The organism is Marinococcus sp. PL1-022 (genome assembly GCF_033845285.1).
Lineage (GTDB): Bacteria > Bacillota > Bacilli > Bacillales > Marinococcaceae > Marinococcus.
On record NZ_JAWXCX010000001.1, the window covers coordinates 915,020 to 1,028,262 of the forward strand.

The window sequence follows — 113,243 nt, forward strand, 5'->3', positions numbered from 1 at the left end:
CCCGTAGCCCCTGAAAATCCTCTTCTGTTTTTGCAATCATTGTGTTTCCTCACTTTTTAAGCAGTTTATGTTGATCATTTCATTTAGATTTTATCATAAAAAATTTAAGGGGAACTGCCTGGACGATGAAAATATCTTCCTTGTTTGGACGGCTTCTTTTTCGTGAATAAATATTAGTAAGAAAGGACGTGATTGGTTGAACCGTCTACAATACGAAAAATCGCCCTATCTCCAGCAGCATAAAAACAACCCAGTGGACTGGTATCCATGGGGAACAGAGGCTTTTGAAAAGGCAGAGGCAGAAAACAAACCTTTAATGGTATCTATCGGCTACTCGACCTGTCACTGGTGCCATGTGATGGAACAGGAGAGCTTTGAAAATACTGAAGTGGCTGCGGTATTAAATGAAAAATTTGTACCGGTAAAGGTGGACCGGGAGGAGCGCCCGGATGTGGATGCCATCTACATGTCAGCATGCCAGGCGATGAACGGTCACGGCGGCTGGCCGCTGAACGTGTTCATCACACCGGAACAGAAGCCTTTCTATGCGGCCACCTATATTCCCCGGAATCAAATGGGCAGCATGCCTGGGATTATGGACGTCCTGAGCCAGCTTTCAGATATTTACCGGGACGATCCCGAGCGGGTGGCGCAGGTGGGCAGTGATATTTCCAAAGCGCTGGAGCCCCGGGCTGTGGAAACGAGACAGCTGAATATCAACAACGTGCATACAGCGTTCCGGGCCTTTACCCAGCAGTTTGATTCCTCCTACGGCGGATTCGGCTCTGCGCCGAAATTTCCAAGCCCGCATATTGTGATGTACCTGCTGCATTACTATCATCAGTTTGAAAGCGAGGGCGCGCTGTACATGGCCACCTCCACGCTCGATGCGATGGCTTCTGGAGGCATCAGAGACCATATTGGCGGTGGTTTTTCCCGTTACGCGACAGATCAGGCGTGGCTGGTGCCCCATTTTGAAAAAATGCTGTACGATAACGCGCTGCTTTTAATGGCTTATACGGAGGCCTACCAGCTGACAGGTGAAACGAGATATAAGGAAGTGGTGGAGGAAATTATTGAGTACGTCCACCGGGACCTTACGCATGAAGAAGGTGCGTTTTTTTGCGGAGAGGATGCTGACAGCGAAGGGGAAGAGGGCAAATTTTACGTCTGGACCCCGGAGGAGATTGAAGACGTGCTCGGGGAGGTACGCGGTGAACAGTTCGCTATTGAGTATGGTATCGACCCCGCCGGAAACTTTGAAGGAAAAAGCATTCCTAACCGGATCAACCGTCCGACTGCCGGATGGAGCGATGCTGAACGCCGCGGGGCGCTGCAGGCCTTGTACGAACACCGGGAAAAGCGGGTTCGTCCGTTCCGGGATGAAAAAATACTAACGTCCTGGAATGGCTGGATGATTGCCTCGATGGCTAAAGCAGGACGGGTGTTTCAGGAGGAAAAATGGACAGAATTTGCTGAGGAGGCGTACCGTTTTATTGAAAACCGGCTCCAGGATCAAAACGGCCGCTTTAAAGCCCGCTGGAAGGATGGCGACGTGCAGTACGATGCGTACGTGGATGACTATGCCAATATGATCTGGGCCAGCACCGAGCTGTATGCCTCGACGTGGAAGCCGGAGTATATTGAAAAGGCATCTGACTGGGCAGAAACGATGATCAGCTACTACTACGACCGGGAAAACGGCGGGTTCTTTCTGACAGCATCCGACGGGGAATCCCTTTTGTTCCGGCCGAAGGAAGCATTTGACGGAGCCGCTCCTTCCGGCAACAGCGTAGCTGCGGTACAGCTGATGAGGCTCGCCCGTCTTGCCGGCAATATGGAATTTGAACGAACGGCTGAAAAAACGTGGGAAGCTTTTTCGGCTTCAATCGAACAGGCGCCGACTGCCTTTGGGCATCTTATGCAGGGACTGGTGCTTTTTCACGGAGACAGAAAGGAAGTAGTTATCCGGCCGTCGCAGGATGATGAGGCGTTTCGGGTGAAAACCTACATCCAGCGCGCCTTTCATCCAGAGGTGACAAGCCTGGTTGCCGAAGAGGATACTGATCTCAGCCGGGCGGCTCCATTTGCAGAGGATTATCCGGTGCAAAACGGAAAGACCACTATTTATGTCTGCCGGGACTTTTCCTGCCATGCCCCTGTGCACAGTACAGAAAGCATGAAATATTTATTTGACACCGGGCAGGATGAGCAATGACTATTATTACGGTGGAAGCAGAAAACAACGCGTGGATCCCGGATATGTCTGAAAGGCTTAAGCGTTATTTTCCCGAAGCCAGGCTGATCGGACGTCTTGCGGAAATTCCTGAGGATCCGTGGGAATGGGTTGAGGCCGAACGACAGCGGAACCGGGAGGCAAAGCAATGGGAAGAGGAAGGCGTGCCGGTGATCGTGGAAGGAGATGTGCTGGCCCCGTTTATGAAGGCCTGGATGCACTATTTCCGCAAGCCCTGGCCGGAGCTTTATGAGCTCGACGATTACTACCGCAAGCGTCTGCAGGATTTTCGCCTTCATCTGTCACAGAGGTGTGTATTCATCCAGCAGGAGGAAAAGAAAAAATGGCGGTGGCCGAAGCGGAAATCTCCGCTCGAAGAAGAAAAGGAAGCCAAATACCGTTATTACAACGGCATGAAGTCGCATACGCCGGAGCTTATAGATCTGGTGGCGTACGACTGGATGGGGGCATATCCTGAATACCTTGAACAGCACTGGCCGGCAGAACATCCCAAACGGGAATGGCCGATGCAGCTGTATGAGTTTATGATTTATTTTGTAGCGAATCAACGGGCGTGACAAAAGTCGCTCCCGTTTTTTCTCTCTTTATTTAAAGCGTGATACAATAATAAAAGCATGTAATGAAGGGTTCTGACAATATGAGTGCCGTGGTGGAATTTGTTTTAATCGCTGTTATTATTTTTACCGGAAGCTTTATCCAGGGGGTCAGCGGCTTTGGTTTCGGACTGTTCGTGATGAGCTTTGTTCCGTTTTTCTTTACGCTGCAGTTCAGCTCACTTCTCGTTATTTCGCTTTCCGTGATTACCGCACTGAGCATAATAAACAAGGTGTATAAGCATATCCAGTGGGCGCAGCTCGGATATTTGCTGGCAGCTACCGCAGCAGGAAGGTTTGCAGCTTTTTTTATACTACATAACTTTGGGGAAATGGACATTCTGAAAAAAGTACTCGGTCTCGTGCTTCTCGGCATGGTCGTGTATACCTTTGCCCAAAAGCCGGATAAAAAGCTGCGGCCGGTCCCAAAATGGGTTCCGCTCACGCTCGGCTTTTGTGGTGGGCTGGTAGGAGGCGTGTTTGGCGTGGGCGGTCCTTTTTTTGTTGTTTATTTTTTATTAACCACAGCCAACAAGTATCATTACACAGCGAACCTGCAGATTACATTCTTAATCGGAAGTCTTTTTACCGTTCTTGCCCACGCAGGCGCCGGCGACTATTCAAAGGAGCTGCTGCTTTATATTCCAATAGGAATCGTGTGTGTGCTGCTTGGAACAAGAATTGGCATCCGCTATTTTGAAAAGCTGCCGCAAAAGCATATTCGTACACTCACGGCCGTTATTATTGGAATAGCCGGTCTCAATATGCTGTTTTTTGCTTGAAACTAAAATGGAGAGGAGGAGAAGCCTGATGCCGAGGCAGCGAACAATCGACCGAAGAACGCTTTTTCAGGAAACGGAAAGGCTAATCATGGACGAAGGCTACCATTCGTTTCATTTCAAAGCCCTATCGGAGCGACTCGGGGTGGCGAGAAGCACTATTTACAATTATTACGCTAAAAAGGAAGAATTAGTGACGGCCTATATGCTCGACAAGCTGGAGCATGTCTTTGCCCAGCTTGACGAAGCCGACCGGCAGCCGGATTTTTCCATACGGATGAAGGCCTATATCAGGGTGTGGGTGCAGCAGGCCTCGGTCCATCAGGCCTTTGACATTTTCCCGGTTATGGACCACCATGCTTCGGCGCAGGTGGAAATAAACGTAGAACATCTCCAGCAGTACCTGGGCATGCTCGGGAGCCGTGCGTATACACTGATTGAAGCCGGCAAAAGAGAAGGAGCTATCCGCGGGGACCTCCCGACACATGGCATCACAAGGATGCTGATGGTGTCCGTACAGGCGCCGGATCCGTCCCTGAATGAGGAGGAGTGGGTGGAGACCATTTATAATATTTTTTTAAACGGTATCAGACATCCATAAATAATTTTTAAATTTAAATGACACTAGTGTCATTTTCGTTCAAAACAAAGTATACTGGGGGTAATGATACTGGGGGGAAAAACGTGAAAAAAATAATTGCAAAACCAAAGCTGATTTTATTATTTATTGCGATGTTGGTCATTGTCGGTACGCTGTCTTTTTTCCAGCTGCCGCAAAAAGAAATTCCATCAACGAATCCGCCGGTGGGGCAGGTGACGACGGTGTATCCAGGAGCCTCGGCCGAAGAAGTGGAAACGACGGTCACGAATCAGCTCGAGGAAGAGCTTGATAACGAATCGGCCACAGCGTCTATTTCTTCGGTCTCCTCACCCGGGCTGTCGTCCATTACAGTAGAGCTTGATGAGAGCACGGAAAACCCGGAGCAGGTGTGGAACAGTCTCGAGCAGAGACTGTCGCAGGTAAGCGCCTCGTTTCCAGATGATGCCGAAGAGCCGTCCATCAACAGTGAGCTGAGCCAGCAGGGGCTTGCTATCTATCAGCTGACGGTGGAGGAGGAAGCGGTTCCGGAGGCGGTACAGTTAATTGAGAACTGGGAGCAGCGGTTCACCGGGCTACCTGATATCGACAGTCTGGAAATCACCGGCGACGTGGAGCGTGAGCTGCAGGTCCGTCTCGACAGTGAAGCACTGGAGGAGGAAGGGCTTCAGTCCGGCCAGGTTATCGGGGCGCTTTCTTCCGCTTCGGAAGTCATTCCGCCCGGCGAATGGCAGCTGGACGGAGAGCTGTACCAGGTAGAGCTTGAAGCGCTTGAAAATGTGGAAGACTGGGAAAACATTGAAATAAGTATGGGACAGCAGAGCAATGGGGAAAGCACTATGCTTGGCGATGTCGCCACTGTGGAAAACACCTATGCTCCGATTGAAGAACAGGTGGAGTATAATCAACAGTCGGCGCTGTCGGTAACATTCTTTCTCGCGGAAAATGCGAGTGTGCCACAGGCACAAGGCAATTTAGATGAAGTGATAGCGGATTTTAAGCAGCAGCTGCCTGAGGGGATGGAGCTGACCCAGCTATATACACAGGGCGATGTCGTGGATGATTTATTTTCAAGTCTGGCCATCTCCTTCGTGGTGGCATTTGTATCGGTATTAATTGTATGCTCCATCGGTCTGCGGCTGCGGACGGCGCTGTCGGTAGCCATATCGATCCCGGCGGCGCTTGCAATCGGGATGATTCCTCTTCCATTTACCGATGTAGGCCTGAATCAAATTTCTTTAATTGCTTTTATCATCTCACTCGGGATTCTTGTGGATGATGCGATTGTCGTAAACGACAACATTGACCGCCGGCTCCGGATGGGTGACAGCCCAATTGACGCAGCGAGCAACGGAGTGCGCGAAGTGCTTGTCTCCGTTATCGTGTCGACGCTTGCTGTCGTATTCACTTTTTTTCCGCTTTTATTCCTTCCAGGTGCGGCGGGTTCATTTATCCGGCCGCTGCCTGTAGCGCTTATTACGGTATTGATTTCGTCTACACTGCTTGCCATCTTTTTTATCCCGATTTACCGTGGCATTGTGGAAAAAAGAAGAAAGAAGAAGGACAGGCGCCCCTCGCCGGGATTTCTGGGCTCCTTTCTTGACCGCTCAGCCAGATGGTACAGTAAACGCGTGCTGGCACGTGTCGTGAAAAGGCCGATTATTGTATCGCTTACCGGCCTGATACTCGGAACGTCGGCATTTGCGCTCGTACCTTACACACCGCTCGAATTTTTCCCGGACACGGAACGGGAGGAAGTATTTATCGAAGCCTCTGTGCCGGAAAATACTCCGCTTGAAGAAACGGAAGCCGAGGCAGAAAAAGTCAGCGGCTGGCTTCAAGAACGAGAGGGAGTAACGTCGGTATCTTCATACGCAGGTACAGAAATTCCTACCGTATTTTCGGGGGGATCGGGAGGCGGCGCTGCCGGCCCGAATGATATGAATTTTCTCGTTTATGTAAACCCTGAAGAAATTCCTGCGAGAGAAGCAAGCGAAAGATGGCCGGGAGAGATCCGAAGCACCTTTGACAACGTTGAAGCTCAGGGATCGATCGTCGAATCCGGCCCTCCGGTGGGAGCCCCGATTGCAGTCGAGCTCTCCGGAGAAGAAACGGATGAACTATTTTCTGCTGCAGCAGAGGTTGAATCGTTGTTTGCAGAAACAGAAGGTGTTGACTTAGCGGTTTCAAACGCCAATCAGAACGTAAACCAGTGGCAGTTCGAGCGGGACGGAGAAGCTTTGGAAGATACAGGTGTAACTAATGAGGCCATAAGTACAGAGCTTCGCCTGCTCGGGGAAGGGTTACCATTTGGGCAGTGGAACGAGAATAATGAGATTGCGCCAGTCCAAATAATGTATGATAACGGCGAGCAGGTGACAAACAGCGACCTGGACCAAATCGTTATGGCCAGGAACGAAGGCGGGGAAGCAGTTACTTTAAATGATCTGGGAGAGGGTGCAGAGGAGACAACGACCTCCGCTATCCCGCACGAAGACACGGAAAGGACCATTACGGTACGTGCCTATCCGGGAGATGCTTCTGAGGATGAGATTTTAGAGGCGGCCGGGGATTCTCTTGACTCCATTGAAAATGAATACGGCGGCGTCAATGTCCAGGTGGGGGGAGAGACATCCGAACGAAACGATGTATTTATTGATATCGGACAAATATTTATTGTAGTGGTTTTCCTGCTGCTCATATTATTTGCGCTGCAGTTCTATTCGCTGCGCATCCCGTTTATCGTTTTGAGTGCAGTGTATGTGGCAATCGCGGGGGTCATTCTCGGTTTGTTCCTTACACAGACAGGTCTCGGATTCATGTCGATGATGGGGGCAGTCAGCCTTGCCGGCATCGTCGTACGGAATGCGGTCGTTATGATAGAATTTATGGAACAGCGCATACGGAGCGGTGAAGGTGTTAAAGAAGCCGTGGTGGCAGCGGGGGAAGCACGATTCCGGCCAATTCTTTTGACAAGCCTGACATCCATCGCTGGTCTTCTTCCGATCGCTCTTGGAGACAACCCGTTGTTTCAGCCGCTGGGCACAGCTATTGTGACAGGGCTTGTCTTTTCCACCATCCTGACACTATTGCTGGTTCCGGCCCTGTACACCTGGAAAACGGAAAGCGACCAAAAACGACGTGCGCGAAAATCAAAGAAATAAGGTGAATGGTATTGAAACAGCTCGCAATTATTCCCTGCGGGGCGAAAAAAGCCTGGGACACGGAGCCGGCTCTCGGGCCACTTCCTGTAAAACACGTGTACCAGAGTACGTTTCATCAGCTGTGCCGGGCTTACGCAGAGACATTCGCTGATCAGTGGGCCGTACTCTCCGGGAAACACGGGTTTATGTACCCACAGGAGCTCATTGATACAAATTACGATGTTACATTTGGAAAAGGACAGCAGGACGAGGTCTCACGGTCTTTCTGCACGCAGCAGTGGCAGGAAAAACAGATGAGTGAGTACGACCAATATGTCGTACTGCTCGGCAAAAAATACGATACGGTCGTGACAAGGATACTGCCTATGGGAAGAACTGTTTTTCCGCTCCGGGAATACCGCGGGATGGGGTACATGCAGCAGGCGCTAAAGCAGGCGGTAGCAAGCCATCGCCCGCTTCCCCTTCATGCCCGGGAAGAAGAGTCATGGTAGAAACGATCCTGTTTTTTCTGACAGCAGCTGTCGTATTAATGGCGCTTACGTACATCCCTGTGCTCGGCACCTATCTATCGTTGTTTCAAACGATGGTGCACGAAAACGGTCATGCTTTCATGGCGCTTGCCACCGGAGGGAGAGTGCGGTCGATTTCTTTATTTTATACGAGGGAGGGGATTGCTGAAACGGGCCATAAGGGCAAGCTTGGCCAGGCGCTTACAACGTTTGCAGGCTATCCGTTTGCAAGCGGAATGGCCGTTCTTTACAGCTGGATATTTACTTCGGGCTGGTACAGCGGACTCATGATTGGCCTCGTAGGCCTGCTCATTTGGAATACGCTTCTATGGGTTCGCAATCCTGCCGGGATTATCTGGGGGCTGGCAGCTTCGGGCGGGGGGCTGTATCTGCTTATCGAAAATATGATTATGCTTATGATGTGGATTATGTTCATTCTCGGCGTACTTCTGGTTATTCAGTCGGTTCGCTCGGCCTGGATCATTCTGCAGCGGAGTCTGCAGATGCCGGGGGATGCCGGAGATGCTACAGGGATGTACAGGGTGACCCGCATCCCCGCGCAGGTATGGGGTGTGCTCTTTTTTGCACTGGCGCTTGCAGCAGCATGGTTTTCAGCCGGCTTTTGGCTGCAGTGGGACAGTGCTGTACTTATTTAGGGAAAACGCTTAGTTGTTTTCTCTTTTTTTATCCGGAAAAACAGACGGCGTTAACAAACCGAAGCTGTTTTATAAAAAGGAAGATTTTAAAGCTTGAAGAATACTTTAAAGCGAAAATGGGAAAAGCTGAAGTGAAAAAGAGATTTTCAGAAATGAGGGATAGCGAGTGACCGAAACCATCAATCCGAGTCAGAAAATATCAGCTTCAGTTGATAAGCTGTGGGAAGAGGAAATAGAGTTTTTGCAGACGATAGCCCGGTTTCCGAGTACGATCGAATATGAAGGTTCGCTTCAATTATACTTAAAGAATTTTTTCCAGAACGAGCTTCAGATGGACGTGGAGACAGTGGATGTCGATGAAAAAGAAATCAGTTCTCTTCCGGGGTACTCCCCGAGCGAGTGGTCCTACGCGGGCCGTCCGGTAGTAGTGGCAAAAGCGCCGGGCAGTTCGAGGGATTCCGGCGGGAAGAGTCTGCTGTTCCAGGGCCATGTGGACGTCGTAAGCCCAGAGCCAAAGCACAAATGGAGCGTGGATCCATGGGGAGCCCATCGTATTGGGGACCGTATGTACGGACGCGGTGTACTCGATATGAAAAGCGGCGTTGCGGCAATGATTTATGCCTATAAAGCCATACAGGATGCAGGCTATGAACCGTCAGCTGATTTTTCCATCAAAACGGTTATTGAAGAAGAAGCAACAGGCAACGGAACGCTCGCAGCAGCGAATGCCGGGCACCTGGCTGATGCCGTTCTCATTCCGGAGCCGTTTGGGCAGTGTCCATCCACCGCCCAGCTCGGAAGCATCTGGCTTCGCATTCATATCGATACGAGCAGCAACCTCAAGTCGGATCAAACCGGTGTCGGAGCGAATGCCATCGAAAAAGCACAGAGCGTGATTGAAGCTCTGCAGAGCTACCGGGAATACGTCAACCGGGATGAACAAAAGCCGCCGGAATTTGCTCATATGACAGAACCGATCGACGTTGAGGTGGGAACGATGCACAGCGGAGACTTTGCCTCCAATATTCCTGTAGAAGCGACTCTTGAGGTGAGGTCTGCAATTTACCCGGGGAAGGACCCGGCCGAAGGCAAGCAGGATTTAATCGATTGGATTCTCGATAAAACGAAAGACGATGAATGGCTCCGCGAATACCCGCCCTCTTTCGAATCCTTCGGCTTCCATGCTGAGGGGATGGTGATGCCTGAGGAAGACCCGCTATTTGCCAAGCTCGATGAAGCCCACGAAATGGTGACCGGAAAACAATGTGGCAGACAGGCCATTCCAGTAACGACAGATGCACGGTATTACGGCCTTTATTATAATACTCCGGTTACATGCTACGGTCCATCTGGGGCAAAGATGCACGAGCCGGATGAATGGGTGGACCTTGAAAGTATAAAAAACGTAACGAAGGTGTACGCAGACTTTTTAATCCGGTGGTGCGGCATTCATAAAAAGGAAGGGGAAAGCTGATGAGCTATTCGCGAGCCTTGATTGTGATTGATTACACGATGGACTTTGTGGCAGAGGAAGGTACACTCACCTGCGGAGAGCCGGGACAGAAAATCGAAGGCGCCATTTATCAATTAATCGAAACGTATCAGGCCGCAGGTGATTTTGTCGTATTCGCCCTCGACCGCCACGAAGAAGGAGATGATTATCATCCGGAAACGAAGCTGTTCCCTCCCCATAATATAGCTGGAACGAAGGGGAGGGACCTTTATCGAAGCATTCAGAGCCTGTATGAATCTATACAACGCCAGCCGAATGTTTGGCAGGTGGACAAAACAAGGTATAGTGCATTTGCAGGAACAAACCTGGAGCTGAAGTTAAGGGAACGTGGCATTACCGAGCTTCATCTTGCGGGGGTCTGTACCGATATCTGCATTCTTCATACAGCAGTGGATGCCTACAATAAAGGATTTGATATCGTCATCCATCAGGATGCCGTGGCAAGCTTTGACGAGGAAGGGCACGCGTTTGCGCTGAAACACGCAGAAAACATTTTAGGGGCATCAGTCCAATAGAAAGGAAGAAACTCATGACCGGACAAAACAACCAGGGGCCGCTCGGCGTGGTGCACCAGCAGATCGCTGAAGCGTCCCGGATTATTCAACTGCCAGACACTGTAGAAACAATACTGAAATACCCGAAAAGAAAAGTGGAGGTCCAGTTCCCAGTGGAAATGGACGACGGCCATACGCAGATGTTTACCGGCTACCGGACGCAGCACAATGATGTGCTCGGTCCGGTGAAGGGTGGACTCCGCTTTCATCCACAGACAGATGAAGAGGAAACAGGTGCGCTGGCTGCCTGGATGACATTTAAGTGTGCGCTTGTGCAGATTCCGCATGGCGGAGCAAAGGGAGGCGTCGTCTGTGATCCTTCCATGCTGAGTGACCGGGAGCTTCGCCAGGTAAGCAGAGGGTACACGGAGGCCCTGTTTGATCTTTTGGGTCCCAATAAAGATGTTCCGGCCCCGGACGTGTATACGGATCCGAAAATCATGAGCGTCATGATGGATACGTATTCGCGGATGGCCGGCGGTCATGAGCCTGGTGTTATTACTGGCAAACCGCCTCTTGTCGGCGGTTCAAAAGCGAGGGAATCGGCAACAGCCCGCGGCGCTGTGTATATTATCGAAAAAATGCTCGAGCAGGAAAACAAACGTGCCGAAGATGTACGTGTATCCGTGCAGGGCTTTGGAAACGCCGGCCAGATCGCCGCGAGACTGCTGTACGATTTAGGCTGTAAAGTTGTAAGCGTCAGCGATTCCAAAGCCGCCCTTTATGCACAGGACGGTCTTGATATTCCGCGAGCCCAGCAGGCAAAAGCAGGAAACAACGGCCTGCAGGATTACGGGCAAGACTATCTGCTCGAAAATACCATGGACATTCTTTATACGGATACGGATATTTTGATACCGGCTGCCATGGAAGGGGTCATTACAAAAGAAAACGCAGAACGGGTAAAGGCCCCGAAAATTATGGAGCTTGCAAACGGACCGACGACACCGGAAGCAGACCATATTTTAAAGGAGCAGGGACAGGCAGTCTATCCGGATATTTTAGTGAACGCCGGTGGTGTTATTGTGTCGTATCTGGAATCGGTTCAAAACCACATGAATTACTATTGGTCCGAAGATGTAATTAATGAACGGATGAAGGCATTTATACTCGAAGCGTACGAACAAACGGAAAAATCGGCCTACGAACACAACACAACCAACAGAAACGGTGCCATGATTTTTGCCATGAACCGGCTGCAGGAAGCAATGGAGTACCGGGGCTGGATATAAAAAATTAACAAATTCTGCATGAAGCTATAGTCATAGGGGAGTCAACAAGATAAAATGCTAGTGTGAGCTTTTCCGGGAACGGGAAGGAAAACTGTTAAGAGTTCTAGGAGGGATTAGATGGATTGGTCAAAAGAATTTGATTTTCATAAAAACGACACGGAAGACACGACAGCAGAAAAAATGAAGCGTATCAGTAAATGCATTGATAAGCTCTGGGGAGATTTCGACGAAGTATTAACGGAAATTGTAGAACAGGGCGAGCTGGAAAAAGAAGACTACAGAAAACGGTTCAGGGACGAAACGTTCACCATTGAACTGCTGGAGTCTGAATTAAAAGGATCCGTCAGCGGTCACTTCGACCGTAACATCGACGTTATGGTTGATTTGACACTGGATGAACCGAAAAAGAAATCGCTCAGCCAGGTGTTCCTTCCAAACGATAAACTGTACCTGATCGACACGCGCAGCAACCAGTGGGTAATTGCCGAAGCCGGCAAAAAGCCAAAAGACTGCACAAAGCTTGAGAAAAAGCATATCGAGCAGGTATTCGCTCACATGCTGCGGGAATATAAAGTAACGAAATAGTAAAAAAGCATCCAACTTGATGGTTGGGTGCTTTCTTTTATCATATGCTTTCGAAAGGGAATCTTGACAATAAGCGTATTTACACGTATTCTTACATTTGTCTTTGTTTGTTGCAGCAAAGATCCGTGTATTTATAGTAGTTCACATAAGCCCTAGTAGCTCAGGGGAAGAGCAACAGCCTCCTAAGCTGTAGGTCGCAGGTTCGAATCCTGCCTAGGGCGCCATAATATATAAGTACCCCCCGGGCCTGGGCCCGGGGGTTTGTTGTTTAATCCGTTTCTGGTATAAAAGTTGCCCTGGAGAAAATATGTGTCCAAAAGTGAAAAAGGTTTGAAATGCGCGAATGCATGCATTAAAATTAAATTAAAGATTCTGACAAAAAGCTGGAAGGGAGTTAACATGATTATTATTGTTTTATCCCTGATGTTATTTACCGTGCTCACCTACCTGTTTTATGGCCTGTGGAACACGAATGCAGATACAAAAGAAACCCGGCAGCTGTGTTCCCTGTTATACGGAAGCTCGCTGCTTGCGCTTGTACTATTAAATACATGCATGCTTTTATAAAACTTCGCCATGGCGGAGTTTTTTTGTATTTTGTAGGGCTAAGCTCATAATTAACCGAAAAATGATTCAAGTTTGTATCATCTTTGGGGTATATAATATAGGGTAATAGCTAGAAGCTTATATAAAATGGATGGAGCTGCGGCAGGGGGGCTGCAGACCTATTATTATTTATCAAACGAAACGCAATTGGAGTGGGGAGCATGGGGAAATTTTATGCAATTATTACGGTAATCGGTCTGGGTATTGCCGGTCTGTTCGGATACCATTGGTATGATACAGAATCGAGCATTCAGACGATTCAGATGCACGAAGAGGTCAACAGCTTATCAAAAGAAGATGTGTCTTCGGAACCGTCTTCCGTTTCGTCTAACGGCAGGGGAGAATTACGTTTTTTGGGTATCAGTGAAAGGTATATTCTGTCTCAAAAAGCGAGGAATAATTAAAAAGAATATGCTGTAACTGCAGCTTTCCATTCTGCGCCACCTAAAGAAAATCAGAAAAGGCGGGTCGACACAGTTCGTTTTTTAAAAGAAAAACCTTAATGGTTGATTTTGAATGCCCGTAATGTGAATATATAATTAAGAGCACCATAAGAATGCAGGCAAGATTTATAAAAATCGGGCGAAAAAGCTGAAAAGAACGATTATAACCGATAGGATGGCCTGCTGTCAAAAAGCAGGCTGCACGGTTGTGTGCAGGGAGGAAAGATATTTTGACTTCAATTATAGCGCACCGGGGAGCTTCAGACCGCCGCCCGGAAAACACCATGTCGGCTTTCCGCCAGGCTGTCACAGACGGGGCAGACGCAATTGAAACAGATGTGCAGCTGTCAAAGGACGGGGTTCCGGTACTGATCCATGATACGCTGTTGAAAAGAACGACCGGCGCTTCCGGAAGTGTTCATGAATATACATACAAAGAGCTGCAGGATTTAAGCGCCGGGGCATGGATGCATAAACGATACCGCAAGGAAAAAATCGTCAGCCTGGAGCGACTGCTGCAGGAACCAAGCATTGAAAAGACCAGGCTTGTGCTTGAATTAAAAAATTCCAATATTGCCCATGAAGGGCTTGAAGAAGCTGTGATTAGCCTGCTGAATAACTATGAAAAAATAGAAACGGCTACGGTATCAAGCTTTAACCACAGGTCGATGGCCTACGCCCGGGAGCTGTCGGAAGAGGTCAATATCGCTATTCTTTACGCGGTACACCTGTACCGTCCTTGTGAATACGCTAAAATCGTCGGGGCTACAGAGCTTCATCCTCATTACCGCACAATCGATAAATCCTGGATTGACGACGCTATTAACGAGGAGCTCGAAGTTGTTCCCTACACCATTGATAAAAAGAGCGGTTGGAAAAAAGCAATAGATGCCGGCGTCACAGGGATTATTACAAATAAGCCAAAGGCACTCCAGCAGTATTTGTACCCCCCTGAGCAGGCACCGCCAAAGGAACCGGGGCCTTCCGAACAAACAGAACCATCAAAGCCATCAGAACCTGCGAATCAAAAGGAGCCTTCTAAAGAATGAAGACTCTTTTTTTCATCCGTTTTAAAATTTCGTTTACCGAATTTGTATCACTATATATTAAATTATACAGAAAAAAACCGCCTTTTTTATAAAGGGGCTTCTTGATTATGCACTCTACTATGCGAAGAAAGCTGGTTCGCTAGAGCAGACCTACTTTTTCAAGACCGCGTGCAATACCGTCATTGCCCACGTCAGCCGTAATATGGCGGGCACAGCTTTTAACCTCGTCCGGAGCGTTGCCCATGGCAACACTGTTTGGCACATACTGAAGCATTTCCACATCGTTATAATTGTCACCAAAGGCATAGCAGTCCTCAAGCTCAATGCCTGCTTCGGCGATCAGGTTTTTGATCCCGTTTGCTTTGGAGCCCCCTGGAGGAATGACGTCGAGTGAATAAGGATGCCAGCGCACAAATCGCAGATCCTGCATCTTGTTTATATAACGGTCTTCTTCATCCTCCCGGGCAAACAGAAGTGCCTGGTAAATATTGTTCTGCTCCGCGAACGAAGCATCAAATTCCGGATGTCCAACGCCGAGCGTGGTAATGCTGTCATGAATATCATGGTGAAATTCAATATTCGCTTTCATGTCATTGCTGCCCATAAATACAATCGGATGTTCTTTTTCAGCAGCGAAGGACTGCAGAGACTGAAGTGTTTCGGTAGGAATCGTATTTTGATAAATAGCAGTGCCGTTGTATTTTACAAATTGGCCGTTAAACGAAATAAACGTGTGAATACCCAGCTCTTCCCGGAGATCGTCAAACAAATACGGTGCTCTTCCGGTGGAGATTGCGATGTCATGGCCTTTGTCCCGGAGCCTGTGAATAGCATCTCTCGTGGAAGCAGGAAGCTGTTTGTTTTCATCATACAGTGTGCCGTCAATATCGAAAAAAATCATTTTTTTACTCATGTATGGGTTCTCCTTTTCTACACTTTTGCCCGTTTAGTATACTACAATCATTTGCGTTCTACCAATGCAGAGTCAAGGGAAGTTAATAGTAATCGTGAAGCAGGGGGGCTGGATGCATTCTTTGCCTTCGGCGATAAACGAGCGCATTAATTTCCCCGCCGATGACAAGAATCAGTCCAACCAAAAACAGCCACAGCATTAACACGATGACGCCGCCAAGACTGCCGTACGTGGAGGCATAGTTGGCAAAGTTGTTGACATAAAAGGAGAATCCCAGCGATATCACCTGCCAGAGCAGAGTCGCAGTCATCGCCCCCGGAAGAACGGACCAAAACGGCATATTGTTGTTCGGGGCAAGGTGGTAGAGCATGGCGAGAATGACGGAGGTAATTGAAATAGTAATAAGCCAGCGCAGGAGCTGAACAAGAAAAACAGTATCCTCCGGGACATAAATAAATGATTGGACCGATGATAAAATCAGGCTGCCAAAAACGGACAGTAAGAGTGCGATAATAACGGAAAGCATTAACCCAAAGGTTAAACCGACAGATAACAGCCGCACCTTTAAAAAGGACCGTGTCTCCGGAACATCATAAGCCCCGTTCACCGCCTTGATAAAAGCATTCAGTCCATTGGACGCTGTCCATATAGTGCCGATAATCCCGAGGGTAAGCAGGCCGTTGCTCGAACTGTTTATCGTTTCTTCAATCGTATCCTGAAACAGGGAAGCAGCCTCTGCAGGAACAAACTGGTATAAAAGCGTAACAGCCCGGTCGGCATCGATATTAAAATAGGGAAGAAGCGATAGAAACAATATAAGCAGCGGGAATATGGATAAAAGGTAATAAAAAGCCTGCTGTGCTGCGAGACCGGCAGCGTTATCCTTCATTAATTCTGAAAAAAGATTTTGAATAAAAGCAGTTATGCTTTTGATACTATCACTCCTTCGGGCTGTTATTCTGTTATTATACAAGAGGTTAAAAAGAGCAAGGAAAAACCTGTGCACAGCTGCTGCACAGGTTATGATTACTGAACTCCCGCAGTGGCAGATCCTCTAATCAGTTTCTTCAGAAGAAGAGGCCGGGGCATCATGTTCGATATACTGTTGAAATGTAAAGTGATCCCGGAATTTACGCCCCTCCCATTTCCATTCGGCTTTGGCAGAAGAAGGGAAGGAATTATCCTTAAGAGTAACATAGGTGCTGATGTCTTCGGTGGCATCAATGTAAAATCCATCAAACGCACTTCCTTTAAAATCGTTGTTAATGACGCTTAAATGCCGGATGGAGGACTGGATGCGCAGCTGTGCGGAGTCCCGGCTGCCATGGGCATTTTGCCAGGTGTTCTTTGAAAAGGACACACGGCTGATAGGTCGTTCAGCAGGCCCCTGCACCAGTGCTGTACCAACCGACGTCTGGTTCCGCCATATGTTATTTTTGAACGAAAGATCCTCCGTTTCCGCAAAGGAAGTATTACGGATGAATGTGCCAATCGCCCCCCCACTGATAGTGTTATGGGAAAAAGCGATCGAATGGGCGCCGTCGACAGCGATGCCCGGGTCGGAGCTTGTACTCGAAGAATTAATGATATTGTTTTTTACGTTGCCGCCGGACGGGACGCGGCCGTTTACTTCTCCCGGAACTGCCTGAAGATCGAGAGACGTCCCGGAAGTCTTCTCAAAGCGGTTATGGGAGACCGTAAACGATGTTATATTGCCGATTAGTGAAAAGGCTGGGGAATACTTCCATCTTTCGACAGTGTTCCCGCTTATGACCGTGTCCTCATGAATGCTGTCTGCCTCTGAACTGGCTATATGGACTGCTGATCCGGGCTCTTCTTCCTTTTTTTGAGACGATAAAAAGCGGTTGTCAAGTATTTGAAGGGCCCGGGTTTCTCCGGAGGAAACGATCACAGAGGCTGTGTTTTCCTGATGGAAGGTGAATTTTTTAATCGTTATGTATTCGGTATCCTCTAAAGCGAAAAACGGCTTTTCGCCAGCAGTTTTTAAATGGACGTTTTCCTTTTCAAATGGACGTATAGTGATGGGAAGCTGCTCTTCGCCCTGCTGGTTTACTTTTACATTTTCCCGATAGGTGCCTTCCCGTAAATATATAGTATCTCCGGCTTCTGCGGTATCAAAGGCCTGCTGCACCGATTGATACGGAGCATCGATGGTGCCATTTTGCTCATCACTTCCTGACGGGGAGACAAATATTCCCCCGTCACTCTCGCCGGAATCAGCAGAAAAAGGGAGCATGCCGCAGCCGCTTATAAATAATAAGAAAAAAAGCATCATAATAACAGAATAAAAACGTGGCATCTGAATTCCCTCCCTGTGAACTGTTGAGACGTTAAGCGTAGGTGAATAAGCAGAAACTATCGTAGCACAATTGTAATAATTGCAACAGTTATAAATTGGAAGAAGACGCAAGGGGCAGCTTGCGCCTTCAGTTTGTTTTACAGCGTTATCGCGGCTGAAGCAGAAGTTGAAGAATTCAGCGCCTGCAGGGCCACAGCCCGCTGCGTATCGACTACTGATGAAGAGAGGCTGGCGCCTTGTGCTGAAGCGTTATGAGCCACAGCAATCTGAATGGAGATATGAACTGCAAAATGCTGAAATCTCCGGAACTCACTCTGCTCAGCCAACAGGAAGTGAATGCTCCGGGCGTCATCAATAACAGAAGAAAAAGAAGCTGTAAATCCGAGCACTCCCAGCAGCGAATAATAGAACGGGCGTACGTGCCACTGCTCGGACTCCCAGTGACGTAGAATTTCGTCAAAACGTTCAAAATATGCATTCTCGTTCATGCTCTCAAGATTCAGAGCAGCTAAAAAGGAAAGGTACTGGATCTGGGTACCTTTTTTAAAGTCCCGCTGCAACAGCTGATGATGAGCGTTGTTCATATGCTCAATCATCTGCTCCTTGTTTCCGGGAAACTGATAAATATAAAGCGCGTGGAGAGGATAATAGTCTGTACTCGTTAAGTCCGGAAAGGATCCCTGAAGGAACTCATACCAGGCAGTAAATGCCGGCACAGCTGAAAAGTCGTCCCGGAAGAATGTGTAATAAGACAAAGCGGCAGCGTACGTAGAAGTGCCGCGCCCCCACGGGCCTTTAACCAGCTGGCTGTACACCTGCTTAAAACCACTCCAGCTGTCTTCGGGGTTCTCAGCCAGACAGTCAAGCATTCCGGCGATTGGAAAGCGCTGGTGGGACCGAAGCGGAGAAAACCAGCTGTTTTTCTTTTTAATCGTCTGTTGGAGATAATCGAACTGTTCAATATCAAATGACTTCTGGTGCAGAGAGTACATTGATGCCATCAGCATGAACATACGGGCGTCCGAATGATGCCACGGATATTTTTTCTTTAATGCCTCATAGGTGTGCAAATACTGTTTTGTGATATCTGTAAGCTGATCCTGAGTTTCCAATCTGGGCCCTCCTTTTCTCTGGCTATATTGCAAGTATAGCATGAGAAGCGGGGAATATTATTCCTGTGTTAAATCATGGAGGGAGGAAACAGAACTGCCTACCTGGGAAATAGCCTGCTCGACCTCGTGCAGCTCCCGGATGAGTGAATGTACTTCCGTTTCGGCGTCATTGCTCTGCTCTCGGCTTTTTGCCATTTCCTGCACGATACCGTCAAACATGCTGTTGATTTCATGAACCCGTTTTGTGCCGTCACTGATCTGATTGTCCGCGTTTTCAATGTGGTTGCTCACAAGCTGGATTTGGTCATTAGTTTTCCGGACAAGCTCAGATACCGTATGCACTGATTTTTTTGTTTCACCGGAAAGCTTGCGGACTTCTGTGGCTACAACCGCGAACCCCCGGCCGTGTTCACCGGCACGTGCAGATTCAATTGAAGCGTTCAGGGCCAAAAGATTCGTCTGTTCAGCAATCCCTGCGACGATGTTTGTGATATCATCAATTTTAGCTGCAATTGCTTTAAGTTCGCCTGTCTCGGTGCGCATAAAATCCATGAGCTCCTGAAGACTTTTCATATGCTTTCCGTGCTGTTCAAGCTCGTGCTTTCCCTCTTCGGAGCGGGAGGCAGCTTCTGAGCTGCTCTGAACGCTTTCCTTTGAAATGGCACCAACCCTGTTAGAGGTCGCAGTAAGCGAAGCCACAGAGGTATTTGTCTGGTTAAAAACCTCCAGGAGCGAGCGGGTGGTGAAAGAAATCTGTTCGTGCAGACGATCCTTCACAGTCTGCTGTTCTTTGTGGAGCGTAAGATGGGCCTCCTCATAGGCTTCAAGCACAAGCTGCTGCTCGAGATTAATAATTTTCGTAACTGCTCGAACCGCCGGCAGCATGTCAGCCCGGTTGATGAGATGCCGGTCAATAAAATACAGGATGGACTGCTCCATGTCCTGAAACGAGGACATATACCATTTAGGAAGCAGGCCGATATGCAGATGAACCTGGGCAATTTTCAGCCGTTTTTGAATAAAGGCATCCTCCATCGTCCCTTGAAACATTTCCTGAACATGGACAGCGAGCGTACGGCTCAGCCGTTCGACCGAGCTGTGCTCTTCAATAATAGCGCGCAGGCTGGGTTCATTCTTAAGGTTGCGGTAAAAAGCATCAACAATGGCCTCGATGTTTTCAGCAATGACTGGCTGGAGTTCGGACAGTATGTAGAGGTCATGGTCGGTCAGATGAATCAGCTGGAGCTGGCGGTGCAGGTCGCTCCCGGGGGAAAGCCTGATCCGGCTGCCGGAACGGGTGTCCCCTGGAAATTGTGAAGCAGGTGCAGATGATGATTTTGCTGAAAACAGCATATTAATAGCCTCCTGATGCAATAATAGTTTGTGGAATTCAGTACTTCTTATATCGGCTGAAAAAATATTAGTATTCATGAAGAACTAAAAATTTTAGGAAGCGGGGAATGGAACATGAGGAACAAAAAGATGTGGATAGCGGGGCTGCTGTCGCTTTTTATTCCAGGAGCAGGGCAGGTGTATGTTAAAAAATACCTTTGGGCTGTGTTGTTTTTTGTGCTGTATGTAAGTCTGCTCGTTACGGTGTACGTTCCGTCTATTTTTGTGGCTGCAATTGCTGTTGTCCATGCGGTGCAGATTGCAGGCAGACAGGAGACAGAAAATATGGAGAAGTAGAGGGGAAGATTGAAAAAATAATATGAAAAGCCCCGGAATTTTTTATCCCGGGGCTTTAATCTGTGCTATTTTGCTTCGAGTGCCTGGATGAACGTTTCATCCATATCGACAGCAATAAATTGAATTTCTCTTACATTGTGCAGCAGCTCCAGGTAGTAAATTGCGACGGTGTCGGGATCAAGACCACCGGTGGCCGTCCCAAGTGCCGGAAGGGCGACCCGGTAGATATGATTCTCCTGGCAGTAGCGTATTAACGACTGCAGACAGGAATAAACCACGTCGTAATTCGATTTTTCCTCCGGGCCCTCCATTGTCACTAAATGAAGGACGGCTTCATACGGAAGGCTGGCCGCCGTGGTCGTGTAAAGCTCTCCTCGCTTCGGTTCGTTCTTTTTGCAGTAGGCTGCTGCTTCCTGTTCAATAGCTTCTCCCCCGGCTTTTTTGATGGCAGCAGCTACGCCGCCACCCATCGTCCCCTGGCCGTTGGCAGCATTGCAAATATAATCGACATTGGTGACAGTGGTAATATCTCCTTGTTTTGCACTAAGCATATCTTCTCTTCCTTTCCTTCTGCGCTATTATTCCGTCATCAGCATATCAGAATTTCCAGCCGGCAGGGAGGAGATTGCTCATAATTTATGCAAAAGAATTAGACATATACCGGGAAGCCCGGTGGAACAACTGCTTTACTTCTTTGTTTGCCTCGCTGAGCACGTCGTTTTTATTCATGGTCTGCATATTGCGGTCTTCCATGACAATCCGGCCATTCACGATGGTGGTTTCCACCTGATCTTTGGAGGCGGCGTACACAACACGGGAGTAAGGATCTGCGCCTTCACTCGGATACGTATGAAAATCGAAAAGATTCAGGATGGACAAATCTGCTTTTTTGCCAATTTCAATGCTCCCAATTTCCTGGTCAAGGCCGACCGCTTTCGCGCCTTCGATGGTTGCCATGCGAAGAACCTGTCTGGCATTCATGGCTGTCGGGCCATAGGAGGGCTTATGAATGAGGGCAGCCATCCTCATTTCCTGAAACATGTCGAGTGTGTTGTTGCACGGGGAGCCGTCGGCGCCGAGACTGACATTGTGATGGTGATCCAGCAGGTCCGGGATCTCTGCGAATCCGGAAGCAAGCTTCATATTGGAGCTTGGGCAATGGCTGATATGAGCGCCCTTTTGTTTAATAATCTGCTTTTCATGGTCATCGAGCCAGACGCAGTGGGCGAGGATAAGGCGCGGGTGCACGAGGCCAAGATGATCCAGGTACGTTACGTTTCGCATGCCTGTATCAGCTTCAACAATTTCTATTTCTCCCCGGCTCTCCGAAGCGTGGGTGTGCACGTACGCCCCGTAATGACTGGAGAGGCGGGAAACTTCGCGCAGCAGCGGTTCAGAGCAGGAGACAACAAACCGGGGGGAAAACGCGTAGCGTATTCTACCATTATCCCGGCCGTTCCATTTTTCATACAAATCGGCGCTTTCCTGGATGGACTGGTCCGTGGTTTCAAGCAGGGGGGCGGGAAGTTCATCCCCTTTATCCATCATAACTTTGCCGGATAAAGCCCGGATGCCGGAAGCTTCTATGGCTTCGAAGGCAGCGTTTGTATGGTGGACTGTTTCCATGTCGACGATCGTGGTTGTGCCGCTCCGGATTAACTCGCCGATGCCGAGCATTGCTGAGGCGTAGATAGAATCAGGAGTGTGGGCAGCTTCCATCGGCCATATGCGTTCCTTCAGCCAATCCATCAGTTCAAGATCATCCGCCTGACTGCGAAACAGCGCCTGGCACAGGTGAATATGGGTATGGATAAAACCGGGCAGCACGGTTCGTCCCTGCGCTTCAATCACTTTTTCACCCGCATGGGGAGTTAAAGAGGGACGGATTTCTTTAATGTATTCATTCTCAATTCGTATGTCACCATACACAATGTCATTGTTTTCGTTCATCGTCATGATTTCTGCCTGCCGTATTAAAATTGATGTCATTGTAAACACTCCTTTGTATGCATAAAAAAACGAAGAACGCCCGCAAAAGGCGTTCTTCGTAGTTGGAAATTACGGTTCCCAGTAGAAACGTTCAACCCAATTGTTGAATATATACGAAGGGTAAGTGGTAATACCTGCATCGTACCGGGGAATCTGAAAAACTTCAATGGAATTGGGAGATAATGTGACAAAAGATTTACTGGACGGTATACGCTTGTCCTTCTAGTTTTTATTCCTGTTTATTCTAAAAGGAAACAGAATAATTTTCAGAAAATGTACATCACAAAGAGTGAAGAACTGAAGCAATGGGTATAGGAAAGTAACAATACTATTCCAGAGGAGAGCAAATTATGGAGAAAACAGCCATTATTACCGGAGCAAATACCGGAATGGGATTCGAAACAGCGAAACAGCTTGCCGTGAAAGGATTCAATATCATTATGGCCGTCCGGGACGAAAAGCGCGGGGGGAAGCCATGAGGAGGATAAAGGCCAGTACCGGCGCTTCACGTGTTCGGGTGATGCGCTGCGATCTTTCCTCTCTTCAGGATATACATACCTTTGTGCGTCAGCTCGAACAGATCGTTCCCTGCGTGGACGTGCTGGTCAACAATGCCGGCGTTGTATCACTGAAAAGAGAGCTTACCGAAGACGGTTTTGAAAGTATGATCGGTGTGAATCATCTGGGGCACTTTGCCCTGACGCTACAGCTTCTTCCTCTTCTTGAATGTTCTGCAGAAGAGGCACGTATCGTGAACGTTTCGTCAGGAGCCCACAAATATGGCAGTATTCATTTTCCGGACCCGCATTTAACCAGGGGATATGGCACGTGGAAAGGGTACGCCCAGTCAAAGCTGGCGAACGTTTTATTTACATATGCCCTTGCTTCCCGTCTCGAAGGGACAAATATTCGTGTTAATGCCCTGCATCCCGGCGGGGTAAGTACTATGCTTGGCGTGGACCGGTCTACCGGGTTCGGGCGCCGTATCCACCAGACTATCCGCCCAATGCTGCGCACAGCTGCGGAAGGGGCGGAAACATCGGTGTACCTTGCCGCTTCCCCTGAAGTAAACGGTGTGCATGGCAGGTACTTTATTGATTCTTTTGAAGAAAACACCGCCCCACATGCTTACGATAAGGAGCTCCAGGAAAAGGTATGGGAATGGAGCATGAACCAGACGAATGTTGAACGACTCCTGGAGACAGAGTGGATCGATAGGTTAAAACACGAAAATCAATAAGACAGCTTTATTTTTTTGATTATGTATTTTAAAATATATTAAATACAGGAAATGATAGAAAGGATTATTGGCGTTGAGTAAACAACTGTACAATTTCATGTTAAACCATGCTGAAGAGATCGTGACTACATGGATAGAAGATATTGAAGCGCAGTCAGAAGCCATTTACCCAGACGATCCTGAACGCAGGGAGGCCTTTCGTGGACGGTTAAAGGGATTTATTGAGGAAACGGCTAAAGCAGTAATAGGGGAAGAACCGTCACTTACTGACTGGGCACAGCTCACGGCGATGGACGGGCTTGAAAATCAGGGCCCGAGATTTTACTCAGTAGAGTTTTTCAGAGTCGGGCGTGTTGACCTCTGGCATCGTCTGTCCACCTATTTCAAAGAACGTGAGGACGAGATTTCCCCGCTGCAGGTGGCCGAGTGGGCGGAGAGAATTCAGTCGGTATTTGAAAAGGGACTGGAGCTTGTGAACCAGTACTACTATCAGATGAATGAAGCCCAGCTGGAGGCACAGCAGCAGATGATGGTGGAGCTGAGCGTGCCGATCATTAAATTGATCGGGGATATTGGCGTCCTCCCACTTGTCGGAGATATTGATACGCACCGGGCAAAAATGATTGAAGATGTGACTCTTACAGAGGTGGCAAAGCTTGAACTCGATGTACTTATTATTGACATGTCCGGGGTGCCGATTATCGATACAATGGTGGCCCAGCAGTTGTTCAACCTGCATCACGGTCTGAGTTTAATCGGAACGGAAATCATCATTACCGGAATTCGTCCGGAAATCGCAGAAACGGCTGTTCGGCTCGGTATTGATTTCAGTAAAGTAAAAACCTTTGCTCATCTTCAGCAGGCCCTGGAACAGAAAATGAACATTCAGATCAAGGAATAACAAGTCTACAGACATAGAAAAAGCCCTTTGCAGATTTATTGCAAAGGGCTTTTGTGCTTAAACATGCCGGGATTCTTAGTACTCGCTGTAGTTCGAGAGCGCGTAGGAAGAATCGTTTGATGAACCGACATTTGTTTTATTATTCAATTCGGCAGTGAGCTCCAGGAACCACTGTTTGTCATTAGTGACAAGCGCAAGATCAATCAGATCATACAGTTCATCCTCTGAAACGGGCTGCACGGTATTCAGCTTGCTTACTTTGTGCAGCAGCAGTTCAGCTGATTTTTCCATAATATCCTGATTATCTGAAGAAATAACTTTAACTTTAATTGTTTGATAAGATTCTTCAATTGCTTCTACATAGCCTACAACCAATTCACCATAAATGGTGGTTCCTCGAACCCAATCTCCTACCGAAATAATATCGTTTGTTGGTAACATTCGCGTAACCTCCTAAGGATTACCTATTAATTAATAGTGTTGTAATCTGAATTATCTATAACTATACATTTCCCTGTTTTTGAATGCAAAAACATTGCTCAGTTAATTTGTGATACATTTTTTCAGCATGTCAGCAATAGTGAACTGGTCCAGATGTTCTCCAAAGACGTTTTCCCCCTCTGAGAAAACTCCGCCTAACACCTGCTTCATGTTAGCCCCGACGGTACAGTCAGGATTTTCATCAGGGCATCGGGGCTGCAGAGTCCCTTTTGACGTAATCTGGTAGACGTCCCACAAGGTGACAGCCTCCGGCGGCCGTGAAAGAATAAAGCCACCACCTGCGCCTTCCTTGGAATGAATCAACTCATGCTGCTTTAACAGGCTTAACACTTTTCGTATCCTTACCGGGTGCACAGAGGCACTTTCAGCAATGAAAGTACTTGAAGCGGTCTTCTCCGGCTGGAGGGCAAGAAGGGTTAAGCTGTGTACAGCTAAAGAAAAATGACTGTTCATACATATCTCTCCGGATGAAAAGTATTATTAATGTTTATACTGTAATTATAAATATTACAGTTTTGTTTGTCAATCGCAATTGGCTTAAAACATTCTTAATTATTGAACAGCGATTTATTTCTTAATTTAATATACACATGTGATATTTTAAGAAACTAATGGATTAATAAAATGGAAATTAACGGAAATAGGGATGTGGGTTTTATATAAAATATTGAGGATATGATTCCGGCGCCACAGGTAACGGTGTATATGAAAAAGAACTGGTCAATGATGTGGCAGTACGTACAAAAGAAAGACTTGAGCAGGGAGGGGCGAACGTAATTATGAACCGCTCCGGCGATAACTTTGTAGAACTGAAAGAACGAGCGAGGATTGCCAATGAGGCGGGAGCTGATGCTTTTGTCAACATTCATGCAAATTCAGCTTCCACAGCCTCCGCAGATGGTTCAGAGACATACTACTACCCGCAAAGCAGCGAGGGCAGTGAACTTGCCTCGGATCTTCAAACGAATATGGTAAATGAATTTAACAACAATGACCGCGGGATAAAGTCTGCAAATTTTAGCGTATTGAGAAATACGGCAATGCCGGCCGCGCTTGTAGAGCTTGGTTTTGTATCAAATAAGAGGAGGCTGCTGACATGCAGACGAGTGCGTTTCGCAATGAAGCAGCTAATGCGATTTATTTGGGCTTGAGTGAATATCATTAATGTTTTGAATTTCAAATTAGAAATAGCGCATCTTTTCATGGTATAATATAATTCTATCCATGTATTGTACTTTTGCGTGTCATTGATCCTATGAAAAGGAGTGAAGACATGAAAACATTTGAAGAGGTGGTCCGTACTCTAGCGGACATTGAAATGCAGTCTGTTGCTCAAACGAGATCAAGACACGAATTCCAGAGCGAACGCGAATACTATTCCCATTTTCTACGTAATAAAGATCTTTCCTTTTATTTGGATACTGTCGAAGAAATGTATCCATTAGAGGCAAAAAAATACGGAGCTGAGGAAATTGTGCGTGGGATGGCTGAGTATATAGAAAAGGGAGCCATGCCTGCCAGGGAGCCGCTGACGGAGTAAAGAGAAAGCGGATGACAAAAAAGCTGAATGAATTGAATATTATATACAAAGGGTCCGGTTACTCCGGGCCTTTTTTATTGTTTGAAAAGTTAATTGATCAGAATGGTTTAATAGCAGAAGTATATATGCCTTTTGTAAGGAGAATGAAAATTAAAGGGAGGCATAAAAATGGAAGTGAGTGCAGAATTTCTGCTGTACATGTCATTCATCGGTACGGCAAGTACGGCGCTGATGCAGCTGTTAAAGCAGGCGCTCCCGCTGCCGAAAAAGTATATTCCCCTTCTCACGCTCGGAATCGGGGCAGTCCTGGCACTTGTCCCTTTTCCGTACACAAGCGCTGCGCTGGCAGAACGAGTATGGGCAGGAGTGCTTGCTGGACTGGGAGGCACCGGAATTTTTGAAAATGTGCAGAAAAGCAGAAAACAGTAAAATATGCTGCTGAAAACTAAGTGAAGATAGAGATAGAAAACAGATAGAAGAAGTATAAAAATCAATGTTTTCCTCTTGTTCAGAAAACTTTTTCGTTTGCCGGCACAGGAAAATTTTTATATAATGTGTCTGCGCACAACATGAAATCCCCGCTTTAGCAGCAGGGGATTTTTATTGAGGTTTTGTTATGCTTTTTTGAATTACGTGGGTGCTGTGTGGGTATTTTACGCGGGATAACGAAAAGAAAAGTATAGAACCCTTGTGTGACAAGGCTTCCTGATTGCAAGACAGGGAGTCAGGAATGTATCTTGCAAATATATTCCGGATAGGTGAGAACAAATGACAGAAGAAAATCAATCGTACCGGGTGTTACTGTATTACAATTACACGTACGTGGAAGACCCTGAAACCTTTGCTGCGGAGCATCTGGCTTTCTGCAAGGAGGTTGGTCTGAAGGGGCGGATCATTGTGGCAGAGGAAGGCATCAATGGTACTGTTTCCGGCACTGTAGAGCAGACGGAAGCATACATGCAGGAGCTGACAGGGGATGAGCGTTTTAAAGACACCGAATTTAAGGTGGATTATGCTGAGGGACACGCATTCAAAAAAATGCATGTGCGTCCGCGTTCAGAGCTGGTGTCGCTGTACCTCGAGGATGACATTAATCCAAATGAACAGACTGGTGAACACCTGAGTCCGAAAGAGTTTTACGAGGCGCTTCAAAGCGATGAAACCATCGTTCTTGATGCCCGGAATGACTATGAATATGATCTCGGGCATTTCCGGGGAGCCATTCGCCCGGATATTAACGCTTTCCGGGAGCTGCCGGACTGGGTGAGAGAAAACCGGGAACAGCTTGAAGGTAAAAAAATATTAACCTATTGTACCGGAGGCATCCGCTGTGAGAAGTTTTCCGGATTCTTGAAAGAAGAAGGATTTGACGATGTGGCGCAGCTTCATGGCGGCATTGTTTCCTACGGTAAGGATCCTGAAGTGAAGGGGGAGCTGTGGGACGGAAGATGCTATGTGTTTGACCAGCGCATCAGTGTGCCAATCAATCAGGTCGAGCATCGCGTAATAGGCAGGGACCACTTTGACGGGAAACCGTGCGAACGGTACGTTAACTGTGCAGATCCTGACTGCAACAATCAAATCATCTGCTCTGAAGAAAATGAGCATAAATATATGAGAAGCTGCACGATAGAATGCATGACTCATCCGAGAAACCGTTATATGGAAGAGCAGGGACTGATGGCAGAAGACGTGCAGGAAAAAATCGAAGCGAGAAAAGCAGAACAGATGCAAAACGCATAAATACAAATAAATGAAGCCTCCGGCATCCTTTGCCGGGGGCTTCATTTAGGTCTGTCGGCGGTGTTTGTTCCAAAGCGTAAGCTCGAGGGCGATGATGCAGATGAGCAGCCAAAATAAGCCGGCTGAAATGCCTGCGAGTACGTCCGTAAAGTAATGAACATCCAGGAACATACGGCTGACAGCGACAAGAAGAGCAGCGAGCGACAGCAATACTCCGAATACCCACTTCCATACAGTCGCCAGTGTACTTCGGATAACGAGATAGGCGAGAAAGCCGTAAAATGTAACAGCGCCTGTAGAATGACCGCTCGGAAAGCTGTACCCGGTCCCATCATAGGCTGCGAGCACTTCCGGGCGCTGCCGGGAGAAAAAGTTTTTTAAAACAGTGGTGATGATACTGATGCCGATCATATTTACGGCAAAAAAAACAGCAGTCCATCTGCTGAAGGATGAAAAAAACAACAAATAGATCGTGGTAATTGCGGCACCGACTGTCAGCCATGTTACCGAGCCGCCCTCCGTAATCAATCCCATCATAGACTGCAGGATATCAGTGTTGAGCGCTGATACAATATTTTGAGCTGTTTGATCGATCCTAAACGTTTCCTGTTCGAGTACTTTTTCACCCATTTCCAAAAACAGAAAAGCTGTCGTAAACAGCGTGAGCAGGCCGGCAATGATAAGTATCCACGAACTTTTTGGTATATCGGACAGTTGAAGATCCTTGAAAGACAATGACATTTACTCCCTTAGTTTATTTTTCAAAACTATTCCCTTGACAGCTTTGGGTTTAAACGAAAAACCAGGCTGCGTGGGGCAGCCTGGAGTGTGTTGGGTAGTGATGGTTAAACTTTGGTGTTTGGTTTCTTGTTTTCCTGTTCTTTTTCCATCTCGGGTTTGCCGGTTTCACCCATGCCGCGCATAAAAGCAATGCCGAGTGAGAGCGTATGATTTACTTCTGGGTCCCGGAGGAGTTTTAACAATTGGAAAATGTTCACGGTCTGCTTTTCCTGTTCCTTCTCTTCTTCAAGCTTTGCCACACGTTCAAGCCCTTTATTTAATTTCAGCAGGAGTGGCTGCATGCTTTCGATATCGAGTTTGCCGGCTTCACCAGCGAGAAGAAGCAGGTTTTTGATCATATTAGTGCTTCCTTCGGTATTCATCGCGTTTACCGCCACGTTTAACACCTTATCGCCTTCGCTGAGAAGCCCATTTGCCATATCAAGCAGGCCGGATTCATCAAGAAGGTTTGCGGTGCGCATCATCTTTTCCAGGCTGTCTTTGTTATCAAGCAGCTGGGACTGGAGTTCTTCCATGTCCCGCTGTTTGATTTCTTCCTCGGAGAATTTCAGCTTTTCGATATGAGTTATGCGCTCAGCCATTAGCGGTTCTCCTTTCTCACCATGTCGCCAGGGAAGATGTAATCGTTACGTTTCCATTTGCGTTCAACTTCCACACCGTTCTGCGGGTTAGGATTTCCGTAACGGAAATTGTTTTTCGGCATCGGTGCTTCGCCGTCTGTGCTGAGTATTTCCATGAATACCTGTGTTTCTTTATAGGCCGGTGTATCCGTATCCTTATCCGCTTCGCTGCTCGTGAGGCGGTTGATTGCTGATTCGCCGGAATTATTCATCGGAATGTAAAGCTGTTTTTCTTTCACGCGGTCAGTGACAAGTGCCTGGATGCGTAAAGCTCCGTATGGTGATTTCAGCCGTACAAGTGCTCCGCTTTCAAGCCCTCGTTCCTCGGCGAGCTCCGGAGAAATCTCGACAAAGTTGTCAGGTGTTTTCAGCGTGATGCCTTCCGATTTATAAGTCATATTGCCTTCGTGGAAATGCTCAAGCATACGGCCGTTGTTCACGTGCAGATCATACTGTTCGCCAAAGGTCTGCGGCTCTGTCCAATGAACCGGGTAAAATCTCGCTTTTCCGTTCGGGAACTGGAAACGGGATTCGTAAAGAAGCGGCTCGTCCTGACCTTCTTTTGTCACAGGCCATACGAGAGAGTCATATCCTTCAAGCCGTTCGTAGGAAACTCCTTCGAAGAATGGGCAGAGTGAAGCTGCTTCTGCCATGATTTCCGATGGGTGGCTGTAGTCCCAGTCCGCGCCCATACGGTTGGCCACAAGCTGAAGAATCTCCCAGTCCGGCTTAGAGTTACCCAGTGGATCAAGTGCTTTGTATAAACGCTGGAAGCGGCGCTCAGTGTTTACAAATGTTCCGTCTTTTTCCAGGCTCGGGCTCGCCGGGAGCACGACGTCAGCAAACTTGGCAGTCTCGGAGAGGAAAATATCCTGAACCACGAAGAAATCAAGCTTTTCAAAGCCCTGCTGCACGTAGTTTATGTTGGAGTCCACAAGTGCCATTTCCTCGCCTTTCAGATACAGGCTTCGCAGGCGGCCTTCGTGCATTGCATCGACCATTTCATGGTTCGTCATGCCGACTTCACCGGAAAGCTCGGTGTTCCAGCCCTGTTCAAATTTGCGGCGGATGTCTTCATCTTCTACAGACTGATAGCCTGGAAGAAGGTTCGGCGCACTGCCAAAGTCCGTCGCACCCTGGACATTATTATGTCCGCGAAGCGGATAGGCACCAGTGCCGTGACGGCCGTAGTTGCCGGAGACAAGGAGCAGGTTCGATATGGCCGTACTTGTATCGGCACCACCGGAGTGCTGGGTGACGCCCATCGCCCATAGGGCACAGGTAGTATCAGCTTCATGAATGCTTTCGGCAATGCCAATCAGTTCCTCACGGGAAAGCCCAGTCTGTTCCACGGCGTAATCGATTGTGTACATTTCGAGTTCTTTAACAAAATCGTCGTAGTAATCCACGCGTTCATTAATGAACTCTGTATCCTCCCAGCCCTGATCGATAATGTATTTCGCTACTGCGTTCAGCCATACAAGATCCGAGCCCGGCTTCGGCTGGATAAACATGTCCGAGCGCTCTGCCATTTCGTGCTTTCTGATGTCAGAGACGATCAGCTTCTGGTTGCGCAGCTTATGGGAGCTTTTAATACGAGTGGCAAGAACCGGGTGGGACTCTGATGTGTTTGTCCCGACGGTAATAATAAGCTCCGCGTTTTTAATATCCTCTATTGTGCCGGTGTCACCGCCGTATCCCACTGTACGGAAGAGTCCCTGAGTCGCAGGGGTCTGACAGTAACGGGAGCAGTTATCAATATTGTTTGTTCCCATTACGGAACGGGAGAGCTTCTGCATAAGATAGGATTCTTCGTTCGTCGTTTTGGAAGAGCTGATAAACGCGAGAGCATCGTTGCCGCTCTCTTCCTTAATGGAAGTAAAGTTTTTCTGAATAACATCTAAAGCATTCTCCCACGTAGTTTCGACAAACTGGCCGTTTTCCCGGACAAGTGGATTCTGAAGGCGTTCTTCGCTGTTCACAAAGTCCCAGCCGAATTTGCCCTTCACACAGGTGGAAATACCGTTTGCCGGTGCTTCTGCCTGCGGCTCAATTTTCAGGATTTCGCGATCCTTCGTCCACACGTCAAAGCTGCAGCCGACGCCGCAATAAGTACAAACTGTTTTCGTTTTTTCAATACGGTCGTCACGCATTTTGGACTCCATATTGGATAGAGCCAAAATCGAGCTGTAGCCGGTTTCAACGTCCTTGGTGATGTCAATCATCGGACGGAGGGTATCTTCTTTCAGGCCAGTCATGTAGCCGGCTTCACCTTCCATGTTTGTTTCAATTAAAGCGTTACATGGGCATACGGTCGAGCAGTGACCACAGGAGACACAGGAGGATTCGCCGATAGGAACATCGTTGTCCCAGATAACGCGGGGACGTTCACGTTCCCAGTCGATGGAAAGGGTCTCGGTCACCTGGACGTCCTGACAGGCTTCCACACAGCGTCCGCAGAGGATGCACTGATCAGGGTCGTAGCGATAGTGCGGGTTCGTATAGTCTTTTTCATACGGTTTAGTTTCAAAAGGAACGCTCTGGTGTTCGACACGCATCGCTTCCACCGTGTTATGGATTTCACAGCCGCCGTTATTGTAATCACAGACGGTACAGTACAGCTCGTGATTATGCAGAATCCGGTCCATCGCAATTTTCTGCGCCTGATCGACATCAGGAGTAAGTGTTTCAATGACATCATCTTCTTTAAATTCGGTGGAACAGGCACGAACAATTTCTCCGTTCACCTTCACCATACAGGTGTCACAGGTTTCAATCGCACCAAGGCTCGGGTGATAACAGACATTTGGCACTTCCTCATTAGTGCCGCGCGTGTAGTCCAGGATTGTGGAGTCATCCGATACTTTGCGCTCAGTGCCATTCATCGTTACTCGAATAATCGACAAAATAATCATCCTTCCATTTTTGGAAATAAAGTTGGGCTAAAGGAATAAAGAAGTAGTAGACAACGGATGAATGCAGCACTCGCTTATGTAAGAGTCAAGGGAGTGCACCTTTATTCTAGGTATAATATAGAAAAATGTAAAAAATAATAAAGGTTTACTTCCACATTTCCACGAAATTAGGAATTTAAAACTATATTTTAATAATTATCAGCCATATCTAGTGATCCTGGTGGTATTTGTGATTACATCAAAACTAGATTATAATGCTTTTGGATAGCAAATATGTGAATGATAATTCAATCAAAGGACATTGATAAAATGAGACCAACAGAAAATGAAAAAGATATCGCGAGCTTTGCCGGCAGACTGCTGCGGGAAAGGTTTGGCAAAGGACCGGAAGCAGCCCACGTTGTAATGCAGGGACCGTTCATCACAATTTACCTTCGGCATTTTCTAAGCCCGATGGAGCGGGTCATTCTTGAACAGGAGGGTGAAAAGGCTGTTTTTCGTCTGCGTGAAAGCATGATGCACAAAATTGTTCCGGAGATTAACGGATACGTGCAGTCGGTCACCGGTCAGGAATTCAAAAACTTTTACCACGACAGCGATTTTAATAAGGAATCGAGTATTTTTGTGGGGATTGATGAAAATGCGTATGACGGCGAAGACCCTTTTAAAGAATACGCCGGTAAAAAGAAGCTGGAAGAGCGGGTGCGGCAGGTCACTGCAGAAGCGGAAAAGGAACCGGATAAAGTCTTTTCAGGAATGTTAAACAATAAGACTGTTCTCGTGATCCGGGAAGGACTGCTGATTAATATCGAAAAAGAGCTAGTGGAGCAGGGATATGAAGAGCAGCTGAAGGTAACTAAACGCAAGCTGGAAAAACGGCTGTTAATAGAAGGGAAGTCGTTTACCTCTATTGCCGGGATAAATATTGCTGATGTGTTTGTTGACTGGGACTTTGAACGGGACCGCAGCGTTATTGTCTTTATTATGAGCGGATCCGGCTAAAAGGAAATAATGCCCTGGTCCACAGCTTCAGCCGGCGTAGGCCTGAAAGCAGTGGACACAGTAAGAATAGTTCTTCTGGGTGAATGACTGCAGGGCAGCTTCTTCCACGAGACTTTCCCAATCGGACGGCTTGCTGCTGGCCATGCAGCGGTCGTTAACAAATACGGATTTATGGATTTTCTGTCCATCGTGATCAATTAAAAATTTCATGAATTAAAGAGTTCTCCTTTCATAAAGACAAATAAAAAAGCCAAAAAGATAAACAGGAGGCAGGGACCTCGTGTCTCTTTTTGGCTTATGGGAAATAGCACCATTGTCTATCCATTTCCACCATCTGTTTAGTTGCTCTTTAAGTAACTGCTCTGTATGTATACCGTAAATGAAACAACTCCTAATTGCAACCATAACAAAAACAGGTAGTACTGCTAATCGCTGGCTGGGGTATCAACCAATCCGGTAAACCTAAGGCGGTAAGAGGTTTCGCCTTCATCAATGTAGCCCCAGGCAATACGGTCTTTTTTCCAAAAGATCTTAAACTGGTTGCGGTCGACAATTTCAAAGCTGTCGCATTCCGAGATGATTCCAAGCGCCTCCAGCTCCCGGCAGATACGCTTTGTTTCCGATAAATACCACATATTTTCCCAGCGCGGGTGTTCAGAGCGGCTTGTAATGTCTGCAATAACTTCGATAGAACCATTCCGGAGAACACGATACCGGCCAAAGGAAGCTGCTTGATATTCCATGAAATTCTCCCCATTCATTTTTCTTTTATTATGCATGAAAAAGTAGGTAATTTCTACTTAAAAAAACTCCCGGCCGAAGCCGGGAGTAAAAAGTTCTGGAGAGAAAGTGAATTTCAATTTATTTTTAAATCAATACCAAGCGGTTTTATTTCCATTTCATGACGACTTTTAATTTGTTCTGCTCAAAGTAGTAGGAGTCTATTTTTCCGTAAGGGACTTTTTTCATAGGCTCAAATACTTCCAGGTGAAAGCCCGCCTGCTGGTCCTGAACAGAGAAATAAGGCGGGCGGTCAAAGATTTCCCTGAACACGTCGTCCGCTTCCAGAGGGGAAATGGACTTTAACGTAAAGTAAAGGGTCCGCTCTGAAGCGTGGGAAGGTTCAAGCAGCATGCTGAATCGGCTCTGGCTGCTGTCATTTTTTACGCCTTCAATACGCAGAACCTGATCCTGAATATGAACCGCGGAAATGTCCACATTATCCATTTTTTTAACCTGAAGCACCTTCAAAAACATTTTTTCCGTTACTGGAATGGTTACTCCGTTTTCTTTCGCATCGGTCACACGTTTTTTAATAGATGAAAAAAGACTCACTATTGATTTCCTCCTCATAATACTGACTGTGTATTCTTATTCCCTGATGAGTAGTCAGATGAACGTCTATTTTTAGATATAATAGATTTTTACACGCTTAATTAAAAAAATAATTTGAAAAGAAAAAAGTCCAAGGAAAACTGTTTTTTTTAAAACTTATCACAATTAAATATTGACAGCGCTTTCAAATAAATATAAACTTTGTTTAAGCAATATACTAAATATCATATCAATTGGGGGTTTATTATGAAAAAATTGTATTTGGCACCGATTCTTAGTTTGCCTATTATCTTAACTGCTTGCGGCGGAGGCGGGGGAAGCGAAGAAGGAAGTGGATCTGATGAAAATAATGAAATATTAATGTGGCATTATTACACGGGTTCGGAGGAAGTTTTCAAACAAATGGCTAAGGATTTTAACGAAAGCCAAGATGAATATACATTAGAAACTGAATATGTGCCTTTTGATGAAATGAAAAAACAATTATCAGTAGGATCAGCGGGTGATACACTTCCTGATTTAATTATTTCAGATACAGTAGACAATGCTTCTCTAGCTTCAATGGGGGTACTTAATGATATTTCAAGCGAAGTAGAAGAATGGGGAGAAATAGACGATTATTTGAAAGCTCCAGTAGCTTCTACTAAATATGAAGATGGAACATATGGCGTGCCTTTAACTACGAACAGCATTGGATTATTTTATAATGAAAAAATGCTTGAAGAAAATGGAATCGAAAAACCGCCTGAAACCTGGGAAGAATTAAATGAGGCAGCCGAGGCAACTACAAATTCCGATCATGATGGGTTTGCTATGTCTGCCGTTAGGTCAGAAGAGTCAACTTTTCAATTCTATCCGTTTTTATTATCAGCGGGTGCAGATGAAAACTCGCTCGATTCTCCAGAAGCAGCCGAAGCATTAAACTTTGTGGATGATATGCTTGCAGAAGGTTATATGAGTGAAGAAGTATTGAATTCAACACAAGACGATTTAGCAAGAAAATTTGCCAATGAAAGCGTAGCAATGATGATTAACGGCCCGTGGGTAGTAGATCGTCTGAAAGAAGAAAACGAAGATTTGGATTTTCAAATAACCTCTATTCCTAAAAAAGAAGAGCATAAATCTGTTATCGGCGGAGATAATTTAGCTGTCGTAGAAAGTGGTAACCAAGAAGGTGCCTGGGAAGCCTTAAGCTATTTTTCTGAACCAGAAAATATGGAAGAATTTACGAAAGAAACCGGATATTTTCCACCGAGACAATCTGTATTAAATGATTCTGATTATTGGCAGGAAGACGAACATTTGAGTTCTTTCATACAAACTACCGAAGAAGCAGAGGCACGTGGACCATCTCCGAATTGGCCGGATATTTCAGAAAGTATCCAATTAGCAATTCAGGAATCTCTAACTGATGAAAAAGAACCTGATGAAGCTTTAGAGGATGCTCAAAAAAAGGTAGAAAGCGCTAACGAATAAATCCGTCACAAGGGAGAGATGAAATTGAGATTAAGAGTAGCGGGGATATTTACAGAAACCCCAAACAAATTAGAGTGGAGTTATAATAGTGAGCACCTCATTGTTGAAGCATGGGGAAAAGACAGCGTGAGAGTGAGAGGTTACAAGAATAATGATTTAACTGAGAATAATTGGGCTCTTATTCCCTCTGCAGAGAATAATGCAGTAATCAATATTTATGATAATGAAGCATGGCTTCAGCATGGGAAAATTAATGTCCAAATCAAACGCAATGGGAAATTAACTATATTCAATCACCAAAATGAAATTATTGTAGAAGAATATGTAAGGAACCGAAACGATATAAATGAATTTTGCAGTGCTTTGGACATAGACGCCAGAGAATTTCGACCGCTCCTGGGCGGAGATTTTGCTATTACTGCAAGATTTGAGTCAAATAGTAATGAAAAGATATATGGTATGGGGCAATATCAGCAGCCGCACTTGGATTTGAAATACTGTTCCTTGGAACTGGCTCAACGAAATTCCCAGGCCACTATTCCTTTTTCTATTTCGAGTAAGGGCTATGGATTTTTATGGAACAACCCGGCTGTAGGGAATGTTACTTTCGGAAAAAATATTACTGAATGGAAAGCAGAGTCCTCAAAGCAATTAGATTACTGGGTTACTATAGGCGAAACGCCGCATAAAATCGTGGAAAATTATACTGCGGTAACAGGTAGAGTACCTATGATGCCTGAATACGGTCTCGGATTTTGGCAGTGTAAGCTAAGGTATCAGACCCAGGAAGAATTATTAAACGTTGCCCGCGAATATTACCGGAGAGGCCTCCCTCTCTCAGTAATAGTGGTTGATTATTTCCATTGGCCTCATCAGGGAGATTGGCGCTTTGATGAAGAATATTGGCCAGATCCACAGGCAATGGTAAAAGAATTGAAAGAAATGGGAATTGAATTAATGGTTTCTATTTGGCCAACTGTAGACACCAAAAGTGAAAATTTCGAAGAAATGATGAGAGAAGGGCATTTGATTCAAGTAGAAAAAGGTATCCCTATCGCTATGGATTTTATGGGGAACACTTTATATTACGATGCCACCGATCCCTCGGCTAGAGAATATGTATGGAATAAAGCAAAGAAAAATTATTATGATTTGGGCATAGAAACTTTCTGGCTAGATGAAGCGGAGCCTGAATACTCTGTATATGATTTTGATAATTACAGATACCACATTGGTCCAAACGTACAGACAGGAAACTATTATCCGGTAGGGTACGCCCAGACCTTCTACGAAGGGATGAACGCGCAAGGGCAGGAAGAAATTGTTAACCTGCTCAGGTGTGCCTGGGCAGGAAGTCAAAAATACGGTGCCTTAGTTTGGTCAGGAGATATAGATTCGAGCTTTGAAGCTCTGCAAAACCAGTTTGCCATAGGATTAAACATGGGGATGAGCGGGATACCGTGGTGGACCACAGATATAGGTGGTTTTCACGGTGGAAATCCTGATGATCCAGACTTCAGAGAGTGTATTATCCGCTGGTTTCAGTACGGGGCGTTTTGTCCGGTTTTTCGTCTTCATGGCGACCGTGAACCAAAACAGGGACCTCTTAGTAGTGAAAGAGGAGGCATGTGCCCTTCAGGAGCAGATAACGAAGTTTGGAGCTACGGGGAAGAAGCTTATGAAATATTCAAAGAATACATGCAGATGAGAGAAAATTTAAAACCATACATTAGAAAGTTAATGGAGGAAGCACATGAAAATGGTGCTCCTGTTATGAGAGCTCTATTTTATGAGTTCCCTGATGACCCTGAGTGCTGGGAAAATGAAGACAGCTATATGTTTGGGAGCGATATTCTTGTTTCTCCAATCCTTAACCATGGGCAAAGAGAAAAAGCGATATACTTTCCACTGGGTGAACATTGGAGAAATATTAATGATGGAGAGTTGTATGAGGGAGGAAAGAAAGTGAAAGTTGATGCCCCGATCCACTCAATGCCTGTGTTTGTCAAAGTTGGAAGCGATACAGAAAAATATTTTAAATAAATGCATTAAAGCAAAACTCTGGACGTAATTGTCCGAGCTTTGCTTTTTTTATATTATTGAACGCTGACTTTATCACGGGTTAAAAAGACGTTAGAGGCAAATGCACTGCTTCCTAAAGCAGAGGAGAGCGGCCCCAGTTCTGAAAAAGTAATGTCTAAACGTTTTTTATAATAAGATAATAATCGTTGATCAAGCACTTTATCTATAGGGTGGTGGAGCCAATTCTCCAAACGTGCAAGTCTGTTACCGATCACGATTTGTTCTGGGTTAAAGGTGTTGACGATATTAACCAGGCCGACGCCAAGGTAAAAACCTACAGTGTTGATTATTTTTAAAATAACATCATTGCCATCTTCAGCTTGTTGGATGACTTCTTCAAGCGTTAATCTTTTTCCGAAAGCAGCATTGACTTCGTTCAAAAGAGTCTCTTCTGAACTATACAATTCCCAACAGCCTATATTGCCGCATCGACATTTCTTTCCGTTTGTTTCAATAGAAAAATGTCCAACTTCACCCGAAAATCCGTTGTTCCCCTGGTATAACTTATCCTCAATTATTATACCTGCTCCGACACCAATACCTACACTAACATATATTAAATTCCGGGAGGTGCGCCCTGCCCCGAATATTTTTTCCCCATATGCCCCAGCTTTAGCTTCATTTTCAATAACTACAGGTATTTGAAAATCTTTTTTTAATTTTGCTTTCAAATCAACATTTTCCCAACCTAAGTTAGGAGCAAAAAGTACCCATCCATTTTTATCCACGAGTCCTGGCACGCCAATACCTACTCCGACAACGCCAAATGGACTTTTAGGAGCAGCTTTTATTAATTCAGAAATCAAGCTGTGGAGTAAAGGGTAAATACTTTCATAATGCTTATTAGCCATCGGGAATTCGCGTTGCTGTACAATGTTTCCCTGTAAGTCTGTCAACACACCTAGAATGTAATTAACTCCGAGATCCAGGCCAATAGAGTACCCTGCCGTGTGGTTAAAGTAAAGCATTACAGGCTTGCGACCCCCACTGGATATCCCGGCTCCTACTTCTTTTGTTAATTGTTCATTAATGAGTTCGCTGACTAAACTCGAAACAGTAGCTTTATTCAAGCCAGTTTGTTTTGAAATTTCGATGCGTGAAATAGGGCTGTGCTTTTGAATGCTGCTCAGAACAATGGACTTATTGATTTGCTTTACGAGCGACTGGTCGCCTGTCCTCTCCATGACTTTCACATGCCTTTCCAAATCTTTATTTACTTAATAAACATAGAATTAAATACTCTTATAAAAACACTATATATTGTTTTTATCTATAGATCAATGAATTGGTAAAATAACATTGACAACGTTTTCAATATATTAGATACTTTGTTTAACGTTAAAACTTACTTAAGGAGAGGGAATATGAAAAAACGTATGATAGGAATTAGCACATTATTATTGGGAGGGCTTTTGGCAGGCTGCGGCGGAGAAAGCAGCGGTGGAAGTTCAGAATCTGAAGGAGAAGTATTAGTTTGGAATTACTTCACTGGAAAACAAAAAGAATTATTTGATGAATTAGTCCAGGAATATAATGATTCTCAAGACGCCGTTACTGTTACTTCTGAATATGTTCCGTTTGACGAAATCAAAAAGCAGTTGTCTGTTGGTTCGGCAGGTGACACTCTTCCAGACATGGTTTTTGTAGATACAGTGGATAATGCTGCTCTGGCTTCTCAAGGAGTATTAGCGAATATTTCAGATGAAGTAAATGAGTGGGGGGAGAAGGAAAATTTCCTGGAAGGACCAATGAAATCGGCAATCTACGAGGAAGAATATTATGGGTTGCCATTCGCGAGTAATGCACTGGGTTTATTTTACAACGAAGAAAAACTGGAGGAAGCCGGATTCGAAGAACCACCTGAAACATGGGAAGAATTAAGCAGTTATTCAGAAACGTTAACCACAGATGAAACAACTGGGATGGCCCTATCTGGCGTTAAATCGGAAGAATCAACCTTTCAATTTTACCCTTTCCTTCTCTCTAACGATGTTGACTATCAATCTTTAGATAGTGCAGAAGCGAGTGAATCACTTGAGGTTTTGGATGAACTAATTGAGAACGGATACATGGACGACGGTGTTGTTAATGCGACTCAGGATGATTTAGCTCGTCAATTTGGCACTGGAGAAGTTGCTATGATGGTTAACGGGTCCTGGAACATAGAAAGATTAAAAGAAGAAAATGAAAGCTTAGAATTTAGCATAGCGCCTATTCCATCACCTGAAGGAAAAGATTCGGTCTCCACGCTAGGTGGGGAGAACCTGGCTTTAGTTGAAGGAGGAAACCAAGAGGAGTCATGGGAGTTTATGAGCTGGCTTTTGGAACCTGAACAGTTAACTGACTTTACAGCTGAAACAAGTACTTTCCCTGCAAGAGAAGATATATTAAACGAAAGTGACAACTGGAGTGAAGATAAACATTTGAGTCAGTTCATTCCTATTTTAGAAAACGCTCAACCAAGAGGCCCTTCGCCTAATTGGCCAAGCATTTCTTCACCTATCCAAGTGGCTATCCAGGAAGCGTTTACTGATTCAAAAACTCCAGAAGAAGCCCTGGAGGACGCGGCAGCTAAAGTAGAAGAAAATACTCAGAAGGAGTAGGTGAATATGGCAAATACGAGTGCGAAAAATTATGAGAACAAAGTAGAAAAGCAGAGTATCTGGAAAAAAGTTTTAAGCAATTGGCAGGGATATTTATTCGTTCTTCCAGCAGTAATCTACATGCTGGTGCTGATCGGATATCCCCTGATATATAACTTAATTCTTAGTTTTCAAAATGTGAATTTAGCAGTTTTTAACGCTGGGGGTGCAGAATTTGTAGGTTGGCAGAACTACGTTTCGCTATTCCAGCAGGACGTCTTTTGGATATCCCTGAAAAACACCATGGTATACACGGTTGGAAGCGTAGTCTTCCAATTTGTACTAGGATTTCTATTAGCTTTATTTTTTAGTATGAAATTTAAACTGGCTTCTTTTCTGAGAGGAGTAATGATGGTCAGTTGGTTGATCCCATTAACAATATCCGCATTGCTGTTTCGGTTCATGATGGGTGCTGATGGAGGGATTGTGAACCAGTTCCTGCTTTCAATAGGACTGGTGAATCAACCAATTGAATGGCTGACAAGTCCGGATATTGCTCTATGGACGATTATACTGACAAATATCTGGGTTGGAATTCCTTTTAACATGCTCCTGCTTTCTACCGGATTAAGCAGTCTTCCAGAAGAAATTTATGAAAGTGCCAGTCTGGATGGGGCGAATATATTCCAAAAATTTTATCATCTGACTTTGCCGCTATTAAAACCAGTAATACTAGTAGTCATGATGCTTGGTTTTATCTACACTTTTAAAGTTTTTGATTTAGTATTCGTTATGACCGGTGGCGGGCCGATTAATTCAACAGAAGTATTATCTACACTTGCGTACCGTTATTCATTCGATGATTTTGAATTTAGTATGGGTGCTGCATCAGCTAATATATTATTTATTATCTTGTTTGCTATTAGTCTCGTATATTTATGGATGATTAATAGAGATAATAAGGAGGCAGGACAATGACGGGTAAAAGAAAAGAATGGCTCCTAAACATAATCGGAGTGGTTATCGTCTTCATATTTTTGTTTCCTTTTTTCTGGATGATTATCACTTCGTTTAAAACTCAAAGCGAAATATTTCAGGTGCCGCCGACATTTTTACCATCGGAATGGAATATTTCGAGTTATCAAAGCATCTTTGCAGACGATGTATTAAGAAACTTTTTTAATAGCTTTTTAATAGCTTTTACTACGGCTATTTTAGTATTAGTACTGGCTGTGCCTTCTGCTTATGGACTTGCAAGGTTCAAGATAAAAGGCCTTGGCTTTTTCATTCTTATTTTCCTTGTGACCCAGATGCTTCCAGCTACCGTAGTTCTTACACCCCTTTTCATTATGTTTAATCAACTGGGCATATTAAACACTTATTTAGGCCCGATATTAGCAGCAGCTACATTGGGTGTGCCTTTCTCTGTACTGATTTTAAGAACATTCTTCCTGGACATCCCTTATGAGTTGGAAGAAGCAGCTACTATCGATGGAAGCAATAAGTGGCAGACTTTTATTAAAATCATCGTTCCCCTGGCTACTCCAAGCATAATTGTGTGTGGAGCTGTTTCCTTTTTCTTTGCCTGGGGAGACCTGATTTTCAGTATTACCTTTAATAGAAGTCAGGAATTATGGCCGCTGACGGCTGGTATCTATAATGCTATTGGAAGGTATGGAATTGAGTGGAACTCGTTAATGGCGTTTGCAACTATTTCAGCACTTCCAGTGTTAATTATATTTATTTTATTACAAAAACGTTTAGTTAAAGGTTTGGCAAGCGGAGCTGTTAAGTAATGATGGAGGGACTTATATGAAGTTTTCGGATGGCAATTGGCTGACAAGGGAAGGGTATCAACTGTATCACCCTAACCATATCACTGATTATGAAATTTCCAGGGAAGAAGTAATTATATACGCTCCGTGTAAACCAATACCTGATAGAGGAGCTACATTGGACGGGCCGTTGTTAACATTGAAAATATCTTCTCCAACGAGCAACGTGCTCACAATAAGAGTGTCACACTTTTTAGGAGGATTGGAAAAGCGGCCCGAATTAGAATTTATGGAAACAAAGCGTAACGAATTAACAGTAAATGATAATGATGAATGCTTAGAGATTATAACTGGCGATTTAAAAATGAAATTAAATAAACAGCAATGGCGGTTAGAATACTTTAATCAAGAACGAAAGATAACAGAAAGCCAAAATAAAAATCTCGCATATATCAAACACGTTTCTGGGAAAAGTTATATGAGAGAACAATTAAACATTGGTGTGAGTGAACATATTTATGGTTTGGGAGAAAGGTTTACTCCCTTTGTAAAAAATGGACAATCTATTGACTCATGGAACAAAGATGGGGGGACCAGCACGGAACAGGCTTATAAAAATATCCCTTTTTATATTTCAGATCGGGGATATGGTTTGCTGGTGAATCATTACGAAAACGTTTCTTATGAAATAGGCTCTGAAGAGGTGTCTAAATCACAATTCAGCGTTGACGGTGAAGAATTAGAATACAGCATTATTAACGGCCCGGAGCCTAAAAAGATTATAGAAAATTATACAGATTTGACCGGAAAACCAGCCTTGCCGCCGAAGTGGTCTTTCGGACTATGGTTAACTACTTCATTCACTACGAATTATGATGAAGAAACAGTAAATCATTTTGTTGATGGAATGAAATCCAGGAACATTCCTTTAAGTGTTTTTCATTTTGACTGCTTTTGGATGAAAGAATTTGAATGGTGTAATTTTGAGTGGGATGAACGATTTTTTCCTGATCCAGAAGGCATGATCAAACGACTTAAAAATAAAGGACTATCCATATGTGTGTGGATCAATCCTTATATTGCGCAAAAATCCCCTTTATTTCAAGAAGGGAAGGAAAAAGGTTACTTTATTAAAACCAAAGGCGGCGACGTATGGCAATGGGATTTATGGCAGGCTGGGCAAGCAATTGTTGATTTCACCAACCCAGAAGCAAAAAAATGGTATCAAAGCAAGCTGGAAAAGCTGTTGGATATGGGGGTAGACAGTTTTAAAACAGACTTTGGTGAACGTATACCTGCCGAAAACGTAACTTATTACGATGGCTCTGACCCAGATAGGATGCATAACTACTATGCACAAATTTACAATGAAACAGTTTTTTCTCTGCTTAAAGAAAAAAAGGGGCAAAATGAAGCGGTGGTGTTTGCCCGGTCGGCAACCATAGGAGGACAGCGTTTCCCCGTTCACTGGGGAGGGGATTGTTACGCTACCTATGAATCAATGGCCGAAAGCTTACGCGGAGGGTTGTCCCTGACTTCTTCAGGATTTGGATTTTGGAGTCATGATATCGGGGGATTTGAAAATACTGCAAGTGCCGACCTTTTCAAACGCTGGACTGCTTTTGGAATGCTTTCTACTCACAGTCGTTTACACGGCAGCAGTTCTTATCGGGTCCCGTGGCTGTTTGATGAGGAATCGGTAGAGGTTACGAAATTTTTCGCAGAGTTAAAAAACAAATTAATGCCGTATTTATATAATGAAGCCATACACACATCTGTAACCGGAATCCCTATGATGCAGCCTATGTATATGACCTTTCCGGATGAAAAAGAAACTACGTATTTAGATACGCAATATATGCTGGGGAGTGATTTATTAGTAGCGCCTGTATTTAATGAAGAAGGTAATGTGGATTATTATTTACCTGGAGGAAAGTGGACAAATTATTTCACTAAACAAACTATAATTGGGAAGCAATGGTTACGACAGCATTTTGATTACTTCCAATTACCGTTGTATGTACGTCCTCATACGCTGCTTCCAATTGGAAGTACTAAAGAGCGGCCAGACTATGACTATAACGATCAAGTCTGTTTTGAACTTTATGAGCCAACATTAAATAAGCCTTGTACAAGAGAAATTAAAGATAATGACAATAACACTCTGTTACATGTCGAAGTATTAAAAGAAAATTCCAGCATGAAAATAGTTTGTAAACATAATGAACATAATACTGACTGGTCGGTATTGTGGGTTAACAGTCCAAAGATCTTTTGGGCAAAGGGAGCAAAAATTAATCAAAAAGATAATAATTACCTGATCACACCTGAAAATAAAGAGATTTTCATAGAATTGGAGGAATTATAAAATGCAATCATTTAACAACGTACCAACTATCAATTTCGAGGGCGCCACTTCGGCCAATGACTTTTCTTTTAAGCACTATGACAAGGACGCGACCGTCATGGGGAAATCGATGGACGAATGGCTCCGCTTTTCAGTAGCCTACTGGCATACACATACGTTCGGCGGGGAGGATCCGTTTGGCGGACCGACGATGGAGCGCTCCTATCAGAAATACAGCGGCATGGATCTTGCGAAAGCACGGGTGGAGGCGAACTTTGAGCTTTTGAATAAGCTGGGCATCACCCGGTTTGCGTTTCATGACATTGATATTGCTCCGGAAGGTAATTCTTTAAAAGAAACCTATCAAAATATTGATACAATCACTGCCATGCTGAAGGATAATATGAAGGAACACGGCATCGGTCTTCTGTGGAATACGGCGAATATGTTTGTTGACCGCCGGTTTATGCACGGGGCGGCGACGACAAACAATGCAGACGTTTATGCCTATGCTGCGGCTAAAGTAAAGAAGCAGCTTGAAGTAGCTAAAGAGCTGGGTGCACAGAACTACGTGTTCTGGGGTGGCCGGGAAGGCTACGAGACTCTGCTTAATACCGATATGAAGCGCGAAATGGATAACCTGGCACGCTTCTATCATATGGCGGTGGATTATGCGAAAGAGATAGGCTTTGAAGGGCAGATGCTGATTGAGCCAAAGCCGCGCGAACCAATGAAGCACCAGTACGACTTTGATGTTGCTACAGCTTACGCATTCCTGCAAAAGTATGATCTCGACAGCCATTTTAAAATGAACATCGAATCAAACCACGCCACACTTGCCGGTCATACGTTTGAACACGAGCTCCGCTACGCAAGAGAAATGGACATTCTTGGATCGGTGGATGCAAACCAGGGCGACCTGCTGCTCGGCTGGGACACCGACGAGTTCCCAACTGATATTTACGATGCGACCCTTGCGATGTACGAAATCCTGAAAAACGACGGCCTCGGTACTGGCGGCTTAAACTTTGATGCCAAGGTGCGGCGCCCGTCTCATAAGCCCGAAGACCTGTTTCATGCGCACATTGCAGGCATGGACACATTTGCCTACGGGTTAAAGGCAGCCTCCCAGCTGATCGAAGACCGTGTATTTGAAGACATTGTGGATGAACGCTACAGCAGCTTTGACAAAGGCGTGGGGAGTGACATTCTTGCCGGCAAAACAAGCTTTAAAGAGCTTGAAGCCTATGCCCTTGAACTCCAGGAGCCGATTGAGCACCAGTCGGGTAAACAGGAGCTTATTAAGGCAAAGCTGAACCAGTATATTTTAAACGCAAACAACAAAGTAAAAGTTTAAGCAAAGAGGTGCTGGCATGACTTACGTAATCGGAATCGATTTAGGAACGAGTGCAGTGAAATCGCTTCTTGTGAACAGAAGTGGCGAGGTGACAGCTTCTGTGTCAAAATCGCTGTCTGTCCAGCAGCCGGCTGCGGGGCATTCCGAGCAGAATCCTGATGTATGGGTGGAGCAGACAGAAGCATCGATTCAGGCACTGCTTCAGGAGACAGGAATAAAGGCAGAGGAAGTGGAAAGCATCAGCTTCTCCGGCCAGATGCACGGCCTGGTGCTCCTGGATGAGACCGGCCGGCCACTGCGCCCGGCTATACTCTGGAACGATACAAGAACGTCGGAGCAGTGCGAAACGATCCGGCATACGATCGGGGAGAATGAACTGATTGAGGCAACACAGAACACAGTTCTTGAAGGCTTTACTCTTCCGAAAATGCTGTGGGTACAGGAGCACGAGCCGGAAATTTGGAGCAGGGCAGCGTCTTTTCTGCTGCCAAAGGACTACGTCCGGTACCGGATGACAGGCAGTATGCAGATGGAACTCTCTGATGCGGCCGGGACGCTTCTGCTGGATGTGAAAGGAAAATCATGGAGCCGTACGATGCGGGAAGGCTTTAATCTCTCCGCCTCGTTCTGCCCTCCGCTCATAGAATCCCACGAAAGTGCGGGACCCCTGACAAAGGAAGCGGCAGATAAGACGGGACTCCATGAAGGAGTGAATGTTATAGCCGGTGGGGCCGATAACGCCTGCGGTGCTTTAGGAAGCGGAATTACAGAACCTGGGGAAGGCCTTTTAAGTATAGGGACTTCCGGAGTGCTTCTCGTGCCGGATCACGGCGAAGCGGTTCCGGATGGACGTCTGCATTATTTTAATCACGCATCTAAGGATCAGTATTATTATATGGGAGTTACGCTTTCTGCCGGAAACAGTCTTCAGTGGGTAAAGGACAATTTGTTTTTTGACGAAACGATTGAAGAGCTGGTCGAACGGGCGTCCCAGGTGCCGGCGGGGGCAGAACAATTACTGTTCACCCCGTTTCTGACCGGTGAAAGAACGCCGTATATGGACGCAGGAATCAGGGGCAGCTTTATCGGACTCGATATCCGTCATACGAGGGGACATATCGTCCGGGCTGTCATGGAAGGGATTACGTATTCTCTAAAGGAGTCTCACGAAATCATCCTTCAGCAGGGCTTTCAGATAGATTCTCTTGTGTCTATTGGAGGAGGGGCAAAAAGCTCCTTTTGGCTTCAGATGCAGGCGGATGCCTTCGGGTGCCCTGTGCGTAAGCTCGCTCATGAACAGGGGCCGGGGCTTGGGGCAGCAATGCTTGCGGCCTACGGCACAGGGTGGTTTACTACGCTTGAGGAATGCAAGAAATCGTTTGTCAAAGAGAGCGAAACGTTTTATCCTGATCCGGAACAGTCGCTCATATATGAACAATCATTTCAGGCATATAAGAAAATTTATGCACAAACATCACCGTTAAAGATGTCATGAGTGGCAGGCAAAAGTCCGAAAAGGCTTTTGCCTGTTTTAATAAAAAAATTAATTGACGATTGCGGTCCGAAACGTTTTGGATTACTATGAAATGGAAGCGGTTTAATGACGAAGTCAGAGCAAAAAATTTTAACTGGTGTTGGCAGCGTATTCAGCAGACATTTAACGACTAGAGGAGGAATGGCATGAATATTACCATCTGGAACGAAAACAGACACGAAAACAAGAACCCGGAAGTCGCAAAGGTCTACCCGAAGGGAATTCACGGGGCTTTGGCTGACTTTCTGAAGGATGAGGCGGACGTTATACGAACGGCAACGCTTGATGAGCCGGAGCATGGACTTACAGAAGACGTGTTAAACGACACCGATGTACTGCTCTGGTGGGGACATATTGCCCACGACGAGGTAGAGGATGCCATTGTCCGGCGCATTCAGAATCGCGTGCTGGATGGGATGGGTCTGATTGTGCTTCATTCCGGTCATCTGTCAAAAATATTTCGTACATTGATGGGAACAGGCTGCGACCTGAAGTGGCGGGAAGCAGACGAGCGAGAGCGGCTATGGGTCGTAGAGCCGGGCCATCCTATTACAGAGGACATCGGGGAGTATATTGAGATGCCAAAAGAGGAAATGTACGGCGAGCACTTTGATATTCCCGCGCCGGATGAGCTCGTGTTTATCAGCTGGTTTGAAGGCGGAGAAGTATTTCGAAGCGGCGCTACCTTCACACGGGGCCGTGGAAAGATTTTTTATTTCCGTCCGGGGCACGAAACGTACCCAACATATTATAATAAAGACATTCAAACGGTGATTAAAAATGCTGTCCGGTGGTCGGCCCCGAAAAATACGCCGTTGCCCGTTTACGGTAACGCCAGTCCTCTGGAAGCCATTTCGAATAAAGATGTGGGGGAAAAAGACTAATGGGAAAGCTGCAGATAGGCATTATCGGTGCAGGGGGCATCGCCCGGGGCAGGCATCTGCCCGCTTTTCAGCAGATTGAAAATGTGCGTGTAGCTGCTGTTTTTGATACAGATCTCAGCAAAGCAGGAGCTGCTGCAGAAGCATTTGATATTCCGGCTGTATACAGCACCGTGGAGGAATTGCTGGAGCATGTCGAAGCAGTCATCATCTGTACACCGAACAAATTTCATGCAGAGCTTGCCGTGCAGGCCCTGGAAGCAGGGGTGCACGTGCTTTGTGAAAAACCGATGGCGATGACTACAGCAGAATGCCAGGATATGATTGATGCCTCCAGGCGTTCGGGAGCCGTATTAACGATTGGCTATCATTACCGCTACATGAAGGAATCCCGCATGGCCAGACAGATGGTACAGGAGGGCGAAATAGGTGACCCGCTGGTTGTACGTCTTCAGGCAATGCGAAGACGGAAGGTACCTGGCTGGGGTGTGTTTACAAATAAAGAACTCCAGGGCGGAGGCAGTCTGATTGATTACGGCTGCCATCTGCTGGATCTGGCTCTCTGGCTTCTGGATGATCCACAGCCCGTAGAGGTAAGCGGAAGAACCTACGACCGCCTGAGTAAAACCCCGGGCCAAATTAATGAATGGGGAGCTATCGATACGGAAAGCTTTTCTGTGGAGGACCATGTGACCGGCTATATTACGTTTGAAAATGGCATGACGCTGCTTCTGGAGTCATCCTGGGCGGCGAACATTAAAGAAGATAAAGAAGAGCTGAGCATTTCCGGGGTCGACGGTGGCCTTCAGGTTTTTCCGCCCGAACTGTACCAGTCAAAATTCGGTTCCATGATGAGTGTGGAGCCTCACTTAACAAGCTATGAGCGTGAAGACGTGCTGCAGGCGAAAAACTTTACAGACGCGTGTCTGGGGCAGGCGGAGGTCGTTGTGAAGCCCGAGCAGGCACTGCGCGTCACCCGGATTATCGAAGCTGTTTATGAAAGCAGCAGAACTGGAAAAAGCGTTCGTCTGGATAATGTGTACGCCGACGAAATATAAGCATCCATCCGGGTGCTTTTTTATTTTAAAGCAGTTCTTAAGAAAGAATTTTTCTAATTTTTAATGAATAGTCGTTTGAATGCAGACAGAGAGGGAAAGAGAGGATTGTATTACTACAGAAGGGGGACTTACTAATTATGGAAGCAGATCGAAATCGTTGGTTGATGGCATTATCAGCCATAGCGATTCATTTATCGATTGGTTCGGTGTATGCGTACAGTGTGTACCAGAATCCGCTGAATGAGTCGCTTGGCTGGAACATTTCCGACGTAACACTCGCATTTACGATTGCAATTTTCTTCTTGGGGATGTCGGCCGCTTCACTCGGATTTTTTGTAGAAAAATACGGGCCGAGGATCTCAGCTGCCATCGCAGCCGTGCTGTTTGGTGCCGGAACAATGGGGGCCGGCCTTGCGGTACAGCTTGAAAGTCTGCCATTATTTATTGGTTCTTACGGCGTTCTTGGCGGCATCGGCCTTGGCATTGGGTACATATCCCCGGTTTCTACGCTTGTTATGTGGTTTCCAGACCGTCGGGGGATGGCTACTGGGATGGCAGTTATGGGTTTTGGCGCCGGAGCGCTTATTACAAGTCCCTTAGCTGAATGGCTGATGAACGCTGTATCGATCCCGGGGGCATTTTACATTCTTGGCGCCTCGTACTTCGTTCTTATGCTTGCAGGGGCGAGCTACATGAAGAAGCCGCCGAAGGATTGGATGCCTAAAGGCTATAAGAAAGAAGATCTGCAGACGAACCAGAAGGGCGGAGACCTGGCGCAGCTTTCAGCCAAAGAGGCACTGCGGACGATGCGTTTTTACCTGCTGTGGCTCGTGATGTTTATTAACATCTCTTCAGGTATTATGCTGCTTGCAGTGGCATCGAACATGACACAGACCATTACCGGTACCAGCGCAGCATTAGCAGCTACCATAGTGGGAGTAATGGGCTTTTTCAACGGGGGCGGACGGATTGTATGGGCGTCGCTTTCGGACTATCTTGGAAGAACGAATACTTTTACAATATTCTTTCTCATTCAAATCGTGGCCTTTTTCCTTCTCCCGTTAACGACCAACGTTGTGCTGCTTGCAATTCTATTATTTATTATTATTACCTGTTACGGTGGCGGCTTTGCCTGTCTGCCGGCTTATATTGGTGACCTGTTTGGCACGAAACAGCTCGGAGCCATTCACGGCTTTCTTTTAACTGCCTGGGCACTTGCAGGGGTGGCCGGTCCTACAGCCGTATCAAGCATTGTTTCGGCTACAGGAAGCTACGCGCTATCGTTCTATCTGTTTAATATTCTTCTCGTAGTCGCCCTGGCAGCTATGATTGTCATGCGATTTAATATTAAAAAGGTCAGAAAGAACAAAGAACAGGAAAGCACGGAAGCAGCGAAAGCATAAAGAGAGACCCCTTTCTTCTAAGATAAAGGAGAAAGGGGTCTTTACTGTTATGGGAGTTCGTTGCCGGCAGACTGATACAGGTCATACCATTCTTCACGTGTCAAAGTGATTTCAGAGGCTTCGGCGATGCCTGCCAGCCGTTCTGGGTTCATCGTCCCGACAATGGTTTGAATACGCGCGGGGTGGCGAAGAATCCAGGCTGCCGCTATTGCTGATTCGGTTACTTGGTAGCGCCCGGCCAATTCACTGAGTTTTTTGTTCACCTCAGGAAATTTATCATTGCCGATAAAAACGCCTTCCATCATGCCATACTGAAACGGGGACCAGGCCTGGACGGTCATGTTGTTCAACTGACTGTATTCAAGCAGCCCGCCTTCCCGCATCACCGCTGCATCATTTTTCATATTCACATTCAATCCCTGATCTATCATGAGGGAGTGCATCAGACCAAACTGCAGCTGATTGGTAATAAGATCCTGCTTGACGTGCTGCTTTAAAAGCTCAATCTGCATTGGATGCTGGTTGCTGACACCGAAATGACGTACTTTACCGGAGGCGTGGAGACTATCGAATGCTTCCGCTACTTCCCCGGGTTCCATGAGCGCATCGGGACGGTGAAGAAGCAGTACATCCAGATAGTCTGTCTGAAGACGCTTCAGGCTTTCATCGACTGTGTTTAAAATATGGGATTTGGAAAAATCGAAGGAATTTCCGCGTATGCCTGCTTTGGACTGAAGAATTACTTTTTCGCGCAGGTCATCGTTCATACCAACTGCTCTGGCAAAAATGTCTTCGGAATCCCCGCCGCCATAAACATCGGCATGATCGAAAAAGTTCACGCCTGCCTCAAAAGCAGTACGGAAAACTTTTTCCGCCGCATCGATGGAAAGCTCATTCATGCGCATACACCCTAGTGCTATATTGGATACTTGAAGCGAACTGCTGCCTAACTGCATTTGTTTCATCTGAGCACCTCTTTTTTTCAGGATAAGAATAGTGTAACATGACGTATGGACAATCGGCATGATAACGCTGTCAAAAATATGAAAAATGACTTTTACGCATAAATATGGTAATTTATAGAAAAAGATTAAAGGGTGGCAGTAATGAAACGAAGAACAATAAACAGCTATTTTATTTTATTCTGGCTTATTATCGGTATATGGAATATCGGCCTTGGAATTATTGTCGGTCTCGTACTGCAAAGCTATGTGTGGGCATTCATTCATGTTTTGGCCGGAGCGCTCTGTTTAACCATAATGGAAGCTATACGCAGAGGGAAATTACAGGTTAAAGAGAAAAAAGAAAACCACCTGCACGAAAGCGACCAGTAGCTTTATGTCCCTGGATTTAAAAATTGTAATAATTTGATGATTACCCTGCAGACTTTTCGGAAATAGTATATTAATGATAAACAAAGGGGTGAACATTATATTACAGACCAGAGGGGCTAAAACAATAAAAAATATTATTCAGGACAATGAAAAGCCGCTGACTAATCAGGATGTCGCCGCTATATTAAAAGATAGAAACAGCATTGACAGTTCTTTTGCTTTGAAAACGATTGATTCAATGGTAGGTAACGGACAGTTGATGCTTATCCGATATGTTGACGCCGGTGTATATGTAGTAGAAGTGAAATAAATTATGTTAACTGTTTTCATAAGCAGTTAACATAACTATTTTTTTATAAATAATTTTTACATAATTCTTCTGTTATTGTAGTGAAAGTACCGAATAATCTGTAAAATAGAGAATTACTTTAAAGAAGAGGGTGATGGCAATGAGTTTCGAAGATGAGTTCGTAACTAAAGCAAAAGAATATTTAGAAGAAGATAAAGACGCAAATATTATGAACGAAGTAAACTGGGAAATTGCCAAATACTTTAATAATCTGAATAAAGAAATCGGCGAAGTGAAAAATGACTCGTTCAGCAGCTATGGTTCAAAGCACCGCAGCTATATGACCATTGATAACCGCGAAGTGCTTTTTGAAACTGTTACAGACGATGGAAATTATCATATTCAGGTAACACAGAGTACAGATGATAAAACCAATGAGCTGGATGTTATATATGTTCAGGAGGGGAGAATGTACAGCCAGGAAAAGCAGCAGGAATTTAATATGGATATTGTCCGGGACCATCTTAAAGATACCTTCGGCGATATACTGGGATTATAAAAAAGCGCCCGCTGCGGCGCTTTTTTATTTTGAAAAATATTAAATAATCAACAGGGAAATAAGTCTTGATTTCCTTCGAATGGGTATATTGTCATTAAGGGGGTATACGCCATGGGGGTTGTTTATATTGACCGGCATATTCGCCAGGTGCAGGTGATTATTTGTAGTGAAGGACACATGCTGCATTGTCTTGTTTGGCCGGGGGAAGGGGGATGGGTCGCCGATATACACTCCATGCAGAACAGCGGTTTTCATCCGACGTTTGAGCGGGTTTATTTTCCTGAAAATGAAGAGATTATTCAGCTTGGACGGCATATATATGTTCTGCGGTAAAAAGGCAGAAGCTCGCAGCTTTCTGCCTTTGCCCGTTCTAAAGAGTATTGGGGTCCGTATAGCCGATCGGCCCCCGGGATTCGGAATGCTCCACAACAGTAAGAACAAAGCGTATCGGAATAAAGATGGTGCGGCTGCCGCTGCTCTGGGCCTTTTCCTGATAGAAATAAACGCCCGCTTCTTCAACACCATAGTTTTCCGCTGACACTACCGCTTTGATATAACTGGAGTGCTCTTCGAATGCCCCCTCGCTTTGAAATCCATTCAATTCAAAAAGCGGGATGGCGGAAGGATCAAAATACACTTCGACGAAATTAGAATTGTCTGCTGATGAACTCATCCGTCTTCCTCCTTTCAATAGTTGCTTCCCATAATATACCCTAAAACGTTTTAATAAAAGCAGAGGATGCAAAAGGAAAAAGGTACATAAACGTTTATGAAATGCACTATCTGCTGTAAAATAATGGGTAAGATAATAGGCGTTCCAAAGATAGAAAGGAGAAAGTGCGGCGAAAAACAGCCCGGGCTGTACAAATTAAAAAACAGAAGCCAATGGCTCCTGCTGTAGTTTATTATTTATGGTGTCCCGTACTGGGCTCGAACCAGTGACCTCCACCCTGTCAAGGTGGCGCTCTCCCTACTGAGCTAACGGAACAATTTGTATGGAATGAAGCAACAGAAATAATATACAATAGGAAAAGGTCAGTGTCAATCCTTCCACGCTCAATTTATGCAGGGAAAGCAGAGGGTGGTGCTGGCCAATTAATTTCTTCCGGGCGGTGAAGTCGGACCTTGCTGATGTCCTGTTACTACCGAAGATACTAAGAGAGTACACGCACCTGCTGCATAAACAGAAATTTTTATGGTACATATATTAAAAAGTGAATCAATTTTCCTTTTGCTGTTTTTCTTTCCGCTGCTGAAGGAATAGAAATAGACAGAAGGCGAGCATACCCAGACTGAGATTGGAGAGAATGAACCCAAGCGGCCCCTGGTTAAAAATGCCAAGCGACAGCGCCCCGAAAAAAACAATGTAGGTGATGCCGAGAAGCGGCAGGCTTCGCCCGGAGACTTTTTGCATCAAACGGGCAAGCTGGTATACGAGCGTATTTACAGCAAAACCAATTAGCAGTAAAATAAGTAAATTCATGCGACTATCTGAACCTTCCTTTGTGATGATGTCTTTTTCCGATTTACATGCTACCATACCTTAGGTTTGAAAGATATCTACAAAGACGAAAAGTGGGCACCCCTGCAGTAAACTGCCTGGCGGAGGCTTTAAAATATAGAGAGAATGGGATAAAGGTGGAGGGATCTTCATGCAGGCATATGCAGACTTTTGGATGGAATGGCAGACACGTATTGTAGAGCTGCCCTGGATTGATATAGGCGTAGCTGTTTTGATTGCACTTCTCGTGTTTGCCTTTCGGAAGCTATTTACTAAATACATTTTCAGGTTCATTTTAAAAATGACTCACCAATCGAGATCACAGCTGTTCACCAATGTTTTGGTATCGTTTGAACGGCCGATTCGTATGTTTTTCGCCGTATTCGGTATATATTTGGCGCTTTTGTATCTGCCGATACCGTGGGATTCCATGACAATTATCAACCGCCTGTACGGCTCCATTTTAATCATACTTGCGGCTTGGGGGACATACAAGCTGCTGAACACGTCTTCGATGCTCTTCAACCCGATGATTAAAAGGCTCGAGGGCAAGGAAGACAATATGCTGGTTCCCTTTCTTTCCCGGGTGCTCCGGATTATTATCGTGGCGCTCGCGTTCACCATTATTCTCTCTTCCTGGGGCTTTAACATTAACGGCTTTGTGGCAGGGCTCGGCCTTGGAGGTCTGGCCTTTGCCCTCGCCGCTCAGGATATGGTGGCTAATTTTATCGGCGGCATAATTATTGTCGTGGAACGCCCGTTTAAGCGGGGGGACTGGATTTATACGCCGACGGTGGAAGGAATTGTGGAGGATATTTCGTTTCGGAGCACGAAGGTGCGTACCTTTGCTGACTCAATTGTCATCGTTCCAAACAATACACTTGCCCATGAGGCGATTACAAACTGGAGTGAAATGCGTAAGCGTGAAATTAACATGACGCTTGGCATTGAATATCAGACGCCGCGGGAGCAGGTGCTGCAGCTGCGGGAGCGTCTTGAGGAAATGCTGAACAGCCGGGAGGATATCGATAAAGAAATGATTCTTGTGCAGTTTAAAGAATTTAACAGCTCCTCGCTCGACCTGTGGGTTTACTGTTTTACGAAAACAACCGCATTTTTGGAATGGGCTGAAATAAAAGAAGAGCTGAATCTTGAAATCATTCGCATCCTTCAAGAGGAAGGCGTTCAGTTTGCCTACCCAACACAGTCTATTTATATTGAAAAATCACCTGAAGAAAATTATCACATGTCCGACAATAATTAAGCGGGATTCACGGTTGGCAAACAAAACGTACATGTTATAATAAGAATGTTTGTCAGAAGGAATATGTACGTAAAAAAGGAGCCGATGCATTCGATGGAACGAGTGGAAACATTCGTGTTAACCCGTGGACTGAATGCCAGTCAAGTATTGTCGTTTGTGCATGAACTGGAAACATTTAAAGTAGATGTATTTTTTGAAAAGCGGAGAACCTCCGCAAACGGAAAAAGCGTACTCGGCATGATGTCTTTGTTTACAAGCATCAGACTTGGAGACAAGGTGGAACTCAAGGTACATGGTGAAGATAAAGAAGCGGTTGCCAGGGTGGCAGCTGTATATCTTGGAGAAGCAGCAGAGCAAAAGAATAGTAACGGCTATTGGGAAGACGAAGCAGCGGAGCATGTGGAACGCGCAATGGCTGGATGCATGGCTCACTGGAACCCCAATGTACGAAATATTGCACGCTCGTATCTGAAAACGACACGCAGTTAACAGAAAGACCCGGCGCCGGGAAAAGCGTCCGGGTCTTCAGCTGTATCAGAGCTCATTTTCGCCGGTGCCGGGTAATGATAAGCATAGAACGAGTCAATTCGGGTAAAACAATAATAAGGAAATGAAACATACGTATTGGTTGTATAATACAATCAGTAATGATGAATGACACGGAAGGAAGAATGTCTTATGATCGACCGGCACACCGGTACATTTTGGCGGGCCTCCATTGCTCTCGGACTTGCATCCCTGCTCATTTTTGCCAATATGTATTACCCGCAGCCGCTGCTTCCATTGTTTACCGGAGAATTCAGCGTCAGCGAAGCGACAGCGAGCTTTGTCATTTCACTTTCCCTGCTGATACTTGGAGTGAGCTTCTTTTTTATCAGCGCGATATCCGACGCGAAAGGAAGAAGAAAGATCATTGTGTACGCGATGATCTGGGGAACTATAGCAACGCTGCTCATTCCTTTTGCCGGCTCCTTCTGGCTGCTTTTGCTGCTTCGGATGATCCAGGCCGTCGGACTTGCCGGAATTCCCATTGCGGCTATGTCCTATATTGGAGAGGAATTCACCCCGCGTGCGATGACGGTAGCTATGGGCTTTTACGTAAGCGCGAACAGCCTCGGCGGCATGGGGGGAAGAGTGATGAGCGGCGTTCTTGCTGATTGGTTTGACTGGCGGACGGCTTATTTTTTCATGGCCGGGGCCAGCGTCGTGCTCGCCGTGCTCGTGATCCTGCTGCTTCCGGCTTCGAAAAACTTCAGTCCAAAGCCGCTGGAGTGGAGCGATACGTGGAAGAATGCTCTGTTTCATCTTAAAGATCCGGTGCAGCGGCTGGCTTACGTTATCGGCGGTTTGAATTTCTTTGTATTTATCGGGACATTCAACTTTATTACGTACCGCCTGGACGGAGACCCTTTTTTCGTCAGTACAGCAGTCCTGGGCCTGTTGTTTTTAACATACGGGGCGGGGACCTTCAGCTCGAGCCTTGCCGGGGAATTGACGCAGCGCTTTAAACAGACGGACTGTATGCAGGTCGGAATCCTCATTATGGCCGGCGGCCTGCTGCTGTCGCTTGTACCACAGCTGTGGGTGGTTATTGCCTCGCTTGCCGTGCTGAGTTTTGGCTTTTTCTTTGCGCATTCCACTTCCAGTTCCTGGGTAACAAAAAACGCCAAAAAAGCCCGGGCAAGCGCCTCCGGACTTTACTTGACGTCTTACTATCTGGGCGGGAGTCTCAGCAGTCTTTATTTTGGTCTCCTGTGGCCCCTGGCCGGCTGGATCGGCGTCATTGCCGGCGGCCTGCTCCTGTTAATAGTCACACTTACAAGCGTGCGCCGTCTTATGCCGGTGGAAGCCGGCTAGCCTTTGGCAGGAAGAAGCACAATGCCATCGCTGTCGGCATAGACGTAGTCCCCGGGCGTCCAGGTGACGTCAGCAAAATCGACGGGAATGGAGCGCTCGCCGCGTCCTTCCTTGACAGACTTTCGTGGGCTGGTAAAACGGGAAAACACCCGGACATCCATTTCGCGAAGCTCGTCACTGTCGCGGATCGCTCCGTTCACGATAATGCCGGCGAGTCCGCGCTTGACAGCAATTTCTGCCAGGTTGTCCCCGAGCAGGGCACGCCGGGAGGAACCGCCTCCGTCAACTACAAGAACACTGCCGGCGGGAATATCGCCAAGCGCCTGTTCAACAAGCACGTTATCTTCAAATACCCGTACTGTTTCTATTGGCCCTTCAAAGGAACGTGCTGGTCCGTGCGATAAAAACGGCTCGTTGGCGACAAAAACTTCGTTACCATATTCATCACAGATATCAGCTGTTCTACCCATATGTATGCCTCCTTTTATTATTTTCATTGTAAGGCTTTCCCAGAAGAAAGAAAATAGCAGGAGAACAGAAAAAAGATGCCACTATCATTTTGCTTTCAAAGGGCGATATGATAATCTAGGAAAGAGAAATTTGAAGGAGGATGTAAAACATGAATCAAATGGATGCAAATGAAATTATCCAGTTCATTTCAGATAGTAAAAAATCCACTCCGGTTAAAGTACATATTACCGGCGAGTTGGATGCTATCGGATTTGGAAATGAAACGAAGCGGTTTATTACAGGAAACACCGGTGTATTGTTCGGTGAATGGGAAGATATTAAAGAAGGCATCGAAGCGAATGCAGACAAAATTGAAGATTTTGTTGTAGAAAACGACCGCAGAAACAGCGCGATCCCGATGCTTGATCTAAAAGACATCGAAGCACGCATTGAGCCGGGCGCGATCATCCGCGACCAGGTGGAAATCGGTAAGGGCGCCGTTATCATGATGGGCGCAAGCATCAACATCGGTTCAGTTGTTGGAGAAGGCACGATGATTGATATGAACGTTGTAATGGGTGGACGCGCCACCGTGGGCAACAACTGCCATATCGGTGCAGGATCAGTTCTTGCTGGTGTCATTGAGCCGCCGTCCGCACAGCCGGTCGTTGTCGAAGACGGCGTTGTAGTGGGCGCCAACTGCGTGATCCTTGAAGGGGTCACTGTCGGTGAAGGCGCAGTCGTAGCTGCCGGCGCCGTAGTAACAGAAGACGTGCCGCCAAATACGGTTGTTGCTGGTACTCCTGCACGCGTCATCAAAGAAATTGATGAGCAGACAAAAGGAAAAACAGAAATTAAACAGGAACTGCGCCGCTTAAAATAACAACGCTGCAACGTAACGGTGAAAGGCTGCCTTTTGGGACGGGTTCCAAAAGGGGCCTTTCTTTTTCATTTACGCGAAAGGGGCAAACAGCATGAACTGGCTTGAAAAAGACCAGCACTATATAATGTCTACGTACCAGCGTCTTCCGATTGTCGTGGAAAAAGGGGAAGGCAATTACTTATATGACAGCGAACAAAACAAATACCTTGATTTATTTACCGGCCTGGCCGTCAATATTGTCGGTCATTCGCATCCTTACTTGCTCGGTAAGCTGAAGGAACAGGCAGAGCAGTTTCTGCATATTTCCAATATGTTTATTAACAAACCGGCGGTCCGCCTGGCGGAACGGTTGATTGGGCTCAGTATCCCGGGGAAGGTGTTCTTTGCAAACTCCGGAGCGGAAGCCACTGAAGCAGCGGTCAAGCTTGTGCATAAATGGGGCAGCGGCCAGGAAATCCCGAAAAAAGGAATCGCTGTGCTCGAAAAAAGCTTCCACGGACGGACGCTTGGTGTTATTCAGCTGACACGCCAGCCCGGAATTTATCAGGATTTTCCGGCCGCGGACTACCCCGTATATGAAGTGGAAGCAGAAAACCTGGAGGCGCTTGAAGAAGTGCTTAAGACGAAGCAGCCGGCCGCATTTTTATTCGAGCCAATTTTAGGCTCAGGCGGCATTCAGCCAGTCTCTCCTTCCTTTATGGAGAAAGCAAAATCCCTGTGCGAAAAATACAATGTGCTGTTTATCGTGGATGAAATTCAGACCGGAATCGGGCGCACCGGAACATTTTTCGCCTACGAACGGGCAGAAATCACACCGGATGTTATTTTGTTTGCCAAAGGCATCGGCGGCGGTCTTCCGCTTGGAGGAATGATTGCCGGAGAACGTGTGAAGGAAGTATTTCAACCGGGCGACCATGGCACGACCTTCGGGCCTTCCCCGCTCAGCGCTGCGATGGGAAATGCAGTGCTTGACGTTCTGTATGATCAAAACGAACTGGAAAATGGGCGTAAACGGGCTGACTATCTGTGGTCCCGTCTGGAAGAGTGGAGGAAAGAAAGCGAAGGGTTTGTGCAGGAAATCCGCGGACTTGGCATGATGGTCGGTGTGGTACTGGACGCAGACGCTTCATTTGTCAAAACACTGCAGGAGAGGCTGCTTGCAAAAGGATTTATGTTTAATATTACCCAGCAGCGCATTATTCGTCTGCTGCCACCGCTGACCCTTGAGAGAGCGGAAGTGGACGCTTTTATTGAAGCCCTCGCTGGAGAAATGAGCGCCCTGAAAGAAAGGAGCGTGCAGTAATGGCCTTCACTGATTTAACAAGGTTCCGCCGGGATCTGCACCGCATCCCGGAGCCGGGATTCCAGGAAGTCAAAACCCAGCAGTACCTGCTTGATGTAATTCGTGCTCTCCCGCAGGAACATCTGTCATATAAAACGTGGGAGACTGGTATCCTTGTCCGTATCGAAGGGTCGGATCCGGAAAAAACCGTCGGCTACCGAACGGACATGGACGGCCTGCCGGTTCCGGAGCAGTCAGGTCTGAAGTTTCCGTCCGGGCATGAAGGAATGATGCATGCCTGCGGGCACGACATGCACATGGCGATTGCGCTTGGCATACTGCAGAACCTTGCGGAGCACCGGCCAGTTCAAAACGTGGTAATGCTGTTTCAGCCGGCAGAAGAAGGACCCGGAGGAGCAGAGCCGATGATTCGGTCCGAGGAATTTAAGGCATGGAAGCCCGACGAAATTTATGCCCTTCATATCGCACCAGAGCACCCGGTGGGCACGATTGCGACAAAGCCGGGGGTACTGTTTGCCAACACCTCGGAATTGTTTATCAATCTCCGAGGCAAAGGAGGGCATGCGGCGCGTCCCCACCAGACGGAGGACATGGTGGTGGCAGCAAGCCACTTTGTGACTCAGCTTCAGTCAATCGTAGCAAGAAACATTGATCCGCTCGATCCGGCTGTTGTGACAATCGGTACGATTGAAGCAGGAACCAAGCAGAACATTATTGCGGAATCCGCGCGGGTGGAAGGGACGATTCGCACCTTTTCGATGGACAATATGAAGTTGATCAAAGAAAGAATAACCGGAATGCTGAAAGGGACTGAAGCTTCCTTTCACTGTGAAACAGACGTGGACTGGGGAGCGAATTACTGCCAGGTGTATAATGATGAAGCAAAAACAGCGGAACTGACGGCGTTTGCAGAGAGCCACGGGCAGGTCAACTTTGTGGAGAGCCGGGAAGCAATGACTGGAGAAGACTTTGGCTATTTTCTCCGGGACATCCCCGGGACGATGGTCTGGCTCGGAGTGGATACGCCGTACGGACTGCATGATAACCGGATCAGTCCTTCCGAAAAAGCAATGGACACAGCAGTAGAGTTTTTTACTGATTTTTTATGCAGCCGGTGATTAAAAAAAGCGGGGGCTCTGAAAGCCTCCGCTTTTTTTTGATTTACGCTTCTTTGCTGACGTTTACCTGGTGAGGGTAAGGGATTTCGATATTGTGGGCATCAAGATCTTCCTTGCAGGCCTTCAAAAGCTCCCGCTGCATGGCCCACTGCATCATGTTCTCTGTTTTGGCGATAATGCGGATCGTAACCTCTGAAGCGCCAAGGGCGTTTACTCCGACAACGTCGGGGCCTTCCTTGAAAATACCCTGCTCCTCGGCCACGCGGTTGCAGGCCCCCTGAATGACAGCAATCGCTTTGTCCACATTTTCTTCATAAGCAATGCCAATATCGACAATGGCCTGCATGTTTCCGCGCGAATAGTTGCTGACAACACTGATCTCCCGGTTTGGTACGAAATGAAGCGTACCGTCAAAGCTTCGCACCTGAGTGGTGCGCAGTCCGACCTCCTCGACGATACCGTCTATTCCGGCAATCGCAATGTAGTCTTCAACGTCAATCTGCTTTTCGAGCAGAATAAAAAAGCCGGTAACAACGTCGCTTACAAGGCCCTGGGCCCCGAAGCCAATCGCAAGCCCGACAATTCCGGCGCTGGCGATAAGCGGAGCAATATCAAGATCGAACAAACCTAAAGTAATGGTGATTACGATAAACAACAAAATGTAAGTAAAGATGCTTATAGCGAGCTTCGAAAGGGTTTTGACCCTGCCCGGGTGCATATTCCGCTGCTTTTCCATGCGGTTAAAGGCACGGTGGATGACCTTGCTTCCGATGGCCCGTACGATGATATAGCCGATGAGCACACCAATTAGCTGCACCATTAAAATAACGGCAGCTGTCCAGAAAACTCCTTCATTAAACGATTCCATATTCAAGTTATACCACTCCCCAGCCTGTAGTTTCCATTTTAACCTGATTAGTATAACATAACTAATTGTGCCAAAAAATATGCAATAGTAATGAATCAAACTGCCGTGAACACAGGAGTGGAGCGTTTCGTTGACTTTGAAATTGGGGGTCCATATAATGAAGGATAGAATGCAGGATCGCAATTATTAAAGGAGTGGAATGCATGAGTGAAAAGCGTATGGTGGCAAAGCAGGCTCCACGCTTCGAGATGAATGCCGTCATGCCGGACACCTCGTTTGGCACGATCAGCCTTGAACAAGTAATGAAAAAGGATAAATGGACGGTGCTCTTTTTCTATCCAATGGATTTCACCGATATTTGTCCGACGGAAATTACAACAATGAGCGACCATTATGACGAGTTCGAAGAGCTTGATACAGAAGTGATCGGTGTCTCGACAGATACAATCCATTCGCATAAGGCATGGATCAATATGACACGGGAAGATAATGGGCTCGAGCAGCTGAAATTTCCGCTTGCAGCTGATACAAATCACCGGGTAAGCCGGGATTACGGGGTTTTAATCGAAGAAGAGGGAATAGCACTGCGCGGTTTGTATATTATTAACCCAGACGGGGAACTGCAGTATTCGATGATTCACCACAATGATGTCGGGCGCGACGTTGACGAGGTGCTTCGCGTACTGCAGGCTCTGCAGATAGGTGGAATGTGTCCGGCGAACTGGAAGCCGGGCCAGGATACGCTGAACACGTAAGCGTTCATTTTCCATAGTGCATGGGCCCGTTAAAAAGCTGAAGGACTTGAGAAGAATAGGGGAGAACGGAATGAAGAAACAGTTTGCAGTCATTGGTCTCGGCCGGTTCGGCGGAAGCATATGCAACGCCCTGGCCGATGAAGGGATGGATGTGCTTGCTATTGATTCCAACGAGCACCGGGTGAATGAATTTGCCCAGGTCGTCGCCCAGGCGGTCATAGCGGATGGTATGGACGAAAAGGCGCTGCGTGGTCTTGGCATCCGCAATTTTGATAATGTCATTGTAGCTATCGGTGATAATATTCAGGCAAGCATTATGACTACCATCGTGCTTGATGAAATCGGCGTCAAGCACATTACCGTAAAAGCGCAGAATGATTATCATGAAAAGGTGCTGCGGCGTATCGGTGCCCATGAAGTCATTCATCCGGAGCGCGATATTGGAGTAAGGGTGGCGCACAGCATTGTGTCCAAAAGCGTGCTGGACTATCTGGAGCTTTCCGAAGATTACAGTATTGTGGAGCTGGAAGCCGGTCAGCTGCTCGACGGTAAATCGCTTCTCGACCTGGATATACGTGAAACATATGGATGTAACGTGCTCGCTATTAAGCGCGGGGAGGACGTCCACGTATCACCACGTCCGGAGGTGGATATCAGTGAAGGAGACATTCTGATTGTCGTTGGCGCGGACGGAGATATTGCAAGACTCGAATCCCGGTGGATAGATGATAACTGAAAAATAATCCGGCCTTTTCGCATGATTGATGCGGAAGGGCTTTTTAGTTTTTCATTACGTACAAAGGGTAAATAAGGATGTTAGCTGCATATATTGTACCAGGAGGTGATTCAGGTGCTGCTATACGCTTCACTGCTTGTCATACTGCTGGCTGTCGGACTGATTGTTTATATATTTGATGTAAAAAGCAATTATTTCCCGGTGCCGATGGTGCTTTTGATTATTGGAATCGGGCTCTCCTTCATTCCCGTTTTCAGCAGGCTCGGTTTAAATCATGATATAATTTTTGATCTGCTGCTGCCGGGGATATTATTTGTGTCTGCCTATAGTTTTCCGATACGTTCATTAAAGAAAAACATCTGGCCAATTGCCACACTCGGAACATTGGGTCTGATGGCAACTGTATTTTTAATGGCCGTGCTTATATATCTTGTAGGGGCACCAGCTGCCGGTCTGTCCTTCGTTGCGGCATTTTTAATCGCTTCGGTACTGACACCGACAGATCCGGTATCTGTGACGGCTATTCTCGAAAACGTGTTTGGGGATTCGGATGTTCCGAAAGTCGTGGAGGGGGAATCGATGATCAATGACGGAACAAGCGTCGTATTGTTCGGGATTGCCTCCTCCATGTTTTTGTACAATGAGTCCTTTTCCATCTTTTCGTTTCTGGCTGAGTTTCTGCTGGTGTCACTTGGCGGTGTGGCTGTGGGTGTGGCAGGCGGGTGGCTTGTTACAAAAGCGGTTCATATCATGCATAATCATGTGTATCAGGTAATGCTCAGTGTGATTCTTGCCTACGGCGGCTTTTATATTGCTGAAGGCCTGGGGGTTTCCGGTGTTTTAGCCACCGTTTCGGCAGGTATCATGCTCTCACGGACCTTCCAGAAAACCGAAAAGGAGGAGGAGCTTCACTCTTATTTGGACGGCTTTTGGAAGGTGGTGGAGCCGGCCGTACTGTCGCTGCTTTTTTTGTTAATCGGCATTCAGTCAGCGGATTATCTTGCGTTCGGGCACTGGCTGCTCGCCATCGGAATATTTATTATTTCATTAATCGTCCGTTTCATTGTATTGGGCGGATTTCTAAAATTGTCACCGCATATTAAAGAACGGTTTCAGTGGTCATCTGTATTTATGATGACCTGGTCTGGGCTGAAAGGCACAGTATCTGTGGCCCTCCTGCTGAGTATCGAAACCCAGTCCAACAGCAGTGCGGATCTCGTTGTTTCTCTGACGTTTGCGGCTATTCTGCTTTCTCTTGTTATTCAAAGCCTCGGGGTCTATCCGCTGGCACAGAAATTTTCTTCCTGAGAGCCCGGCTATGTCTGGGGGCAGGAAAAGTGATATGTATAAGAAAAAACACGTCCGGATGAATGCCCCGGGCGTGTTTTATAATTTCCAATTAAGCTTTGCTCCAGTCGGCCTTCATTTCCACGCCGGCTGCGTGCAGAGTAGTAAATACCGGACAGCGGGCATCAACCTTTTCCTGAAGCTCCTGAACGCGTTCATCGCTTTCAGATGTCTGTACTTTCGCTTTTACCGACACTGTCTGAAAATAAGGACGAACATCAGGGTTGCCCATCATGCCTTCTGAATCAATATTGCCATTTACCTGAAATGAAATACCCTGCAGATCAAAATCCATTTCCTTTGCCACAAAATTGGCGACAGCGTTTTCGCAGCCTGCCAGAGAAGAGAGAAGAGCGGATAAAGGGTCCATGCCCTGATTGCTTCCGCCAAGGTTTTCCGGCTCATCGATCGTAATTTCATGAGAACCTGTGGAGAGGTCGGTCTGAAAGCTTTTAGCGTTTCCTTCTACATTAAATTCCATATTAGCCATATTCTTTCACTCCTTTGATTAGAACTATAATGTTATACCCGCGCCCCTATTAAGATAAACAATAGGAAGCCGATCCTCAAGTCGCGTTTTTTCAGCTTTCGTTTAGGGAATAAGATTGAAAAGCAAATTGTAAAGGAGAAATCAATTATGGCAAAGTACAGTAGAATTATCGCCCAGGCAGGATGTCACATCCATCATGCAGAACCAGCGCAGGTATATGAAGCCTGGACCAATCCTGAACTGATGAAAACGTGGATGTTTCCTTTAGGGGGAGAAGAGAAAGCAGAAGCAGAGGCCGATGTCTCAGAAGGAGGAGCATGGAGTGTAGTGAATGAAAGCCAGGACGAAGCGTACAGGGCTTACGGAAAATATGTGGAAATAGATCCACCGGAACGCATTAAGAAAACGCTCGTCCGTAAAGAGACAGGCGGCCAGGACGAAAAAATCACAGTGGAAATCAATTCTATTTTAAACGGAACCCAGTTGATTGTAACCCAGGACGTGGTGTTTCTTCATCATGAACAGCTCGAGGGAAAAGTGGTGGAAGAGCATTTAAGAGAAGAAAGGCTCCGGACGGAAAAATATTGGCACGAAATGTTTTCCTTATTATCGAAACAACTTACACCTTCGTAAGCGTATGATATTATAAAAGCGGGGAAAATATTTCCCCTACAGACTTAACGACGTATAGGATGATGAGGAAAATGCAGAAAAAGATCGTATTTACCGGCGGCGGCTCCGCCGGTCACGTTACGCCGAATATTGCTTTGATTAATGAGCTTGACCAAAACGATTGGGATATTTACTATGTGGGTTCAAAGGAAGGTATTGAAAAAGAGCTGATTGAGCGCAAGGGCATACGGTATCATTCTATCAGCTCAGGTAAACTGCGCCGTTACATAGACTGGCAGAATATTACTGATATTTTCCGTGTGGTGAAAGGCTGCCTCGAAGCCCGTAAATATTTAAAAAAGGTTAAACCGAATGTAGTATTTTCCAAGGGCGGCTTTGTCACTGTACCAGTGATTATTGCTGCCAAAACATTGAATATTCCCGTCATTATTCATGAAAGTGATATTACACCGGGACTTGCCAATAGAATTGCCCAGCGGTTTGCGACAAAAATATTCACTTCATTTGACGAAGCCACAGCCCATTTTCCTTCCGGAAAAGCAAAAGCCCTCGGCTCTCCAGTCCGGAAAGAAATTACACGTGGAGATAAAAGAAAAGGACTCGAGTTTCTTGAGTTCGGGGACTCCCTGCCGGTGCTTACGATTATGGGGGGAAGCCTCGGGGCAAAAAAAATTAACGAAACGGTGCGGGCTGCGCTTCCGTGGCTCACAGATAAATACCAGGTGGTGCACCTTTGCGGTAAAGGACATACTGACGAGAGTCTCGAAGGCCAGCCGAACTACCACCAGTTCGAATACGTCAATGAAGAACTGCCTGATGTGCTTGCTGCGACAAATACTATCATTACCCGGGGCGGCTCCAATTCTATTTTTGAATTTCTGACACTGCATCTGCCAATGCTGATTGTGCCGTTAACACGCGCTCAAAGCAGAGGGGACCAGATTCTGAATGCTGAGTCATTTCAGGAAAAGGGGTATGCCGCTGTCCTGGAGGAGGAACAGCTGAATGAAGAGTCTATGCGTGAAGCTCTGCAGAACATTGAAGACAATCGACATGATACGATTGCGCAGATGAAAACATATATGGCTGAAAATCCTTTGGATCTTATTATTAAAGAACTGTATGCCTATCACTAATCAAAATCTCCCCGGCCGCCTTTGGCCGGGGAGATTTTTACATCTTAAAAGGAAACCACATTACTCAGCAAGTTTGTCGGCAATTAAATCAATCTGCTCATTAATGGAAATAGGGTCATACGGGTAATACGTATCGAAATCAAGGAAATAAAACTGTTCGTTCTGCACGGCATCCAGGTTCGCCCAGACATCGGATTCCTGAATATTTTCCTTACTTTCACCAGTATCCTCCGGATCAAAGGTAGTCATAAACATATGGTCGGCAGAATACTCCTCAAGCACCTCCATTGAAATTTCCTGTGCGTTTCCTCCCATGACCTCCTCCTGAATTTTTTCGGGAGCGTTCAACCCAAGGGCATTATAAATGGCCTGACCGCCACGCCCTCCATTTGCACCGAAAACGTAAAGATCACCATTTTGTGTCAGTTCATATAACCCGAAGGTATCATCATTGCCTATTGTGCCCTCAAGACGTTTTTTGGCTTTTTCCGCGGTTGTCTCAATAGTGTCTTTGAACTCTTCAGCCTCTGCCTGATTATTTGTCAGTTCTCCGAAGGTATCAAGCGTTTCCTGGACATTTGTATCCGGATTGTATGGAAGATGAACGGTGGGCGCAATCTGCGACAGCTGCTCGTAATTATCATCGTACATCACCACAATTAAATCGGGGTCCAGCTCAAGTACTTGTTCGGGATCGAGCGGGGCTCCGACATCCTCTGCACCGCTCAGTTGCTCTTCAAGAAAAGGATTGGAAAATGCATCCGGGCCGGAGCCGGAGACGTCTGCTTCAACTGCGAGCAGCTCCCCGGCATAATAATCGGTCACAATCGTTTCAGGATCCGAGGGAATAGAGACTTCGCCTTTTTCCGTTTCGTATGCTCTGGTTTCCTCCTTGCTGTCTGTATTGCCAGCGGATGAATTGTTTTCTCCGCTGCTGCAGGAAGCAAGTATAGCAGCGCCAGCTGTAAAAATAGCAAATCGTCCAATAAGCGTATGTAGATGCATTAGAATCTCTCCTATATAAATGATAATGATTTTCAATATCACTATTGTAACGGAATGAGAATGAAAAATCTACATAAAAAAGCCTCCGTATATATTGCGGAGGCAGAGGCGAAGTGATTTACACTTCCATAATAATAGGGAGAATCATTGGGCGCCGTTTCGTGCGCTCATATAAATAAGGCGCCAGGCTGTCGATAATTTCTGATTTAATTTCAGACCACTGACTGGTCTTACGCTTCATCACTTCATCCAGATGCCTGCTTAATGTTTTCTGGGCATCGTTAATCAAGTCCCCGGATTCACGCATGTAAACGAAGCCGCGTGAAATTAAGTCCGGGCCGGCGGAAACCTTGAAGTTTTTCATATCGATGCTTACCACGACCACGACGAGTCCTTCTTCGGATAAAATGCGGCGGTCCCGGAGGACAATGTTGCCGATATCTCCGATACCGTGGCCGTCAACATAAACAGCACCAGAAGGCACCTTGCCAACGACAGAAGCACTGTCCCGGGTCAGGGCAAGCACTTCACCATTTTCCATGATAAAGGAATTGTCGAGCGGCACGCCGCAGTCCCGGGCAAGTCTCGAGTGCATTTTCAGCATCCGGTATTCGCCGTGAATGGGCATGAAATATTTCGGACGCATTAAGCGCAGCATAAGCATCTGTTCCTGCTGACTTCCGTGACCGGAAGTATGAATGTTGTTCAGCGAGCCGTGAATGACACGGGCGCCCGCCCGGTAAAGCTGGTTAATAATTTTGTGCACAGAAGTCGTATTTCCGGGAATAGGAGAGCTCGAGAATACGACAGTGTCGCCAGGGATAATCTGAATCTGACGGTGGGTGCCGTGGGCTACACGGGAGAGGGCTGCCATCGGCTCGCCCTGGCTCCCAGTACACAAGATGGCTGCCTGGTCGTCCGGCAGTTTATTCAGCTGGGACGGCTCGACAAACGTTCCTTTTGGCGCGTTAATATATCCAAGCTCCTGACCGATCGTGATGGATGATTCCATACTGCGGCCGAATACAGCAATTTTACGCCCGTCTTTTACAGCAGCATCAATCGCCTTCTGCAGACGGTATATATTGGAAGCAAATGTGGCAAAAATGATTCTGCCTTTGGCCTGACGGAAGATGGAACGGATATTGTCCCCGACTTTTCGTTCGGAGACAGTGAACCCGGGAACTTCCGCATTCGTGCTGTCTGAAAGCAGGCAGAGAACGCCCTTTTCACCGATGTCTGCCATTTTAGCTAAATTAGCAGGCTCTCCGACAGGAGTAAAGTCAAATTTGAAATCTCCGGTATGAACAACATTGCCCTCTGGAGTATGGACGTTGATACCGAGAGAATCAGGAATACTGTGAGTAGTCCGGAAAAAATCTACTTTTAAATGGTTGAAAGCAACAGGCTGGTCTTCCTGGATGGTATTTAATTTTGCTTTACGTAAAAGCCCGCGTTCCTCGAGCTTTCCTTTTAACAGACCGATTGCCAATGGACCGCCGTAAATAGGGACGTTTAATTCTTTCAGCAGAAACGGCACGCCGCCGATATGGTCTTCATGGCCGTGGGTGATAAAGACACCTTTAATTTTTTCTTTGTTCCGAACCAGGTATGTGTAATCGGGAATAACGTAGTCGATTCCAAGCAGATCATCCTCCGGGAACATGATTCCGGCATCGATGACGATAATTTCATCCTGGTATTGAACCACGTACGTGTTTTTGCCGATTTCGCCTAACCCGCCCAGGGCAAAAACAGCAACTTGATTTTGTTTTATTTGTTTCATACGTTATAAATTCTCCACTTGGAAGTCTTCAGATCTTTTTTCAAATTCAAGCTGCTTGTCAGTAAGCCCCTGAACGAATTCAATGTTAAATTGTTTATCGGCGAGTTTGCGGCGGACTTCCCGCTCAGATTCTGCTTCTACGTATAGTGAATGGGTATTCTCCCGTACAGGAGCTTCAGTAAAATTATTTTGGTAAAAAACTTTGTAAATCATCGTAAATATCTCTCCTTCTTCAAATGTAAATGCGGCGTTTATAGCTGCTTAAGAAAAAATGGTTTTTTGGCATAAACTAGTACTGTAAATAGGAAAAAGCAAAATAATGCAGGAAGGACAGGAAGTAATCGTTGCAACAGCCTGGCTGTTTAATCAAAAATGACTTCATATCCAGAGCGGTTCTACTCAGCTTCCGGCCAAAGAACTCAAGCTGAACAGCACCACAGTGTACGTACCAACCATTAATAATTCATATTATAAAGCATGAAACTGTTTTTTTCATCCTTTTAATCACTTCTGCACAAAATTCGTCCAGCTTTCAGGTAAGAAAAAGACAAAAGAAAGTAACTATACGGGTACTAAAGAACCATGATAGGATAGAAACAGAATAATTTTTCTATAAATGTATAAAATTTCTTTTATAGAAATTATTTCCAAATAAACGGTGAGGAGAGAAAAATTTAAAGGAAAAACTGATGAGATGAAAAAAGCGTCTTCCCGGAGGAAAACACTCTTTTTGCAGGTTATAGCTTTGGCAGTTCCCGTTTGTATTCGTCCTCGTAATCTTCAATCCGGTCGTAAAACATAACACCGTTCAGGTGATCAATTTCGTGCTGGGCAACAATAGCCGGAAGCCCCCGGAGGCGAAGTTTTACCTCTTTGTTTTCAAGTGTCTGTGCTTTCAGTGTAATACGCGAATATCTAGGAACATTTCCGGGAACTTCCCGATCGACTGAAAGGCATCCTTCTCCGCCTTCCAAATGAGTTGTTTCTACAGAATGGCTGAGAATTTTTGGGTTGATGAAGCCATAGCTGTACAGTTCATCTTTGTCATCAGTCACATGCATGGCAAACATTCTTTTATTAACACCAAGCTGCGGTGCTGCTACACCGACCCCGGAACGGAGTTCATATTTTTCGGCGATTTCCTCGTCCTGGCTGTTTTTTAAGAAATCCAGCATTTCCTGGAGGGTATGCAGATCTTCAGCAGACGGAGGGTTCGGGACTTCTTCAGATACTTTGCGGAGCGCAGGGCTTCCCTCACGCTTAATATCTTTCATAGTTAACATGAATCAACGGCCTCCAATCAGACTTACATATGATAATCGTTAATAACAGTGTATTAGTATAGCAAAAAAATTTCAGCTAAAACAGCTTTAAAACGTGAAATGACCATAAAAAATTCACAGGAGGAATACATATGTATAAATTGAACAAAAAAGTGACAGGAGCAGCAGTTGTTACATTATCGGCTTTAGTATTATCGGCATGCGGATCGCCAGAGGGAAGTATTCAGGACCAATGGAGTGAAGCAGCAGGCGCTGAAGAGAAATTTCCCGAAAAGGATGAAGAATTGACCGAGCTGGCCGGGGAAGAGCAAAGTGTATTTGAAAACTTAACCTCCTATAAAAACAATGAACAGAAAAAAATCGAGTCATCTGTAAAGGAAGCTGTAAGCTCAGTGAACGAGCGTAAAGAATTAATGGAAGAAGAACAGGAAGAAATCAACCAGGCGTATAATGAAGCCATGGAAGCAGATGAGCCCATTGAGAATTTAGAAAATGAAGAAATGACTGATAAAGCAAAGCAGGCCCAGCAGGCAATGAAAAAAAGGAACGAAGCATTTAACGGGGTACACGATGCTTATATGGAAGCGGCAGATAAAGAAATCGATATGTACGAATCGTTTAATGATAAAAATTTAGAGCTTGAAGCACTGGAGGAAGATCTTGACACTATTAACAGCTCCTATGAAGAGGTGGAAAGCTACAGGGAAACATTCAATGCCGAAACGAAAGCATTCAATGAAGCTAAAAACACCTTCGGAGAAATGATGGAAGAAGAGAGTTAATTCAGTTTTATAACAAGCCGGCAAGCAGACGCGCTGGAAGGAGAAAAACGGCTGAACTGTTTATATACGCATGGACCAATGATATATAACAGATTCGCTTATTTACAAAAAATAGAAGATGCCAAATGACATGATAATCCTTTGAGCAAAAAGGATTGACGTATCTTTTTCGTTTGGTATATTCTAACTATTGAAAAGTATTGTTTCATTGAAATAGTATAATAAACTGAAACAGTTACTTATCTGTTCTTTATTGAGATTATCCGTGATTATATTACGGCTGTGAAGGGTATTAAAAGATGATGTGGTCTTATATAAACCTGAAGCTGCGACTCAAATAATCACAGCTTTGGGAATAAACTCTGACAGTAATCTATTACGGATAAACGCAGTTGCTGGATATAACCGGTTTATTATAAGAAGAGAGGAAGAGGTGAACATTTGTGGCGACAAAAACGATTGAACAAGTCGAAGGTCACTTTGAAATGTTTCAAATTTTGAATGAAAACGGAGAAGTAGTGAATGAAGAAGCGCTCCCGGATTTGTCAGATGAGCAGCTTCAGGAAATGATGTACCGGATGGTATATACACGAATTTGGGATCAGCGCGCCATCTCATTAAACCGACAGGGACGTCTTGGTTTTTATGCGCCGGTAGCTGGGCAGGAAGCATCGATGATTGGTTCACATTACGCGTTGGATAAAGAAGACTGGATTCTTCCAGGCTACCGGGATGTTCCGCAGATTGTATGGCATGGACTTCCACTTTATCAAGCATTTTTGTTCTCTAAAGGTCATTTTCACGGAGGACAGATTCCTGAGGACTTAAATGTCTTGCCTCCGCAAATTATTATTGGGGCTAACTTTGTACAAAATGCTGGTGTAGCAGTAGGGCTGAAACGACGCGGGAATAAAAATGTAGCAATTACTTACACAGGTGATGGCGGCTCTTCCCAGGGTGACTTTTACGAAGGAATGAACTTTGCAGGAGCATATGAAGCGCCAGCTATTTTTGTTGTGCAAAACAATCAGTTCGCCATCAGTGTACCGGTGGAAGAACAGACGGCAGCTAAAACCATTGCCCAAAAATCAGTAGCAGCCGGTCTGCACGGGGTTCAAGTAGACGGAATGGATGTTCTCGCGATGTATTCTGTTACCCAGGAAGCACGGAAGAATGCGCTGAACGGAGAACCTTCGTTAATTGAGTCGATGTGTTACCGCTACGGACCGCATACGATGTCCGGAGATGATCCGACCCGTTACCGTACGGAAGAGCTGGATAATGAATGGGAAAAGAAAGACCCGCTCGTCCGCTTCCGGACGTACCTTGAAAAGAAAGATCTCTGGAATGAAGACCGGGAAAATGAAGTAGTAGAGCAGGCTAAGGAAGATATAAAAGCCGCTATGAAACAGGCCGAAGAAACGCCTAAGCAAAAAGTTTCTGACTTAATCGAAATCATGTATGAAAAATTACCAGAACAGTTAAACAAACAGTTAGAAGAATACAGAGAGAAGGAGTCGAAGTAAGCTATGGCGCAATTGACAATGATTCAAGCAATTACCGAGGCAATGCGTACGGAGCTGAAAAATGACGAAAATGTCCTTGTTTATGGCGAAGACGTAGGTCATTACGGCGGCGTATTCCGTGCTACAGAAGGTCTGCAGAAAGAATTTGGCGAAGAACGTGTATTTGACACCCCGCTTGCGGAGTCCGGTATTGGCGGACTAACGCTTGGTCTTGCGGTGACTGGCTTCCGTCCAGTAATGGAAATACAATTCTTTGGTTTCGTATTTGAAACAATGGATGAAGTAATAGGACAGATTTCACGGATTCACTACCGTACTGGAGGCAAAAACAATGCCCCAGTTACTATCCGTGCGCCTTTTGGTGGCGGGGTAAAGACTCCTGAACTCCATGCTGACAGCCTGGAAGGACTTCTCGCTCAGTCCCCGGGGCTTTCCGTAGTTATTCCATCGACTCCTTATGATGCAAAGGGTCTGTTGATTTCCGCTATTCGCAGTGATGACCCAGTATTCTTCCTTGAGCACATGAAGCTCTACCGCTCTTTTCGGGAAGAAGTGCCGGATGAAGAATATACAGTGGAACTTGGTAAAGCAGATGTGAAACGCGAAGGTAAAGACGTTACACTGATTGCTTACGGAGCGATGGTACACACTTGTCTGAAAGCAGCCGACCAGCTGAAAGAGGAAGGCTACGAGGCAGAAGTGGTTGACCTGCGAACTATCAGCCCGCTGGATATGGATACAGTTATTGAGTCAGTGAAAAAAACCAACCGTGCGGTTGTAGTCCAGGAAGCTCAGAGACAAGCTGGTATTGCTGCGAACGTAGTCGCGAATATAAATGAAGAGGCTATTCTTCATCTGGAGGCACCGGTACTTAGAGTGGCAGCGCCAGATACGGTCTTCCCATTCGCAGCTGCCGAAGACGTTTGGCTTCCAAACGAAAATGACGTTATCGAAAAAGCAAAAGCTGTACTCAGCTTCTAAAAATTATTAATCGGGCAAACAGGTTGATGGAAAATATCAACCTGTTTGCTACGCGCAATATTGAATTGAAAATAAAAGGAGGCACTTGTTTTGGCTTATGAATTTAAACTTCCTGATATTGGCGAAGGAATTCACGAAGGTGAAATTGTTTCATGGCAGGTAAAGCCTGGCGATGAGATTAAAGAAGACGATGTGCTCTGCGAAGTACAAAATGATAAAGCCGTTGTGGAAATACCTTCTCCAGTGGATGGAAAAGTCTTAGAATTAAAAGTAGACGAAGGAACAACCACCACTGTCGGTGAAGTCATTTTAACCATTGATGATGGTAGTGGAGAGGACACTGGCTCTGAAGGTTCTTCAGATCAAAAAGAAGGAACCGAAGGAACAGCGTCGAGAGATGAGCAGGAGCAAAATGATGCTCAGCCGGCTTCCACAGAAGCAGAAAAAGAAAGCCCGACACCAGCAGGCGGCGAAAGCGCCAGTACTTCTGGAGAAGCAGATGTAGATGAAAACGCACGCGTTATCGCTATGCCATCTGTACGCAAATACGCTCGTGAAAATGACGTAACGATTCAAAAAGTCAAAGGTTCGGGCAAAAACGGCCGTATTCTTCGTGAAGACATTGATGCATTTCTGAGCGGCGATCAGCCATCAGAAGAAGAAACAACGGAAGCTGCTTCCGGCGCTGAAGAAAGCAAAACAGCAGCTGGCGCAGCAGCACCTTCCCAGGATCAGGGCGCCATGGAAGAACGCGTGCCGCTTAAAGGTATCCGTAAAGCTATCGCTCAAAAAATGGTACAATCAAAACAGACGGCTCCACACGTTACTCATATGGACGAAGTGGACGTCAGTGCGCTGGTTGACCACCGTAAAAAATTCAAGCCTATGGCTGCAGAGCAGGACATCAAGCTTACGTACCTGCCTTACGTAGTAAAGGCTCTGACTTCCGCAATCCGTAAGTTCCCTGTACTGAATGCTTCTATCGATGATGAAGCTTCTGAAATCGTTTATAAGCATTACTTCAATATCGGCATTGCAGCTGATACAGAGCAGGGACTTGTCGTACCGGTTGTTAAAGACACGGATCGCAAGCCTATCTTTACCCTGGCCGACGAAATCAACGAACTTGCTACAAAAGCAAGAGACGGAAAGCTCTCCTCAGCTGAAATGAGCGGAGGTTCCGCTACGATTTCGAACCTGGGATCTGCGAAAGGTGCTTTCTTTACTCCGGTTATTAACCATCCGGAAGTAGCTATTCTTGGTATTGGCCGTATTGAAGAAAAAGCGGTAGTGCGCGACGGCGAAATTGTCGCTGCTCCGATGCTTGCTCTTTCATTAAGCTATGACCACCGCCTAATCGATGGTATGACAGCACAGCACGCATTGAATCACATCAAACGCTTGTTAAATGAACCAGAACTAATCTCAATGGAGGGATAATTCATGGTAGTAGGAGATTTTGCAGAAGAAATTGACACGCTAGTTGTAGGTGCCGGTCCGGGTGGCTATGTTGCAGCCATCCGTGCGGCCCAGCTTGGACAGAAGGTAACCATCGTAGAAAAGGGAAATCTGGGCGGAGTCTGCTTAAACGTAGGCTGCGTACCGTCCAAAGCATTAATCCAGGCGGGCCACCGTTTCCACGAAGCCAATGAAGGTGCTGAAAACATGGGTATCACTTCTAAAGGTGCCGAGGTGGATTTCACAAAGGTACAGGAGTGGAAAGGCAGCGTCGTTGAAAAGCTTACCGGCGGAGTTGAATCCCTTCTGAAAGCAAATAAGGTGAACATTGTAAAAGGGGAAGCTTATTTCTCCGACAAAGATCAGGTAAAAGTTTCTACGGATGAATACAGTTCCCAGACGTATAAATTTAACAACTGCATCATTGCTACAGGCTCCCGTCCGGTAGAGCTCAAGCCGCTTCCTTTCGGAAAACGTGTACTTGATTCTACTGGCGGATTAAATCTCGAAGAAATTCCAAAGAGCATGATTGTTGTCGGCGGCGGCTATATTGGTATCGAGATGGCTGGAGCGTATGCAAACCTCGGTACAGAGGTTACAGTGCTTGAAGGCGAAAGCCGTATTCTTTCCCAGGGCTTTGAAAAGCAAATGACTCAGCCGGTGCAGAAAAAATTAAAAGCACAGGGCGTTGATATTCAGACAGAAGCATTTGCGCAGGGCGTTGAGGAATCAGAGGACAGTGTAACCCTTACAGCTGAAGTAAAAGGTGAAGAAAAAACGTTTGAAGCAGAATATGTACTGGTTGCTGTAGGACGCCGTCCAAATACAGAAGAACTGGGACTTGAGCAGATTGGCGTAGAGATCGGCGAACGCGGCCTGATCCAGGTGGACGAACAGTCCCGTACAAGTGTAGATAACATCTACGCAATCGGTGACATTGTACCCGGCCTGCCGCTTGCTCATAAAGCTTCCTACGAAGCGAAAGTAGCTGCAGAAGCTATCGCAGGGGAAGCAGCAGCAGTTGATTATCTCGGTATGCCGATGGTTGTTTTCTCGGATCCGGAGCTTGCAAGTGTTGGATATACAGAAGAAGATGCGAAAGAAGCAGGCTTCGATGTAAAATCCGCGAAGTTTCCGTTCCAGGCAAACGGACGGGCGTTGTCTCTGGACGTTTCTGAAGGCTTCATGAAGCTCATTACCCGCAAGGATGATGGATTAGTTATCGGGGCACAAATTGTTGGCCCTAACGCTTCTGACATGATTGCAGAAGCAGGTCTGGCAATTGAAGCAGGAATGACAGCAGAAGATGTAGCGATGACCGTTCATGCTCACCCAACGTTAGGTGAGATTACGATGGAAACGGCAGAAGCAGCACTCGGAATGCCAATTCACATCACGTAATAAAAATAAGAAGGCCACGGCTTATCACAGCCGTGGCCTTCTTGTGTAAGGAAGAAAGGCAGATGCTCGCGGAAGCAGAATTTTTTGTGCCTTCTTCAGCATAATAAAATCCCCGGCGCTGAGGCCGGGGATTTTTTATTCCGTTTAGAAGCTACTCTTTGCCAGTCAGGTCTTTTTGAAGTTCTTCCTGTTCTTTGCGAAGCTGTTCACGTTCGCGACGGGAAAGTCCTGTTTCATCATCCTGGCGCAGTTTGCGTTCTTTATTAAGAATGGTGCGGTCGGTCTGGAGAGCTTTTAACAGCGATACACACATTAAGATCATGATAATCGTAAACGGCAGGGCCGCAATGGTCATAACAATCTGTATGCCTTCAATACCTCCGGAAGCGAGCAGCATAGCTGCAGAGCCGGAAATAACAAGACCCCAGATGAACTTAATGGAAACCGGTGGGTTCAGGCTTCCGTTCGTTGTCTGCATTCCCAGTACAAACGTTGCGGAGTCTGCAGAGGTAATGAAAAAGCTCATAATTAAAAGCAAGGCTACGAAGCCAGTAATTGCTCCGAAAGGAAGTGTATCAAGCAGGCCAAACAGCGCAATCTCATCACTCTGGCTCGTCATTAAGTTGTAAAGACCGCCGTTTTGAGCATTGTCTTCAGCAATACCGGTGGTGGCAAAAACAGCAAACCATACAAACGAAAAGATTGATGGCACGAGCAAAACGCCGGTAATAAATTCACGAATCGTCCGGCCACGGGATACACGGGCAATAAATGTACCAACAAATGGTGCCCACGCAATCCACCAGGCCCAGTAGAATATTGTCCAGGAGTCGAGCCATGCCCGGTCTCCGGTATATTCATAGGTCGTAAAGCTCTGGGCCGGCAGGTTGGCCATATAAGATCCAATACCATTTGTGAAAGAGTTTAAAATACTTGTCGTCGGACCGGCAAAGAGGACAAACAGCATCAGCACCGCTGCCAGTGCAATGTTTGCCCAGCTTAAGTAGCGGATACCTCTGTTTAAGCCGGTAGTAGCCGATGCAAGATAAATGATAGTAAAGACGAGAATAATAACCAGCTGTGTCGGTAAATCGAGATTGATTCCCTCAAATATATAACTCAGCCCGCCGTTCACCTGAGTGGCTCCGTACCCTAGGGATTGGGCCACTCCAAAAATAGTAGCGAACACAGCGATAAAGTTGATTAAAGTACCTACCCAGCCGTCTACCCGGTCACCGAGAAGCGGCCGGAACGCTGAACTGATAATACCAGGCGCGTTGTGACGGAACTGGAAATAGGCGAGTGCGAGCGCTACAACTGAATAAACAGCCCACGGGTGAAGTCCCCAGTGGAAAAACGAAAGACGGATAGATTCTGCAGCTGCAGCCTGGGTTTCAGGTTCCGCTTCTGGTGCACCGTAATAGTGATAAAGCGGCTCAGCAACGCCCCAGTATACAAGACCGATCCCCATACCGGCTGTAAATAGAAACGCAAACCATGTTAAGTAACTGTACTCCGGTCGTTCGTCCGGCTTTCCTAAACGGATTTTTCCATACGGACTGAACACTAAGTAAATACAAAAGATAACGAAAAACGTTGCGGATATTAGATAAAACCATCCGAGATTAGTAACAATCCATCCCTGGATCTCACCGGTCACTGTATTTAAATTTCCTGGCGTGACAACACCCCAGATGATTACCGCAAGCGCCGCTATCAGGGTCACAAAAAAGACGCTTGTTAATTTTCTCATGACTTTTTACATTCCACCTTTCTTTTAGCGGGTATTCGATTTTTAGGCAGCGGTACTCAGCAAAAGAGGGGATAGTGGCAATTTCAGTAAGCAGGTACATACCTATTTAAAAAATGACAACGATGATTATTATAACACTCATAAGTTCATACGCAACCAGGACGCATGAATAATATATACCCTAAACCTAGGCCTGCAAACCCAGAAACCTTCATATATAAATGTTAAAAAATACCTACAGGCAATAAGCAGCGTTAATATTTCCATACAAACGTTATTATTAACATTTTATAGAAATTTTTTAGACTTTTAGCCCTGCATTTGCAGAAATTTTGCTAAGATATAAAAGGGAATAATTAAACAGGGGGAATCCGGGTTGAAGAAAATGCTGATATTATCATGCCTGGCAGCGCTTCTTGCAGGCTGTTCAAATGCTGGAGAAGACAATGCAGATGCAGAACAAAAGGAAAAAACAAAGACCGCTGCCGAGGAAGAAGCCCAGGAGCAGCATGATGAGAAAAAAGAGGAGCAGAAACAGCAAAAAGCAGCTGTCTCAAAGGAGGAAGAACTGATTTATAAAGTTAACGAAGCAAACTGGACGGTTCAGGCAGAGGAAAGCGAAGGCGATGAAGTTCTTCTCACATTTGATGACGCTCCGGACGGCAATGCTGTAAATATCGCGGAAATTTTAGCTGAAAACGAAGTACCGGCCATCTTTTTTGTGAATGGCATGTTTCTAAAAGACGAAGAAGGCAGAAACGCCCTGAAGAAAATACACGACATGGGGTTTGCGATAGGCAACCATACGACTACCCATGCCTCGCTTCCTGATTTATCAGAAGAGGAACAGCTTGAAGAATTAAAAGAAACCGACGAACTGGTAAAAGAAATAACCGGGGAAACGCCGGCATTTTTCCGTGCTCCGTTTGGGCAGAACACTTCATTTAGTGATGAATATGTTAAAAAACACGGCATGATAAAAATGAATTGGACGTATGGGTATGATTTTGAAGCTGAATACCAGGAAGCAGAAGCGCTCACGGATATTACGCTGAACACCGAACTGTTAACGGATGGCGCAAATATTCTTATGCACGACCGGGAATGGACTAGAGAAGCGCTTGGCCCAATTATTGAAGGATTTAATGAGAAAGGCTATTCCTTTATCGATCCCCAATATATAGAAAAAAAGTAGAAAAATGCGTGCTGCAGAAGCTTTTTATGTCGAATTTTGTTGAAAATTTTTATTGGAAGCTGCATTAATGCTATATTGATTAAAAATGAATAGGATTCACACGAAGGGGGAACATCAATGGATCACTCTGCACTGTATGATGAAATAAGATTGCACGTAGGTCTTGCCCATGATTATTCCATAACGCCTGAAAGCTTCCTGCACTATGTCATGAATGCATTTCAAAAATACTGGCCGCATAAAGACATGATTTCGTTGTATGTTAATAAATGGACGCATTTCGAATGGCAGGACGGGGACGTGCATCCGGTATTTACGAAAGAAATGGATATTCAAAACGGTCTTCTGCTTTTGGCAGATATAGAAAGAACAGTTTTTTGCTGCAGTGAAGAAGGGATGTATCACTGGATGCTTCCGTTTTATGATAATGAAATATTTGCCGGAGGGATTATTGTTTCAAGAGAGGCAGAGATGAAAGAGCTGGAAAAAGAAGAAGTATGGCTTCTCGAAGAAATTATGTCTTTCATTAATGCCAAACTGCCCAATTATATGTAAAAGTAAAAAAAGCAGCCGCGGCTGCTTTTTTGTTTTATTGAATTGGCTTTTGCTCCTGGATCACCCGTATAGTTTGAAGGGAAGGATCTTCGGGGCCCTGGACGGGGAGGCCGGCTGCTGCGTTGGCTTGAATGTACGTTAAATTTTCTTCGGTAATGATTTCACCTGGAAGGAGTACTGGTATACCTGGCGGATAGATCATAATGAATTCTGCGATAATCCGGCCGGCACTTTCTGAAAGAGCGATGGTTTCTTTTCCAGCATAAAATGCGTCACGGGGAGCAATGGATAGAGTCGGGATAGACGGTAGCTTTAATACTGCGGGAGCCGTGTAGGCCTCAGGGTTATAATGCTGCCGGGCGAGATCCCTCATTGCCTCCGCAAGAAGCGATGTTTCTTTTTCCGTATCACCGAAGCTGATGATGCAGAGGATGTTATACAAATCGGACAGCTCTACTTCAATGTGATAATGCTTTCGCAGCCATTTTTCAGCTTCGTAGCCATTGATGCCAAGCTGTTGAACAGAAATTAACAGCTTTGTCGGGTCCATGGCGGTGACGGTGTTCTGCTCAAGCATTTCTGCGCCGGCACAGTAGAGACCCTTAATGGAATTAATAGAGGCTCTCGTTTGTTCAGCAAGTTCAAGCGTGTTTTCTATCAGTGTGTGTCCTTTTAATGCAAGCTGCCTGCGTGCGGTATCGAGCGAGGCCAGAAGCGGGTACGATGTGGATGTTGTTGTCAGCATGCTGAAGACCGCCTGGACGTGAGCGATGGAGATCCGGGCGCCCTGGACGTTTAATACGGAGCTCTGGGTCATGGAGCCTCCGAGTTTATGCACGCTTGTAGCAGCCATGTCAGCGCCCGCCTCCATAGCTGAAGGTGGCAGGCTTTCGTGAAAATGAATATGCACCCCGTGAGCTTCATCGACGAGCACTGGTACATCGTACTGGTGGGCGGTTTCTACAATGGCACTAATATCGGAGGAAAAACCGAAGTAGGTTGGGTTAATCACGAGCAGCGCCTTTGCATCAGGATGCCTGTCGAGAGCATGCTGTGCTGTTAAAGGTGTAATCCCGTGCGAAATGCCGAACTCTTCATCAAGCGCCGGATACATAAATATCGGAACGGCTCCTGAAAAGATAATCGCATTCATAATCGATTTGTGCACATTTCTTGGAACGAGAATTTTGTCTCCCGGAGCGCAGACAGATAAGATCATCGTCATAATGGCACCGCTTGTTCCCTGGATCGAAAAGAACGTATAGTCGGCCCCAAAGGCTTCTGCGGCAAGCTTCTGTGCGTCATCAATAACACCGGAAGGGTGGTGCAGGTCATCAAGGGGTTCGATATTAATCAAGTCCATATTTAATATATTACTGCCGATAAATTCACGAAACTCCTCATCCATCCCGGTCCCGTTTTTATGCCCCGGAATGTGGAAAGGCACAGGCTGCGTCTTTATATGCTCTTTTAATTTAGTGAATATCGGAGTAAGCTGCTGTCTGTTCATATGTCTCCCTCCAATGCGTTCAAAAACATTCAAATTATAGCAGATTTCATGCCGTCATTAAATAACTTTGTGAGACGTGCCGGCCGGGATTTGCTAGAATATTAGCGAAGGGGGAAGCAGTGATGAAAGAAAATGTTAATATACCTATCTCCATGGATTGGACTACACAGGAAATTATCGATGTGACCACTTTTTTTCAAGTGATTGAAACAGCGCACGGTAAGGCGGTGCCCCGGGAGAATATTTTAGGCCTGTATGGGAAATTTAAAGAAATCGTGCCGGGTAAAAGCGAGGAAAAGCAGATGTTCCGTCAGTTTGATGAAGATGCTGAAGTGAACTGCTGGAAAACCGTGCAGGCGGCAAGAAAATCAGAAGCAGGGGAAAAAATTAATATGACCGGACGCTCAGGATAGAGCGTCCGGCATTTTTATACCGTCTGCAAAGACAGCTGATATAAAGGGAGGAGTTCTTTGAATGTACTGTAAATGTAATCGTACGTTTCGTTGTCATTCCAGGAAGCAGCCGTTTCCACGTCAAACTGGCGTCCAATCAGAAGCTCCGCTTTTTTGACATCTCTTACACGTTCAAGAGTGTGAATGACCTGATCTTTGTTTTCATGAATAAAAAATGCGTCCGGTTTCGTATGGTCCGGGGAAATTTTATAGTCTTCCGGCAGGGACGTAAGCTGAGAAAGACGGTCCAGATACATTTTTCCGATATCTGCTTTGTCCGGCACCTCGTACATATGGGTCAACCAGGCGAACAAATGGTCATCAAAAAGACCGACCTGGAAATGAGGATGTTTTTTGTAGCCTCTTTTATCCGGTGCAATACCGAACCAGGTGCTTTCCGGAGGGTGCACAGACCGTCTGGCATGCTTTGCAATATGAATAAATAATTCTTCGCCTGTATCTGCTGCCAAATCTTCAGCCAGCGGTTCTGCCAGATGGGAAAAAACTGGTTGTATGTCATTCCGGATTTGAGACATGCGGTTTTCAAGACCTTCTGCCTGCATAATAGAAAAATCATTTTTGGTGAAATGCTGTCTGCTCATGTAATGACTGCTCCTTTTTCAATTGGTCTGTCACAAGCATACTGAAAATCCAGGTCTCCGGCAACCAATCGATTCCAGCGGAAAACGCAATTATTTAAAAATACTGAAAATTTTTGTGTGTTTTTCTTGCGTTTCCGGTAAAAAGGTTTTATAATTCCAATAATCCTTATAGAATAACGAGTACTCAAACGTTGTCAGTATATCGTTAGATTAGCAATAAAGACAGTAGGGAGAGGCTGTTACAGAATATAATTTCAGAACAATAGAGAAAGTTCTGCATCTTGTATTTTCTGAACATTCTGAGAAGAATTGCCAGCGTCAGTTAACTTTCAGCTCGGGACATTATTATTCCATTTAAGGGGTGTGGGAAACTTGGAACAAGTAATTCAGGCGTTTAAACGTAGAGATGCAGAAGAACGAATCCCGGTACTGCGCTTAGAAATTGATTATGAACTGGTAACCCTTCATGACGCCATGGCAGAGGAAGATTTAACGTCCATTCACGCCAGCAAATACCGCCTGGAGCAATTACGCCAGGAGTGGATTCGGCTGGAAGTGTAATATAAAGTAAGAAGATCCGGGCTGCTTTACAGCAGGCCGGGCTTTTTTATGCAGAAATTGGTGCATAATTTTGCCGTATTGAGGGAAGAAGAACTCATATACATAAGGAAGAAGCGGAGAGGATTATAATGGAAGAGAATTGGTCAGCAATGCAGAAGAAAGCTTTACAATGGATACAGGAGGCCGGGGAACTGCTTCGAGCTTCCCTGGAGGAAAGCTTAATTATAGAAACAAAATCAAATCCAAATGATTTAGTAACAGAAATGGATTTCAAAATTGAGCGGCTGTTAACGAAAAAGATTATGGAGGAATACCCTGGACACCGTATTTTAGGAGAAGAAGAAGCCGGAGCGGACATTACGGACACCGACGACATTATCTGGATTATAGATCCTATAGACGGCACAACGAATTTTGTTCATCAGCAGTTTAATTTTGCTGTCTCCCTGGCTGTTTTTGAAAACGGCATCGGCAAGGTGGGCATTGTCTATGATGTGATGGCAGACGAGTGGTTTACCGCACTGGAAGGCAGAGGGGCGTACCGCAACGATGTCAGGCTGCCCGAGTTGGAACCGGCAGAATTAAAAGAAGCAATTGTAGGTATTAACGCCAGGTGGATTAAAAATGAAAAAATTCCTTATGCCAGGCAGATGCGTAACATTGTGGATGAATCAAGAAGCACCAGGGCCTATGGTTCGGCTGCCCTCGAGCTTTGTTACGTAGCATGCGGCCGGCTTGATTCCTATGTAAACCTGTGGCTTGCGCCGTGGGATTTTGCCGGAGCAGAAGTTTTGCTGCGGGAGGTTGGGGCAGATATCTCAACGATCGACAACCAGCGGCCGTCGATGCTTGGCAAGGGGCCGTACCTGGCAGGGCGACCGGGTCTGCAGGAAAAAGTACGGGGGATGCTGAACAGCTGATCCCCCGTACTGATTTTTGGCTACGCCGAAGAGCTTGCTTTCAGCTTTCTGGCAAAATAAAAGGCTGCACACGTTACAGCAATTGATACAACGGCAATAATAATGGACGCTTCGGCTATGGCAATCCCGATAGAGGCGATGCCGAAAATAGCTAACGCTGCAAGCAGCAGGTATAACCACTGTATTTTTGTCATAGAGACCCTTCTTCCTTTAAAATGATACTGATACTATTTTATCGGCTTTGAAAGGAAAACTCAAATAAGTACAGCCGGCTATGATTCAGGTTCGGTTTATGTTATATTGAGGAAAGTAGTGTCTGTGATAGTGACTTGCCAGTCGGGTTGTCTTTAATGAAACCCGGCATATGTTATACTGACAATGTAAATGGTAGGAACTCAGATAAAAATGGCAATGAGAACCCTGGCTTTATGGAAGACGATGTCGCCGAGCGCCAGGGTTTGTTATGATTGCAGCAAGAGAATAGGAGAGATTTATAGTGACAGTTTTACGCAAAGATATTCGCAATATCGCGATTATTGCCCACGTTGACCACGGGAAAACGACCCTTGTCGACCAGCTTCTTCGTCAATCAGGAACATTTCGGGAAAATGAACAGGTAGACGAGCGGGCAATGGATACCAACGATATTGAAAAAGAACGCGGCATTACAATTCTGGCTAAAAACACAGCAGTGAAATACCATGATACGCGTATCAATATTCTTGATACTCCCGGTCACGCGGATTTTGGCGGGGAAGTAGAGCGCATCATGAAAATGGTGGACGGCGTACTTCTTGTTGTAGACGCCTACGAGGGCTGCATGCCGCAGACGCGTTTTGTTTTGAAAAAAGCACTGGAGCAGAACTTAACCCCAGTGGTAGTCGTAAACAAAATTGACCGGGACATGGCCCGCCCATCCGAAGTTGTGGATGAAGTGCTGGACCTGTTTATCGAGCTTGGCGCGAACGAAGACCAAATCGATTTTCCAGTTGTTTATGCTTCCGCTATTAACGGAACGGCAAGCGAAGATCCTGAAAAACAGGACGAAGATATGGACGTTATTTTCCGCATGATCTCAGACAACGTGCCGGTTCCTTTTGATAACAGCGACGAGCCGTTCCAGTTTCAGATAGCGATGCTTGATTATAATGACTACCTTGGGAGAATCGGCGTAGGAAGGGTGTTCCGTGGAACGCTCCGGACAGGCGATCATGCCGCCCTGGTTAAGCTCGACGGAACAGTGAAAAAATTCCGGATATCCAAAATGTTTGGTTTCTTCGGTCTGAAGAAAGAAGAAATCAGCGAAGCCAAAGCCGGAGATCTCGTAGCTATTTCCGGAGTGGAAGATATCATGGTCGGGGAAACAATATGCCCAGTCGACCATCAGGAAGCGCTGCCGGTACTCCGTATTGACGAGCCGACGCTTCAGATGACTATTCTTGTAAATAACAGCCCGTTTGCCGGACGTGAAGGTTCTAAAATTACGAGCCGTAAAATTGAAGAGCGGCTGCTGACGCAGCTTGAAACAGACGTAAGTCTCCGGGTCGATCCGACGGACAGCCCTGACGCATGGTTAATTTCCGGTCGCGGTGAACTTCACCTGTCCATTTTAATTGAAAACCTGCGCCGTGAAGATTTTGAGCTCCAGGTGTCCAAGCCGCAGGTAATTGTTAAAGAAGTGGACGGCGTGCTTTGCGAGCCGTATGAGCGTCTGCAGGTTGATGTGCCGGAAGACTATACCGGAGCAGTTATGGAGTCTCTCGGTGAACGTAAAGGCGAAATGGAAAACATGGTCAATAAAGGTGACGGCCAGGTTCGGATTGATTTCATGATTCCATCCCGTGGCCTGGTTGGTTATACAAACGAATTCTTATCCCAGACCAAAGGATATGGCATTCTGAACCATACGTTTGAAGAATATCGTCCTTATATTAAAGAACAGATTGGCGGCCGCCGTCAGGGAGTTCTCGTTTCCATGGAAAATGGAAAAGCGACTCCGTACAGTATGATGCAGCTGGAAGACCGCGGTACAATGTTTGTTGAACCGGGTACTGAAATTTATGAAGGCATGATTGTCGGCGAGCACAGCCGGGAAAATGATTTGGCTGTAAACGTAACGAAAGCGAAGCAGCAGACAAACGTTCGTTCAGCTAACAAGGATCAGACCGTAACGATGAAACGTCCCCGGATTCTGACACTTGAAGAAGCTCTCGAGTATTTAAACGCAGATGAGTACTGCGAAGTTACTCCGGATTCAATCCGGCTTAGAAAGAAAATTCTCCAAAAAGGCGAGCGCGAGCGCGAAGAAAAACGCCAGAGCGTGTCCAAATAAAAAAGTGCCGGCTGCAGTATAATCTGCAGCCGGCACTTTTTATTAATAAACATTTTGCCGGATAAGCCGGAGCTTTGTATGATTTCATTATTACCAGTTGTTATTTTTTACCGGATCCCGGTACAGATGGAAATGGCCGGTAGCTTTTCGCTCATTTGTCCGGGCTGAAATCCGGTCATGGCATTCGGGACACATATACGTGTGGATCGGCCGGTTCCGAATTTTTTTTGCTTCAGGGTTTTCATCGTCCAATTTATAAATTTCATCGCAGATTACGCACTTTACCCGCATCATTTCTTTTCACCTCTGCTTTGTTCAACCAAAAGATATGATTCAAGTATAACACGCCCGCAGCTCTGAAAACAGAATGAGTGCCAGATGGGTGGAACAGAAAAAATAAACAGGGGAATCCGAAAAAGACTGGACAAATTTTCTGATCAAAATGGTACTATTATACATATAAGGGGGGATACATATGGCTAGTCGAGTATTTGACGAACTACCCGAAGAAATCGTCCATTTATTAAAGCAGGAACAATATGTGACGGTTTCCACCATCGAACCGAAAAATTCCACCCCGGATGTTCACGCCGTTTCATGGGTGTATGCAGCTTCTCCAAGGATTCTCCGGTTTGCTGTTGATGCCCGGGCGTCTGCAGTGGAAAATCTGCGGGAAACCCCTGGTATGGCAATGACTGTTATCGGCGGAGGCACCACGTACTCCATTGCAGGCAAAGGAAAAATTTTAACAACTGAGGTAAGTGGGATTTCTTTTCCGCTTGCGATTATAGAAGTGGACGTTGCTGAAGTGAAGGACGTAATGTTTTATGGGTCCAGGATGCTCCGTGGGCCGGTGTTTGAGAAGACATATGACCCGGAAGCGGCAGAAGAATTGGACAATAAAGTACTCGAGGCAATGAAGAAAACACACTGAATATAAATATCCCGATAGAGACAAGATAGGGGGAAGCACCTGATATGAAAAAAATTTACGTTTTAGATACGAACGTACTGCTCCAAGATCCCCAGGCAATTTACCAGTTTGATGAACACCATGTTGTCATTCCAGCCGTCGTATTAGAAGAAATTGATTCCAAAAAACGGTTAATGGATGAGCTCGGCAGGAATGCGAGAGAAACAGCAAGAATTCTGGACCGCTTCCGTGGAAAAGGCAGGCTCCATGAAGGAGTACCTCTCGGTTCAGGAGGCACGCTGCGGGTAGAGCTGAACCACCGTTCGTATGAGAGCATGAAGGACACCTTTATCGAGGTGACCAATGACAACCGCATTCTGGCAGTGGCTCAAAATTTAAAGGATGAATACGAGCTGATGGGAGATTACCACGTTGTTATTATCAGCAAAGACGCTCTCGTACGCGTGAAAGCAGATGCCCTCGGTATAACGGCCGAAGACTTTTTGAATGACCGCGTTACGCAGTACGACAATATTTACAAGGGGCATCAGACGCTGACAGTTGACCGGCCCCTGCTTGACGCTTTTTTCGAGGAGGGGTCACTGGCTTCTGAAGAGGTTTCAGAAGAAGGCTTCTGTCCTCACGAATTCCTTATTTTAAGAGACGCCCTGAGCAGCTCTTCGGCTCTTGCAAAAGTCGACGAATCTGGAAAAAGAATTCGCAAGTTCACTTCCGATATCGACCATGTGTGGGGCATACGCCCGAAAAACGTCGAACAGAAGATGGCACTTGAGCTGCTGCTCAGAGAAGACATCCCGCTTGTGACGTTAACCGGAAGAGCAGGCACTGGAAAGACCTTATTAACGCTCGCAGCCGGTTTGCTTCAAATTGAAGATATGGAGCGTTACCACAAGCTGCTGGTGGCGAGGCCTGTTGTTCCACTTGGGAAAGATATAGGATATCTTCCGGGAGAAAAGGATGAGAAGCTGCGGCCCTGGATGCAGCCGATCTATGATAATCTGGAGTATTTATTTAATGCTAAGAAGCCCGGAGAGCTTGATTCCATTCTCGCGGGGATGGGGTCTATTCAGGTGGAAGCTTTAACTTACATCCGCGGGCGGAGCATTCCGGACCAGTATATTATTATTGACGAAGCTCAAAACCTCACAAAGCATGAAGTGAAAACGATACTGACGAGGGTGGGGGAAGGAAGTAAAATCGTTTTTCTCGGCGACCCGGCCCAGATCGATCATCCGTATCTCGATGAGTTAAACAATGGACTTGCTTATGTGGTGGAAATGTTCAAAAATCAGGGCATCAGTGGGCATGTAAAACTGGAAAAAGGGGAACGCTCCGGTCTTGCCCAGCTTGCAGCAGATATACTATAAAGAAACGACAGCTGGAGTGCTTCCAGCTGTCATTTCTGTTTATTTCACCCGGAATCCTGTCACGTGCCGGATAGGATCGGCTTTATTGGAGCCGTCTCCGTAATATATGTGGACCGGCCCGTCCTCTTTCAACGGGCTGCCTTTATGAGAAAAGGCCACAATGAAATTTTTCGCTTCCTCAAGAGATACAAGATGAGTTTGCTCTTTGGTTTCCACAACGACATGGCTGGCATCGTCTTTCGGTTCGGCGTTATCCAAAAACGGCTCGAATCTGATCCCGAATGAGCCATTGATGATCGCTTCTTTTTTATTGCGCACCTTGTTGGTGCGTCCCCGGCCAGGATCCGTGTCCGGGGCGTTTGACCCTTCCTCGCGGTCTCTTGCAAACCTTCTGGCTGTATGGTCAGCTTCCGTGGAAGGCTGCTCTTCAGCGGAGGGATCGGTATCAAAATATGTTTCGAGATCAATCTTGCGGTCGTCAAAGATCCATGTAGTAGGGTCAAGGGTGATCGGGAAATGAACATTTCCCTGAATCATTACAATAAAATTCATGAGGGACTCCTCCAATTTAATAGCTGCTGATAGGAACTGGTTTTTATGCTACCACAACCGGGTAATGGAGAAAAAGCAGAAGCTATTGCTGTCCCGGGAAATTGTGGCATATAGTCTGAAGAATCAAGATTTTATACGCAAACCATCTTGCTTTTTTTTAAATGAACAGATAAGATGAATAGAAGGAGTCAGCTTGTAGGAGGGATTGCCTTGAGCATGAGGGCAGCAACAGAACATAGTGAGAAAGCATACGCTTTATTAAAAGCAGATGCTGAGAAAATCAGAAAACTTATTGAAGTACAGATGGATAACCTGACAATGCCTCAATGCCCACTTTACGAAGAGGTGCTTGATACACAAATGTTTGGCCTTTCAAGAGAAATTGATTTTGCCATTCGTTTGAATCTCATCGACGAACATACCGGTAAACAAATTCTTTCTGAACTCGAACGGAAACTTGCTGCTTTTCATGAAGCAACAGTCGGTGGATGAGCCAAGCTATTCTAATTGAATAGCTTGGTTTTTTTACAAACAGGTGTATTTTTAATTTAAAGTTTTACGCAGGCAAAAAACAGGGTAAAGAAACGTTACGCAAAAGAATCGTATAATAAAAATAGGCACAAATTTTTAAAAAATGAGAATATTACTTTGACAGACAGCCTGGTTCTTGCGTATGATAATTTATATTTAGAATTATCAGTTATTGGAGATAATTCTGATTGATCCTATCGGGATAAGATAGATACATCCTGTAATAGATAAGAGGAGGAGAAGGATGAACGGTCTAGAGAATATTAAAAAGGTATTAGTAGCAAACCGCGGTGAAATTGCTATACGCATATTTCGGGCGTGCACAGAATTACATATACGCACCGTGGCTATTTATTCCAATGAAGATGTAGGGGCGTTTCACCGTTATAAAGCAGACGAAGCATACTTAGTAGGGGAAGGGCAGAAGCCGATCGATGCGTACCTGGATATTGAAGACATTATCCGTACGGCAAAAGAAAACGGAGTCGACGCTATTCACCCGGGCTACGGTTTTCTTTCTGAAAATATTGACTTTGCCAGACGCTGTGATGAAGAAGGCATCACCTTTATCGGGCCTGAAACGCGTCACCTGGAGATGTTTGGGGATAAAGTTAAAGCAAGAGAAACAGCTATCGCTGCCGATCTTCCAGTCATCCCGGGAAGCGACGGGCCGGTGGACAGCGTGGAGGAAGTAAAGGAATTTACTGACAAGCACGGCTTTCCAATCATGATTAAAGCTTCCCTAGGAGGCGGCGGCCGCGGCATGCGTATTGTCCGCGACGCGGAATCGCTGGAGGATGCTTACGACCGGGCGAAATCCGAAGCAAAATCTGCTTTTGGCAACGACATTGTTTATGTTGAAAAATTCGTGGAAAATCCAAAGCATATTGAAGTACAGGTGCTCGGGGATAAAGCAGGAAACGTTATCCATTTATACGAGCGGGACTGCTCCATTCAGCGCCGTCACCAAAAGGTCGTGGAGGTAGCGCCGAGTATTGCGCTTGACGAGTCGCTGCGTGAACGTATTTGCGATGCCGCTGTAAAGCTTGCCAGAAATATTGAATACATCAATGCGGGCACGGTGGAGTTTCTGGTAAACGACAAGGGAGAATTTTTCTTCATTGAAGTGAACCCGCGTGTACAGGTGGAGCATACAATTACAGAAATGATCACCGGGGTGGACATCGTGCAGTCCCAGCTGAAAATTGCTGACGGTGGTACGCTGCATGACGCTTCCATAGATATTCCGGAGCAAAAGGATATTAAAACATTCGGCTATGCCATCCAGTCCCGGGTTACAACAGAGGACCCTGCGAATGATTTCATGCCGGATACGGGCCGGATTATGGCCTATCGTTCAAGCGGCGGCTTCGGCGTGCGACTGGATGCTGGTAACGGCTTCCAAGGAGCGATCATTTCCCCGTACTACGATTCGCTGCTCGTAAAAGTATCCACGTGGGCACGCACGTTTGAAGGGGCTTCTGAAAAAATGCTCCGAAACCTGCGGGAGTTCCGGATCCGCGGTATTCGTACAAACATCCCGTTTCTGGAAAATGTTGTCCAGCATGAGAAATTCATCAATGGCACCTACGACACCTCGTTTATTGATTCGAGTCCGGAGCTGTTTGTATTTCCAGTGCGCCAGGATCGCGGCACGAAAATGCTTACATTCATCGGGGAAACAATTGTAAACGGATATCCCGGGCTTGAAAATACACCAAAGCCGACGCTCAATAAGCCGATGGTGCCAAAGATCGATAAGAAAAAGCCGATACCGAGAGGAACAAAGCAGATTCTCGATGAACAGGGGCCGGAGGGTCTCGCGAACTGGGTGAAGGATCAAAACGAAGTGCTTTTGACCGATACCACGTTCCGTGACGCCCATCAGTCGCTGCTTGCCACGAGGGTTCGCAGTGATGATCTGAAACGCATTGCAGAGCCGACCTCCCGGATGCTTCCTAACTTATTCTCCTCAGAGATGTGGGGAGGGGCCACCTTTGATGTGGCGATGCGCTTTCTGCATGAGGATCCATGGACCCGGCTGCTTGAACTTCGTGAGCGTATGCCAAACACGCTTCTGCAGATGCTTTTCCGTTCCTCCAATGCCGTGGGATACAAAAACTATCCGGATAACCTGATCAAAGAATTTGTTCATAAATCAGCAAATGCCGGCATCGATGTTTTCCGTATCTTTGACTCTCTCAACTGGGTGAAAGGGATGACTCTTACGATTGATGAAGTACGGCAGACAAATAAAATTGCTGAGGCAGCGATGTGTTATACAGGGGATATTCTTGACCCGAAACGAAACAAATATGACCTGAAATATTATAAGAATCTCGCCAAAGAGCTTGAAAACGCCGGCGCCCATATTCTGGGCATCAAGGATATGGCAGGTCTGTTGAAGCCGGAAGCAGCGTATCAGCTTGTCTCTGAACTTAAAAATTCGATTTCCATCCCAGTTCACCTGCACACGCACGACACGAGCGGCAACGCTATTTTCACGTATGCCCGGGCTGTTGAAGCAGGAGTAGACATTGTTGACGTAGCTGAAAGCTCCATGGCAGGACTGACTTCACAGCCAAGTGCAGATGGCCTGTACTATGCACTAGCCGGGAATAAACGCCAGCCGAATGTTGATGTTGGTGCTCTGCAGGAGCTTAGTGACTTCTGGGATACGACTCGTGAATATTACCAGGGCTTTGAAAGCGGCATGCGTTCGCCTGCGCCTGAAGTGTATGAACACGAAATGCCGGGCGGCCAGTACAGCAATCTGCAGCAGCAGGCTAAAGCGGTAGGGCTTGGTGACCGCTGGCGTGAAGTGAAAAAAATGTACCGTCGTGTCAATGATATGTTTGGGGACGTTGTAAAAGTAACCCCGTCGTCGAAAATCGTCGGGGATATGGCTCTGTATATGGTACAGAATGATCTGACCGAAGAAGATGTTTACGATAACGGTCAGAACCTCGATTTCCCGGACTCCGTAGTGGAATTTTTCCAGGGGTATTTAGGACAGCCACACCAGGGCTTCCCGGAAAAACTTCAAAAAATCATTTTGAAGGATCGTACCCCTATTACAAATCGTCCGGGTGAAAACCTCGAACCGGTCGACTTCAAAGCTATTGAAGAGGAGCTGTTTAATACACTCGACCGGCCAGTGACGAGCCATGATATGATTTCCTACGCGATGTATCCGAAAGTATACATGGAGTTTGAGCAGTTCCGTCAAAGCTTCAGTGATGTATCTGTATTGGATACACCAACGTTTTTCTACGGGCTTGAGCTTGGAGAAACAGTGGAAGTGGAAATCGAAAAAGGAAAGACACTGATTGTGAAGCTTATTTCTGTGTCAGAGCCGGACGAAACCGGCCATAGAAACGTGTACTTTGAATTGAACGGACAGTCCCGCGAGGTGGTTATTAAGGATAAAAACGCCAAGGTGGATGCTAATGTTCGTCCAAAAGTAGATAAATCAAATCCTAACCAAATCGGGGCAACGATGCCTGGTACCGTGCTGCAAACCTCTGTCAAAGAGGGAGACGAAGTGGCAAAAGGCGATCAGCTTATGATTACAGAAGCAATGAAGATGGAAACAACTGTACAGGCGCCGTTTGATGGAAAAATTAAAGGCGTATATGTAGGAAATAATGAACCGATCGAATCGGGAGATCTTCTTATCGAATTTGAATAACAGGTAAAAAGGATCGGCCGGTGGGCCGGTCTTTTTTTATGATGAAAAAGGCGGGAGCCATCTTTTCAAAGCGCCGGGAAAATGTTTTTGGATAGAAAAATCTGTTGGCGGGGATGTATTCTTCAGGAAAAAGCGTAAAATAAACGGAAAAAAGGTATAGCATTGAAGTGAAAGAACGAAGGTGTAAAGGAGCGAAGCGTATGACGGAAGTAAGTGCTTTATGGATGCGAAGGGATTTACGGTTAACAGATAACCGGGCAATGCATGAAATGCAGCGATGGGTGGAAGCAGAGGAAGGCAGGCGGTGGTTCCTGGTTTTTCATCTTGATCCGGACTTTTATGAGTATTCATGTCCTCATCATGATTATTTTTTTCAAAATCTAGAAAAATTTCGCAAAGAATGCGATGATCAACATATACAATTATATTTTCTGCATGGTTCAGCAGATGAGGCTTTCATCTACTTAAAAGAAAAGGTGCCGGCGCTGACTCATCTATTCTTTAATGAAGACGAAACGCCGCGGGCCGCCCAAAGGGACGAGCAGGTATTAAAAGAAATGGAGCAGCGGAGCGTCGAAACACATGCTTATAAAGATGCTCATTTTCATCGCTCCGATGAAGTGAAGAAAAAAGATGGCGGGCTCTATTCCGTCTACACTCCTTATTATCGTACCTGGCGTCAGCTTGAAAAGGAACAGCCGTATGAATGCAGACTGGACCAGATAATCAGCCAGCAGGCCGAATTGGAGCTGCCGCAAAAGGATGCTTATCAAAAGCTTTCCTCTTATTTGAACAATAGCGGGACGACGTGGGAGCGTACTGCGGAGGAAGACGGGCGGCAAAGGCTGGAGACATTTGTGGAGGAAATTGCCCCGGAGTATCATGAAACAAATAATGCCCTCTCCCGCGATGGAACGAGTCGGCTGTCTGCCTACTTAAAAACTGGGCGGCTGTCAGTGCGTACGATTTATCAGGCCCTTTCAGAGCAGCTTGAAGAAGGAAATCCTGGGGCTGAAGCCTTTGTAGGTGAACTTGCCTGGAGAGATTATTATAATATGATTCACGCTACGCGTCCTGAGCTGAAAAATAAAGAGCTGAAAGAGGCGTATAGGGACCTGCCGTGGGAGTACGATGAAAAAAGACTGCAGACGTGGAAGGATGGCCGTACCGGCTACCCGATTGTAGATGCCTGTATGCGGCAGTTAAATGAAATAGGCTGGATGCATAACCGTGGAAGGATGATCGCTGCCTCTTTTTTAACGAAGGATTATTTGATCGACTGGAGAGAAGGAGAAAGGTATTTTGCTGAAAGGCTGATTGATTATGACCCTTCTTCCAATGCCGGTGGGTGGCAGTGGGCTGCGTCTACTGGCACAGATGCAGTCCCGTACTTCCGCGTCTTTTCTCCAGTGAGGCAGAGCGAACGTTTTGATCCGCAGGGCGACTATATTCGTGAATATGTGCCGGAGCTTCAGTCAGTCCCAAAAAAATATATTCATACTCCTTGGAAAATGAATGAACAGCAGCAGAAGGAGTATGGATGTATCGTCGGCCAGGATTACCCGGCACCCGATGTAGACCATGCGGTACAGCGAAAGAAAGCAATCGAGATGTTTAAAGGAGAGTAAGCCATGGACATTCGCCGAATGAAAAAATCAGAAATCGATCAGAGTCTGGATCTGGCCCAATATGCTTTTCAAATTCATTTAACAGAAGAACAGCGCCGGGAAAGGCGGCGGACTATCGTTCCCCAGGATAACTGGGTCGCGGTCGAACGGGGAAAGGTGCTATCCAAGGTGGCTATTTTCCCCACGGTCATTTACCTTGGGGATGTGAAAATGCCAATGGGGGGCATTTCCGGTGTGGCAACATGGCCGGAAAAGCGCCGGGGCAGCCTGGTGCGTTCATTACTGAAAGAAGCGCTGGTGGATTTAAGAGACCGGGGTGTACCTATCTCTATGCTTTATCCTTTTTCGACTTCCTTTTACCGGAAATTCGGCTGGGAGGTGTTCTGTGATACAAAGCATTGGACAGTGACGAAAAACCAGCTTCCGGAAACCGGAGAGCCTGAAGGGGGCAGCATCCGCAGAATCTATCAGCAGGACTGGCAGATTCTCGACTATATCTATCAGAAGTGGGCAAAACAGTATGCCGGCATGATTGCGCGTTCTGAGCAGTGGTGGAAAAACCGGACACTTCAGCGTAAAAAAGGGAACGCTGCTGTGTACACTGATGGAAATGGCTTTGACAGCGGATATGTGCTGTATGAGGTAAAAGAGCAGCAGCTGACCGTGCATGAATTTGTGGCCTGGCATGAGGATGCGCGCAGAGAATTGTGGCGGTTTCTGGCGAATCACGATTCCATGATTGAGACTGCTAAAATTTCTCCGGCTATTGATGACCCGAGCCGTTATATGCTGCCGGAGCCGAAAATTGAAGAAACGAGAAAAAGCTACTTCATGGCCCGAATCGTCGATGTATATCCATTTTTGCACCAGTACCCGTTGGACCTGCCGCCCGAGGAGTCTCTGGTCCTGCATGTGGAGGATGATTTCTGTGATTGGAACAATACGAGCTGGCAGCTGTATAAATCGAAAGAGGGCCGGATGGAAATTAAAGAAGTTCTCTCGAGCCATACCGGTATAGAACTGACCATCAACACATTGACCGCCCTTGTCATGGGGTATATTACCGTGCGGGAGGCTGAGCGCATGTCGCTTGTAAAAGGAAGCAAACAGCAGCTGGATCTGCTTGACCGTGTGCTTCCGGGATTCACTCCGTTTATGTATGATTTTTTCTGATACAAAAAAGCAGGCCCTTTAATGATGAAGGCCTGCTTCTTTTTGATGAATGTTATTGGAGGTGCTTGTAAGCTCTGCTGACGAAACGGCCGGCCGCCTCGTAATGATCACGAGCATATAGGTCATAATAGTGAAAATGATGCTGATTGTCAGCGCGTGAATAAGCACCGATGTTAAGTGAGGTGCCCCGAAAATGAGCGCGATACCTGCGCCTGCCTGAACAAGTATCAATGCGAATGCCATCACACTCATAGCAGCAAGAGACGTATAGGCTCTGAATCGTTTCAGCGTCCAAATCATCAGAACTGCTACGACTAGCATGAGGGCGACAGCAGCGCCGCGATGGATCCATCCGGCCATCTCCGATCCGCCGGAGTGCTTCACGTAAGCTCCGGTATAGATAACAGCGTAGGAATAAACGATAGTAGCGATCAGGTAATTACGGTAGCCTTTCGTTACTTTTGGCTGCAGCGAAGGCTTTTCGTTATCCTCAAATGCAAGTATTGTGAGCATGATAACCGTGGCAAGCGAGATGGCACTGATACCGAAATGAAGCGCGAGCACAAGACTCGAGTTGCCCCAGATGACAGCGCCGGCTCCCATTAATCCCTGAAAGATAATAAACAGTACAGCCATCAGCGCCATGAATTTTGTTTCCCGTAAATGGGAAAGCTTCACGGACGACCAGATAGCAAGAATAATAACAAAAAGTCCCATCAGTCCCGACCAGAGCCGGTGGCTGTATTCAATGATAGTGGCGACGGCAGGGTTGGAAGGTACTACTTCCCCGAAACAAAGCGGCCAGGTGGCACCGCACCCTTCACCAGACCCTGTGTTGGTCACCAGAGCTCCCTGCAGCAGTACAATGAGCATGCCAATAGAAGTAATGGCGCCGAATGTGCGTAGTCCCCAATGCAAAATAAGTCACTCCTTCAATATAAATGCAATTAAATAAATGCAGTTAAAAGCTTCACGTTTTTCTTACATAATTAATCGTAGATTTCCAGCCTGGAAAAGTCAATTTTTAATCCTGGTCCGTCCATGAACAAATATTGAAATGTGAAAAATCTGTGAAAGCAGGAGGGGCAGAAAAAAACGTTCACTGGATTGTTAATTCAGAGTTCTGCAAAAAGCTGCGTGATTTAGTATAATATAACCGCACCAGAGAAGAGGAGGAGTATACGTGTCGCAATTAAAAGCCGAAGAACAAAAGCAGACTAATCGTACGCATACGTGGATCGTGATTCTGCTCAGTGTGATTATTAACGGGCTTGTAACAATTTTGATTTTTGTAGAAGGCGGCGGACAGACATTTAACGGTTTCGATCTGACCATTCTGCCAATGATGAATGCAATATTTAACAGCTTTACCACCGTGTTTTTACTCGGGGCTTTATACTTTATTTTACGGAAAAATATCAAGATGCACCGCCGGTTCATATACGGTGCTTTTACAACAACGACCCTTTTTCTCGTAACATATCTGGCATACCACAGCCTTGCTTCGAGTACGTCCTACGGCGGAGAAGGGATCATTCAGTATGTGTATTATTTTATTTTGATCTCTCACATTATTTTGGCAGCATTGATCGTGCCGCTTTCAATTTATACTTTTTTAAAGGGCTTTACGTATCAGGTGCAGAAGCACCGTAAAATTGCACGGTGGACGATGCCGCTGTGGCTGTATGTAAGTATTACCGGCGTAGTGGTTTATTTCATGATTGCCCCTTATTATTAGGAAAAAGGAAAGCCGCGCGATGGCTTTCCTTTTTTATACTTTGAAATTTAATTTGATGAGCCCTGCTTCCCTTGCAGAAATAAAAGCAATAACTGCGAGCGGACCGACAATAAAGCCTACGACACCGAGCAGTGTAAGCCCTAGGTACAGGCTGATTAAGGTGGCGAGCGGCGAAAGTCCGATATGGTGCCCCATTACTTTTGGTTCGACAGTACGGCGAATAATGAGCAGTACGATACCAAGCGCCAGCAGCTGTGTGCCAAGGACAAGGTCGCCGCTGATATACATATAGATAGACCATGGTGCAAGAATGGCGATGGAGCCAATAATTGGAATAAAATCAATAGCCCATATAATCAGACTCATCACAATTGCCACTTCGGGAGTGAAAATCATTAATCCGATAAATGTAACGGCCAGTATAATCAGGCTGACCAAAAATTGGGCTTTAAAGAAGCCTAGAATTACTTCAGCGAGCCGGCTCGTCATAAATTGAAATTTTTCAGTAGTTTCAGGCTTTAAAAAGGAATAGAATTTATCCGTCAGTCTCGGAAGGTCAATCATAAACAAATAAAGAGCGATCAAATACACTAAAAACATGATCAAGTAGCCGGGAATGGAAGCGATGATTGCCGTCGCCTGGTTCAGAAGATCGCCGCTTGCGATATTTTCCTGGAGGCCGGTAAGCATCTCGGCAATCCGGTTATTGATCTGGTCAATAGTATCCTGCGGAAGGTTCCACTGCTCGTAGCGGTTGTTCAGCCCGGTTTGAATATTTTCTACGGTTTCTACAAGATTGCTGATATATGTAGGAAGGTTTTTGGAAAAAGCCACCACCTGAGTGATTACCTGCGTAATCAACAAATATCCGAGTAGAATTAATAGTAAAAGAAAAGCCGAGAAGACGATCATAACTGAAAACGGCCGTTTAATTTTAAGAGAACGCATGGCGAGACGCACAGCCGGAGAAAGGGCCAGGGCGGTCAGCCACGCAAGAATAATCGGCCCTGAAACAGGTAGAATAAAGTAAAGAGCGACAAGGGCAAGAACGATGCCAATAAATCGGAAGATATTTTTTTTTGTCAGCAGGGCGGTCACAGGGAAACTCCTTTCATCAAAATGAAGCAGTATGTACGTACTTTATTCATTATAATGTATTTAAACGGATAGTAGTACTAAATTAACGAACGATGGGTCAGGAGCGGGAGGTCTGTTTTAAATAAAAGGTACCGTCTGCCTTTGCGATGAGCTGGTTTTCTTCATCATAAACGGCGGCTTCGGCATAGGAGATCCGGTGGCCAACGGTGACCGGAGATGCTTTGCAGGTGAGCTTTCCGCCGGTACCGGCGGAGATGAATTGTACATGAATATCGATTGTTAAAATATTACCGGGTACAGGAGAGAGCTCCGAAAGAAGCACCCCCATGGAATTATCCATAATCGTCGTCAGTACGCCGCCGTGAACGATGCCGTGCGTATTGTGCAGTCCGGAGTGGACTGGGATCTGGGCGCAGAGCGTTTCTTCATCCTCCCAGTAGGTGGAAGTGTGCATTAAATGCTCCACACCGCTTCTGGCCTCTGAAGCGTCCCAGTCGTAAAGCAGCCTGAGGTAATGCTTAGTCAGCTCCTTAGCTTCGGGGGATCCGTTTGTCAGAATATTTTCAAGCATTTCCTGCTCTGTCAGCTGGGGTGATTGTTTTTCGGTCATGTTTGTCATCCTCTCGGTAGTGCGCTTCTATTTATATTGTAGCAATAAGACAAAAAGCGAACAAATATGACGATTCGTTCTTCATAGAATGAGGCGATCCGTGATAAAATGAAAGTGGAGGTGAATGTATGTCTGTAATAGAAGCATCGACGTCTGTAGATATCCTCGAGCAATCGGAACAGTTAGGACACATGGTTGTAGAGTCTGATATATACATTGAATATAAGGAAGCAAAAAAAGCGATGAAGGACGATCCGGATGCCCAGGAAAAAATTAATAATTTTTTAAGCTGGAAGGATCAGTACGAAGAAGTACAGCGTTTCGGAGCATATCACCCGGATTATAAGACAACCGCTAAACAGGTGAGGGTTGTAAAGCGGGAAATGGATATGCATGAGACAGTTATCCGCTATCGCCAGGCAGAAAAAGCGCTTGATAATTTACTGACCGAGATATCCACACTGGTAGCAGAATCTGTATCATCTTCCATCAAAGTGCCGACGGGCAATCCGTTTTATGATAACCAGTCATGCGGCTGTTCGACTGGGGGAAGCTGCGGCTGCTCCTGATAAACATAAAACCTCCTCTTTTAGGGTATACCTCCTTTAAAGAGGAGGTTTTTGCTATGTTTAAAGGTGTGTTTGAAGCCCAGACCGTAGTACCCGCGTCGAAAGAAGAAGTCTGGAACTACTTTCAGGACCCGGTGCAGCTTGAAGAAATGACGCAGTTTCCGGAAGTTGAGGTGGAATCCTCCGGAAAAACAGAAGAAGGGGCTGAGATCCGGCTGTATCTTTATTTTGGAATATGGAAAACGGTATGGGATTCGGTTATTACTTACGTGGATGCGCCGAACGCGTTTCAGGATGAAGGGAAAAAATTACCCTTTCCGTTCACGGCATGGAGGCATACTCATACTTTCCAGGATCTCGGACCGCTCACGGGGGTTCATGATTATATCGAATTTGAGTCGGTGGTACCGGCCTGGATGGTAAAATGCTTTTTAAGCGGGATGTTTAAAAGTCGTAAAGCCTTTGTAGTAAATCAGTTCAGTCCGGAAAATAAAAGAAGGTCCGCTTTCGATTAAAAAGCGGACCTTCTTTTAATCCGATTGAAATTCGCGGTGGACCATAACCAGAATAGCCCGCCGTGTAATGAGTCCCACAAAAGCACCTTCATCATCTTCAATACATACAAATGGGTGATTAATGGAAAGCGTCAATGCCTTTCCGAAGTTATCATCCACGTTCATTTTCGGAACCTTTTCCGACATGACCGATTCCACGGTATGCTCATGAAGCTTATCCATTTCGATTCGCTCTGTGCCGAGAATCGTATCAAGTACCTGGGCTTTGCTGATCTGGCCCTGGACTCGGTAGTGCGTATCTAACACCGGAACTGCGGTGTACCCAGATTTAATTAATATTAAAAGCGCATGGTCGAGGGGGTTGGCTGCCTGCACATGGGCTACTTTTTCGTGGCCGATAATCAGTTCAGCTATTTCCTGATCCATAATATTCGTGTTTTTTAGCTCATGAAGCACTGTCATCACATACTTTCATTGATTTCTCACTAAAGCAATAAAACGATAGCTACAACGCAGAGATATAAAGACAAGTTGAATAATAAAAGGATTTCAAGTTTTCGTCAAGTTCCAAAAAACGTAATTAACGGTGATCTGAGCGATTTTAGGCAGAGCAAAGACAGCTGTTGATTCAAATCGACTCAACAGCTGTCTTTTGGAAGAAAATGGCTTCAGCCTTTGCGCATATTGAAGGCTGCGTTCAGCTGGCCGCGCAGCATTCTCTCCCGCAGCTCTTTGTTTTTCATTTTCTTTTGTTCCATGCGGCGGATTTCAAATGTCTGCATGCCGTCTTCCATTTTTTCTGCAATATCGAGGAGTCGCTCTACATCCAAAAAAGAATATTTCCTGGTGCCGCCGGAGGTGCGGTCAGGGTAAATCAGTTTACGCTCTTCATAGTAACGAATTTTTCTTTCGGAAAGTCCGGTTAATTCGCTCATAACTCCAATCGTAATTACTTTTTTATCTTTGTATGACGACATAGTTTGCTCCCCTTTTCATCTCTTTTGTAAGCTAATATACCATAATAACTTTTTCGTGTATGTTTATTTGTTAGATTACCTTACATATGAGAGAATTAAAGTTGGGAAATCAATGCTTGAACCCATAAAAAAGAGGGAAATAATAGATCAATGACTATAGCTTATCAATTGAAAGTAATTGCTATGGATTACGAGTATAAAAAGGGCTACGGGTTCTTTTACATAAGAATCGGGCCAAACGGGCTTTAACCATTTATATTACTGATTGTTGACGGATAGAACATGTGATAATCTATTAATTGTGAAATTTTTGAACAATTCACATCACAATAACAAAGCAGGCAATATACACGAATAATATTATACAAAGACTGGAAATAACGACAGGAGTGACGGGAAAATGAAAGTAGCTAAATTTGGAGGAAGTTCCCTGGCAAGTGCAGAGCAGATTAAAAAGGTGGCAGACATTGTAGCGACCGATGAAGACCGCAGGGTGGTAGTAGTCTCTGCCCCGGGCAAACGAAATAGTGAAGATACAAAAGTGACAGACCTGTTAATTTCCCTTGCGGAAGCCTGCCTGGAAAATTCCGGCGTGGAAGAGGCCAAAAACAGAGTACTGGAACGCTTCCGGAGTATTACAGCCGAGCTGAATTTATCAGATGACATTATTGCGACCATTGAAAGTGATATTGAAGCCCGGATTCAGTTCACGAAAAGTAATGAAGGGCGTTTTGTGGACCAAATGAAAGCCGGTGGTGAGGATAATAACGCCAAAGTAGTGGCAAGGTATCTTCAAAGCATCGGTACCGTTGCCGAGTATGTTAATCCAAACGATGCCGGCCTGTTTGTAAGCGACACTCCTGGGAATGCCCAGGTGCTGAACGAGTCCTACGACCACATTTATAAGCTGCGTGAACGCGATGGGGTGGTAGTATTCCCGGGATTCTTCGGCTATTCGAAGGAAGGGGAACTCGTTACGTTCTCCCGGGGAGGTTCAGATATTACCGGCTCTATTCTGGCTGCCGGGGTGCAGGCAGACCTTTACGAAAACTTCACAGATGTGGACTCGGTATTTGCGGCTAACCCGACGGTAGTGGACAGTCCGTGTGCAATTAAGCGTATGACTTATCGTGAGATGCGGGAGCTTTCCTATGCAGGGTTCGCTGTATTCCATGACGAAGCGCTCATTCCGGCTTTTCGCAAAAAGATTCCGGTATGTGTGAAAAACACGAATAATCCGCGGGGAAGCGGCACGATGATCATTTCTGAACGGGAATATTCATTGAACCCAATTATCGGCATTGCGGCAGATAAAGGATTTGAAACTATCTATGTGCGCAAATACTTAATGAACCGGGAAGTAGGCTTTGGCCGCCGTCTGCTTGCGATTATTGAAGACGAAGGGGTTTCGTACGAGCACATGCCGTCAGGAATCGATGACACTTCCATCATTATCGAGGAAGGACAGATGTCCAAGGAAAAAGAAGAGCGTATCATTGAGCGGATCATGAAGGAACTGGATGCAGACGATGCCTATATTGAAAAAGGCTACGCGATGATTATGCTTGTTGGTGAGGGGATGCATGAGACAGTGGGTGTAGCTGCCCGTGCGACTCGAGCCTTCTCTGAAAAAGGTATTAACATCGAAATGATCAACCAGGGCTCATCCGAAGTGTCACTCAGTTTCGGGATTGCTGAAGAGCATGTTGATGAAGCCATCCGTGGCTTATATGAAGAATTTTTCAGCACAAAAGAAGTGCTGCAGTAAAAATGAAGAGGGCGGCCCTGGGGCTGCCCTCTTTTGTGTATAAAAAGCTAATCCTTTTGTTTTTCTTTTAGAAGCTGCTTAATATCGCTCAGTTCGCTCTCCATATGATCAAGCTGCTTCTGCAGCTTGTCTTCGCTTTCTTCAGCTTCCGCCTTTTCGACGTTACTGACAATGACGCCCACAAACAGGTTGAACACCACAAACGTTCCGACGAGCACAAAGGAGACAAAATAAATCCAGCTTAATGGATTGGTTTCTGCGATCGGCCGCATGACGGCGCTTGCCCATGACTCGAGGGTTACGACCTGAAACAGGGTCAGTAAGGACTGAAATATGTCCCCAAAATATTCAGGGGCCGTGTCGCGGTAAAGCATAGTGCCAATTACTGCGTACACGTAGAAAATGATGCTCATCAGAATCATAATGTTTCCTAGCGAAGGGATGGTGCGGAGCAAAGCATCCACGAGCCGCCGCAGAGAAGGAACAACGGTGATAGCCCGGAGGACCCGGAGAACCCGGAGAACCCGGAGCACGGTAATGAAAGCCGAGCCGGCAAAGATGTGCCCGACTGCTACGATGAAGAAATCAAACCAGTTCCAGGGAGACTTAAAAAAATGATAGGAGGGAAAAACACCTAAAAACCGGATGATAACCTCGATAGTAAAAAGCCAGAGAAGTATGTAATTTAACACAGAAAACGTGTTTTCATAGCGGCTGTACAGGGTTTCGGAGGTTTCAAGCCCTACCAGCAGCGCATTAAATAAAATCAGCGTCGTTACAACAGCAGTGAAAACCGGCTGATCCAAAATGACAGCTAAACGCTGCCGAAAACGGGTAAAGGTAGATATCTCGCTCATGGGTGGACTCCTTTAAAAAGATGTGAACCGTTTTGATTGTACAGAAAAAAGCAGACAAAGAAAAGAAAACAGCTGTGTGAGGAGGAGTTATATGAATCCGGATGTCATTATTATCGGTGCCGGCCTTGCCGGATGGAGCGCGAACCGGGAGCTGGAAAAGCACGGACTGCGCACCGCGGTTGTAGAAAAAAGCAGAGGACTTGGCGGCAGAATGGCTACACGAAGATTGAACGACGGCCGGGCGGATCACGGGGCCCAGTTTTTCACTGCGAGAAGTCAATCGATGAAACAGACGGCAAAAGAATGGGAAGCTGCCGGGTACATACGCAATTGGAGCAATGGATTTATTCAGCTCGAAAGCCTTGATCAAAAGCAGCATTTTCAGGGAGACGGTCATCCGAGATACGTTGGCCGCGCCGGGATGGCCCCGCTGATGAAAAATTTATGGAAGGGAAAAACGATAGAGAAGGAAACAAAAATTACGGCAGTCATGCCGGGAGAGGAAGGCTGGCAGCTTCGTACAGATACTGATCAAATGAAAACGCGGGCTGTCCTGTTAACCGCCCCTGTGCCGCAGTCCCTCGAGATGCTGCAAAACGTTCCCGGAGAGCGCAGGTGGGAAGAGGACCTTTCCTCCGTCCGCTACGACCCGTGCTTATCTGTAATGATCGAATATGAGGGAGAAAGTCCTCTTAAGGAGCCAGGAGGCATCCAGACGAAAGATCCGAGAATTCAGTTTGTCGGCTGTAATTACCAGAAGGGCATTTCCGATTCCTGCGTTCTTACCGTACACGCAGAAGGTGACTGGTCAAGGGAGCACTGGGACGACAGCGGTGAAGCTTTTGCCGAAGAGCTGTGCCGTATTGCCGGGCCGCTCCTTGACCGCAAAAAAGTTAGAAAGCTTCACCCGAAGCGCTGGCGCTACGCGAAGCCGGTGCATATGTATCCGGATCGTTCAAGAAGCTATGATTCGCCTTATCCACTTGCGTTTGCAGGAGACGCATTTGGCGAAGGAAAAGTGGAGGGTGCTGTTTTAAGCGGAAAGGATGCGGCGGGCAAAATTATTTCGCTGCTTCAATAAAAAGCAGGAGCCGGGGGCCCGGTTCCTGCTTTTCTGTCGTCAATCTCCAATGGAGCCGGAGCGTTTGGAAGCTTCCTTCATGGCTTCTAAAAAATGCTTCTGGACTCTGTGTTTTTCAAGATGGGTGAAAGCTGCTTCAGTCACTCCATTTGGACTCAATACTTCCTGATACAGTTCATGCGGTTTTTTGTCAGAATCGAGGTAGCGAAAGGCCGCCCCTTCCATGGTTTGGGCGATGATACTTTTTGCTTCCTCTGGTTCGAAGCCTGATTCAGCCGCCATTTCCTCCATCGCTTCCAGGAAATAATAAAAATAGGCAGGGCCGCTTCCGGCAATTGCAGTGAAGCCGTCGATATCCTGCTCGGAAATTGTGTGCACACTTCCGACTACCTTAAACAGCGATTCTGCAAGATCAAGATCCTCGTCAGTGGCATAGGTGCCTGCACATATAGCTGTTGTCGAGGCACCGACGTGGGCAGAAGTGTTTGGCATCGAACGGACTACCGGCACATCCTGTCCGGCGAAGGATTCAAGATCGCTTAAAGAAATACCGGCCAGGACACTGATCAAAAGCTTATCTTTAGTCAGTTCGCCTGCAAATGACTGAACGACCGCTTCGGCATCCTTTGGTTTGACGGCGAGAACGACGATATCAGCTGCTTTTACTGCTTCCTGGTTATTGGTTTTTACCTGAATGCCGTACTGCTCCTTCAGTCGTTCCTGCTTATCTGCAGACGATTTCACCGTTCCGAGCACGTTTGCCGGTTTGACCAGTTCATGGCGCAGCAGCCCTGAAAATATAGCCTCTGCCATCGAGCCGGAGCCGATAAATGCAATGGTTTTCTGCTGTAGGTTTGTTTTTGTCATCATTTGATCTGCCCATCTCCGTGAATTAGATATTTGTGGGAAGTGATCGCCTTTAATCCCATTGGTCCGCGGGCATGCAGCTTCTGGGTGCTCACTCCGATTTCTGCGCCAAAGCCGAATTCGAATCCATCGGTAAAGCGGGTGGAGGCGTTGTGATAAAGAGCCGCTGCATCGATCTGCTGGAAAAACTTCTGCTTATTTTCCGCAGATTCGGTGACAATGGCTTCAGAGTGGTACGTGGTAAACGTATTAATATGCTCAATGGCTTCTTCTGTGTCCTGTACAGTTTTCACTGCAACGATCATATCCAGGTATTCGGTGTTCCAATCCTCGTCGGCTGCAGGCTCCACATCGCCATGCAGCTTTTGTACCGGAGCATCCCCGCGGATAGTAACTCCGTGGGCAAGCAGAGCATGCACCAGGGATTCGCCGTGGGTCTCAAGCCAGGACTGGTGCACAAGGATAGTTTCAGCTGCATTACAGACAGAAGGGCGCTGCGTTTTGGCATTGACGGCAATCTGTACTGCCTTGTCGGCTTCGGCGGTTTCGTCAATAAAAATGTGGCAGTTGCCGACGCCGGTTTCAAGCACTGGGACGGTGGACTGATTCACTACGGTTTTAATTAAATTGGCCCCGCCGCGTGGTATTAATACATCCAGGAAATCATTCATCTGAAACATTGTCGTGGCAGCTTCCCTTGAAGTATCAGAGGCGAGCTGCACCGCTTCTTTCGGAAGGGAGGTTTTTGCCAGAGCCTCCCATATGGCGTCCATGACCGCCTGATTTGACTGAAAAGCGGAAGAACTGCCGCGTAAAAGAACGCCGTTGCCTGTTTTTAAAGCAAGAGCGGCTGCGTCAGCTGTCACATTCGGGCGGGCTTCGTAAATCATGCCGATCACGCCGAGCGGAACCCGGATACTTTCCAATTTCAGGCCGTTCGGTCGGGTCCAGGATTCAATGGTTTCACCGATAGGATCTTCAAGAGACGCGATCTGCCGGCAGCCGTCAGCCATGCCTGCGATGCGTCCGGAGTCGAGCGTGAGGCGGTCAAGGAGGGCAGAGGATAATCCGTTTTTTCTTCCTGCCTCAAGGTCCTGGGCGTTCGCTTCAAGAATAAAAGCTTCCCGTGTTTCGAGTTCGTCAGCGATGAGCAAAAGCGCCTTGTTTTTCTCTTCGGTAGAAGCAGAAGCGACACGCTTTGACGCTTTTTTCGCTGCTTCTCCCTGCACCCGCATCTGGGTGCTGATTTGTGTTTGTTCCATATTTATCTCTCCCTTACAGTAGTAATCCAGTTATCCCGGTGGATGACTTCTGATTTTGACGTTAATGTAAATGAGGCGGCTTCAGCCGAGGATTTCCCTTTAACGGCGTGAAGCTCCTTGGCACTCATGTTCACCTGCCCCCGCCCGAGCAGCTGGTCCTTCTGGTCATACACATCGACAACATTCCCGGCGGAAAAGTGGCCCTGCACATCGACGATGCCGGCAGGAAGGAGGCTTTTCCCGGAACGAAGCAGCGCCTTTGCTGCGCCTTCATCAACCACTAAGGCGCCGGCAGTAACGGAGTGGAGGCCAATCCATTGTTTTTTATTGTTCACCACATCGCCGCCGGGCACGCCTATATAGGTGCCGTCCCCTTTGCCGCTGAGGACGTCTTCAAGTCGGTGTCCGCTGCCGAGCCTGCCGACAAATACCCGGGTGCCGAGGCGGATGGCTGTGCCGGCTGCTTTTAGCTTGGACCGCATACCGCCGGTGCCGACAGAGGAGCTTGATTCTCCGGCCTGCTCCATCAGATCGCTCGTGATGGACGGGATAAAGTGATATTTTTTGGCTTCCGGATCTTCGTTTGGGTTCTTGTCGTAAATACCGTTGATATCTGTTAATATCAGCAGTGTATCTGCGTGTACAAGTCCGGCTACAAGTGCCGACAGCATGTCATTATCCCCGAACGTAAGTTCATCGACAGCGATGGAGTCGTTTTCGTTAATAATGGGAAGCACCTGGCGGTGAAGGAGCTCGGTAATGGTGGAATGGGCATTCTGGTACTGGCTGTGATTGGCGAAATTTTCCCGGGTTAAAAGCAGCTGGCCGCAGGCAATATTCACTCTGCTGAATTCTTCGTTGTACGCCTGCATCAGCTGGCTCTGGCCAACGGCAGCAGCTGCCTGTTTGCCGGCAGTCGTAACCGGGCGGGACGGATAGCCTAGATCGTAAAAGCCGGCAGCTACTGCCCCGGAGCTGATCAAAATAACTTCATTTCCTGCCTGTCGCAGCCGGATGATTTCATCCGCGTACTGCTTCAGCTGTTCCCTGCTTAAGCTTCCCTGCTGATTCGTTAAAGAGCTGCTCCCGATTTTCACAACGACCCGTTCTTTTTTCATTGGAACCACCTGTCTTATTCGTTCTGAATGCATATAAAAAACCCCTTCGCCTGTAAAAGGACGAAAGAGTTATCCGCGGTACCACCTTTAGTTGAAAAGACTGTGTCTTTTCCGCTCATGTCCATTAACGCAGGACCGCGTCCTAAAGGAAGCTCACGGACAGGTTCAGTCAAAGCGGATTCCGGCATAGCTTTCAGCACAGGGCTATGCTCTCTGTCGGTGCTTTGTCCTACTATTTCCGTTTCACAGCTTTTGTACTATTCAGCTTATTTGTGATTACTATTATGTGAAGTGCCGGGTAGTTTGTCAAGTTTTAATACGTCTGGGAGGAAGATTAGTTGAAAACAATTATACTAACAGGAGCAAGCAGTGGTATTGGCAGAAAAACAGCAGAAAAGCTCGTGCAGAACGGAGAGAAGGTAATAGGTATAGGAAGAAACACGCAGAAGCTGCAGGCGGCTGCTGCAGAGTGGAAGGACTGGCCTGGGGAATTTGTAGCCTGGACGATGGATGTGAAAGAGGCGGCAAACGCGGCAGAAGAAATGAAAAAAATCACCGATATGCATGGCAGCCCGGACGTACTCATCAATAACGCCGGTACAGGAAAGTTTGGTGAACTGGAGCAGCTTAGCCTATCGGACTGGGAGCAGATGATAGATACAAATGTAAAAGGAAACATCGCCATTACGCAGGCGCTGCTTCCTGATTTAAAACAGATGGCAGGACATATCGTTTTCACGGGATCAACCGCAGGCATTATCGGCACGCCGAAAGCCACCGTTTACGCCGCAAGCAAGCGTGCTGTGCTTGGATTCGCAGAAGCGCTGCGCCTGGAAACGGCCGGAACCGGTGTGAGGATTTCCGTATTAAATACCGGTCCCGTAAAAACGGAGTTTCATGACCGCGCAGATCCGAGCGGGAGGTATAAGCGGTCAGTCGAGCAAATAGCCCTGTCGCCCGAAAAAGTGGCCGAAAAGCTGGTTAAGCTGCTCGAGCAGCCGAAGCGTACGGTGTTTATGCCCCGGTGGATGAAGGTCCTAAGTATGCTGTACCAGCTGTGGCCGTCAGCAGTGGAAAAAATCGGCCGCAGGCAGTTTCACCGCAAATGATTACCGCTGTCGTTCAAGAGCGGCAAACGACTGGCCGCTGATTGATTCAAATACATGAATCCCGCTCATAGTAACGGCCATCGTACTGGCGCCCGGAAAAATGGAATCTCCGCAGAACCAAACGTTTTCAAGCGGGGACCGGTGGGACAAGGGATGAAAAAACACGTTTTTTCTCGTCTGCGGGAATCCGCCAACCATGCCGCGGGGACGTTTGATATAGCGTTCCCAGGCGTGCGGGGCTCCGGGAAGGAGCCGCTCCGGCTGGACAGGCAGGCCGGCTTCCCGGATTTTTTCTGTAAGCGCCGTGGTAACTGCTGACTTTCTTTCTTCATATAACGACAAATCCTCCCAATATTCGGGCGGGGTGTGAGTGGAGACGGTAAATGTACGTTCACCTTCAGGGGCCCGGATGCGGTCGTCCGGCGCCGATAATGAATAAAACAGATGGCTTGAAATGCCGGGAAGCTTCTGGTCCCAGAGCAGCTGGTGAAATAACGATTCTGGCGGTTCTGACGGCTCACAGACGCCGTACATGGAAAAGGTGCTCCAGATCGGCGTTTCCGATTTGGTCTGCCAGCGGCGGGTGAATTGTTTCCGCTCTTCAGGCTGAAACAGCGGGAGCGCGGCCTGTACAGGAATGTTTAACACCAGGTGATCGGCGCTTGTCTTCCGGTCCCGGTGGTCAATAACTGTCCATGTGCCGTCATCATTTCTTTCTACAGCCTGGATGCGGCGGCGTTTTTGCATAGAAGCCCCGTGACGCTCACCTGCTTCTTTTAACTGTTCGGCCATACGGTAGAGCCCGCCGTATACATAGGAAGCGCCCTGATGGTATAAATCGAGGGCGTACAATCCAAGCAGGGCAGGAGCGTGGCGGCTGCTTGTCTGCAGGCTGTCCAGGAGCTGCCCGTCAATATACTGGTGCACCTCGGTGTCCTGCAGACCATAGTACCGCAGCACGTCTTCGGTGGAGGCGGCAAGCCAGCGGACAGCGCCGAGGATGCCGGGCCTGAGCGCCTGCACAGAACGAATGAAATCAGCGGGCTTTTGCATTGGGAGGACTGGAAGGTGATGGATCAGCTTACGCAGCTCCTCCCCAATACGGAAAATATAGCGGTATAGCGAACGGATGCTGTCTGCTGAGGAAGGAAACAACCGGCAGAGAGTATCGATATGCTTTTCCCGCGAAGAGTAGAGAGGGAGAGTAAATGAAGGAGCGTGCACCTGCATAATGGTTTCAAGACGCTCGTGTTTTGGGACTGGCTCCCCGAGATAGGTGAAAACCCGGTGATGAAGCCCGTCCGGCTGCTGCAGACCGAGGCCGAGAGTAGCGCCGACAGGGAACAGATACGGCTTGTGCGTGAACTTGCCGGCGCACCCGCCCCATTCATTGGAAGCTTCAAATAAAGTGACGTCATAACGGTGACGGGCGAGCAGGGCAGCCGTTGTAAGCCCGCCGAAGCCTCCGCCAATAACAATGACAGATGGTCGATTCATGTTACTCCTCCTAGACAGCATT

Annotated in this window: 114 protein-coding genes, 2 tRNA genes, 1 pseudogene, 1 riboswitch and 1 other annotated feature (1 of these 119 cut by a window edge); of the genes and pseudogenes, 73 read left to right on the forward strand and 44 right to left on the reverse strand. The window is 46.4% G+C overall.

Going from position 1 to position 113,243, the window contains the following annotated elements; all coding sequences use genetic code 11:
- On the reverse strand, positions 1–40 hold the start of the coding sequence (map, locus tag SIC45_RS04645; protein ID WP_319631246.1) for a type I methionyl aminopeptidase. It extends 701 nt beyond the left edge of the window; 40 of the gene's 741 nt are visible here — the first part of the coding sequence; it begins with the start codon at positions 38–40; its stop codon lies beyond the left edge, outside the window.
- A gap of 156 nt (positions 41–196) precedes the next feature.
- Between map and SIC45_RS04650 the strand changes: the two genes are divergently transcribed.
- From SIC45_RS04650 to SIC45_RS04720, 15 genes are all read left to right on the forward strand, one after another.
- On the forward strand, positions 197–2,218 hold the full coding sequence (locus SIC45_RS04650) for a thioredoxin domain-containing protein (protein WP_319631247.1): 2,022 nt from the start codon (positions 197–199) through the stop codon (positions 2,216–2,218).
- On the forward strand, positions 2,215–2,814 hold the full coding sequence (locus SIC45_RS04655; protein ID WP_319631248.1) for a hypothetical protein: 600 nt from the start codon (positions 2,215–2,217) through the stop codon (positions 2,812–2,814). Before SIC45_RS04650 ends, SIC45_RS04655 begins: the two co-directional genes overlap by 4 nt.
- 80 nt (positions 2,815–2,894) lie before the next feature.
- Positions 2,895–3,632, forward strand: a complete 738-nt coding sequence (locus tag SIC45_RS04660) for a TSUP family transporter (protein WP_319631249.1) — start codon at positions 2,895–2,897, stop codon at positions 3,630–3,632.
- A 28-nt stretch (positions 3,633–3,660) separates the two neighbouring features.
- Positions 3,661–4,230: a TetR/AcrR family transcriptional regulator gene (locus SIC45_RS04665; RefSeq protein ID WP_319631250.1), complete on the forward strand. Its 570-nt coding sequence runs from the start codon at positions 3,661–3,663 to the stop codon at positions 4,228–4,230.
- An 83-nt stretch (positions 4,231–4,313) separates the two neighbouring features.
- Positions 4,314–7,391: an efflux RND transporter permease subunit gene (locus tag SIC45_RS04670; protein ID WP_319631251.1), complete on the forward strand. Its 3,078-nt coding sequence runs from the start codon at positions 4,314–4,316 to the stop codon at positions 7,389–7,391.
- An 11-nt stretch (positions 7,392–7,402) separates the two neighbouring features.
- Positions 7,403–7,882, forward strand: a complete 480-nt coding sequence (locus tag SIC45_RS04675; RefSeq protein ID WP_319631252.1) for a DUF6884 domain-containing protein — start codon at positions 7,403–7,405, stop codon at positions 7,880–7,882.
- Complete coding sequence (locus SIC45_RS04680) at positions 7,876–8,556, forward strand: M50 family metallopeptidase (RefSeq protein WP_319631253.1); 681 nt, start codon at positions 7,876–7,878, stop codon at positions 8,554–8,556. Before SIC45_RS04675 ends, SIC45_RS04680 begins: the two co-directional genes overlap by 7 nt.
- Before the next feature lie 166 nt (positions 8,557–8,722).
- Positions 8,723–10,030 (forward strand): ArgE/DapE family deacylase, encoded by a 1,308-nt coding sequence (locus SIC45_RS04685; RefSeq protein WP_319631254.1) that lies wholly within the window; start codon positions 8,723–8,725, stop codon positions 10,028–10,030.
- Positions 10,030–10,584 (forward strand): isochorismatase family cysteine hydrolase, encoded by a 555-nt coding sequence (locus SIC45_RS04690; protein WP_319631255.1) that lies wholly within the window; start codon positions 10,030–10,032, stop codon positions 10,582–10,584. Before SIC45_RS04685 ends, SIC45_RS04690 begins: the two co-directional genes overlap by 1 nt.
- A 14-nt stretch (positions 10,585–10,598) precedes the next feature.
- A complete protein-coding gene (locus SIC45_RS04695) occupies positions 10,599–11,855 on the forward strand; it encodes a Glu/Leu/Phe/Val dehydrogenase (protein ID WP_319631256.1) in 1,257 nt (418 codons plus the stop codon).
- 117 nt (positions 11,856–11,972) lie between these two features.
- Positions 11,973–12,440 carry a hypothetical protein gene (locus tag SIC45_RS04700; RefSeq protein ID WP_298783975.1) on the forward strand — a complete coding sequence of 156 codons (468 nt, stop codon included), beginning with the start codon at positions 11,973–11,975 and terminating at the stop codon, positions 12,438–12,440.
- A gap of 149 nt (positions 12,441–12,589) precedes the next feature.
- A tRNA-Arg gene (locus tag SIC45_RS04705) sits at positions 12,590–12,664 on the forward strand.
- A gap of 175 nt (positions 12,665–12,839) precedes the next feature.
- Complete coding sequence (locus SIC45_RS04710) at positions 12,840–13,007, forward strand: hypothetical protein (RefSeq protein ID WP_319631257.1); 168 nt, start codon at positions 12,840–12,842, stop codon at positions 13,005–13,007.
- A 200-nt stretch (positions 13,008–13,207) separates the two neighbouring features.
- Positions 13,208–13,450, forward strand: a complete 243-nt coding sequence (locus SIC45_RS04715) for a hypothetical protein (RefSeq protein ID WP_319631258.1) — start codon at positions 13,208–13,210, stop codon at positions 13,448–13,450.
- Positions 13,451–13,719: 269 nt separating this feature from the next.
- Positions 13,720–14,538, forward strand: a complete 819-nt coding sequence (locus SIC45_RS04720) for a glycerophosphodiester phosphodiesterase (protein ID WP_319631259.1) — start codon at positions 13,720–13,722, stop codon at positions 14,536–14,538.
- A gap of 139 nt (positions 14,539–14,677) precedes the next feature.
- Here SIC45_RS04720 and SIC45_RS04725 read toward each other — a convergent pair whose 3' ends face one another.
- The 5 genes from SIC45_RS04725 to SIC45_RS04745 all read right to left on the reverse strand — a co-directional run bounded on the left by SIC45_RS04725 (position 14,678) and on the right by SIC45_RS04745 (position 20,236).
- Positions 14,678–15,451, reverse strand: a complete 774-nt coding sequence (locus tag SIC45_RS04725) for a Cof-type HAD-IIB family hydrolase (RefSeq protein WP_319631260.1) — start codon at positions 15,449–15,451, stop codon at positions 14,678–14,680.
- An 82-nt stretch (positions 15,452–15,533) separates the two neighbouring features.
- Entirely contained in the window at positions 15,534–16,424 is an 891-nt protein-coding gene (locus tag SIC45_RS04730) for a YihY/virulence factor BrkB family protein (protein WP_319631261.1), read from the reverse strand.
- Positions 16,425–16,505: 81 nt separating this feature from the next.
- The gene (locus SIC45_RS04735; protein WP_319631262.1) at positions 16,506–17,771 is read right to left on the reverse strand and encodes a DUF1565 domain-containing protein; all 1,266 of its coding nucleotides are present in this window, start codon (positions 17,769–17,771) and stop codon (positions 16,506–16,508) included.
- Between the two features lie 137 nt (positions 17,772–17,908).
- A complete protein-coding gene (locus SIC45_RS04740) occupies positions 17,909–18,883 on the reverse strand; it encodes a DUF4003 family protein (RefSeq protein WP_319631263.1) in 975 nt (324 codons plus the stop codon).
- A gap of 57 nt (positions 18,884–18,940) precedes the next feature.
- Positions 18,941–20,236, reverse strand: a complete 1,296-nt coding sequence (locus SIC45_RS04745) for a globin-coupled sensor protein (RefSeq protein WP_319631264.1) — start codon at positions 20,234–20,236, stop codon at positions 18,941–18,943.
- Positions 20,237–20,350: 114 nt separating this feature from the next.
- Here SIC45_RS04745 and SIC45_RS04750 point away from each other — a divergent pair, with 114 nt between their 5' ends.
- A complete protein-coding gene (locus SIC45_RS04750; protein ID WP_319631265.1) occupies positions 20,351–20,572 on the forward strand; it encodes a hypothetical protein in 222 nt (73 codons plus the stop codon).
- Between the two features lie 65 nt (positions 20,573–20,637).
- Here the strand turns inward: SIC45_RS04750 and SIC45_RS04755 are convergent, their stop codons facing one another.
- Together SIC45_RS04755 and SIC45_RS04760 are read right to left on the reverse strand one after the other, a co-directional pair.
- Positions 20,638–21,123 carry a macro domain-containing protein gene (locus tag SIC45_RS04755; RefSeq protein WP_319631266.1) on the reverse strand — a complete coding sequence of 162 codons (486 nt, stop codon included), beginning with the start codon at positions 21,121–21,123 and terminating at the stop codon, positions 20,638–20,640.
- A gap of 85 nt (positions 21,124–21,208) precedes the next feature.
- The gene (locus SIC45_RS04760) at positions 21,209–22,561 is read right to left on the reverse strand and encodes a 5'-deoxyadenosine deaminase (RefSeq protein WP_319631267.1); all 1,353 of its coding nucleotides are present in this window, start codon (positions 22,559–22,561) and stop codon (positions 21,209–21,211) included.
- 39 nt (positions 22,562–22,600) lie between these two features.
- Positions 22,601–22,698: riboswitch (purine riboswitch) on the reverse strand.
- 213 nt (positions 22,699–22,911) lie between these two features.
- Here SIC45_RS04760 and SIC45_RS04765 point away from each other — a divergent pair.
- The 3 genes from SIC45_RS04765 to SIC45_RS04775 all read left to right on the forward strand — a co-directional run bounded on the left by SIC45_RS04765 (position 22,912) and on the right by SIC45_RS04775 (position 24,702).
- Entirely contained in the window at positions 22,912–23,040 is a 129-nt protein-coding gene (locus tag SIC45_RS04765; protein ID WP_319631268.1) for an SDR family NAD(P)-dependent oxidoreductase, read from the forward strand.
- Entirely contained in the window at positions 23,037–23,801 is a 765-nt protein-coding gene (locus SIC45_RS04770; protein WP_319631269.1) for an SDR family NAD(P)-dependent oxidoreductase, read from the forward strand. The genes SIC45_RS04765 and SIC45_RS04770 overlap by 4 nt, the downstream gene beginning before the upstream one ends.
- Positions 23,802–23,874: 73 nt before the next feature.
- A complete protein-coding gene (locus SIC45_RS04775; RefSeq protein ID WP_298784000.1) occupies positions 23,875–24,702 on the forward strand; it encodes an STAS domain-containing protein in 828 nt (275 codons plus the stop codon).
- 75 nt (positions 24,703–24,777) lie between these two features.
- Here SIC45_RS04775 and SIC45_RS04780 read toward each other — a convergent pair whose 3' ends face one another.
- Positions 24,778–25,143 (reverse strand): IDEAL domain-containing protein, encoded by a 366-nt coding sequence (locus SIC45_RS04780; RefSeq protein WP_298784001.1) that lies wholly within the window; start codon positions 25,141–25,143, stop codon positions 24,778–24,780.
- A 102-nt stretch (positions 25,144–25,245) separates the two neighbouring features.
- The gene (locus tag SIC45_RS04785) at positions 25,246–25,656 is read right to left on the reverse strand and encodes an Rrf2 family transcriptional regulator (RefSeq protein WP_319631270.1); all 411 of its coding nucleotides are present in this window, start codon (positions 25,654–25,656) and stop codon (positions 25,246–25,248) included.
- Between the two features lie 230 nt (positions 25,657–25,886).
- Here SIC45_RS04785 and SIC45_RS04790 point away from each other — a divergent pair.
- The 4 genes and pseudogenes from SIC45_RS04790 to SIC45_RS04805 form a co-directional block, all read left to right on the forward strand.
- Positions 25,887–26,354, forward strand: a pseudogene (locus SIC45_RS04790) (N-acetylmuramoyl-L-alanine amidase family protein); the annotation flags it as partial.
- A 122-nt stretch (positions 26,355–26,476) separates the two neighbouring features.
- Positions 26,477–26,743, forward strand: coding sequence for a hypothetical protein (locus SIC45_RS04795; RefSeq protein ID WP_298784007.1), 267 nt, complete (start codon positions 26,477–26,479; stop codon positions 26,741–26,743).
- 168 nt (positions 26,744–26,911) lie between these two features.
- The gene (locus tag SIC45_RS04800) at positions 26,912–27,172 is read left to right on the forward strand and encodes a holin (RefSeq protein WP_298784009.1); all 261 of its coding nucleotides are present in this window, start codon (positions 26,912–26,914) and stop codon (positions 27,170–27,172) included.
- A 339-nt stretch (positions 27,173–27,511) separates the two neighbouring features.
- On the forward strand, positions 27,512–28,486 hold the full coding sequence (locus SIC45_RS04805) for a rhodanese-related sulfurtransferase (protein WP_319631271.1): 975 nt from the start codon (positions 27,512–27,514) through the stop codon (positions 28,484–28,486).
- A gap of 45 nt (positions 28,487–28,531) precedes the next feature.
- Here the strand turns inward: SIC45_RS04805 and SIC45_RS04810 are convergent, their stop codons facing one another.
- The 3 genes from SIC45_RS04810 to fdhF all read right to left on the reverse strand — a co-directional run bounded on the left by SIC45_RS04810 (position 28,532) and on the right by fdhF (position 32,822).
- Positions 28,532–29,227 carry a phosphatase PAP2 family protein gene (locus SIC45_RS04810; protein WP_413645498.1) on the reverse strand — a complete coding sequence of 232 codons (696 nt, stop codon included), beginning with the start codon at positions 29,225–29,227 and terminating at the stop codon, positions 28,532–28,534.
- A 104-nt stretch (positions 29,228–29,331) separates the two neighbouring features.
- On the reverse strand, positions 29,332–29,868 hold the full coding sequence (locus SIC45_RS04815; protein ID WP_319631273.1) for a DUF1641 domain-containing protein: 537 nt from the start codon (positions 29,866–29,868) through the stop codon (positions 29,332–29,334).
- Complete coding sequence (fdhF, locus tag SIC45_RS04820; RefSeq protein WP_319631274.1) at positions 29,868–32,822, reverse strand: formate dehydrogenase subunit alpha; 2,955 nt, start codon at positions 32,820–32,822, stop codon at positions 29,868–29,870. The genes SIC45_RS04815 and fdhF overlap by 1 nt, the downstream gene beginning before the upstream one ends.
- Positions 32,823–33,131: 309 nt before the next feature.
- Between fdhF and SIC45_RS04825 the strand changes: the two genes are divergently transcribed.
- A complete protein-coding gene (locus SIC45_RS04825) occupies positions 33,132–33,824 on the forward strand; it encodes a Na-translocating system protein MpsC family protein (protein ID WP_319631275.1) in 693 nt (230 codons plus the stop codon).
- Positions 33,825–33,851: 27 nt separating this feature from the next.
- On the opposite strand, the gene SIC45_RS04830 is transcribed toward SIC45_RS04825, so the two are convergent.
- The 3 genes from SIC45_RS04830 to SIC45_RS04840 all read right to left on the reverse strand — a co-directional run bounded on the left by SIC45_RS04830 (position 33,852) and on the right by SIC45_RS04840 (position 35,159).
- Positions 33,852–34,034 carry a hypothetical protein gene (locus tag SIC45_RS04830; protein WP_319631276.1) on the reverse strand — a complete coding sequence of 61 codons (183 nt, stop codon included), beginning with the start codon at positions 34,032–34,034 and terminating at the stop codon, positions 33,852–33,854.
- A 215-nt stretch (positions 34,035–34,249) separates the two neighbouring features.
- Complete coding sequence (locus SIC45_RS04835; RefSeq protein ID WP_319631277.1) at positions 34,250–34,567, reverse strand: hypothetical protein; 318 nt, start codon at positions 34,565–34,567, stop codon at positions 34,250–34,252.
- Positions 34,568–34,712: 145 nt separating this feature from the next.
- Positions 34,713–35,159: a hypothetical protein gene (locus SIC45_RS04840; protein WP_298784024.1), complete on the reverse strand. Its 447-nt coding sequence runs from the start codon at positions 35,157–35,159 to the stop codon at positions 34,713–34,715.
- Positions 35,160–35,405: 246 nt separating this feature from the next.
- On the opposite strand from SIC45_RS04840, the gene SIC45_RS04845 reads away from it, so the two are divergent.
- Together SIC45_RS04845 and SIC45_RS04850 are read left to right on the forward strand one after the other, a co-directional pair.
- On the forward strand, positions 35,406–36,635 hold the full coding sequence (locus SIC45_RS04845; RefSeq protein WP_319631278.1) for an ABC transporter substrate-binding protein: 1,230 nt from the start codon (positions 35,406–35,408) through the stop codon (positions 36,633–36,635).
- Positions 36,636–36,659: 24 nt separating this feature from the next.
- A complete protein-coding gene (locus tag SIC45_RS04850) occupies positions 36,660–38,678 on the forward strand; it encodes a glycoside hydrolase family 31 protein (protein ID WP_319631279.1) in 2,019 nt (672 codons plus the stop codon).
- Between the two features lie 53 nt (positions 38,679–38,731).
- Here SIC45_RS04850 and SIC45_RS04855 read toward each other — a convergent pair whose 3' ends face one another.
- Entirely contained in the window at positions 38,732–39,901 is a 1,170-nt protein-coding gene (locus SIC45_RS04855) for an ROK family transcriptional regulator (protein ID WP_319632927.1), read from the reverse strand.
- 180 nt (positions 39,902–40,081) lie between these two features.
- Between SIC45_RS04855 and SIC45_RS04860 the strand changes: the two genes are divergently transcribed.
- The 9 genes from SIC45_RS04860 (at position 40,082) to SIC45_RS04900 (ending at position 51,654) form a co-directional block, all read left to right on the forward strand.
- Entirely contained in the window at positions 40,082–41,320 is a 1,239-nt protein-coding gene (locus SIC45_RS04860) for an ABC transporter substrate-binding protein (RefSeq protein ID WP_319631280.1), read from the forward strand.
- 6 nt (positions 41,321–41,326) lie between these two features.
- On the forward strand, positions 41,327–42,277 hold the full coding sequence (locus tag SIC45_RS04865) for a sugar ABC transporter permease (RefSeq protein WP_319631281.1): 951 nt from the start codon (positions 41,327–41,329) through the stop codon (positions 42,275–42,277).
- Entirely contained in the window at positions 42,274–43,095 is an 822-nt protein-coding gene (locus SIC45_RS04870; protein WP_319631282.1) for a carbohydrate ABC transporter permease, read from the forward strand. Before SIC45_RS04865 ends, SIC45_RS04870 begins: the two co-directional genes overlap by 4 nt.
- Before the next feature lie 16 nt (positions 43,096–43,111).
- Positions 43,112–45,442 (forward strand): alpha-xylosidase, encoded by a 2,331-nt coding sequence (gene yicI, locus SIC45_RS04875; protein ID WP_319631283.1) that lies wholly within the window; start codon positions 43,112–43,114, stop codon positions 45,440–45,442.
- Position 45,443: 1 nt separating this feature from the next.
- Positions 45,444–46,778, forward strand: coding sequence for a xylose isomerase (gene xylA, locus SIC45_RS04880; RefSeq protein WP_319631284.1), 1,335 nt, complete (start codon positions 45,444–45,446; stop codon positions 46,776–46,778).
- Between the two features lie 16 nt (positions 46,779–46,794).
- Complete coding sequence (gene xylB / locus SIC45_RS04885; RefSeq protein ID WP_319631285.1) at positions 46,795–48,273, forward strand: xylulokinase; 1,479 nt, start codon at positions 46,795–46,797, stop codon at positions 48,271–48,273.
- A gap of 185 nt (positions 48,274–48,458) precedes the next feature.
- Positions 48,459–49,196: a ThuA domain-containing protein gene (locus tag SIC45_RS04890; RefSeq protein ID WP_319631286.1), complete on the forward strand. Its 738-nt coding sequence runs from the start codon at positions 48,459–48,461 to the stop codon at positions 49,194–49,196.
- The gene (locus SIC45_RS04895; RefSeq protein ID WP_319631287.1) at positions 49,196–50,251 is read left to right on the forward strand and encodes a Gfo/Idh/MocA family oxidoreductase; all 1,056 of its coding nucleotides are present in this window, start codon (positions 49,196–49,198) and stop codon (positions 50,249–50,251) included. Before SIC45_RS04890 ends, SIC45_RS04895 begins: the two co-directional genes overlap by 1 nt.
- A 137-nt stretch (positions 50,252–50,388) precedes the next feature.
- Positions 50,389–51,654: an OFA family MFS transporter gene (locus tag SIC45_RS04900; protein WP_319631288.1), complete on the forward strand. Its 1,266-nt coding sequence runs from the start codon at positions 50,389–50,391 to the stop codon at positions 51,652–51,654.
- Between the two features lie 47 nt (positions 51,655–51,701).
- On the opposite strand, the gene SIC45_RS04905 is transcribed toward SIC45_RS04900, so the two are convergent.
- The gene (locus SIC45_RS04905) at positions 51,702–52,619 is read right to left on the reverse strand and encodes an aldo/keto reductase (protein ID WP_319631289.1); all 918 of its coding nucleotides are present in this window, start codon (positions 52,617–52,619) and stop codon (positions 51,702–51,704) included.
- A gap of 141 nt (positions 52,620–52,760) precedes the next feature.
- On the opposite strand from SIC45_RS04905, the gene SIC45_RS04910 reads away from it, so the two are divergent.
- From SIC45_RS04910 to SIC45_RS04925, 4 genes are all read left to right on the forward strand, one after another.
- On the forward strand, positions 52,761–52,988 hold the full coding sequence (locus SIC45_RS04910; protein ID WP_298784050.1) for a hypothetical protein: 228 nt from the start codon (positions 52,761–52,763) through the stop codon (positions 52,986–52,988).
- Positions 52,989–53,076: 88 nt separating this feature from the next.
- A complete protein-coding gene (locus SIC45_RS04915; RefSeq protein WP_298784052.1) occupies positions 53,077–53,298 on the forward strand; it encodes a hypothetical protein in 222 nt (73 codons plus the stop codon).
- A gap of 139 nt (positions 53,299–53,437) precedes the next feature.
- The gene (locus tag SIC45_RS04920) at positions 53,438–53,836 is read left to right on the forward strand and encodes a DUF3942 family protein (protein ID WP_319631290.1); all 399 of its coding nucleotides are present in this window, start codon (positions 53,438–53,440) and stop codon (positions 53,834–53,836) included.
- 111 nt (positions 53,837–53,947) lie between these two features.
- On the forward strand, positions 53,948–54,169 hold the full coding sequence (locus SIC45_RS04925; RefSeq protein WP_022792617.1) for a hypothetical protein: 222 nt from the start codon (positions 53,948–53,950) through the stop codon (positions 54,167–54,169).
- Positions 54,170–54,206: 37 nt separating this feature from the next.
- On the opposite strand, the gene SIC45_RS04930 is transcribed toward SIC45_RS04925, so the two are convergent.
- From SIC45_RS04930 to SIC45_RS04940, 3 genes are all read right to left on the reverse strand, one after another.
- Positions 54,207–54,509 carry a hypothetical protein gene (locus SIC45_RS04930; protein WP_298784059.1) on the reverse strand — a complete coding sequence of 101 codons (303 nt, stop codon included), beginning with the start codon at positions 54,507–54,509 and terminating at the stop codon, positions 54,207–54,209.
- 239 nt (positions 54,510–54,748) lie between these two features.
- A tRNA-Val gene (locus SIC45_RS04935) sits at positions 54,749–54,824 on the reverse strand.
- A 231-nt stretch (positions 54,825–55,055) separates the two neighbouring features.
- Entirely contained in the window at positions 55,056–55,319 is a 264-nt protein-coding gene (locus tag SIC45_RS04940; RefSeq protein WP_298784061.1) for a hypothetical protein, read from the reverse strand.
- A 169-nt stretch (positions 55,320–55,488) separates the two neighbouring features.
- On the opposite strand from SIC45_RS04940, the gene SIC45_RS04945 reads away from it, so the two are divergent.
- The 3 genes from SIC45_RS04945 to SIC45_RS04955 all read left to right on the forward strand — a co-directional run bounded on the left by SIC45_RS04945 (position 55,489) and on the right by SIC45_RS04955 (position 58,458).
- Positions 55,489–56,601: a mechanosensitive ion channel family protein gene (locus tag SIC45_RS04945; protein ID WP_319631291.1), complete on the forward strand. Its 1,113-nt coding sequence runs from the start codon at positions 55,489–55,491 to the stop codon at positions 56,599–56,601.
- 93 nt (positions 56,602–56,694) lie between these two features.
- Positions 56,695–57,090, forward strand: a complete 396-nt coding sequence (locus SIC45_RS04950) for an HPr family phosphocarrier protein (RefSeq protein WP_319631292.1) — start codon at positions 56,695–56,697, stop codon at positions 57,088–57,090.
- 189 nt (positions 57,091–57,279) lie between these two features.
- On the forward strand, positions 57,280–58,458 hold the full coding sequence (locus tag SIC45_RS04955; RefSeq protein ID WP_319631293.1) for an MFS transporter: 1,179 nt from the start codon (positions 57,280–57,282) through the stop codon (positions 58,456–58,458).
- Here the strand turns inward: SIC45_RS04955 and rraA are convergent.
- Positions 58,455–58,928, reverse strand: a complete 474-nt coding sequence (gene rraA, locus SIC45_RS04960; protein WP_319631294.1) for a ribonuclease E activity regulator RraA — start codon at positions 58,926–58,928, stop codon at positions 58,455–58,457. The two genes, SIC45_RS04955 and rraA, sit on opposite strands and share 4 nt — an antisense overlap.
- A 149-nt stretch (positions 58,929–59,077) precedes the next feature.
- Here rraA and dapD point away from each other — a divergent pair, with 149 nt between their 5' ends.
- From dapD to SIC45_RS04975, 3 genes are all read left to right on the forward strand, one after another.
- Positions 59,078–59,791 carry a 2,3,4,5-tetrahydropyridine-2,6-dicarboxylate N-acetyltransferase gene (gene dapD, locus SIC45_RS04965; RefSeq protein ID WP_298784071.1) on the forward strand — a complete coding sequence of 238 codons (714 nt, stop codon included), beginning with the start codon at positions 59,078–59,080 and terminating at the stop codon, positions 59,789–59,791.
- Between the two features lie 91 nt (positions 59,792–59,882).
- Positions 59,883–61,094: an aspartate aminotransferase family protein gene (locus SIC45_RS04970; RefSeq protein WP_319631295.1), complete on the forward strand. Its 1,212-nt coding sequence runs from the start codon at positions 59,883–59,885 to the stop codon at positions 61,092–61,094.
- Positions 61,094–62,212, forward strand: coding sequence for an N-acetyldiaminopimelate deacetylase (locus SIC45_RS04975; protein WP_319631296.1), 1,119 nt, complete (start codon positions 61,094–61,096; stop codon positions 62,210–62,212). Before SIC45_RS04970 ends, SIC45_RS04975 begins: the two co-directional genes overlap by 1 nt.
- Before the next feature lie 43 nt (positions 62,213–62,255).
- Here SIC45_RS04975 and SIC45_RS04980 read toward each other — a convergent pair whose 3' ends face one another.
- Positions 62,256–63,080 carry a mechanosensitive ion channel family protein gene (locus tag SIC45_RS04980; RefSeq protein WP_319632928.1) on the reverse strand — a complete coding sequence of 275 codons (825 nt, stop codon included), beginning with the start codon at positions 63,078–63,080 and terminating at the stop codon, positions 62,256–62,258.
- Between the two features lie 203 nt (positions 63,081–63,283).
- Here SIC45_RS04980 and SIC45_RS04985 point away from each other — a divergent pair, with 203 nt between their 5' ends.
- From SIC45_RS04985 to SIC45_RS04995, 3 genes are all read left to right on the forward strand, one after another.
- Positions 63,284–63,835, forward strand: coding sequence for a peroxiredoxin (locus tag SIC45_RS04985; protein WP_319631297.1), 552 nt, complete (start codon positions 63,284–63,286; stop codon positions 63,833–63,835).
- Positions 63,836–63,905: 70 nt separating this feature from the next.
- Positions 63,906–64,571: a potassium channel family protein gene (locus tag SIC45_RS04990; RefSeq protein ID WP_091610114.1), complete on the forward strand. Its 666-nt coding sequence runs from the start codon at positions 63,906–63,908 to the stop codon at positions 64,569–64,571.
- A 114-nt stretch (positions 64,572–64,685) separates the two neighbouring features.
- Positions 64,686–65,879, forward strand: coding sequence for a sodium:proton antiporter (locus tag SIC45_RS04995; protein ID WP_319631298.1), 1,194 nt, complete (start codon positions 64,686–64,688; stop codon positions 65,877–65,879).
- A gap of 91 nt (positions 65,880–65,970) precedes the next feature.
- Here SIC45_RS04995 and SIC45_RS05000 read toward each other — a convergent pair whose 3' ends face one another.
- The gene (locus SIC45_RS05000; RefSeq protein WP_298784086.1) at positions 65,971–66,408 is read right to left on the reverse strand and encodes an OsmC family protein; all 438 of its coding nucleotides are present in this window, start codon (positions 66,406–66,408) and stop codon (positions 65,971–65,973) included.
- Between the two features lie 147 nt (positions 66,409–66,555).
- Between SIC45_RS05000 and SIC45_RS05005 the strand changes: the two genes are divergently transcribed.
- Both SIC45_RS05005 and SIC45_RS05010 read left to right on the forward strand, forming a co-directional pair.
- Positions 66,556–67,041 (forward strand): SRPBCC family protein, encoded by a 486-nt coding sequence (locus SIC45_RS05005; protein ID WP_319631299.1) that lies wholly within the window; start codon positions 66,556–66,558, stop codon positions 67,039–67,041.
- A 71-nt stretch (positions 67,042–67,112) separates the two neighbouring features.
- Positions 67,113–68,177, forward strand: a complete 1,065-nt coding sequence (locus SIC45_RS05010; protein WP_319631300.1) for an undecaprenyldiphospho-muramoylpentapeptide beta-N-acetylglucosaminyltransferase — start codon at positions 67,113–67,115, stop codon at positions 68,175–68,177.
- A 60-nt stretch (positions 68,178–68,237) separates the two neighbouring features.
- Here the strand turns inward: SIC45_RS05010 and SIC45_RS05015 are convergent, their stop codons facing one another.
- From SIC45_RS05015 to def, 4 genes are all read right to left on the reverse strand, one after another.
- Positions 68,238–69,182, reverse strand: a complete 945-nt coding sequence (locus SIC45_RS05015; protein WP_298784091.1) for an ABC transporter substrate-binding protein — start codon at positions 69,180–69,182, stop codon at positions 68,238–68,240.
- Between the two features lie 118 nt (positions 69,183–69,300).
- Positions 69,301–70,968: a ribonuclease J1 gene (rnjA, locus tag SIC45_RS05020; protein WP_298784093.1), complete on the reverse strand. Its 1,668-nt coding sequence runs from the start codon at positions 70,966–70,968 to the stop codon at positions 69,301–69,303.
- A 3-nt stretch (positions 70,969–70,971) separates the two neighbouring features.
- Positions 70,972–71,181, reverse strand: coding sequence for a DNA-dependent RNA polymerase subunit epsilon (locus SIC45_RS05025; protein ID WP_022792636.1), 210 nt, complete (start codon positions 71,179–71,181; stop codon positions 70,972–70,974).
- A 524-nt stretch (positions 71,182–71,705) separates the two neighbouring features.
- Entirely contained in the window at positions 71,706–72,251 is a 546-nt protein-coding gene (gene def / locus SIC45_RS05030; RefSeq protein ID WP_298784097.1) for a peptide deformylase, read from the reverse strand.
- A gap of 131 nt (positions 72,252–72,382) precedes the next feature.
- Here def and SIC45_RS05035 point away from each other — a divergent pair, with 131 nt between their 5' ends.
- The 5 genes from SIC45_RS05035 (at position 72,383) to lpdA (ending at position 78,399) form a co-directional block, all read left to right on the forward strand.
- A complete protein-coding gene (locus SIC45_RS05035; RefSeq protein ID WP_319631301.1) occupies positions 72,383–73,033 on the forward strand; it encodes a YkyA family protein in 651 nt (216 codons plus the stop codon).
- Between the two features lie 485 nt (positions 73,034–73,518).
- Complete coding sequence (gene pdhA, locus SIC45_RS05040) at positions 73,519–74,559, forward strand: pyruvate dehydrogenase (acetyl-transferring) E1 component subunit alpha (protein WP_298784491.1); 1,041 nt, start codon at positions 73,519–73,521, stop codon at positions 74,557–74,559.
- Positions 74,560–74,562: 3 nt separating this feature from the next.
- Positions 74,563–75,540: an alpha-ketoacid dehydrogenase subunit beta gene (locus SIC45_RS05045; RefSeq protein ID WP_319631302.1), complete on the forward strand. Its 978-nt coding sequence runs from the start codon at positions 74,563–74,565 to the stop codon at positions 75,538–75,540.
- Positions 75,541–75,630: 90 nt separating this feature from the next.
- The gene (locus SIC45_RS05050; RefSeq protein ID WP_319631303.1) at positions 75,631–76,980 is read left to right on the forward strand and encodes a dihydrolipoamide acetyltransferase family protein; all 1,350 of its coding nucleotides are present in this window, start codon (positions 75,631–75,633) and stop codon (positions 76,978–76,980) included.
- A 3-nt stretch (positions 76,981–76,983) separates the two neighbouring features.
- On the forward strand, positions 76,984–78,399 hold the full coding sequence (gene lpdA, locus SIC45_RS05055) for a dihydrolipoyl dehydrogenase (protein ID WP_319631304.1): 1,416 nt from the start codon (positions 76,984–76,986) through the stop codon (positions 78,397–78,399).
- A gap of 151 nt (positions 78,400–78,550) precedes the next feature.
- On the opposite strand, the gene SIC45_RS05060 is transcribed toward lpdA, so the two are convergent.
- Positions 78,551–80,152 carry a glycine betaine uptake BCCT transporter gene (locus SIC45_RS05060; RefSeq protein WP_319631305.1) on the reverse strand — a complete coding sequence of 534 codons (1,602 nt, stop codon included), beginning with the start codon at positions 80,150–80,152 and terminating at the stop codon, positions 78,551–78,553.
- 385 nt (positions 80,153–80,537) lie between these two features.
- Here SIC45_RS05060 and SIC45_RS05065 point away from each other — a divergent pair, with 385 nt between their 5' ends.
- Together SIC45_RS05065 and SIC45_RS05070 are read left to right on the forward strand one after the other, a co-directional pair.
- Positions 80,538–81,347: a polysaccharide deacetylase family protein gene (locus SIC45_RS05065; protein ID WP_319632929.1), complete on the forward strand. Its 810-nt coding sequence runs from the start codon at positions 80,538–80,540 to the stop codon at positions 81,345–81,347.
- Between the two features lie 117 nt (positions 81,348–81,464).
- The gene (locus tag SIC45_RS05070) at positions 81,465–81,902 is read left to right on the forward strand and encodes a hypothetical protein (RefSeq protein ID WP_319631306.1); all 438 of its coding nucleotides are present in this window, start codon (positions 81,465–81,467) and stop codon (positions 81,900–81,902) included.
- A 34-nt stretch (positions 81,903–81,936) separates the two neighbouring features.
- On the opposite strand, the gene SIC45_RS05075 is transcribed toward SIC45_RS05070, so the two are convergent.
- Entirely contained in the window at positions 81,937–83,412 is a 1,476-nt protein-coding gene (locus SIC45_RS05075) for an aminotransferase class I/II-fold pyridoxal phosphate-dependent enzyme (RefSeq protein ID WP_319631307.1), read from the reverse strand.
- A 122-nt stretch (positions 83,413–83,534) separates the two neighbouring features.
- On the opposite strand from SIC45_RS05075, the gene SIC45_RS05080 reads away from it, so the two are divergent.
- Positions 83,535–83,825, forward strand: coding sequence for a UPF0223 family protein (locus SIC45_RS05080; RefSeq protein WP_319631308.1), 291 nt, complete (start codon positions 83,535–83,537; stop codon positions 83,823–83,825).
- Positions 83,826–83,839: 14 nt separating this feature from the next.
- On the opposite strand, the gene SIC45_RS05085 is transcribed toward SIC45_RS05080, so the two are convergent.
- A complete protein-coding gene (locus SIC45_RS05085; RefSeq protein ID WP_298784117.1) occupies positions 83,840–84,466 on the reverse strand; it encodes a DUF1054 domain-containing protein in 627 nt (208 codons plus the stop codon).
- A gap of 372 nt (positions 84,467–84,838) precedes the next feature.
- Between SIC45_RS05085 and SIC45_RS05090 the strand changes: the two genes are divergently transcribed.
- Together SIC45_RS05090 and SIC45_RS05095 are read left to right on the forward strand one after the other, a co-directional pair.
- Positions 84,839–85,027: a hypothetical protein gene (locus tag SIC45_RS05090; protein ID WP_022792649.1), complete on the forward strand. Its 189-nt coding sequence runs from the start codon at positions 84,839–84,841 to the stop codon at positions 85,025–85,027.
- A 128-nt stretch (positions 85,028–85,155) separates the two neighbouring features.
- Complete coding sequence (locus tag SIC45_RS05095; protein WP_298784124.1) at positions 85,156–85,947, forward strand: inositol monophosphatase family protein; 792 nt, start codon at positions 85,156–85,158, stop codon at positions 85,945–85,947.
- A 20-nt stretch (positions 85,948–85,967) separates the two neighbouring features.
- Here the strand turns inward: SIC45_RS05095 and SIC45_RS05100 are convergent, their stop codons facing one another.
- A complete protein-coding gene (locus tag SIC45_RS05100; protein ID WP_298784125.1) occupies positions 85,968–86,141 on the reverse strand; it encodes a DUF5325 family protein in 174 nt (57 codons plus the stop codon).
- Between the two features lie 302 nt (positions 86,142–86,443).
- Between SIC45_RS05100 and typA the strand changes: the two genes are divergently transcribed.
- A complete protein-coding gene (gene typA, locus SIC45_RS05105; protein ID WP_298784127.1) occupies positions 86,444–88,279 on the forward strand; it encodes a translational GTPase TypA in 1,836 nt (611 codons plus the stop codon).
- Between the two features lie 90 nt (positions 88,280–88,369).
- On the opposite strand, the gene SIC45_RS05110 is transcribed toward typA, so the two are convergent.
- Positions 88,370–88,570 (reverse strand): YlaI family protein, encoded by a 201-nt coding sequence (locus SIC45_RS05110; protein WP_298784492.1) that lies wholly within the window; start codon positions 88,568–88,570, stop codon positions 88,370–88,372.
- Between the two features lie 184 nt (positions 88,571–88,754).
- On the opposite strand from SIC45_RS05110, the gene SIC45_RS05115 reads away from it, so the two are divergent.
- Entirely contained in the window at positions 88,755–89,213 is a 459-nt protein-coding gene (locus SIC45_RS05115; protein ID WP_319631309.1) for a pyridoxamine 5'-phosphate oxidase family protein, read from the forward strand.
- A gap of 44 nt (positions 89,214–89,257) precedes the next feature.
- Complete coding sequence (locus SIC45_RS05120; protein WP_022792655.1) at positions 89,258–90,580, forward strand: PhoH family protein; 1,323 nt, start codon at positions 89,258–89,260, stop codon at positions 90,578–90,580.
- A 39-nt stretch (positions 90,581–90,619) separates the two neighbouring features.
- Here SIC45_RS05120 and SIC45_RS05125 read toward each other — a convergent pair whose 3' ends face one another.
- Entirely contained in the window at positions 90,620–91,132 is a 513-nt protein-coding gene (locus SIC45_RS05125) for a peptidyl-prolyl cis-trans isomerase (RefSeq protein WP_319631310.1), read from the reverse strand.
- A gap of 216 nt (positions 91,133–91,348) precedes the next feature.
- Here SIC45_RS05125 and SIC45_RS05130 point away from each other — a divergent pair, with 216 nt between their 5' ends.
- The 4 genes from SIC45_RS05130 (at position 91,349) to eis (ending at position 98,155) form a co-directional block, all read left to right on the forward strand.
- Positions 91,349–91,624, forward strand: a complete 276-nt coding sequence (locus SIC45_RS05130) for a YlaN family protein (protein WP_094907905.1) — start codon at positions 91,349–91,351, stop codon at positions 91,622–91,624.
- A 283-nt stretch (positions 91,625–91,907) separates the two neighbouring features.
- Entirely contained in the window at positions 91,908–95,354 is a 3,447-nt protein-coding gene (gene pyc / locus SIC45_RS05135) for a pyruvate carboxylase (protein ID WP_298784135.1), read from the forward strand.
- Positions 95,355–95,554: 200 nt separating this feature from the next.
- Positions 95,555–96,982 (forward strand): deoxyribodipyrimidine photo-lyase, encoded by a 1,428-nt coding sequence (locus SIC45_RS05140; protein ID WP_319631311.1) that lies wholly within the window; start codon positions 95,555–95,557, stop codon positions 96,980–96,982.
- 3 nt (positions 96,983–96,985) lie between these two features.
- Positions 96,986–98,155, forward strand: a complete 1,170-nt coding sequence (gene eis / locus SIC45_RS05145; protein WP_319631312.1) for an enhanced intracellular survival protein Eis — start codon at positions 96,986–96,988, stop codon at positions 98,153–98,155.
- Between the two features lie 18 nt (positions 98,156–98,173).
- Here eis and SIC45_RS05150 read toward each other — a convergent pair whose 3' ends face one another.
- A complete protein-coding gene (locus SIC45_RS05150; protein WP_298784141.1) occupies positions 98,174–99,073 on the reverse strand; it encodes a COX15/CtaA family protein in 900 nt (299 codons plus the stop codon).
- Positions 99,074–99,338: 265 nt separating this feature from the next.
- Between SIC45_RS05150 and SIC45_RS05155 the strand changes: the two genes are divergently transcribed.
- Positions 99,339–99,893: a DUF420 domain-containing protein gene (locus SIC45_RS05155; RefSeq protein ID WP_298784143.1), complete on the forward strand. Its 555-nt coding sequence runs from the start codon at positions 99,339–99,341 to the stop codon at positions 99,891–99,893.
- 33 nt (positions 99,894–99,926) lie between these two features.
- On the opposite strand, the gene ytvI is transcribed toward SIC45_RS05155, so the two are convergent.
- Both ytvI and SIC45_RS05165 read right to left on the reverse strand, forming a co-directional pair.
- Positions 99,927–100,991, reverse strand: coding sequence for a sporulation integral membrane protein YtvI (gene ytvI / locus SIC45_RS05160; protein WP_319631313.1), 1,065 nt, complete (start codon positions 100,989–100,991; stop codon positions 99,927–99,929).
- Positions 100,992–101,088: 97 nt separating this feature from the next.
- Positions 101,089–101,601: a PaaI family thioesterase gene (locus tag SIC45_RS05165; protein WP_319631314.1), complete on the reverse strand. Its 513-nt coding sequence runs from the start codon at positions 101,599–101,601 to the stop codon at positions 101,089–101,091.
- A 128-nt stretch (positions 101,602–101,729) separates the two neighbouring features.
- Between SIC45_RS05165 and SIC45_RS05170 the strand changes: the two genes are divergently transcribed.
- Positions 101,730–102,170, forward strand: a complete 441-nt coding sequence (locus SIC45_RS05170) for a YlbF family regulator (protein WP_298784150.1) — start codon at positions 101,730–101,732, stop codon at positions 102,168–102,170.
- Positions 102,171–102,226: 56 nt separating this feature from the next.
- Entirely contained in the window at positions 102,227–102,685 is a 459-nt protein-coding gene (locus tag SIC45_RS05175) for an SRPBCC family protein (RefSeq protein WP_298784152.1), read from the forward strand.
- 15 nt (positions 102,686–102,700) lie between these two features.
- Here the strand turns inward: SIC45_RS05175 and cbpB are convergent, their stop codons facing one another.
- Both cbpB and SIC45_RS05185 read right to left on the reverse strand, forming a co-directional pair.
- Complete coding sequence (gene cbpB / locus SIC45_RS05180) at positions 102,701–103,147, reverse strand: cyclic-di-AMP-binding protein CbpB (RefSeq protein ID WP_319631315.1); 447 nt, start codon at positions 103,145–103,147, stop codon at positions 102,701–102,703.
- Between the two features lie 206 nt (positions 103,148–103,353).
- The gene (locus SIC45_RS05185) at positions 103,354–103,662 is read right to left on the reverse strand and encodes a MerR family transcriptional regulator (protein WP_022792668.1); all 309 of its coding nucleotides are present in this window, start codon (positions 103,660–103,662) and stop codon (positions 103,354–103,356) included.
- Positions 103,663–104,062: 400 nt separating this feature from the next.
- Here SIC45_RS05185 and SIC45_RS05190 point away from each other — a divergent pair, with 400 nt between their 5' ends.
- Positions 104,063–105,430: an aspartate kinase gene (locus SIC45_RS05190; RefSeq protein ID WP_319631316.1), complete on the forward strand. Its 1,368-nt coding sequence runs from the start codon at positions 104,063–104,065 to the stop codon at positions 105,428–105,430.
- A gap of 47 nt (positions 105,431–105,477) precedes the next feature.
- On the opposite strand, the gene SIC45_RS05195 is transcribed toward SIC45_RS05190, so the two are convergent.
- A complete protein-coding gene (locus tag SIC45_RS05195; protein ID WP_319631317.1) occupies positions 105,478–106,287 on the reverse strand; it encodes an ion transporter in 810 nt (269 codons plus the stop codon).
- A gap of 91 nt (positions 106,288–106,378) precedes the next feature.
- On the opposite strand from SIC45_RS05195, the gene SIC45_RS05200 reads away from it, so the two are divergent.
- Positions 106,379–107,368 carry an NAD(P)/FAD-dependent oxidoreductase gene (locus SIC45_RS05200; RefSeq protein WP_298784161.1) on the forward strand — a complete coding sequence of 330 codons (990 nt, stop codon included), beginning with the start codon at positions 106,379–106,381 and terminating at the stop codon, positions 107,366–107,368.
- Positions 107,369–107,407: 39 nt separating this feature from the next.
- Here the strand turns inward: SIC45_RS05200 and proC are convergent, their stop codons facing one another.
- Genes proC through proB form a run of 3 tightly spaced genes read right to left on the reverse strand, consistent with a single transcriptional unit; the run spans position 107,408 to position 110,615 of the window.
- Positions 107,408–108,238: a pyrroline-5-carboxylate reductase gene (gene proC / locus SIC45_RS05205; RefSeq protein WP_319631318.1), complete on the reverse strand. Its 831-nt coding sequence runs from the start codon at positions 108,236–108,238 to the stop codon at positions 107,408–107,410.
- Positions 108,235–109,497 (reverse strand): glutamate-5-semialdehyde dehydrogenase, encoded by a 1,263-nt coding sequence (locus tag SIC45_RS05210; RefSeq protein ID WP_319631319.1) that lies wholly within the window; start codon positions 109,495–109,497, stop codon positions 108,235–108,237. Before SIC45_RS05210 ends, proC begins: the two co-directional genes overlap by 4 nt.
- Before the next feature lie 2 nt (positions 109,498–109,499).
- On the reverse strand, positions 109,500–110,615 hold the full coding sequence (proB, locus tag SIC45_RS05215) for a glutamate 5-kinase (RefSeq protein ID WP_319632930.1): 1,116 nt from the start codon (positions 110,613–110,615) through the stop codon (positions 109,500–109,502).
- Positions 110,616–110,668: 53 nt separating this feature from the next.
- Positions 110,669–110,871: a binding site (T-box leader), on the reverse strand.
- 82 nt (positions 110,872–110,953) lie between these two features.
- Here proB and SIC45_RS05220 point away from each other — a divergent pair.
- The gene (locus SIC45_RS05220; protein ID WP_319631320.1) at positions 110,954–111,724 is read left to right on the forward strand and encodes an SDR family NAD(P)-dependent oxidoreductase; all 771 of its coding nucleotides are present in this window, start codon (positions 110,954–110,956) and stop codon (positions 111,722–111,724) included.
- On the opposite strand, the gene SIC45_RS05225 is transcribed toward SIC45_RS05220, so the two are convergent.
- Positions 111,725–113,221 carry an NAD(P)/FAD-dependent oxidoreductase gene (locus SIC45_RS05225; protein ID WP_319631321.1) on the reverse strand — a complete coding sequence of 499 codons (1,497 nt, stop codon included), beginning with the start codon at positions 113,219–113,221 and terminating at the stop codon, positions 111,725–111,727.
- Positions 113,222–113,243 lie beyond the last annotated feature (22 nt).

What these genes read in the sequence shown, in the direction of transcription:
- SIC45_RS04810 (WP_413645498.1), bottom strand. Translation starts at nt 29,227, where the DNA reads ATGTCATTGTCTTTCAAGGATCTTCAACTGTCCGATATACCAAAAAGT.
- SIC45_RS04950 (WP_319631292.1), top strand. Translation starts at nt 56,695, where the DNA reads ATGGAACGAGTGGAAACATTCGTGTTAACCCGTGGACTGAATGCCAGT.
- SIC45_RS04925 (WP_022792617.1), top strand. Translation starts at nt 53,948, where the DNA reads ATGGGGGTTGTTTATATTGACCGGCATATTCGCCAGGTGCAGGTGATT.
- SIC45_RS04835 (WP_319631277.1), bottom strand. Translation starts at nt 34,567, where the DNA reads ATGGAATATCAAGCAGCTTCCTTTGGCCGGTATCGTGTTCTCCGGAAT.
- SIC45_RS04665 (WP_319631250.1), top strand. Translation starts at nt 3,661, where the DNA reads ATGCCGAGGCAGCGAACAATCGACCGAAGAACGCTTTTTCAGGAAACG.
- SIC45_RS05115 (WP_319631309.1), top strand. Translation starts at nt 88,755, where the DNA reads ATGGCTAGTCGAGTATTTGACGAACTACCCGAAGAAATCGTCCATTTA.
- SIC45_RS04695 (WP_319631256.1), top strand. Translation starts at nt 10,599, where the DNA reads ATGACCGGACAAAACAACCAGGGGCCGCTCGGCGTGGTGCACCAGCAG.
- SIC45_RS04805 (WP_319631271.1), top strand. Translation starts at nt 27,512, where the DNA reads ATGACAGAAGAAAATCAATCGTACCGGGTGTTACTGTATTACAATTAC.
- SIC45_RS04710 (WP_319631257.1), top strand. Translation starts at nt 12,840, where the DNA reads ATGATTATTATTGTTTTATCCCTGATGTTATTTACCGTGCTCACCTAC.
- SIC45_RS04760 (WP_319631267.1), bottom strand. Translation starts at nt 22,561, where the DNA reads ATGACATCAATTTTAATACGGCAGGCAGAAATCATGACGATGAACGAA.
- SIC45_RS04865 (WP_319631281.1), top strand. Translation starts at nt 41,327, where the DNA reads ATGGCAAATACGAGTGCGAAAAATTATGAGAACAAAGTAGAAAAGCAG.
- cbpB (WP_319631315.1), bottom strand. Translation starts at nt 103,147, where the DNA reads ATGACAGTGCTTCATGAGCTAAAAAACACGAATATTATGGATCAGGAA.
- SIC45_RS04990 (WP_091610114.1), top strand. Translation starts at nt 63,906, where the DNA reads ATGAAGAAACAGTTTGCAGTCATTGGTCTCGGCCGGTTCGGCGGAAGC.
- SIC45_RS04770 (WP_319631269.1), top strand. Translation starts at nt 23,037, where the DNA reads ATGAGGAGGATAAAGGCCAGTACCGGCGCTTCACGTGTTCGGGTGATG.
- proC (WP_319631318.1), bottom strand. Translation starts at nt 108,238, where the DNA reads ATGATGACAAAAACAAACCTACAGCAGAAAACCATTGCATTTATCGGC.
- SIC45_RS05045 (WP_319631302.1), top strand. Translation starts at nt 74,563, where the DNA reads ATGGCGCAATTGACAATGATTCAAGCAATTACCGAGGCAATGCGTACG.
- SIC45_RS05035 (WP_319631301.1), top strand. Translation starts at nt 72,383, where the DNA reads ATGTATAAATTGAACAAAAAAGTGACAGGAGCAGCAGTTGTTACATTA.
- SIC45_RS04970 (WP_319631295.1), top strand. Translation starts at nt 59,883, where the DNA reads ATGAACTGGCTTGAAAAAGACCAGCACTATATAATGTCTACGTACCAG.
- pyc (WP_298784135.1), top strand. Translation starts at nt 91,908, where the DNA reads ATGAACGGTCTAGAGAATATTAAAAAGGTATTAGTAGCAAACCGCGGT.
- SIC45_RS05175 (WP_298784152.1), top strand. Translation starts at nt 102,227, where the DNA reads ATGTTTAAAGGTGTGTTTGAAGCCCAGACCGTAGTACCCGCGTCGAAA.
- SIC45_RS04940 (WP_298784061.1), bottom strand. Translation starts at nt 55,319, where the DNA reads ATGAATTTACTTATTTTACTGCTAATTGGTTTTGCTGTAAATACGCTC.
- def (WP_298784097.1), bottom strand. Translation starts at nt 72,251, where the DNA reads ATGTTAACTATGAAAGATATTAAGCGTGAGGGAAGCCCTGCGCTCCGC.
- SIC45_RS04975 (WP_319631296.1), top strand. Translation starts at nt 61,094, where the DNA reads ATGGCCTTCACTGATTTAACAAGGTTCCGCCGGGATCTGCACCGCATC.
- SIC45_RS05015 (WP_298784091.1), bottom strand. Translation starts at nt 69,182, where the DNA reads ATGCATCTACATACGCTTATTGGACGATTTGCTATTTTTACAGCTGGC.
- SIC45_RS05210 (WP_319631319.1), bottom strand. Translation starts at nt 109,497, where the DNA reads ATGGAACAAACACAAATCAGCACCCAGATGCGGGTGCAGGGAGAAGCA.
- SIC45_RS04715 (WP_319631258.1), top strand. Translation starts at nt 13,208, where the DNA reads ATGGGGAAATTTTATGCAATTATTACGGTAATCGGTCTGGGTATTGCC.
- eis (WP_319631312.1), top strand. Translation starts at nt 96,986, where the DNA reads ATGGACATTCGCCGAATGAAAAAATCAGAAATCGATCAGAGTCTGGAT.
- SIC45_RS04890 (WP_319631286.1), top strand. Translation starts at nt 48,459, where the DNA reads ATGAATATTACCATCTGGAACGAAAACAGACACGAAAACAAGAACCCG.
- SIC45_RS04765 (WP_319631268.1), top strand. Translation starts at nt 22,912, where the DNA reads ATGGAGAAAACAGCCATTATTACCGGAGCAAATACCGGAATGGGATTC.
- SIC45_RS04750 (WP_319631265.1), top strand. Translation starts at nt 20,351, where the DNA reads ATGAGGAACAAAAAGATGTGGATAGCGGGGCTGCTGTCGCTTTTTATT.
- SIC45_RS04755 (WP_319631266.1), bottom strand. Translation starts at nt 21,123, where the DNA reads ATGCTTAGTGCAAAACAAGGAGATATTACCACTGTCACCAATGTCGAT.
- SIC45_RS04955 (WP_319631293.1), top strand. Translation starts at nt 57,280, where the DNA reads ATGATCGACCGGCACACCGGTACATTTTGGCGGGCCTCCATTGCTCTC.
- SIC45_RS04980 (WP_319632928.1), bottom strand. Translation starts at nt 63,080, where the DNA reads ATGGAATCGTTTAATGAAGGAGTTTTCTGGACAGCTGCCGTTATTTTA.
- SIC45_RS05140 (WP_319631311.1), top strand. Translation starts at nt 95,555, where the DNA reads ATGACGGAAGTAAGTGCTTTATGGATGCGAAGGGATTTACGGTTAACA.
- SIC45_RS04920 (WP_319631290.1), top strand. Translation starts at nt 53,438, where the DNA reads ATGAGTTTCGAAGATGAGTTCGTAACTAAAGCAAAAGAATATTTAGAA.
- SIC45_RS04930 (WP_298784059.1), bottom strand. Translation starts at nt 54,509, where the DNA reads ATGAGTTCATCAGCAGACAATTCTAATTTCGTCGAAGTGTATTTTGAT.
- SIC45_RS04910 (WP_298784050.1), top strand. Translation starts at nt 52,761, where the DNA reads ATGAAACGAAGAACAATAAACAGCTATTTTATTTTATTCTGGCTTATT.
- SIC45_RS05060 (WP_319631305.1), bottom strand. Translation starts at nt 80,152, where the DNA reads ATGAGAAAATTAACAAGCGTCTTTTTTGTGACCCTGATAGCGGCGCTT.
- SIC45_RS04900 (WP_319631288.1), top strand. Translation starts at nt 50,389, where the DNA reads ATGGAAGCAGATCGAAATCGTTGGTTGATGGCATTATCAGCCATAGCG.
- SIC45_RS05095 (WP_298784124.1), top strand. Translation starts at nt 85,156, where the DNA reads ATGGAAGAGAATTGGTCAGCAATGCAGAAGAAAGCTTTACAATGGATA.
- rnjA (WP_298784093.1), bottom strand. Translation starts at nt 70,968, where the DNA reads ATGAAACAAATAAAACAAAATCAAGTTGCTGTTTTTGCCCTGGGCGGG.
- SIC45_RS05000 (WP_298784086.1), bottom strand. Translation starts at nt 66,408, where the DNA reads ATGGCTAATATGGAATTTAATGTAGAAGGAAACGCTAAAAGCTTTCAG.
- SIC45_RS05170 (WP_298784150.1), top strand. Translation starts at nt 101,730, where the DNA reads ATGTCTGTAATAGAAGCATCGACGTCTGTAGATATCCTCGAGCAATCG.
- SIC45_RS04780 (WP_298784001.1), bottom strand. Translation starts at nt 25,143, where the DNA reads ATGTTACCAACAAACGATATTATTTCGGTAGGAGATTGGGTTCGAGGA.
- SIC45_RS05110 (WP_298784492.1), bottom strand. Translation starts at nt 88,570, where the DNA reads ATGCGGGTAAAGTGCGTAATCTGCGATGAAATTTATAAATTGGACGAT.
- SIC45_RS04985 (WP_319631297.1), top strand. Translation starts at nt 63,284, where the DNA reads ATGAGTGAAAAGCGTATGGTGGCAAAGCAGGCTCCACGCTTCGAGATG.
- SIC45_RS05130 (WP_094907905.1), top strand. Translation starts at nt 91,349, where the DNA reads ATGAGGGCAGCAACAGAACATAGTGAGAAAGCATACGCTTTATTAAAA.
- SIC45_RS05085 (WP_298784117.1), bottom strand. Translation starts at nt 84,466, where the DNA reads ATGAGCAGACAGCATTTCACCAAAAATGATTTTTCTATTATGCAGGCA.
- SIC45_RS04795 (WP_298784007.1), top strand. Translation starts at nt 26,477, where the DNA reads ATGAAAACATTTGAAGAGGTGGTCCGTACTCTAGCGGACATTGAAATG.
- SIC45_RS04860 (WP_319631280.1), top strand. Translation starts at nt 40,082, where the DNA reads ATGAAAAAACGTATGATAGGAATTAGCACATTATTATTGGGAGGGCTT.
- SIC45_RS04800 (WP_298784009.1), top strand. Translation starts at nt 26,912, where the DNA reads ATGGAAGTGAGTGCAGAATTTCTGCTGTACATGTCATTCATCGGTACG.
- SIC45_RS04725 (WP_319631260.1), bottom strand. Translation starts at nt 15,451, where the DNA reads ATGAGTAAAAAAATGATTTTTTTCGATATTGACGGCACACTGTATGAT.
- SIC45_RS04680 (WP_319631253.1), top strand. Translation starts at nt 7,876, where the DNA reads ATGGTAGAAACGATCCTGTTTTTTCTGACAGCAGCTGTCGTATTAATG.
- SIC45_RS05225 (WP_319631321.1), bottom strand. Translation starts at nt 113,221, where the DNA reads ATGAATCGACCATCTGTCATTGTTATTGGCGGAGGCTTCGGCGGGCTT.
- SIC45_RS05125 (WP_319631310.1), bottom strand. Translation starts at nt 91,132, where the DNA reads ATGAATTTTATTGTAATGATTCAGGGAAATGTTCATTTCCCGATCACC.
- pdhA (WP_298784491.1), top strand. Translation starts at nt 73,519, where the DNA reads ATGTTTCAAATTTTGAATGAAAACGGAGAAGTAGTGAATGAAGAAGCG.
- SIC45_RS04895 (WP_319631287.1), top strand. Translation starts at nt 49,196, where the DNA reads ATGGGAAAGCTGCAGATAGGCATTATCGGTGCAGGGGGCATCGCCCGG.
- SIC45_RS04785 (WP_319631270.1), bottom strand. Translation starts at nt 25,656, where the DNA reads ATGAACAGTCATTTTTCTTTAGCTGTACACAGCTTAACCCTTCTTGCC.
- SIC45_RS04945 (WP_319631291.1), top strand. Translation starts at nt 55,489, where the DNA reads ATGCAGGCATATGCAGACTTTTGGATGGAATGGCAGACACGTATTGTA.
- SIC45_RS04815 (WP_319631273.1), bottom strand. Translation starts at nt 29,868, where the DNA reads ATGGCTGAGCGCATAACTCATATCGAAAAGCTGAAATTCTCCGAGGAA.
- dapD (WP_298784071.1), top strand. Translation starts at nt 59,078, where the DNA reads ATGAATCAAATGGATGCAAATGAAATTATCCAGTTCATTTCAGATAGT.
- proB (WP_319632930.1), bottom strand. Translation starts at nt 110,615, where the DNA reads ATGAAAAAAGAACGGGTCGTTGTGAAAATCGGGAGCAGCTCTTTAACG.
- SIC45_RS05005 (WP_319631299.1), top strand. Translation starts at nt 66,556, where the DNA reads ATGGCAAAGTACAGTAGAATTATCGCCCAGGCAGGATGTCACATCCAT.
- rraA (WP_319631294.1), bottom strand. Translation starts at nt 58,928, where the DNA reads ATGGGTAGAACAGCTGATATCTGTGATGAATATGGTAACGAAGTTTTT.
- SIC45_RS05165 (WP_319631314.1), bottom strand. Translation starts at nt 101,601, where the DNA reads ATGACCGAAAAACAATCACCCCAGCTGACAGAGCAGGAAATGCTTGAA.
- SIC45_RS05025 (WP_022792636.1), bottom strand. Translation starts at nt 71,181, where the DNA reads ATGATTTACAAAGTTTTTTACCAAAATAATTTTACTGAAGCTCCTGTA.
- SIC45_RS05065 (WP_319632929.1), top strand. Translation starts at nt 80,538, where the DNA reads ATGCTGATATTATCATGCCTGGCAGCGCTTCTTGCAGGCTGTTCAAAT.
- SIC45_RS05200 (WP_298784161.1), top strand. Translation starts at nt 106,379, where the DNA reads ATGAATCCGGATGTCATTATTATCGGTGCCGGCCTTGCCGGATGGAGC.
- SIC45_RS04690 (WP_319631255.1), top strand. Translation starts at nt 10,030, where the DNA reads ATGAGCTATTCGCGAGCCTTGATTGTGATTGATTACACGATGGACTTT.
- SIC45_RS05080 (WP_319631308.1), top strand. Translation starts at nt 83,535, where the DNA reads ATGAAAGAAAATGTTAATATACCTATCTCCATGGATTGGACTACACAG.
- SIC45_RS05070 (WP_319631306.1), top strand. Translation starts at nt 81,465, where the DNA reads ATGGATCACTCTGCACTGTATGATGAAATAAGATTGCACGTAGGTCTT.
- SIC45_RS05195 (WP_319631317.1), bottom strand. Translation starts at nt 106,287, where the DNA reads ATGAGCGAGATATCTACCTTTACCCGTTTTCGGCAGCGTTTAGCTGTC.
- SIC45_RS05190 (WP_319631316.1), top strand. Translation starts at nt 104,063, where the DNA reads ATGAAAGTAGCTAAATTTGGAGGAAGTTCCCTGGCAAGTGCAGAGCAG.
- SIC45_RS04700 (WP_298783975.1), top strand. Translation starts at nt 11,973, where the DNA reads ATGGATTGGTCAAAAGAATTTGATTTTCATAAAAACGACACGGAAGAC.
- lpdA (WP_319631304.1), top strand. Translation starts at nt 76,984, where the DNA reads ATGGTAGTAGGAGATTTTGCAGAAGAAATTGACACGCTAGTTGTAGGT.
- xylA (WP_319631284.1), top strand. Translation starts at nt 45,444, where the DNA reads ATGCAATCATTTAACAACGTACCAACTATCAATTTCGAGGGCGCCACT.
- SIC45_RS05185 (WP_022792668.1), bottom strand. Translation starts at nt 103,662, where the DNA reads ATGTCGTCATACAAAGATAAAAAAGTAATTACGATTGGAGTTATGAGC.
- SIC45_RS04825 (WP_319631275.1), top strand. Translation starts at nt 33,132, where the DNA reads ATGAGACCAACAGAAAATGAAAAAGATATCGCGAGCTTTGCCGGCAGA.
- SIC45_RS04745 (WP_319631264.1), bottom strand. Translation starts at nt 20,236, where the DNA reads ATGCTGTTTTCAGCAAAATCATCATCTGCACCTGCTTCACAATTTCCA.
- SIC45_RS04660 (WP_319631249.1), top strand. Translation starts at nt 2,895, where the DNA reads ATGAGTGCCGTGGTGGAATTTGTTTTAATCGCTGTTATTATTTTTACC.
- SIC45_RS05075 (WP_319631307.1), bottom strand. Translation starts at nt 83,412, where the DNA reads ATGAACAGACAGCAGCTTACTCCGATATTCACTAAATTAAAAGAGCAT.
- SIC45_RS04735 (WP_319631262.1), bottom strand. Translation starts at nt 17,771, where the DNA reads ATGCCACGTTTTTATTCTGTTATTATGATGCTTTTTTTCTTATTATTT.
- fdhF (WP_319631274.1), bottom strand. Translation starts at nt 32,822, where the DNA reads ATGATTATTTTGTCGATTATTCGAGTAACGATGAATGGCACTGAGCGC.
- yicI (WP_319631283.1), top strand. Translation starts at nt 43,112, where the DNA reads ATGAAGTTTTCGGATGGCAATTGGCTGACAAGGGAAGGGTATCAACTG.
- SIC45_RS04905 (WP_319631289.1), bottom strand. Translation starts at nt 52,619, where the DNA reads ATGAAACAAATGCAGTTAGGCAGCAGTTCGCTTCAAGTATCCAATATA.
- SIC45_RS05120 (WP_022792655.1), top strand. Translation starts at nt 89,258, where the DNA reads ATGAAAAAAATTTACGTTTTAGATACGAACGTACTGCTCCAAGATCCC.
- SIC45_RS04655 (WP_319631248.1), top strand. Translation starts at nt 2,215, where the DNA reads ATGACTATTATTACGGTGGAAGCAGAAAACAACGCGTGGATCCCGGAT.
- SIC45_RS04830 (WP_319631276.1), bottom strand. Translation starts at nt 34,034, where the DNA reads ATGAAATTTTTAATTGATCACGATGGACAGAAAATCCATAAATCCGTA.
- SIC45_RS04845 (WP_319631278.1), top strand. Translation starts at nt 35,406, where the DNA reads ATGAAAAAATTGTATTTGGCACCGATTCTTAGTTTGCCTATTATCTTA.
- xylB (WP_319631285.1), top strand. Translation starts at nt 46,795, where the DNA reads ATGACTTACGTAATCGGAATCGATTTAGGAACGAGTGCAGTGAAATCG.
- SIC45_RS05100 (WP_298784125.1), bottom strand. Translation starts at nt 86,141, where the DNA reads ATGACAAAAATACAGTGGTTATACCTGCTGCTTGCAGCGTTAGCTATT.
- SIC45_RS04870 (WP_319631282.1), top strand. Translation starts at nt 42,274, where the DNA reads ATGACGGGTAAAAGAAAAGAATGGCTCCTAAACATAATCGGAGTGGTT.
- SIC45_RS05010 (WP_319631300.1), top strand. Translation starts at nt 67,113, where the DNA reads ATGCAGAAAAAGATCGTATTTACCGGCGGCGGCTCCGCCGGTCACGTT.
- SIC45_RS04855 (WP_319632927.1), bottom strand. Translation starts at nt 39,901, where the DNA reads ATGGAGAGGACAGGCGACCAGTCGCTCGTAAAGCAAATCAATAAGTCC.